The organism is Streptomyces sp. NPDC046759 (assembly GCF_040645475.1).
Taxonomy (GTDB): Bacteria; Actinomycetota; Actinomycetes; order Streptomycetales; family Streptomycetaceae; genus Streptomyces.
On record NZ_JBEYYJ010000004.1, the window covers coordinates 170,415 to 283,409 of the forward strand.

Here is a 112,995-nt window from a genome sequence, read left to right on the forward strand (position 1 = left end):
CCGAGGCGCTGAACTCCGTCGGCCTCGGCGAACGCCTCGCCCACCTCCCCGGGGAGATGTCCGGCGGGCAGCAGCAGCGCGTGGCCATCGCCCGGGCCGTGGTGAAGAAGCCCAAGGTGCTGCTCGCCGTCGAGCCGACCGGCAACCTCGACGAGAGCATGCGGGACGAGATCATGGACGTGCTCGAACGCCTGTGGATGGAGCACGGGCTGACGTTCATCATGGTCACCCACGACTCCTCGATCGCGAAGAAGGCCCCGCGGCTCGCCACCATCCGCAAGGGAAAGATCACGGTAAGGGAGAACGCCGGCGCCTGACGGGCTGCAACACCGCCTGTCCTAGGGGGACTTCGCGGTTGTGTAACGGTGGCCCGCCCATGGCGTTACAGTTTCCCGTCGCTCTTTCTTACCGTCCTTTCATCTATTGAGCCGTCTGATCACCCCCGGCATACTGCGTGATCCCGGGGGGTGTCGTGCACACGTACGAGACTCCTCCCGGCCGGGTGAACGGGGAATTCGCCCGGTCCACCATCTCCAGGGGGAGATCTTGCGCAGACAAGTGAAGAGAGCTGCTGCGGCCAGTGTGGCCACGGCCGCAGCCGTCGCCCTCGCAGCGGGTATGACCAGCCCGGCGTCGGCGAAGCCCGCCGAGCGCGCCCCGGCAGCCGCCTCCGCGCTCACCGCGAAGACCCATGTCACGCTCATCACCGGTGACCGCGTCGCCCTCGATGCCAAGGGCCGGATCGTCGGCCTGGAGCGGGCCAGGGGCCGTGAGCACATACCCTTCCAGGTCCGCAGGACCGACGGCCACACGCTGGTCGTCCCGGTCGACGCGGCCCGTCTGGTGGCCTCCGGCAAGCTGGACCAGCGCCTGTTCGACGTCACCGAACTGAACAAGTCCGCCACCCGCCGGGCCCAGAAGGACGGCCTGAAGGTCATCGTCGGCTACACCGGCTCCGCCGCGGCAGCCAAGGCGGACGTCCGGAAGGCGGGCCATCTGCGCCGCAGCCTGGGCGCCCTGGACGCCGACGCGGTGCAGGCGCCGGTCAAGGAGACCGCCGGGCTGTGGCACGCCGTCACCGACGGCGGCAGGGCGGCCGCCGGCATCGCGCACGTCTGGCTCGACGGCGTCCGGAAGGCCGCGCTCGACAAGTCCGTGCCGCAGATCGGCGCACCGGTCGCGTGGAAGGCCGGCTACACCGGCAAGGGCGTGAAGGTCGCCGTCCTGGACACCGGCGTCGACACCAGCCACCCGGACCTCAAGGACCAGGTGGTCGCGTCCAAGAACTTCTCCGCCGCCGCCGACGCCACCGACCACTTCGGGCACGGCACCCACGTCGCCTCCATCGTGGCGGGCACCGGCGCCAAGTCGGGCGGCAAGTACAAGGGTGTCGCTCCGGACGCCAGGATCCTCAACGGCAAGGTGCTGGACGACACCGGCTCCGGTGACGACTCCGGCATCCTCGCCGGGATGGAGTGGGCGGCCTCCCAGGGCGCGTCCGTCGTCAACCTCAGCCTCGGCGGCTACGACAGCCCCGGCATCGACCCGCTCGAGGCAGAGGTCGACAAGCTGTCCGCCACCAAGGGCATCCTGTTCGCGATCGCCGCGGGCAACGACGGCCCGCAGTCCATCGGTTCGCCGGGCAGCGCGGACGCCGCGCTCACCGTCGGCGCCGTCGACAAGAAGGACAAGCTCGCCGACTTCTCCTCCACCGGACCCCGCGTCGGCGACTACGCCATCAAGCCGGACGTCACCGCGCCCGGCGTGGACATCACCGCCGCCGCGGCCAAGGGCAGCGTCATCGACAAGGAGGTCGGCGAGAAGCCCGAGGGCTACCTGACCATCTCCGGCACCTCGATGGCCACCCCGCACGTCGCGGGCGCCGCCGCGATCCTCAAGCAGGAGCACCCGGACTGGGGTTACGCCGAGCTGAAGGGCGCCCTGACCGGATCCGCCAAGGGCGGCGACTACACGCCGTTCCAGCAGGGCGCGGGCCGGATCGCCGTCGACAAGGCCTACAAGCAGACGGTGATCGCCGACCCGGTCTCGGTGAACTTCGGGATGCAGCAGTGGCCGCACACCGACGACAAGCCGGTCACCAAGAAGGTCACATACCGCAACCTCGGTGACAAGGACGTCACGCTCACCCTGAGCAGCACCGCCCTCGACCCCAAGGGCAAGGCGGCCCCGTCGGGCTTCTTCAAGCTGGGCGCGACCAAGGTGACGGTACCGGCGCACGGGAAGGCCTCGGTCGCCCTCACCGCCGACACCAAGCTGGGCGGCACCCTCGACGGCGCCTACTCCGCGTACGTGACCGCGACCGGCGCCGGCCAGACCGTCCGCACGGCCGCCGGGGTGCAGCGCGAGGTGGAGTCGTACGACGTGACGCTGAAGTTCGTCGGCCGCAACGGCAAGCCGGCCCCGTACTACAACGCCGACCTCACCGGTGTGGCCGGTCTGGCGAACGGCACACAGCTCAGCCCGTACGACCCGTCCGGCACGGTGAAGGTGCGCGTGCCCAAGGGCACGTACCTGCTCAACTCCTCGGTCTTCGTGGACAAGAACGGCCTGAAGGGCACCGACTGGATCGCCCAGCCGAAGCTGACCGTCGCCAGGAAGCAGACGGTCACGATCGACGCCCGCAAGGCCGAGCCGGTGGACATCACCGTCCCGGCCCCGGGCGCGAAGTCGGAGTTCGCCTCGCCGGGCTTCGGCCTCACCATCGGCGACAACCAGTACAGCTACAGCTGGCTGATGGACTCGTACAAGAACTTCCGCACCGCCCACCTGGGCCCGCAGCTGCCCGCGGGCCGGCTGTTCCAGCAGTGGGACAGCCACTGGAGCAAGGGCTCGACCGAGGAGTACGACGTCACCTCCGGCGCCCAGGTCAAGCGGCTCGCCACCGGCTACACCAAGCACTACAGGGCGAGCGAGCTGGCCACCGTCAAGGCCGGGCTCGGCGCCGCCACGACCGGCAGCACCGGCTCGATCAGCGCCACCGGCTGGCTGCCCGGCAGCGTGGGCGCCTCCTCCATCGGCCTCGAGCAGAAGCTGCCCGGCACCCGCACCCTGCACCTGTCCGCGGGCGGCGGCGTCCTGTGGGACCTGGACTTCGCCCAGGACGGCGGGCGCGACCAGGACGGCTTCCCGATCCCCGTGGCCGCGTACTCGCTCGGCGAGTTCTCCTTCAAGGCCGGCCACACCTACACGAAGACGGTCAACACCGCGGTCTTCGGCCCGCACGTCAACAAGGACCTCGGGCTGTACCGCGCCGGCAACGAGATCTACGGTTCACTGCCGCTGTTCGCCGACTCCGGCAAGCACGCGGGATACTCGGAGTTCAGCTCGGTGAACACGACCCTGTACCGCAACGGCGTCGAGGTCGGCTCCACCGACGACCCGCTCTTCGGTGACAAGACCTTCAAGGTCCCGGCCGGTGACGCCGCCTACAGGCTGACCACCTCGGTCACGCGCCCGGCGAAGGTCGCCCGGGTCTCCTCCCGGATCGACGCGGCCTGGACCTTCCGCTCCAAGAAGGCGTCCGGCGACGCCGTCCAGCTCCCTGCCTCCGACCTGCACTACGGGGCCATGACCGGCCTGGACAGCCGGGTCCCGGCCGGCAGGACGGTCACCTTCCCGGTCACCGTCGAGGGCTCGGCGGCGGCCGGCAATCTGAAGTCCCTCGCGGTGTACGTCTCCTACGACGGCAAGACCTTCGAGAAGGTCGACGTCCACGACGGCAGGATCACCGTGAAGAACCCGCAGAAGGACAAGTCCCTCTCCTTCCGCTCCGAGATCACCGACAGGCAGGGCAACACGTCGCAGACCACGATCTACGACGCGTACTTCGGCAAGTGAGCCGGTAGCCCTCACCACCAGCGGCCCGCCGGAGGCATCGGCTTCCGGCGGGCCGTTTCCCACGGGTCACGTCGGCGACTGGGCCGGCCGTACCGGGTGGCTCGCGTCCGTCGCCCAGCTGGCGAGGAGGCGGAGGGAGTCGGCGGACGGGGAGCCCGGTTCTGCGTGGTAGGTGATCAGGGACTGGTCCGTGTCGCCGGTCAGCCGGAAGGACTCGAAGTTCAGGGAGAGATCGCCCACCACCGGATGGTGCAGGCACTTCACGCCGTGGCTCTTCTCCTTGACGTCGTACGTCGCCCACAGCCGGCGGAACTCCTCGCTCTTCACGGAGAGCTCGCCGACCAGCGCCGACAGCCGCGGATCGTCCGGATGGCAGCCCGCGTCCATGCGCAGCGAGCAGACGATGTCGATCGCCTTCTGCTCCCAGTCGACGAACAGCTCCCGGTAGTCCCGGTGCAGGAACACCAGACGCGCCCAGTTGCGCTCCGCCGGCGGCAGTTGCGCCCAGTCGCCGAAGAGGGCCGCCGCCATCCGGTTCCAGGCGAGGATCTCCGAGCGGCGCCCGGCGATGTACGCCGGTACGCCGTCCATCGTGTCCAGCAGCTGCCGCAGCGCGAGGCGTACCTGCTGCTGCCGCGCCGCAGGCTTCTTCTTGTGCGACTTCGGCTTCGCCAGATGCGTCAGATGCGCGTGCTCGGCGTCCGACAGCCTCAGCGCCCGGGCGATCGAGTCCAGGACCTCCGCCGAGACGTTCCGCCCGTTGCCCTGTTCCAGCCGGGTGTAGTACGCCACCGACACCCCGGCCAGCTGCGCCAGCTCCTCCCGGCGCAGCCCCGGCACCCGCCGGTGCCGCCCGAAGTCCGCCAGTCCCACGTCCTGCGGCTTCAGCCGGGCCCGCCGGCTGCGCAGGAACTCGCTCAGCTCCGCCCGCCGGTCCAGCCCGTGCCCTGCGGCGGCAACGGCTTCCGGCTCCGGGTCCCTGCGTTCCATACGTCCAGTATTCCTGGTCGTACGCACGCCAGCCTGACCCCGCCAGTGGTACGCACGGCAGTCGTACGCAAAGCCGTGACCTGGGCGATTCCTGAGAGGTGCGGGAGGCTGTAAAGGTGCCCGGCGCAAGACAGCCGGCCACGAGGACCCCTGCTAGGAGAACCCCGGCATGACCACTGTTGCTGCGTACGCCGCGCCCGCCGCGAAGGCTCCGCTGGAGCGGACCACCATCGAGCGGCGCGCGGTCGGCGAGTTCGACGTCCTGATCGACATCAAGTTCGCCGGTATCTGCCACTCCGACATCCACCAGGCCCGGGACGGCTGGCGCCCCGGCACCTTCCCGATGGTGCCCGGTCACGAGATCGCGGGTGTCGTCTCCGAGGTCGGCCCCGGCGTGACGAAGTTCGCCGTCGGCGACCGGGTGGGCGTCGGCTGCATGGTCGACTCCTGCCGTGAATGCGACAACTGCAAGGCCGGCCTGGAGCAGTACTGCACGGGCGGTGGCCCCACCTGGACCTACAACGACACCGGCAAGGACGGGCAGCCCACCTACGGCGGCTACGCGCAGAAGATCGTCGTCGACGAGAACTACGTCGTCCGCATTCCCGACGGCCTGTCCCTGGACGAGGCCGCCCCACTGCTCTGCGCCGGCATCACCACCTACTCCCCCCTGAAGCACTGGAACACCGGCCCCGGCAAGAAGGTCGCCGTGGTCGGCCTCGGCGGTCTCGGTCACATGGCCGTCAAGATCGCCCATGCGCTCGGCGCCGAGGTGACCGTCCTGTCCCAGTCCCTGCGCAAGAAGGACGACGGCCTGAAGCTGGGCGCCGACCACTACCACGCCACCAGCGATCCGAAGACCTTCGAGGAGCTGGCGGGCACGTTCGACCTGATCCTGAACACCGTCTCCGCCCCGCTGGACTTCGCCGCGTACCTGTCCCTGCTGCGCACCGACGGCGCGCTGGTCAACGTCGGCCTCCCCGAGGAGCCGGTGCGGATCGTGCTCCAGTCCCTCTTCGGCCACCGCCGCAGCCTGAGCAGCTCCGGCATCGGCGGCATCGCCGAGACCCAGGAGATGCTGGACTTCTGCGCCGAGCACGGGCTGGGCGCGGAGATCGAGCTGATCGGCGCGGGCGAGATCAACGAGGCGTACGAGCGGGTGCTGTCCAGCGATGTCCGCTACCGGTTCGTGATCGACACGGCCACGATCTGAGAGGGCGGGGGTCCTGCCCGCCCGCCTGTCGCGGTCGGCCGCAAGGTGGGCGGGCGGGACATCCCGGAGGCCTAGCCGACGGCGAAGCCCTCCCCGGGGCCGAAGGAGCGCACGAGGACGCCTGCGTCCCCGCCCGGCCGTACGACATGGGCGCGCCCCAGGCCCGCGACCCGGGCCTGCGCGCCCACCACCTCGAGCAGGGTGTTCTCGTCGAGGGCGACCCCGTAGGGCGCCGATCCCTGTCCGACCGTCGCGATCAGGCGCGCGAGCGTCCCCCACCGGGCGGCGTGGACGTCCACCGCGAAGGGCACCAGGCCGAGCCCCGGCCGTACCTCCACCTCGGCCAGGTCCTCCCCGCTCTCTTCCGGGCACACCGGCCCCCCCCCGCCAGCCACCCGCCGACCACGGCCCGCCGCGCGGCGACGGCGGCCCCGGCGGAGAAGCCGGCGTACGGCATCCCGCGCCGGGTGAGCAGTGCGGGCAGCCGCTCCAGACAGCCGGCCAGCGCCTCCTGGTAGGCGGGCGTCAGCCCACCGCACACCAGCAGTCCGTCGACCCCGTCCAGCGCGTCGTCCGGCTCGAACCGGCTCCCGAGCGGCACCAGCAACGGCACCGGGGTGCTGTCCGGCCCCGCCTTGCGGAGCACCTCGGCATACCGCTCGAACAGCGTCGTCCCGTCCCCTTCGTCGACGATCAGACAGCCGATCCTCCGGCCCCCGCCGACCGCACGGACGAACGGCTCGTACACCTCGGCCGTGTCCCAGCCACCGCCGATCAAGAACGTGCTCACCGGTCTCCTCCCCTTGCCCTTCGCCCGACAGCCGTTCGGCCCTGCGCCCGGCAGCCGTTCGCCCGGGCTCGGCGACCGGCGATGTACGCGAAGCACCCCCCACCGTCGCGCGAATTACCGCAGCGCGGCGGAGCGCCGGACCCGGGAGGCACGCCCGGACGGCCGGGACGGGCGAACCCGGCCGGCCTGCCGCGAGCCGTCCGGAAGCGGTTCGGAAGTGTTCGGGAAGCGGGCGGTGGCTGTCGGGGGAAGGGGTGGCGGATCTTTGCTGGGGGTGTGGAGAGGTCAACCGGTGGCGGTCGGCGGGAGTGCCAGGCCCCGCTCGTCCATCCCGCGCAGGAACGCCTCGACCGCCGACAGGTCGGTCCGTGCCAGCTCGTCGGCGCGGATGACGACGCGCAGCTCGGGGGAGACGGCGGGGTCCTGGCGCAGGCTCCGGACGAAGGTCTCGACGATCAGCGACAGCAGCTGCGTGCGGTCGAGTTCCACGATCCGGGACAGACCCGCGCCGATCAGCGGGAGCGCCACCGGTTTGAACAGTCCGTGCCGGGCGACCGCGGGCCACAGTCGTTCCAGGCTCAGCCGGAGCTCCGCCGGGGCGGACCGGGCCCGCAGATCGTTGCCCAGCCGGGAGTAGGCGAGCGCGAAGATCCGGCGTCTACCGGCCGGGACGGCCACCGCCGTGCCGATCGGATAGCGGGTGCGCCGGCCGCGCCGCTTCGCCTGGACGCTCTCCGTGGCCAGCGGGGTGAACTCCTTCAGACTGCGGCGCAGCTTGTCGTCGAGCAGCCGGTGCCGCCCCTCGAAGAGCCGGTCGACCAGCTGGCCCTGCACGCTGTCCCGGCTGATCACCACGTCGTCGGGGAAGGTGTCGAAGGTGTCGCAGAACCCCACCACCAGGTTGGCGTCGTCCTGGTCGAACAGGTCGCCGCGCATCACGACGACGTCCACCCGCAGCCCGCGCAGGGTGTGGCGGAGCAGTTCGTCGCCGTGCCGCTCGCGCAGCCGGGCGTTCAGCCGGGCGAGCACGGCGCCGGCCTCCGGGTCGTCCGGCCGGTCCCGGGCTCTCTGTTCGGCCACCGGCAGCGCGAGGTCGTAGCGGCCCAGTGCCGTGTGTGCGCCGATCAGTTCGCGCAGCGCGGTCTCCTTGAGCTGGGTCAGCCGCCGCACCGGCGTGGTCGCGAACTCCTCGCCGTCCACCTCGGCCAGTGGCCGGCCGCGCCACAGCGCCAGCGCGTCCCCCAGCAGCCGCACGGCCGAGGCCGGTGCCGCGCGCAGCGCATCACCGACCAGCCGGGTGAATTCGGTGCTGTCCAACTCCTCGACGGAAAGGTCGAGTCGGTAGGTGCTCTCGGCGCCGCGCGCGGTCGGCTTCTGCCCGGTCCGCACGATCCGCGCCCCGTGACCCGGCCCCGCGAGGTCGAACGCGCGCCGCAGCTCCAGGATCCGTTTCTGCACCTCGTTGCGGTTGCGCAGGCCCTGGTGCGGCAGTTCCACGGTCTGCTGCCAGACGTCCCGGTACAGCCGGCGCGCGGTCACGGCCTCGCCCTCGGCGGCGACCAGACGCAGCAGCAGACGGGCGGTCAGCGGGGTCAGGCGGACCGCAGCGCCGTTCACCTCCAGCCGGACGGGACCCAGGACGTGCACGCGTACGGGCGGTGTCTGCACCCGCCTCGCCCCCTCCGCCGCATGACACCCCGTCAACAGCGTTGTCAGCGTACCAAGATGCCCTGGGGGAAGTATGCGATTGACCGTCCCACGCCCCGCGCCCCGTCCCGTGCGATCGCGGCTGCCACGGTCCTGGCGCGGGTGGCGGGTGTTCCTGGGCAACGTGCTGGCGGCCTTCGGCGGGATGTCGGCCGTCGTGCAGTTCGTCGGCCAGCTGTTCCCGCAGGTCCTGTCCCGGCCCGGACCGGTGCTGGCCGGTTCCGTGGCGCTGTGTCTGACCTGGGGGCTGGCCCGGGCGCGTCCGCAGGCCGCCGTGCGGCAGGAGTTCACCCGTCCGCACATGACCGTGGTGGTCGAGGAGGGTGACCTCTTCGACCAGCCCGGTCACCTGGTGGTGGGATTCACCGACACCTTCGACACCCGCGTGGACGACGGTGTCGTCATCAACGACGACAGCGTCCAGGGACAGTTGCTCGCCCGCCGCTACGCCGGGGACGCCACCCTGCTGGACGCGGAGCTGGCCGCCTCGCTGGACGGGTGCGCCCCGGTGACGCGGGAGAGCGCGCAGGACAAGCCGCGCGGCAAGCGCGCCCGGTACCCGGTCGGGACCGTCGCCGTCCTCGGCGCCCGCCCCCAGCTCGTCTTCGCCGTCGCCTACAGCAGGATGGGCAACGACTGCGTCGCCTCCTCCGGGGTCCGGGAGCTGTGGCTCGGCCTGGACCGGCTGTGGGAGGCCGTGCACCGGCACGGTCAGCTCGAACGCGTCACCATGCCGTTGACCGGTGCGGGGCTCGCCCGGCTGCACGACCTGGACGAGGACAGCCTGCTGCGGCTGATCCTGCTGTCGTTCGTGGCGCACTCGTGGGAGCGGATGGTCTGCCGTGAGCTGCACGTGGTGGTCCGCCCCGGCGAGCTGCGGCGGATCGACCTGCCGGAGACCGGCGCGTTCCTGGCCGGCCTGGCGGCCGGCGCCCGGCGCCATGTCTGACACCGGGCGCCGTCCGTCCCGACGGTACGGCGCAGCGTCACGGTCATCAGCGGTCCGACGACGACGCCGGGGGGTACGGCGCGCAGAACCCGCGGTACGCCGCCGGACCGCGGTGGCCGCCGACTGCCACCGGCGGTCCGGCGACGGGCGGTACGGGCCCTCCCCCGGAACACGGCCGACCGGCCACCGGGCCCGTACCGCGGCTCAGCGGGTCGGCGGCAGACCCCGCCCGGTGCGGCCGTACGCCGACAGATGGCTGTACGGCCAGGTCTGGCGCCATTCGGAGCCGGTGTCGTCGACCGTGCAGCCCGCCAGCTTCAGCCGCTGTACGATCTTGCCCAGGGCGGCCTCCGAGCCGTCGAACCGGATGACGTTCCTGCCTGCGATGTCGGCGATGGGGCGCAGCGCACCGACTTCCACCATCAGCGTGCGCTCCGGGTAGGCCATCAGGACCATGCCCAGTTCGATCAGCACGTTCGGCCGGGGCTGACCGGTGGGCTCCGTCTCGTACGGCGGCTCGTGCGTGCCCCGCAGCTCCGGGTGGAGCTCGACGAGGTCGTCCGGGGTGAGCAGGACGAGGGCGGCCTGGGCCTGCTCGGGCGCCTTCGCGACGACCTCGCCGAGGAACGGCGCCGTCTTGCCGGTCGCTCTGACCAGGTCCTCCCACTCCAGCGGGCGCAGATCCAGCCGGCGCAGGAGACCGAACATCTTCGTCCGGACCTCCTCGTCCCGGCCGTGGACGACGAAGACGTTGCGGCGACGGTCGGGGGAGGGCTGCGCACCGCCACGACCGTCCTGCTTCCCGTGCAGCGGTCGGGGACCGGAGGGGGCCCCTCCGTAGAGGTTCTGCGTGCCCGAGTTGGTGGTGTTGTTGTCGCCGGTCACGAAGCTGTTGTTGGTGCCGAAGGTGTTGCCGCTGCCGTAGTTGCTGCTGTTGCCGCCTGCGGAGGTGTCCGTCATGCCGCTCCCGCCCCTCGACCGCCGTCGGAGCCGCCGAAGTGGTTCTGCGTGCCCGAGTTGGTGGTGTTGTTGTTGCCGTTCACGAAGCTGTTGTTGCTGCCGTAGTTGAGGATGTTCGTCTGGCGGGCCTCGTGCTCCGCCACGTCCACGTTGTGCTCCTGCAGGAACTCACGGATGACGTGCAGGAGCTGACGCTCCACGATCTGCGTGTACTTGATCGTGTCCGTCTCCTGGAAGAAGACGTGGAAGGCGCTGCCGGCGGCCAGCTCCCGGATGCTGGTGAGCGCCCCGCGGTTGACCACGGTGTCCGCGTACCGGCCGAGGCCGAACTCGCTGGTGTCGAGCGGCTTCGGCAGCTCGATCCGGTTCCGCTTCCACGGCAGCAGCCCGGACAGGGCCGAGGGCGCCCGGGAGACCAGGGACCGCAGCGCGGCCTCGGGCGTGGCCCGCAGGGTGTGCCAGGCGACCTTGAGCAGGGTCCGGCCGTCCAGCTTCGGGGGGAGCCGGTCCACCAGATGGAAACTCGCCCGGATCGGCCCCAGCACATACGAGTAGAACTCGGTGTGCAGGGTGCTCCCCTTGAGGTCGAAGCCCACGAACGCCGTGGTGACCAGCTCCTGGTTCCATGAACCCACCCGGATGCACAGGTACGCGCGCCCGGAGCCGTATGCGTCCTTCCAGTGGCTGACGCTCTGCGCCGGGATCGCCGTCAGCGCGCCGTGCAGGGTGGTGACGGCCGTGGTGAAGGTGCTCCGCTCGACGGCGAGCCCCTCGATCCGCGCCAGCCGGTCGGCCTCGTCGCGCAGTCCGGCGGTCATGCGGGCCGACACGTAGTCGGTGATCTCCTCGACGGTGAAGGGGACGATCTCCTTGCGCCGCGACTCCTGGCCGGCCGCGCCGGCCGTGCCGTTCACGGCAGCGGTGTGGTCGGTGCCGTTCGCGGCGAGTGTCGTGGGCGTGCCGGGCACGCCGGGGGCCGGCCGGCCTTCGAACACGGTGGTCGGCGCGCCGACCAGCAGCTCGGCGGTGGACCAGCGCCGCACCTGATCACCCGCGCCGACGAACGGCTTGTAGCCGCCGTAGCAGATCTGACTGCTGTCCGAGGTCTGCTCCCGGTTGATCTTGGCGATGAGCAGGTCCGTCAGCTCGGGATGCTCGGGATAGGAGCCGTTGAACCCCCTCCCGCGGCCTTCCGCGCCGGTGCGGCGTGCCAGCCGGGTCGACAGCTGCTGGAGGGTGACGACCCGCCGCAGGAACGCGGTGGCCCACAGCAGCCACAGCGCCACCAGCAGCGCGGCGAAGCCGCTGAGCGCCCCGACGACCATGAGGAGGAAGGTGACGAGCAAGCCGGCCCCGAGCAGGACCAGCCGAAGGCGGTGCAGGCGGCGCGCCGCCAGGGCGTGCGCGAGCACGGGGACCGCGTCGTACCCGTACGACGGCGCCACGACCCGGAACCGGTGGGTCAGCAGCTCGCGGATGACGGTGGCGCGGTAGACCGGGTCCAGATACGTGCCGGCGGACAGCAGCCGGGTGGCGTCGCTCGTCGCGTCCACGGACGGGCGCCCGACGACGGTATCGGCCGGTTCCGGCGACGGAGCGGGAACGGAAAGGATGTCGTTGGCCATGGCTCTGCTCTCCGCTCCCCTCAGCCGGCCGAGGTCATCGTGGCGTGCGTGATGACCCCGTCGACCACGGTGTACTGACCGCTGTACGACTGCTCCGTGCCGTCCGTCTGCTGGGCGGCCAGGTTCACCGAGACCGTGTCGCCGTCGACGGACTCGATGGTGACCTCGTCGTGCTCGGTGGTGGCGAAGCCCGACTCGAAGGAGTCGTACGACGCGTCGAGGTTCTTGCCGCCCAGCTCCCAGGCGGTCTGGAAATCACGCATGTTGATGGCGTCGAAGAAACGGGTGACGGTGTCGGCGGGACCGGTGGCCCCGTCCGTGCCCGGCGTGCTGTCGTCCGTCGCCTCCGTGTCCAGCGGGCTGGGGAACAGGTCCGTGGAGTCGCCGCCGACGGGAGTGGACGGGTCCGTGCCGTACGCCGTGGAGGTGTCCGGTGTCGGCGTGTCCGTCAGCGGGGGTAAGGAGGAGTAGCCGCCCTGGCCGTCCACCGAGGTGGTTCCGGACGCGTCGGTGCCGCCGGACACCAGGTGGGGCAGGACCGCCATCAGCAGGATCAGCAGAAGCGGAACACCGGCGATGACCAGCGTGTACGTCCGTTCCTGTCCCGGAGCGGGTATGAGGCTCGGCGGCTCGTGGGTGTGGTTCATGGGCCCTCGCAACTCCCGGCGGATGCCGGGGTTTGGCTCGTTCCAACGGCGTGGCGAGAGTCACCTTGCCCGAGATCGGGCGGGTGGGAGCCGGTTTCGCGCTTCCGATACGCTTCCGATCCGGACCCACTGGCCGGGCTGCCCCGGACGATCCCGATCATCCGTCCGCCCCGTGATCATCCGTCTGTCGGAGCTCTTCCGGAGACGGCCGAGGGCGCAGCGGCCTGCCGGATCCATCTGCGGGTCAGCGACCTCGGTCCACCGGATTCCGGCGGTGGGACACCGGCCCCGGCCGGATCACAGGCGGCTGTACTTCTCGATGTCCTCGGCGAACTCCTTGATCGCCTGTGCGGTGAGGGTCGGCCGGGTGTCGGCGATGGCGGTCATGTAGTCGTCGGTGGTGGCCGGCCGGCCCGACCGCTCGGTGACCGCGCGCTCGAACGCCGCCTGCGCTCCCTTGCGGGCGGCGAACTCGATGTCGGCCGGGGTGAACAGCTCGCTGGCCTCGACCAGTTGCGCGAGGTCCACCTTGGCGTCGGCGGCCCTGAGGTAGCGGGCCCAGATCGCCGCGCGAGCGGTCGGGTCCGGTGGGCCGATGGGAATGACGTGGTCGAAGCGGCCCGGCCGCAGGAAGGCCGGGTCGAGCGAACGCACGGAGTTGGTGGCGCAGACCAGCAGCCGTGCGTCGTGCTCACGGAAGCCGGGGATCAGCTTGAGCAACTCGTTGGTCACCCCGTGCCCCGGATCGACCGCCTTCCCGGACCGCACGGCGGCGATCTCCTCGACCTCGTCGATGAAGAGCAGCACCGAGTCCAGTTCCGCCAGATCCGCGAAGGCCTCGCGCAGTGCCGCGGCCAGCCCCTCGCTCGTGTCGGCCGCGAGCCGGGACGGGAAGAGCTCCACGAACGGCCAGCCGAGCCACGAGGCGACCGCTCTGGCGAAGCTGGTCTTCCCGGTGCCCGGGGGGCCGAACAGGATGACTGCCTTGGGAGGGGCGACACCGTAACGGTCGGCCAGCGCGGGCTCCGTCAGCGGGAGCACCACACGGCGTTCGACCACCTGCTTCTCGCGCTCCATGCCCGCCATGGCGTCCCAGAGCCCCTCGGGCAGCATGCGGCCGCCCAGCGCCTGGAGAACGTCGGCGTTGGCGGTGCCGGGCGGCTCCAGCTTCTCGAAGTAGGTCAGGCCGTCACGGCACCGGTAGCCGGAGTTCTCCAGGGCCTTCGTCCCGGCGGCACCGGCGGGCAGCAGCGCACTGATGTGGCGCACGCCCTGCGCGCGCAGCCGCCGCTCCAACTCGGCGAGGAGAGCACTGCCGATCCCGCGCTCGCGCCACCGGGATGCGAGTGCCACCAGCAGGATCCACCCTCGTTTGCCGTGCGCCTGGGCCACGGCCATGCCGACCAGCTCCTCGCCGACCACCGCGACCACCGCCGTCTGACCGGCCTTGGCCGCGGCCATCACCTCGGAGACCGGGAACACCCGGTCCTCGTCGGCGCGGCGGCTCTGGTCCCAGATCTGAATGGCCTGATCGAGATCGTCGTCGCGATAGTCGCGCAGATGCCAAGCGGGCATGGCCACCACCTTCACCCGGCGGGGACTGACATTGTCCCAGCCGGCGCGCCCGGTGACGAACGCAGTCGCGGCTCATGCGGGCGCCAGCGGCTGCTCCGTCCAGACGGTCTTGCCGTCGTGGGAGTAGCGGGTGCCCCACCGCTCGGTGAGCTGCGCGACCAGGAAGAGCCCGCGTCCGCCCTCGTCCGTGCTGAGGGCCCGTCGCAGGTGGGGGGAGGTGTGGCTGGTGTCGGACACCTCGCAGATCAGGGAGTGCGTACGGATGAGGCGCAGGGTGACGGGACCGGCTGCGTACCGGTAGGCGTTGGTGACGAGCTCGCTGGCGACCAGCTCGGTGGTGAAGGCCAGGTCGGCCAGCCCCCATTCGGTCAGTTTCGCCGTGGTCAGCTCCCTGGCACGGGCGGCGGCGGTCGCCTCCAGGGGCAGCTGCCACGAGGCGACGTTCTGTGGCGGCAGCACCCGGGTACGGGCGATGAGCAGCGCGACGTCGTCGGTGGGGAGGTGGCCCTTGGGCAGCAGCGCTTCGACCACGGCGTGGCAGGTGCGATCCAGAGGCTGCGCGGTGCTGGTGAGGCAGGCGCCCAGGTGCTCCAGCGCGGTGTCCACGTCGCCGTCGCCCGCCTCCAGGAGGCCGTTGGTGTAGAGCGTGAGCAGGCTGCCCTCGGGGAGGTCCAGGTCGTACGTCTCGAAGGGCAGGCCGCCCAGGCCCAGCGGTGGACCCGCCGGCAGATCGATCACGGTCACCTCGCCGTCCGGGGCGGACACCACCGGCGCCGGGTGGCCGGCGCGTGCCAGGGAGCAGCGCTGGGAGACCGGATCGTAGACCGCGTAGAGGCAGGTGGCGCCGAGCACCTGCTCGCTCGCCGACGGGTTGCCGTCAGTGTTCGCCTCCAGCTCGGCGGCCAGCAGCCCGACCAGATCGTCAAGCCGCGCCAGCACCTCGTCCGGTCCCAGGTCGAGGCTGGCCAGGGTGCGCGCGGCGGCGCGCAGCCGGCCCATCGAGGCCGCGGCGTGGATCCCGTGGCCGACCACGTCCCCCACGACGAGGGCGACCCGGGCCCCTGACAACGGGATCACGTCGAACCAGTCACCCCCGAGGCCCGGTTCACCGCACGCGGGAAGGTATCGGCAGGCAACCTCCACGGCCGGCAGGTCGGACAGCGCGCTCGGCAGCAGACTGCGCTGCAGGGTCAGCGCCGTGTTCTGCTGCTGGGTGAAGCGGCGCGCGTTGTCGATGCAGACGGCCGCACGTGAGGAGAGCTCCCGGGCCACGGCGGCGTCGTCGTCCTCGAAAGGCTCCGAATTGCGCGACCGCCACAGGCTCACCACGCCCAGTACCAGTCCGCGCGCGACCAGGGGCACCGCGATCAGCGAATGCACGCCGAGGCCCAGGGCGAGCTCGATCCGCCGCCGGTCCAGGGCGTACCACTCGGGGCGCAGTGACAGCAGCCCTTCGAGGATCGGGCGACGCTCGGCCAGGCACCGTGCCTGCGCGGACTCCGGCAGCAGCGGCACCACATCGCCTTCCCGGAACGGTATGCGGGGTTCCGGTGGTGAGAGGGCGGTCCGCAGCAGCGGACCTGCCGCACCGTGCACCGGTTCGTCACCCAGCGTCACAGGCTTGAGGAGGTCCACCGAGCAGTAGTCGGCCAGGCCCTCGACGGCCACCCCGGCCAGTTCCCGAGCGGTCTGTGTCACGTCCAGGGAGGTTCCGATCCGGGCGCTCGCCTCGTTCAGCAGGGCGAGCCGGCGTTGCGCCCGGTGGCGGTCGGTGATGTCCTCGATCGTCTCGGCCACGCCGAGCACCCGGCCGGAGGGGTCTTCCATCCGGAACGCCGAGACGGACACGATCCGTTCCCGGCCCGGATCGTGGCGTGCCCGGGCGGACTGCTCCGTGAAGATCAACGGCTCGCCGGTCTCCAGGACGTGCCGTACCCGTTCATCTGCCGGACCCGCGTCCTCGTCGACCATGAATTCGCGGGGCCGGTGGCCCACCGGCGCCTCGGCCGGGACACCGCTCGCCTTCGCGACTGCACGGTTGACCCGGATCACTCTCCTGTCCGGACCGTAGGTGACCAGCCCGATCGGGGAGCGGCGGTAGAGGCCGTCCAGCAGCGCACGGTCCCGTTCCCAGGCGATGACGTCGGCGGCTGGAGCACCGACCAGCAGCCACTCCTGGCCGCCCCCCTCCCGGGTGACGGCACGGGCCCGGAACCCCATCTCCACGCGACGTCCGTCGCGGTGCCGGACGGGCAGGACACCGAACCATCCCCCCGCCCTCACGGCGTCCACGACGACGGACCGCGCGACAGGCAGGTCACGGGCGTCGACCAGGAGGTCCTGCCACGCCCGTCCGATCACTTCCTTGGCCGGATAGCCGAGCAGGTCCTGTGCGGGCACGCTCCAGCCGACCACGGTGCCTCGATCGTCGAGCACGGCCGAGGCGCCGCGCCCCAGGGCGAACGGATCCTCAGGGCTCTCGCTGAAATGCATCGACGGCGTCCCCATAGCCACCACCTTGCCTCCGTGACTCCGATGTTCCTCCCCGTGGTCTCCGTACGCGACTCTCCCGCTCTTGGCCCCGCGCCCCGGCACCCGGCTGCACGGAGTGGGCCGTTCACCGGGCGCCCCGGTGGCGGGCCGGGCGGCGCCCTCGCCCGGCCCGCCGAGGAGGCCACCTCCTCCTCGGTCAGTCGCAGGAGACGCCGGCCGCCGGGCCCGCACAGGCCGGCCGGAACCGACGACGCCCCTTCCGGATCACCGGTGCGCGTCCGGGCGTGTGCACCGCCCTCGGACGACCGGGTACGTCGAGGATGCCGCCGTCCTGGAAGGACCGGGGGACGGGGACCACGGCCGTGTTCGGGGCACCGGAACGGGCCAGGTGCAGCGGCGCACGCAGGGTGGACGGGCTGCGGAGCGCGAGGTGGCCGTGGGTCACGAGCACGGCTCCGACGCCCTTGGCGGCAGACAGGACCGGGCGATCGATCCGAGCCTGGAACTGTACGAAGCGAAGCAGGCGCATGCCCGCAGGACGGTGGAGATCAGCTCCTCGCACGTTTCCCTTGCCGCCCAGCCGCAGGCGGTCAAGAACCTGAGCGTCGACGCCGCCGAGGACTGCACGGGGAGGTAGGGGCCGCATCGCGAGCTGTGTGAGGTCGACTCTCTCCTGCCGGAACGTCGGTGGTCGCGCAGTCCGCCGGGGCCGTCGGCGGTTCGATGACGACGGAAGTCCAGGAGCAGGCCAGGGAGCCGCCGATCAGACCGGTGATCAGTCCGAGGAAGAGGCCGCCGAAGTTCGCGACGGGGAAGGAGACGAGGGTGAGCAGGAGAGCGGCGATCCCGGCGAACAGGCGCAGGTGCGGGTGGTACCAGAGGGTGAGCCCCAGGGTGATGAGCAGGACTCCGATGACCAGGGATGCGGCACCCGATGTGGTCGACATGGCCAGCGGAATCCCGCTCAGGTCCAGATCCGCGTACGGCCAGTAGAGGATGGGCAATCCCGCCGTCGAGGTGAAGAGCCCCGCCCAGAAGGGCCGTTCGCCACGCCAGGTCCTGAATCTGTGCCGGGCGCGCGCTGCGCTGACGCGCGGTCGGGGGTGTCTGCCGAAGAAGTTGGTGATCACGTGTCTTCCCGATCAGCGGTGTGGCCTGCGCACGGGCCGTGTGAGGCGGCTGCGGGGGTGCTCGGCAGGTTCGGCCCGCCCAGGACTCAGAAGCATTCGTGACGGCCGTGCTCGATCTGCACGCGCAGGCCGGGGATGTTGAACGTCCCGGCAGTGAGCGCGACCGCGGTCACGCGCACATCGGTCAGGACGACCGACGTGGCCTGCTGCCCGAACCCGTTGGGGTCGAAGAAGCGCGACTTCCTGTCGCCCGGGTTGATCGGGCCCTTGGTGATCTCCCCCTGCGCGATTCCCTGGTCGAGGCCCTTGAAATTCGCCTGCCCGGCCGACTGGAACGTCGTGTCGAGGAACAGGTTCGATGCTTCGATCGGTCGCTTCTTCCCCCCGGTGAGCTTCAGCGTCTGCACGCCCAGCACCGGGACCTCGACCAGTACGGACTGGCACAGCGCGCTGATCGTCGAGTGCCGGGATCCCGTGACCAGCACCGGCACGGTCTCGCCCTGCCTGGTCACGTCCAGCATGCTGTAACTGCTGAACCCGCGAGCGGTCAGCGTGTCCGCGCTGACCTCGAACTTCTTGCCGGAGATGAGGAACGACGCGGCCAGTACACCCTGTCCCATGGCGATGCCGAGGGCCGCGCAGGCTGCGACGCTGGGGACCAGGACTGCCGCAAAGCGCCGCCAGCGGGTTCTGCCGACGCGCTGCGGCATCCCGTCTCCTTCGGTCATGGCGCGAGCCCGCCTCTACCTGAACAAAATGGATGTTTTCCTCGCTTCTCGGTGACGGATCCTAGGCTTCCGGTTGTGGCAATCGGCTGCACGCCAGGGCCGCCGTACGGGTGACGCACAGGTTGCTCGGCCCTTCGGGCGACGCGGTGCTCAGGGGTGGGGGGTGGCACAGCTGCCGAGGCAGACGTGCAGGCGGGCCGGTTGCCGTGCCCGGCTGTCGTGGTGCAGGCGTTCCCAGTGCTGTGGCCGGAAAGGTTCACCGGCTCACCTTCCCGGCCACAGCACTAGCCGGCACGCGGCCCGGTGAGCAGGTCGGCCACAAGTGCGAGCCAGGCATCCGGTGCGTAGGGGGCCGGGGGGTCGACCTCCATGCCCAACTCGGCGACGGCGAGGGCGCAGTCGGACTCGTCGAGACCGAGTGCGAGGAGCTCGTGCAGTTCCCCGATCAGCCGGGCGACGAGATGCGGGTCCGTCGAGGCCCGGTAGTCCTCGACGGCCGAGGCGTGGTCGGCGAACTCGTCGGGCATGTCCTGCGAGAACCAGCCGCCGAGGAACTGGCCCAGCTCGGGAAAACGGGCGTGCCACTCCCAGTGGGTGGCGGGGACGGCCGGCGGCGGGACCTCACCCTCCTCGATGCTGCGCTTGATGTGGTCGGCGAGGCACAGGAGCCACTGCTGGACCTTGCCCTCGGCGAGGCCGATGTCGGGGATGGCGTAGAACTCCCCGAGCCGCAACCGCAGTCGCCCCGGTGGATTCTCGGCGTAGTCACGCAACTGTCGTTCGGCGACGGCGAGAGCCCACGGTCGGGTGTGCCAGGTCTGCCGGAGGTAAGCGGTCAGGGCCGCGCCGGGCCTGTCCGGGGTGTCGTCCGCCGGGTGTCCGTGGTAGGCGCGCATGACCTGGTCGAGTTCGCCATACCGGCGGTCGTGTTCGAGGGGGCTCAGGGGCACGGTGGTCAGCCTCTGCGATCGCTACAGGTAGATGGGAAAGGTGGCGTGGACGGCGAAGCCGTGGGGGAGGGAGGCGTCCCGCTTGAGGGTGACGCGGGCGGCTCGCACATCGACGGGCTCCCGCCCGGCCAGCATCATCGCCTGCAGGAGGACGCGCCCGACCGGCTCGGACCGGGACGGCCACGACGCCTCGATGGTCAGGCGCGAGCGTGTCGACTGGGCGAGCCAGCGGTGGATCAGCTGCTCGTTGGCGGTGACGACCTGCTGGGTGGCCCACTGGGCGGTCTCGCGGTCGGGGTAGGTGGCGGAACGAGTACGCATGTATGGATCGCTTTCAATCCTCGTCAAAGGCCCAGAAGACCCCCACTTCGGAGGCTGCAACGACAATCAGGCCACAGTCGGTGGTGAAGTCGGACAGGCGGTTCCATTCCGTGTCCGGGTTGAGCAGGTTCGGGTCGGAGTTGTCTCGAGCCTCGGCTGCATTGGTGTAGTAGGTGGCCTCCTGCCCGAACCGGGAAAGAATCAGTTCGGCGCAGTCGAAAAGCCGCTCTTTGCGGGACTCGAAGTCCGGGATGTTCGTCGCCTGGTAGTGCAGACCCTGCAGAGCGACGAGTAGTTGGGTCGCTGATCGCTTTCCGACTCTGTAGAGAAGTGAATCGAATTCGTCGACGCGTAGGTCGGCGAACGGTTTCTCTTCGGTCTTCTCGACGGCAGAGGAGGGAGGCGGGCAGTTGAGACATTCCCACTTCCGCGGGTCGGAGACCTTCAGCGTCATGACGGCCTGCACGTCTCGGCGCCAGTCCTCATGTCTCCGGGGGCCGGCTGCCGCAAAGGAGAAAGCCCCGCCGAAGAGTTCCAGCAGAGCCGACTGCCAAGAAGTCGAATCGATCATCCGATGTCCCTCCTCGGGTTTGTTGGTCCGTGACAGGTGCAGCTCGAGATGAGCAGCCTCACTGCTGCACCGTGTCGCTCGGCATGGAAGTGAGGACGACATAGGGCGGATGACCCCCTGGGCGGGGTCGCAACGTCACATTCACGATATGTGAGTCGTGGGCGGAGGAGTCGCCTCGGGTCCAGGTCCTGCCGACGACATCGTTGAAGGTGAGGCCCACCGTTCGCGTGGATCGGTCCGGGTTCGGATTGCTCGCCAGCCAGTTTGTGATCTTCTGCTGGTTGCGCGGGTCGTCGAGGACGGACTGCGTGTAACGCTGGGCTGAGGGCAGGTCGGTGAATGTCGATGCGGCGATCGGGGCGACCGTACCATCCGGGCGTATCTTCGCCTGGTCGCGGAGTCTCTGTTCCAACTGCGCGTCCGTCTTTCCCACGTGCTTGTCGATCACGTGCGCGCCCGCCAGCCCCTCCTGATTGGCGAGATCCACGGGATACCGGTGGTGCGATTCGTCATCTCCCGGCACCGTGTAGAGCGGGTCGCCCTTGAAGTCGGTCAGAGCTCGCGCACCGAATGCCTCGGCCCTGGCGGATTCCGCAGTGAAGGTCGGCGCGCTCGTGTAGGCCTCGTCCAGCGCCGGCATCAGGTCCTCGATGCGTCGAGCCTGACGGTGAACCCGGTTGTCGTAGGTGGCGACGGCGTCGTTCATGGCGTCTTCGTCGATGTTCAGGACGATACCGACCGACACGTCGGCGACCAGTCCCTTTCCCATGTGCCACAGCCCCTTCACGAGGCTCTTGGCGTCCGTGACGTCCAACTCTCGCGGATCGAGCTGCTTGATGCTGTCGATCACGGCCTGTCGATAGATCCGGTGCAGGTCGTCGCGAACGTCCTCCGCCGCCTGGGCCACGTTGTACACGGCATCGACCATGACGTCGCAGGTGTCGAACAGGACGGCGAAGACAGGGTGGCTGGTTCCTCTTTTGCGCGCGCCGTCGTTCGCCCAGTCGTAGCCGTCCCGGTTCTGCCCCCAGGCGGACGTTCCCCACAGCGTGCTGCAGAACTGCCGCATGGCGTCGTACCACTCCTGGTTGGACTGGTCGGTGATGCTGCCGAGGAAGCCGGTCAGCATCCCGTCCACCATGCTGAGCGTGGTCTGCGGCATCCTCCAGGTCTCAGAGATCTTGTACAGCTGCAGGTGGTCGGGCAGTGGGAGGATCTTCGCCGCCTTGCCCCAACGGCACTCGTGCTCCAGCAGAGGGCGCATGACGGCGAGTACCGCGGCTTCCAGTCCCTCCAGGGCCTTTTGCGCGAAGTCCTGGCCGGCGTCGGCGTCCCCCCACTTGAAGTCGGTGACCGGGCCGTACTTGGGCGGTGTGTCGATCACATGGGGGAGGGGCCGCTGGGTCGGTTGACCTGTTGGTGAGGGGTCCGTGGCCGCGTCGGCCGCGGCGTAGTTGTTGGCGGTGCTGGTGAATCCGACGCCGGCACCACCGACGCTCACCACGGACTTGGCCCACACGTCGAGGAACCGATTGGCGACTTTCACATAGGCCTTCGTGAAGTCCTTCATGGCCGCACCGTTGCCGCCGCCGTCCGGATACCGCGCCAACTCGTCGAGGAACGCCTTCACCCCCCGGTCGAGAGGATCCTGTTGGCCGGCCACGTTCGAGGAGACCTGGTAGAGGACCGATGGCGTCACATCGATCTTCCCCTGCCCAGGGGCCGCCGGGGTGGCCATCAGGCGGCTCCCCAGCCGCGCAGGACCGTTTTGTGTGCTGCCGCGTAATTGACGTGGCCGGTGGTCACGTACTGGTGCAGCCACTTCTGGGCCGCCTGCAGGTCCTGTGCGGAGCGGTCCCATTCGTCGAGCTTCTCGACGAAGATCTCGCGGGCCTCACCCTTCCAGGAGAGCACGACCGGTTCGACGCGGTCGTAGAGGTCGTCCAGACTGCCGTTGAGCTGTTTGAGGATGTCTTCCAGCTCGACGGCCAGTTCGTGGAGTGCGGCGAACGAGACGGATATGTGGTCGCCGTCGGCACCAGTCGACATGATTCCCCCTTGGAGTCGGTGACCGTGTGTGCGAGGCCGGCACGGGGCGCTGCGGGCGTCAGAAACCGTCCAGGCTGCTGTGCGGGCGAGCCGGCGTGTCGTCGGCTGCGGCATGGGGCGTGGAGAGTCTGTCGACCTCACTGTCGACGTCCACATGGATACGACGCATCTGTTCGAGCACATGCAGCTCGTCGGCGCTGAAGCCGTCACGGCTCATCCGTACGGCTTGCTCCAGGCCTTTCATCACTTCCCGGATACGTACGGCGTCCTTGGCGGCAGCACGATGGAACTCCCGGTACGCCGTTGCCGCCGGGCCCCGCCAGCCGGCCTCGATACGGTCGACGAGTTCGTCCATGCGCTTGATCTGCTTGTCGAGGTGGTCCTGCATCTCACCGAGGTCGCCGGCGAGCTTCGTCAGGCCCGTGGACGACACGCGGAGGTCGGGTCCGCCGCTGTCACCCGCGTTTGTGCCTGGTGCCCCCATGCCGTTCCCCCACCGTGTCGGCATCTCGCGTCTCAACTGATCTAAGGATCATACGAAATACTCACTGTGGCGGTGGTGAGGTGCCCCATGGGCCGGAGCCGGCCGCCGGGTGGAGCAGCCCGTCAGCCGCGTAGGTGGGCAAGAAGTTCGTCCCCGACGGGATAGGGACGTTCTGGGGGCAGCAGCTGGGCGGCGGAGTCCAGATCGCCACCGTTGACCAGGGCATGGATCTCGTGGGCGAGCGCGAGCCCGACTCGATGACCTATGTCAAGCCTTGTTCACAGTCCTTTCTGGTGCACCCGTGCGCAGTGTTCGGCCCGTTTCGAAGAGAGTTCGGTTTCTCGCGACGGACACCGCCTGCCTCCTCGTAGAGCAGACGAAGGCACCACCTGTACCGCAGCACCACCACCCTTGGTCCGACTCGCGAACCCACGAGGTACCTGTGGCTCTCCTCTCGACACTCCGTCTTCACCGCCAACCGCGGTCGCGGGGGCGTCTCGCCGTCGGGTTGCTGGCACTCATCGCCGGAACCCTGCCGAGTGTGTCTGCCGACGCCGCCACCCCGTCCTCCGGATCGATCAGCGACACCGGGCCCACGACCACGTGGAGCGCCGGTCCCTTCGCCGTCCCGAACGTCTCCGGCGCTGCCGGAACGGTGAGCTGCGGGAATGCACAACTCTGCGACGACTACACCCTGAAGGTGTCAGTGCCCGTGGGCTACGACGCCGGGCACAGCCTGCGCGTCGACGTCAAGTGGCCGGACTCCACCGCCGACTTCGACCTGTACGTCCTCGACGCGGACGGCCGCGAGGTGGCCGCCTCCGCCTCCTCCAGCGATCCGGAGACCGTGCTGCTTCCGGCGGTGACGGCGTCGTACACCGTGCGTGTGGTGCCGTACGCCCCGCTCGGCGACAGCTTCACCGGCACCGCGAGCCTGGTCCCCCATCCGGCCGATCCGCCGCCCAGTACGGCGACCCCGCCGACGTACGCGAACTCCTCGGCGCCCGACAGCATCAAGGACGCGCACAACGCCGGCGAACCCTCGATCGGCGTCGACCGCGCGACCGGTGCCGCGATGTTCCAGGCGTACACTTCGACGCTCAAGGTCAGCTACGACGGCGCCGGCGCCGCCACCTGGCAGGACAAGAGCGCGAACGCGACCAGCGGCTGTCCCCAGGGCAGCACCACCAGCCTCGACCCGATCCTGTTCACCGACCCGGCCACCCACCGCACCTTCGAGTCGCAGCTCGCCGGCAAGACGGCCCTGACCTGCTACACCGACGACGACGGCGACACGTGGACACCGACGGGCGGCTCGGGCATCAACTCCGGTGTGGACCACCAGACCATCGGCGGCGGCCCCTTCGCCCAGGGCGGGCCGGGCGCCATCACGTCGTACCCCAACGCCGTGTACTACTGCTCCCAGGACATCGCCGACGCCTCCTGCGCGGTCAGCCGGGACGGCGGGCTGACGTACGGGCCCGCCGTTCCGATGTACTCGCTTCTGGACTGTGGCGGCCTGCACGGGCATGTGAAGGTCGCCCCGGACGGCACGGTGTACGTGCCCAACAAGGGCTGCGGCGGCAACCAGGCCGTGGCCGTGTCCGAGGACAACGGGCTGACGTGGACCGTCCGCAAGAACCCCTCCAGCACCCCCGGTGACTCCGACCCGAGCGTGGGAATCGGCGCCGGCGGGACCGTGTACATGGGCTACCAGAACAGCGACGGCACCGCGCGGATCGCCGTCAGCCACGACAAGGGCAAGACGTGGCTGTACGACCAGAACGTCGGTGCATCCCTCGGCATCAAGAACATCGTCTTTCCGGCCATGACCGCGGGCGACGACAACCGCGCCGCCTTCGCCTTCCTGGGCACCACGACCGGGGGCAACTACCAGGACACGGCCGGCTTCAAGGGCGTCTGGCACCTGTACGTGGCCACCACCTACGACGGCGGCCAGTCCTGGGTCACTGTCGACGCCACCCCCACCGACCCGGTACAGAAGGGGTCCATCTGCACGGGCGGCACCACCTGCGGCCAGGACCGCAACCTCCTGGACTTCATCGACGTCACCCTCGACGCCCAGGGCCGCGTGCTCGCCGCCTACGCCGACGGCTGCACCGGCACCTGCGCCACCGGTGGCGCGCAGAACTACGACGCACTGGCCTCCATCGCCCGCCAGTCCTCCGGCAACACGCTGTACGGCGCGTACGACGCCGTGGTCGTCGGCAAGCACAACAAGCCCAAGGGAGGCCGCTAGGTGAAGCCGTTCGCCCCGGCTGCCGTGCTGGTCGGCGCCGTCCTCGGTCTGGCGGCCGTCACCGGATGCTCGCCCGCGACCCGGAACGCCGGACCCTTGCGTGCGACGCCGTACACGGCCGCCTCCGTGCCCGACGGCTGCCCCACCGCCGCCTCACTGCCGCTTCCCAAGGACTTCCCCGCGGATCTGCCGATGCCCGAGGGCACGGTCGTGACCTCTGTGGAGCACCGCACCGGCGGCCGGCTGATCGTCGCCACGGTCGTACGGAGCGGCTTCGACGCCACCCTGGCCCTTCTGCACAAGCAGCTCACCAAGGCCGGATACGCCCCGACGGACGGGGAGGTGGAGAAGGACGACGCCGAGTCGAACTTCTCCTCCACGACCGTCCGGGGCCGCTGGACACTGCGGAAGATGCCCGACTGCGAGGGAGGGGTTTACCTGACGTACCTGACGTCTAAGGTCTCCTGAACTCGGCCCGGCCGAGGCCTCTTCCCGGCCGGCGGAACCGCGAGTGGCCACCTTTCGCGGCGAGCGGCACGGCGCGCGACGCCGGGACGACGCCGTGTCAGGTCGCTCCGCAGTTCCGCTCAGGATCCGTACTCGGCCTGCGGGTCGGTGAGTCGGCCGGCCACATGTACCAGCCAGGCGCTGGGGGAGTATGGGGTGGGCGGATCGACCTCCATGCCCAGTTCGGCGACCGCGAGGGCGTAGTCGGACTCGTCGAGACGGAGCGCAAGCAGTTCGTGCAGCTCGCCGACGAGCCGGGCGAGGAGGTGGGGATCGGCCGAGATCCGGTAGTCCTCTACGGCGGCATCGCGGTCGTCGAACTCGTCCGGCATGTCCTGGGAGAACCAGCCGCCGAGGAACTGGCCCGTCTCCGGGAACCGGGCGTGCCACTCCCAGTGGGTGGCTGGGGCGGCCGAGGGCGGGACCTCGCCTTCCTCGAGGCTGTGCTTGATGTGGTCGGCAAGGCAGTACAGCCATTGCTGGATGTCCTGCTCGGGTAGGCCGACGTCGGGGACGGCGTAGAACTCGCCGAGTCGCAGCCGCAGCCGTCCCGGCGGGTGGTCGGCGTACTCCCGCAGCTGCCGTTCGGCGGTGGCGAGTGCCCAGGGGCGGCTGTGCCAGGTCTGGCGCAGATAGGCGGTCAGTGCCGCGCTCGGCTTGTCCGGGGTGTCGTCGGCGGGCTGCCCGACGTAGGCACGCATCACCTGGTCGAGCTCGCCGTGGCGCCGGTCGTGTTCTAGAGGGCTCAGGGGCACGGTGATCAGCCTCTAGTCTCTACAGGTAGATCGGGAAGGTGGCGTGGACGGTGAAGCCATGGGGCCGGGCGGCGTCGCGCTTGAGGATCACACGAGCGGTCCGCACATCGACGGGCTCCCGTCCGGCCAGCATCATCGCCTGCAGCAGCACCCGGCCGACCGGCTCGGACCGGGACGGCCAGGACGCCTCGATGGTCAGGCGTGGACGCGTGGACTGCGCCAGCCAGCGGTGGATCGCCTGCTCGTTCGCGGTGACGACCTGCTGGGTGGCCCACTGGGCGGTCTCGCGGTCGGGATAGGTGGCGGAACGGGTACGCACCTTGGTCCTTTCTGGGTGCTGTGGGACTGCGGGTGGATGGTCGCGAACGGCTAATCCTCCTCGAAGCGCCAGAGCACCAAGACGTTGTCATCCGACACTCCGATGAGACAGATGTCGATGGTGGTCCCGACAAGAGTATGGGCGTGAAATGACGAGGCCAGGAAGTCAGCCTCTTCACCGTCTTCTGCATGCCCATGATTCGTGAAGAAGCGTGCGCTGGTCCCTACGGCTTCCAGGATGTCCCGCAGACAAGCGTCGCGCTCCACGTCTGGTGTGCGAAGAGATGCGTGGGGGCCGTGCAGAAGAGATCCACGGGAAATCAGCCGGGCCAGATCCAGGGCATGGGCGGGTGAGACCTCCAGGATGGCGTCTCGCAATTCGCTGCGGTCGACCTGCCTGAGTATGAGATTTCCCCGGATTGCTTCCATCACGGTGTCGTACCAGTCCGGGCCTCGGCGGGCTGCGAGCGCGGCGAAGGCCTGACGTTCGTCAAAAAGCCCCTGCGCGCAGGCGGGCAGACCCGTCTTCCTCTCTGTCACAGCTTCTCCCACGGTGTGCTCACGGCAACGTCGGCATGGATGTGTAGACCACATAGGGCGGGTGAAGGCCATTCTTGTACTTGAGTACGACCTTCACCGTGTGCGTGTCCTGTGCCGCACTCGCCTGAGGGTTGCCTGCCTCAACGGTACGCCCTGTTACAGAGTTGAACTCCACCGGATCGAGAGTCAGAATCGAGCTGTCGCTACGCGGCTTGGAGAGCCATTTCTTGATCTTCTCCTGATTGTCAATACCGGCGTTCTGCTGACCTGAGTTCGCCGGGGGGCCCACGTATTCCAACGCATCTTGCGTGTATTTCTGGGCCGATGGCAGATCACTGAAGCTGGAAGCGGCGTCGATCGTCGGCTGATCCCTGAGCCGCTGCGCAAGTTGCTCATCGCTCTTGCCCACGTGTTTGTCGATGATGTGGCTCCCGTGGACTCCCTCCTGATTCGCCAGGTCAATTGGATATGCGTGATTGGCTTCACTGTCCCCCGGAACCGTGTAGAGAGGATCACCCTTGAATTCCGTCAACGCCCGCGCACCGAACGCCTCGGCCCTGGCCGTTTCGGCGTTGAAGGTCGGAGCGCTCGTGTAAGCCTCGTCGAGTGCCGGCAGCAGCGCCCTGATTTCACGGGCCTGGCGATGGACCCGGTTGTTGTAGGCGGACACGGCGTCGTTCATGGCGCCCTCGTCGATGTCCAGCACGATGCCGACCGAGACGTCCGCGACCAAGCCCTTGCCCGCCTCCCACAGCCCCCTCATCAGGCTCTTGGCGTCCGTGATGTCCAGGTCGCTCGGATCGAGTTGTTTGAGACTGTCGATGACGGCTTGGCGGTAGATCCGGTGCAGATCGTTGCGGACGTCTTCGGCTGCCTTGGCGACCGCGTAGACCACGTCGACCATGGCGTCACAGGTGTCGAACAGGACGGCGAAGACAGGGTGGCTGGTCCCTCTCCTTTTGGCGTCGTCGTTGGACCAGTCGTATCCCTCGCGGTTCCTGCCCCAGGCGGAGGTTCCCCACAGCGTGCTGCAGAAGGTGCGCATCGCGTTGTACCAGTCCTGGTTGGTCTGGTCGGTGATGGTGCCGATGAGGCCCGTGAGCGTTCCGTCCACCATGCTGAGCGTGGTTTGTGGCATCCGCCAGGCCTGGGAGATCGAGTAGAGGCGCTGGTGGTTGGGCAACGGCAGGATCGTTGCTGCCTTGCCCCAACGGCACTCGTGCTCCAGCAAGGGGCGCATGACCGTCAGAACGGCGGCTTCCAGGCCTTCCAGGGCCTCCTGCATGAAGTCCTGGCCCGCGTCGATGTCGCCCCACTTGAAGTCCGTGACCGGACCGTATTTCGGGACCGTGTCGATGACATGCGGGACGGGCCGGTGCGTCGTGTGCCCCGCCGGAGAGGGGTGTGTGGCGGCGTCGGCCGCCGCGTAGTTGTTGGCGGTGGTCGTGAAGCCGACAGCGGCGCCGCCGACACTTACCACAGACTTCGCCCATACCTCGAGGAACCTGTCGGCGATCTGGAGGTAGGCGGTCGTGAAGTCCTTCATGGCCGACCCTCTGCCGCCGCCGTCCGGATACCGAGCCAGTTCGTCGAGGAACGACTTGATGCCCCGGTCCAGCGGGTCCTGTTGGCCCGCCACCCCCGTGGAGACCCCGTAGAGGACGGACGGGGTCACGTCGATCGTCCCGTTCTGGGACACCGGCGGAGTGGTCATCAGGCGGCTCCCCAGCCACGCAGGACTGCCCGGTGTGCTTCCGCATAGTTGGTGTGGCCGGTGGTGACGTAGGCGTGCAGCCACTTCTGGGCGGCCTGCAGGTCCTGTGCGGAGCGGTCCCACTCGTCGAGTTTCTCGACGAAGACCTCGCGTGCCTCGCCCGTCCACGACAACACGACGGGTTCGCCCCGCTCGTAGGGGCCCTCCAGCTTGTCATTGAGCTGTGTGAGGATGTCCTCCAGCTCCGCGTCGAGTTCGTGCAGGGCGGAGAAGGAGACGGTTATGTGGCCGTCGTCGGCACTGGCAGGTCCGGCCGGCATGATCCCCCTTGATGTCGACAACTGGTTGCGCGTAGAAGTACGTGGTGAGTGGAGTGCGTACTGGGCGCGCTCCTCAGGTCAGAAGGAGTCGAGGCTGCTGCGTGGGGGCGACGGCGCACCGTCCCTCCCGGCTTCCGGGGCGGGCGTGGAGAGCGTGTCGACTTGGCTGTTGATATCCACCTGGACGCGTCGCATCTGTTCGAGCACCTCCATGTCCTGCTCGCTGAAGCCGTCACGACTCAGCCGTACGGCTTCTTCCAGCAGCTTCATCACTTCACGGATGCGTACGGCGTCCTTGGCTGCCGCCCGGTGGAACTCGCGGTACGCCGTCGCCGCCGGGCCGCGCCAGCCGGCCTCGATGCGGTCGACGATCGCGTCCATGCGCTCGATCTGCTTGGTTAGGTGGTCCTGCATGTCGCCGAGGTCCCCGGCGAGCTTCGTCAGGTCCTTCGACGACACGCGCAGGTCGGGGCGGCCACGGCCACCCGCGCTTGCGCCGGGTGCCCCCATGTCGCTTCCCTTCGTCCTGTCGGCGTCTCATGTCTCAACAGACTCAACGATCTTACGGAAGAAGGTTCGACACGCGTGCGGGGCCGTGAGAGCGAGAGTGCGCAGGGCGGACCGAAGTACCGCGGAGGCGCTGTGCCGAGCGTGCCCACGCGACACGACGCCTGATCCCCTGCCTCGCTCACAGCGTCTCGGTCACGAAAGGAGTCTGTGAACGCGACTTGACGACCCACGTCATCCTGTCGCGCTTCCACGCGGCGGGGAAACGGCACTCGTGGACGGCCGGCAGGCCGATTTCCGGGGTGTACGCCTGGTAGACGGTGATCGTGGAGTCCGCGTAGGCCGCACGGATCTCGCGCTGCGGTTGTTCCATGGCGTACAGCGTGGAGTCAGCCGGTTCAGGCGGCCACTGATTTTCGGCCGGCGTTCACCGCGACGGAGAGCGCCGGCCGCAGCACCGTGCCGGACCGCCGGCGGCACGGCGCCCGCTCCCCTGCCGTCTACCGGCTACTTGTCCATGGCCTCCGGCGCCGGAGCGATGCCCGTCGGGCAGGCCGCTCCCCCGTTCGTCTCGAACGGGGTGCTCAGCTTGACCCCCGTCCCGCCGAGTCCGCAGTGGCCCGCCGGGTTCTTGTCGAGGTACTGCTGGTGCCTGCTCTCGCTTGACCAGGCTGGGTGTTTGGGCCCGCGCCGTCGGCTGCTCATCCCTCGGTGAAGCGCGTCGGCCGTGTGGCGGGCGGCCCGATGGACGCCGCCGTGGGACGGCCGGCCCTCCCCGCGAGGCCGAACGTCACTGGTTGCCGGAGCGGCGCGGTGTTGTCATGGGTAGGGAGACGGGTGGGCGAGCGGCCGGGGAGGCCGCGGTTCCGCCTCGTCGCGAAGTGGAGGAGGCCGATGCCATGCTGCACCGCCGCACGGTCGGTGACGTGATGACCGAGGAGGTCATCACCCTCCGCCCGGACACACCGGTCCACGAGATCGCCGCCTTGATGGACGCCAACGACATCGCCGCGGCCCCGGTTGTCGACGACGAGGGCGCTCCCATCGGCGTCGTGTCCGCGTCCGACGTGCTGCGGCACGAGACCGGCATGCCCGACCCGCAGGTTCAGGACGGGGATGACGAGCACGCATGGCGCAAGGCTCGGGCCCGGACCGCGGGCGCGCTCATGAGCAGCCCCGTCTTCACGGCCCGTGCTGACTGGACGATCCCCCGGGCCGCGCGGGAACTCCTCGGGCGGCACGTCAAGCAGTTGCCGGTGGTCGGCGACCACGGGGTCCTGACCGGCATCGTGAGCCGCAGCGACCTGCTGGATACCTTCGTCCGCTCCGACGTGGAGATCCGCGGCGAGGTCGAGCGGGACGTCCTGGGGCGCATCCTCGGTCTGGAAAAGGGCACTGTCGCGGTCGAGGTCCGGGAGGGCGTCGTCACGCTGCGGGGCAATGTCCCGGAACCGCGTCTCGTCCCAGTGGCCGTGGGCCTGTGCCAGGGCGTCGACGGTGTCGTTGCCGTGGACGCCCACCTCGCGGCCGTCCGGGCGGACTAGTCGTCGGCCGCCCCGCGGAATCGGGGGATCAGGCCGTACCGCCTGATCTGATCTTCCGAAAGCGAGTCACTCACTCTTCGGCGAAATTCGCGACGCCGATCGGGCAGGACACCCCGGTGCCGCCCAGCCCGCAGTACCCGCCCGGGTTTTTGCTGTCCGAAAGGTACTGCTGGTGATAGGCCTCGGCCGGATAGAAGGTGCGGCCCTCCGCCGGGAGGATCTCTGTGGTGATCGTGCCGTGGCCGGAGGCGGTGAGGACCTTCTGGTACGCGGTGCGGGAGGACTCGGCGGTGGTGGCCTGGGCCGGGGTGTGGGTGTAGACGGCCGAGCGGTACTGCGTGCCCACGTCGTTGCCCTGGCGGAAGCCCTGCGTCGGGTCGTGGGACTCCCAGAACGTCTTCAGCAGGCGGCCGTAGGAGATCACCTCGGGGTCGTAGACCACGCGCACCACCTCCGTGTGGCCGGTCAGGCCCGAGCAGACCTCTTCGTAGGTGGGGTTCTCCGTGTAACCGCCCTGGTAGCCGACCAGGGTCGTGTACACGCCCGCCGGCAGCTGCCAGAACTTGCGCTCGGCGCCCCAGAAGCAGCCCAGGCCGAAGTCGGCGACCTCCAGGCCATCGGGGTAGGGACCGAGGAGCGGAGTGCCGAGGACGGTATGGCGCTCGGGGACCTCGTACGCGAGCGAGGGGCGGCCCTCGAGTGCCTGCTCGGGTGTGGGCAGCCGGGGCGTGCGGCCGAAGAGCATGGGGTCTCCCTGTCGGTCTGGAGGGGGCCGGCCCAGGGGCCGGCACCTGCTGGAACGCACGGGCGGGCGGGCGCATTCCGGCGGGCTTCGTCAGGCCTTTCGCCGCCCGGGGCCCCGGCGGACGGCCGCCGTCGGTCTCAGCCGGGGAGGGTGGCCGGGCTGCCGCCGTTGGCCTCGTAACCGGCCACCGCCAGTGCGCGGTAGAGGGCGAACTCGGCGGCCGGGTCGGCGGAGAGCATCCAGGGGAGTGCGCCGACGTGGCCGTCGATGTGTATCAGCTGGTGCATGGCCTCCTGCCAGCGCTCGGCTCGGACCAGGAAGAAGACCAGCAGATGGCGGACGTGCGCCAGCATCGGGTCGTCCGGGCGGGCCGAGTGCACCGCGTGCAGGGCGCCGTGCATCGCCTTGGTGACGACCTCGCTCTGATAGAAGCCCGCCACCAGGTTCACCTCGGGGAGGTGCTCGAAGACCGCGAACAGCGGCAGCGCGGCGAGCAGCGAGCCCTGCGGGGCGCGGGCCGCGGCGGCCTCGGCGAAGGAGTACGCCTGCTCGCGGGAACCGTGCCACTTCTCGCACGAGTAGTGCAGCGCTGCCAGATGCGCGCCCATGTGGTGCGGGGCGCGGTCGAGGATCTTCAGCCACAGCTGGTCGAACTCGGCCTGCGAGTAGGCCAGTCCGCGGGCGATGGACAGCTCGACGATGTACGGCACCGGGTCGCCGGGGGCGAGCAGGGCCGCCTGGGCGCACGCGTCCCGGGCCTCCTCCATGATGATCCGGAAGTCGTCCGTGCCCGGCGTCGCCGTCCGCCAGGCCTGCTGCACCAGGAACTCGGCGTAGACGGCGGCGCAGCCGGCGTCCTTGGGCTGCTCGGCACGCCATACCCGCAGCCACTGGCCGCCCGGCGTCTCGTGCACCCCGCCGGGCCGCTGCTGCAGCTCCAGCGCGGCGGCGCCCGCGAAGGCCTGCACCCGCTGCCAGCGCTGCTCGCCGACGGTCTCGGTGCCGGCCAGCAGCTGGGCGGCCGCACGGGGGTCCTGAGTGCGCTGCACCAACTCCAGGACGTCCAGCAGGTCCTGGTCCGGGCCGGGCATGCGCACGTCGAGCTCCTCCTGGCGCACGAAGCCGTAGGCCGCCGGATCGGCGGCGTCCGGGTGGCCCGGGGGAACCTGTTCTATCGCCCCGCGCCTGCGCCGCACCACCGAGAGCAGCACGAAGCTCATCATGAGCAGCGCCATGAGCAGCCAGAGAATCGCCATGCCTCAAGCGAACCAGACGCCCTCGGCAAATGGCCAACCCCACCTCGGGTATGTGGAAAACTCTGGGCGCGATCATGACAGGAGGGCCCGAAGGTGGCCAGGAGGGTCGAGGGCGGCCGAGGAGGGCCCAGGTCGGAGGTCGGCCCAGGCCGGCCCAGGTCGGTTCAGGGCGGCCCAGGACGGCCCAAGTCGGTTCAGGGCGGCTCAGGCCGGCCGAGGTCGGTTCAGGACGACCCCGGGCCGCCCGCCGCGGTCCAGGGCGGAGCCGGTGGTGTCCACACAGGGAAAACCCTCCGACCCGGGCCGCCCGAGCCCGGAGGGCGTCAGGATCCGGTCGGGCGCACTACGCTCGGTGCACATGAGCGACAGGCACATCAGTCAGCACTTCGAGACCCTCGCGATCCACGCGGGCAACACCGCGGATCCCGTCACCGGCGCGGTCGTCCCGCCGATCTACCAGGTCTCGACCTACAAGCAGGACGGCGTCGGCGGGCTGCGCGGCGGCTACGAGTACAGCCGCAGCGCCAACCCCACCCGTACCGCCCTCGAGGAGAACCTCGCCGCGCTGGAGGGCGGCCGTCGCGGCCTCGCCTTCGCGTCCGGCCTGGCGGCCGAGGACACCTTGCTGCGCACGCTGCTCAGCCCCGGTGACCACGTGGTGATCCCGAACGACGCCTACGGCGGCACCTTCCGCCTCTTCGCCAAGGTCGTCACCCGCTGGGGCGTGGAGTGGTCCGTCGCCGACACCAGCGACCCGGCCGCCGTACGGGCCGCGATCACCCCGAAGACCAAGGCCGTCTGGGTGGAGACGCCCTCCAACCCGCTGCTCGGCATCACCGACATCGCCGCCGTCGCCCAGGTCGCGCACGACGCGGGCGCGCGGCTCGTCGTCGACAACACCTTCGCCACGCCCTACCTGCAGCAGCCGCTGGCGCTCGGCGCGGACGTCGTCGTCCACTCCCTGACCAAGTACATGGGCGGCCACTCCGACGTGGTCGGCGGCGCGCTGATCACCGCCGACCAGGCGCTCGGCGAGGAACTGGCCTACCACCAGAACGCGATGGGCGCCGTCGCCGGCCCCTTCGACGCCTGGCTGGTGCTGCGCGGCACCAAGACGCTTGCGGTGCGGATGGACCGGCACAGCGAGAACGCCACCAAGATCGTTGACATGCTGACCCGGCACCCGCGCGTGACCAGCGTGCTCTACCCGGGCCTGCCCGAGCACCCCGGCCACGAGGTCGCGGTGAAGCAGATGAAGGCGTTCGGCGGCATGGTGTCCTTCCGCGTCGAGGGCGGCGAGGAGGCCGCGGTCGAGGTGTGCAACCGCGCCAAGGTGTTCACCCTCGGTGAGTCGCTCGGCGGCGTCGAGTCCCTGATCGAGCACCCCGGCCGCATGACGCACGCCTCCGTGGTCGGCTCCGCGCTGGAGGTCCCGGGCGACCTGGTGCGCCTGTCCGTGGGCATCGAGAACGTCGACGACCTGCTGGCGGACATCCAGCAGGCGCTGGGCTAGCCCTGCAGCTAGCGCGCGGCGACAGGCGGTCTGCCCCGGGGCCGGTGGCAGCCGGCAGCAGGGGCACGCGTGTGTGCCTGGGCGGCCCGACCGGTGGCGGCGACGATGACCGACGCGCGAAGGCCGGCCACCGGTCGCCGGCCACCAGTGGCCGATCACCGCTGGCCAGTCGCCGATCACCAGTGGCCGATCACCGCCGGCCAGTCGCCGATCACCCGTGGGCTGTCGCCCAACCCCGGTGGCTAGTCGCCGGTTCTCGGTCGCCAGTCGCCAGTCTCCAGTCTCAGTTGTCGGTCTCAGTTGTCGGTCGTCAGTGGCCGATGGGCGGCGGCCGGTGGCCGGTGGCAGTCACGGGCGACAGCCGAATGATCGCAGTCGCACATGGCTGGGGCGGCAGATGAGGAGTACCGCCGGATCGCGTGCGCCGAGGGCGGAGGACCTGCCCGCCGGCGCGCGGGGTGCGCCGTACGCCCCCTGGCGGCCCATGGAGGGACAGAGATCACCGGCCACCCGGGGATGTGCGGCGACCGCCGTCGGCCCGTCGGCGTACCGGCGGTCGCCGTCGGCCGGTCGGCGTGAGCGCTGATGGCTGTCGGCCCCGTAGATGTACGAGCAGTCGCCGTCGCCCTGCCAACCGTCGTCGCCCCGCCAACCACGTCGCCCCCCAAACCGCTGTCGACCGGTCCGCTCACCAGCCGGTGACCGGCGGAGTCGTCTGGGAAGGGGGTTGCGTCCACGGCTGTGTCCGGGCCGCCCACACGCTGAACGCGACGATCGCGAAGCAGACCAGCAGCCACCACACACGCCGGACGAGCTGCCTGCGCCGCAGCAGGCGCTCGCCACGGCGCACCGCCTCCGCGCACAGATCCGGAGGCACCGACACCGGGGCCCGCTCCATGATCTGCCGCACGGCGGCCTCCCGATCGGGCCGGCTCATCGTGCCCTCCCGAACTGCCGAGATCCCGGTTTACGCCTGGCGCGAGGGGCATCCGGGCCATCGCCGCCGCTCGTGCGTCGCGGTGGCCGAGGGCTGCCCGCACTCCTTCGCCGGAGCACGCGGCGAAGGGAGACCCGGCGGCCATGGCCGTTCCGAGGGCCGTCCGGCTTCATGGCGCCGTCACCGTCCCGAGGGCCGTCCGGCTTCATGGCGCCGTCACCGTCCTGCACGTCCCGGCCACCTTGCAGGTCGCCGTCACCGTCCTGCACGTCCCGGCCACCTTGCAGGTCGCCGTCACCGTCCTGCACGTCCCGGCCACCTTGCAGGTCGCCGTCACCGTCCCGCACGTCCCCGCCACCTTGCAGGTACCCAGCGCCCCGAGGACCGCCCGGCCGGGGCGCACCGCGACCAGTCCTGGCACGCTCATCACGCGCACCACGACGCCGCGTGTCCCCGACCCCCGGGTTCCACGTGCCCCGACCGCCCCTCGCGGCCCCGGAGATCCGCCCGCCCGTGCCTCCCGCGTCCCTCACGACGGTGCCACCTTCCTGCCCGCCTGCCGGGCCGTGGGCCGGCGGGCCGGATGGAGGAGGCCGGTCGTCGCGCGGTTGCAGATGGCGCGTACGCGTTCCACCGGGAGGCCGAGGAGGGCCGCTGTCTGTTCCTCGGCGACGCCTTCGTAGAGCCGCAGTACCAGGACCAGGCGTTCCTGGGAGGTCAGTACGGCGAGCGGGCTGTGCGGGTCCGGCCGGGAGCGGCCGAGGGCGTCGCACTGGTGCCAGATCGCGCGCGCGAAGCGGGTGGCGAGGTGCTGGCGTGCGCAGTCGTACGGGTCCTCGCCGTGCAACCGGTCCCAGCGCGCGTAGGTGTGGGCGAGCGCGAGCGTCAGCAGGCGCCGGGCGCGCGGGTTGGCGTCCGTCGCCTCCGCGGTGAGCAGCGTGGCGGTGTGCAGCAGACGTCCGGCCGCGCCCGCGACGAACGCCTCGAACTCATGGGCCCGGTGGGCACTTCCGGACCCTTGCCGATCACGCACCGCACCTCCCCCTGGAGGGGCCCTGTCCGGCACGGGACGGTCCAACCGCGTACGACACAGGGTCCCGGTCTCATATGAGGCCAGCGGCGGCCCGGGGTCAAGAGTCCGGAACCCGCCGGTGTTCGGCGGCGCCGGTGTGGGCGGGCGGCAGCGGTCAGGACGCCGGCGGCTGTTCCGCGGTCGGGCCCCCCACGGACATCCGCGCGGACAGCGCGCGATTGAACCGGGTCAGGAGCGTGCAGAACTGCTCGCGCTCCTCCGGTGCCCAGTCCTGCGTGAGCTCGGCCATCAGCTGGCGCCGGGAGGAGCGCACCTCCTCCAGGCGGGCGGCGCCGCGCGGGGACAGCTGGAGGACGACGGCGCGCCCGTCCTCGGGGTGCGAGGTGCGCTTGACGAGCCCGGTGTCGACCAGCGGAGCCACCTGCCGGGTGACGGTGGAGGAGTCGATGCCCATGCTCGCGGCGAGCGCCTTGACGCCCATCGGGCCTTCCTTGTCGAGGCGGTTGAGCAGCAGATAGGCCGCGCGGTCCATGGAGTTGCGCACCTGCCCGACCCCGCCGAGCCGTGTCTGTTCGGCACGGCGGGCGAACACCGCCACCTCGTGCTGGAGGGTGTCGAGGAGACCGGGGTCACCGACGGTCGACATGTCCATCGACATTTCAGGTGTTGTGGGCATGGCCGGAGGCTCGCTTCATGAAGGGCTGCTGGTTGGGGGACAGGGTACGCGGCCCGGCGCCAGGCCGTACCGGCGCTGCGCAAACCGGTCTCGGAGCTTGGTCACACCCGTCGTGTACGACCGTGAACTGCGATGCTGGAGTCATGAGCTACGGCACGGCCGACATCCTGCACTCCGTCACGCTCGACGATGTGCGCGGCGCCCAGAAGATGCTCTCGGGCGTGGCTCGGGTGACCGCGATGGAGGGCAGCCGGCACCTTTCCCAGCTGGTCGGCTCGCCGGTGCACCTGAAGTGCGAGAACCTGCAGCGCACCGGCTCGTTCAAGCTGCGCGGCGCCTATGTGCGCATCGCCGGGCTGCTGCCGGAGGAGCGGGCGGCGGGGGTGGTGGCGGCGAGCGCGGGGAACCACGCGCAGGGCGTGGCGCTGGCCTCCTCCCTGCTCGGTGTGCACTCCACGGTGTTCATGCCGAAGGGCGCCCCGCTGCCGAAGATCAGCGCGACCCGGGACTACGGCGCGGAGGTGCGCCTGCACGGACAGGTGGTCGACGAGACCCTGGCCGCAGCCGAGGAGTACGCCGCGGAGACGGGCGCGGTGTTCATCCACCCCTTCGACCACCCGGACGTCATCGCCGGCCAGGGCACGGTCGGCCTGGAGATCCTGGAGCAGTGCCCGGAGGTGCGCACGGTCGTCGTCGGGGTCGGCGGCGGCGGGCTCGCCGCCGGGATCGCGGTGGCGGTGAAGGGGATCAGGCCGGACGTCAGGATCGTCGGCGTACAGGCGGAGGGCGCGGCGGCCTATCCGCTCTCGCTGGCCGCCGGTCACCCGGTGTCGGTGGAGAACCCGGCGACGATGGCCGACGGGATCAAGGTGGGGCGGCCGGGCGCGGTGCCGTTCGGGATCATCGAGGACCTGGTAGACGAGGTGCGCACGGTGAGCGAGGACCGGTTGTCCGCCGCGCTGCTGCTGTGCCTGGAGCGGGCCAAGCTGGTCGTGGAGCCGGCCGGGGCGAGCCCGGTCGCGGCGCTGCTGGCCGCGCCGGACGCCTTCGAGGGACCGGTCGTCGCGGTCCTCTCCGGCGGGAACGTGGACCCGGTGCTGATGCAGCGCGTACTGCGGCACGGCATGGCCGCGCAGGGCCGGTATCTGGCCGTCCGGCTCCGGCTGACCGACCGGCCGGGCGCCCTCGCCACGCTCCTCGGGGTGCTGTCGGCGGTCGACGCCAATGTCCTCGACGTGAGCCACGTACGGACCGGCCCCCGGCTCGGGCTCACGGAGGCGGAGGTGGAGCTGCACCTGGAGACGAAGGGCCCGGTGCACTGCGCCGAGGTCGGCCAGGCCCTCCGGGAGGCGGGTTACACCGTCATCGGCTGAGGCCGTTGCCCGTCCTCCATCTCTCCGGCGTCCCTCTGTCGTCCTCTGTCGTCCCTCTGTCGTCCCTCTGACCTCTCCCTGTCGTCTCTCTGGCATCTCTCCGACGACCCATCGGATGAGGTTCATTGAGGAACGCGATACATCGCGTTATGGTGTGGCCGCATGTACAGGACCACATGTGGAAAACCCCAGGCGTATTCGTGCGCGCAAACCTAGCCTTTCCCGAAGAATCCCCGATGACGTGGAGACAGACATGCCAGGCGCCATCCATGCCGAAGGCCTGGTGAAGACCTTCGGCGACGTAAGGGCCCTCGACGGCGTAGACCTCGACGTGCCCGAGGGCACGGTGCTCGGCCTGCTCGGGCCGAACGGCGCCGGCAAGACGACGGCCGTCCGCTGCCTGACGACCCTGCTGCGCCCCGACAGCGGCAGGGCGGTCGTCGCGGGCGTGGACGTGCTGAAGGACCCCGACGCCGTGCGCCGGTCCATAGGCCTGTCCGGCCAGTTCGCGGCGGTCGACGAGTATCTGACCGGCCGGGAGAACCTGCAGATGGTCGGGCAGCTGTACCAGATGAGGTCCAAGGCGGCGAAGCAGCGCGCAACCGAGCTGCTGGAGCAGTTCAACCTCGCGGACGCCGCCGACCGCCCCGCCAAGACCTACTCCGGAGGCATGCGCCGCCGGCTCGACCTCGCCGCGGCCCTGGTGGTCTCGCCGCCGGTGATGTTCATGGACGAGCCGACGACCGGTCTCGACCCGCGCAACCGCCAGCAGCTGTGGGAGGTCATCAAGCAGCTCGTCCTGGGCGGTACGACCCTGCTGCTCACCACGCAGTACCTGGAGGAGGCCGACCACCTCGCGCACGACATAGCGGTGGTCGACCACGGCCGGGTCATCGCCAAGGGCACCTCCGACCAGCTCAAGGCCCGCACGGGCGGCGAGCGCGTCGAGGTCGTGGTGCACGAGCGTGAGCACATCGCGGGCGCCGCCGGGGTGTTGCGCGGTTTCGGCAAGGGCGACGTCACGGTCGAGGAGCACACCCGCCAGCTCACGGTTCCGGTCACCGGAGGCGCCAAGCTGCTCGCCGAGATCATCCGCGAGCTGGACTCCCGCGGGATCGAGATAGACGACATCGGGCTGCGCCGCCCCACCCTCGACGACGTCTTCCTGTCGCTGACGGGACACGTGGCCGAGGCCGCCGACCAGGACGAGTCGAACGGCAAGGAGGCCGTGAAATGAGCGCCGTCAGTGAATCGGTGCGGGTGGCACCGCCGGGCAACCCCGTCGTGCGGTCGTTCCGCGACTCGATGGTGGTGGCGAAACGCAACCTGATCCGCATGTCCAGGATCCCCGAGATGATCATCTACGGGCTGATCCAGCCGATCATGTTCGTGGTTCTGTTCACCTACGTCTTCGGCGGTTCCATGCAGATCGGCGGCAGTACCAGCGCCGTCGACTACAAGAACTTCCTCATGGCGGGCATCTTCGCGCAGACCGTCACGTTCGCCACCGCGAGCTCCGGCGCCGGTATCGCCGACGACATGCACAAGGGGCTCATCGACCGCTTCCGCTCCCTGCCGATGGCACGCGGCGCGGTGCTGACCGGGCGCACCCTCGCCGACCTGGTGCAGACGGCCGTGACCCTGGTCGTGCTCGCCGTGGTCGCCCTGCTGGTGGGCTGGCGTGTCGGGTCCGACGGCGACACCAATGCCGGCAAGGTGCTCGCCGCCTTCGGTCTGCTGCTCCTGCTCGGTTACGCGTTCACCTGGATCGGTGCCCTGATCGGCATGTCCGTGCGCACTCCCGAGGCGGCCACGTCCAGCGGGCTGATCTGGCTGTTCCCGGTGACGTTCATCTCCAATGCCTTCGTGGACCCCGGCCACATGACGCCGTGGCTGCGGCACATAGCGGAGTGGAACCCGTTCAGCGCCACCGCGCAGGCCTGCCGCGTGCTCTTCGCCAACCCCGGCCGGTCCACCTCGCACGCCTGGCCCATGGTGCACCCGGTCTGGGCCTCGCTGATCTACTCGGTTCTGATCATCGCCGCCTTCCGCACCCTGGCCGTCCGCAAGTACCGCTCGGCCACCGCCTGACGGCTGCGGACACGGCACAGCAGCCGGGGCACGGCACCGCCCCCGGGTACGGCGAAGCCCCTGGTGCCCGGCATTGCGGGCACCAGGGGCTCGAGGTCACTGCGGGTGGGGGATCAGCCCGAGTACGGCTCCGCCTTCAGGATCCGCACCGAGGCCTTCTTGCCGTTCGGCAGCTCGTACTCCGCGTCCTCGCCGACCTTGTGGCCGATGACGCCGGCGCCGAGCGGAGACTGCGGCGAGTACGTCTCGATGTCGGCGCTCGCGTACTCGCGGGAGGCGAGCAGGAACGTCAGCGTGTCGTCCTCGTCACCGTCGAAGGCGATCGTGACGACCATGCCCGGCGCGACGGCACCGTCGGCGGAGACCGGGGCCTCGCCCACCTTGGCGTTCTCGAGGAGCTGGGTCAGCTGCCGCACACGCAGCTCCTGCTTGCCCTGCTCCTCCTTGGCCGCGTGGTACCCGCCGTTCTCACGCAGGTCGCCCTCCTCGCGCGCGGCCGCGATCTTGGCGGCGATCTCCGTGCGCGCAGGACCAGTAAGGTACTCAAGCTCGTCCTTGAGCTTGTTGTACGCCTCCTGGGTCAGCCAGGTGACGTTCTCGCTGGTCTGGGTCACAGGGTGCTCCTCGTCGGTACTGGGAATACAAAGCATCGCCCTACCCAGAAGAATGTTCCCTCTTGGATGGGCGAAACCACGAGCCTAACAATTCAAGGCCGCAAGGGGGAGGACATAAGCCATCAGAATCACATCAACGCAGGTCAGCGTGTACGTATTCCGGGTGAAGCCGGACAGCGTCCGGCCTGTCAGCCGGTGTGACAGCCGAGCAGCTCGGCCGTCGTGCCCTTCTGCGTCGTACGCAGCGTGACGACCCGGTCGATGCGCGTGGCCGACCCGGTGAAGCGGAAGTCGGCCCGGCCCACCTCGGAGCCGTCCGCCGCCTGGGACCGCAGGGTGCAGTAGCCCGAGGCACCGGAGTCCTTGTGGACCTCCAGATGCACCTTGACCGCGTTGTCCGTGGCGTCGAAGGTGATCACCTGGGCGCTGATCTTGCTCTCCACGACGTAGTGGTAGGCGAAGTAGGCGACCAGTGCGAGCAGGGCCGCGCCGAACACCGCACCGGCGACCCTGAGCTTGCGGTCGGCACGCTCGTCCGAGGACCGGCCGTAGCGGCCCTCGGGCAGCCGCGCGCTCGCCGTGCTCATGATCGTCCTCTCGGCAGAACCGGACCCGGAATTATTCGCCCCCCGATTCCGTCACTATAGAAGCCGCCGAATGCGCCCGAAGGCACGGGGGCGCCGACTTACCGAGGATTGAGTCTTGACTGACCAGCTGCGACTGATGGCCGTTCACGCGCACCCCGACGACGAGTCGAGCAAGGGCGCGGCCACCATGGCGAAGTACGTGTCCGAGGGGGTGGACGTGCTGGTGGTGACCTGCACCGGCGGAGAGCGCGGGTCCATCCTCAATCCCAAGCTCCAGGGTGACCGGTACATCGAGGAGCACATCCACGAGGTACGCAAGAAGGAGATGGACGAGGCCCGCGAGATCCTCGGCGTCAGCCAGGAGTGGCTCGGCTTCGTCGACTCGGGGCTGCCCGAGGGCGATCCGCTGCCGCCGCTGCCCGAGGGCTGCTTCGCCCTGGAGGACGTCGACAAGGCGGCCGGCGAGCTGGTGAGGCAGATCCGCTCCTTCCGTCCGCAGGTGATCACCACCTACGACGAGAACGGCGGCTACCCGCACCCCGACCACATCATGACCCACAAGATCTCCATGGTGGCGTTCGAGGGCGCGGCGGACACCGAGAAGTACCCCGAGGCCGAGTTCGGCCCCGCCTACCAGCCGCTGAAGCTGTACTACAACCAGGGCTTCAACCGCCCCCGCACCGAGGCGCTGCACAACGCGATGCTCGAGCGCGGCCTGGAGTCGCCGTACGGGGAGTGGCTCAAGCGCTGGAGCGAGATGCAGCGCACCGAGCGCACGCTGACCACGCACATTCCGTGCGCGGACTTCTTCGAGATCCGCGACAAGGCGCTGATCGCGCACGCCACGCAGATCGACCCCGACGGCGGCTGGTTCCGGGTGCCGATGGAGCTGCAGAGGGAGGTCTGGCCGACGGAGGAGTACGAGCTGGCGAAGTCCCTCGTCGACACCTCCCTCCCCGAGGACGACCTCTTCGCGGGCATCCGCGACAATGCCTGACATGAGCGCAAGCGCGAACCTGGCAGTGACGCACCTCGTTCCCCTGGCCAAGGACCTCGACCAGAACAAGGTCACCCCCGGTGTCCTCGGCTTCATCGTCTTCGCGGTGATGGCCCTGGCGGTGTGGGGCCTGATGAAGTCGATGAGCAAGCACATGAACAAGGTCGACTTCAAAGAGACCCCGGACCCCGAAGCGGAGCCGGCCGAGAAGACCGGCTCCCCGGCACAGCGGGGCTGAGGCGGCGGCTCAGCGCGCGGCCGGTACCGCCACCCCCATCACCTCCCGGGCGTGGCGGTCCGGAGTCATGCGCAGGCGCCACGCCTGCCAGCCGTCGTCCAGGCTGATTCCGCGCTCCAGCAGCAGGGCGTAGGCAGGGACGCAGTCGGCGAGCTTCTCGTCCCGCAGGGGGTGGCCGGCGCGGGCCAGCTGTGCCAGCTCCTCCTGCGCGACCGCCGTACCCACCTCCACCCCGCCGGGGGCCGCGTACGGCAGCAGCGTGCAGCGCAGGAAGCGGGCCCAGTCCTCGCCGCGCCGGTCGCCGTAGGAGCCGAACGACTCCAGCGCCTCGTCGCACAGGGCCAGCGCCGCCTGCGTGCGGGCGTTGCCCGCGTCGACCACCGCCAGCTCCAGGCACGTCCAGGCCTCGCCGTGCGCGACGCCGATGCGCTGGAAGTCGGCGCGGGCGTCCACGAGAAGCTGCCGGGCGAAGCCGGAGTTGCGCAGCGAACCGGTCTGGGCGGCCCGCTGGTCGCGGGTGACCCGGGCCGAGTGGTGCCGGGCGCAGGCCAGGCCGTAGACGTCCCGCATCCGGGAGAACATCGTGCGGGACCGCTCCAGGTCGCGTACCGCGAGGTCCAGGTCGCCGGCCTCCTCCAGCGCCTGGCCCAGGTAGTACAGCGTCCACGCCTGGCCGCGCGCGTCCTCGTTCTCCCGGTGCCGGGCGGCTGCCTGCCGCAGGCTCTCCACGGCCGGTGCGGCGTCGCCGGCCACCAGACGGGCCCGGGCCAGCTGGGTCAGCGCCCACGCCTCTCCGCGTGCGTCGCGCGTGCGGCCGTAGCGCTCCAGGGCCGCCCGCAGCTCGCTCTCCGCGCGCGGTACGTCCCCCATCCTGAGCGCCAGCTGGCCGAGCTGGAAGTGCGCCCAGGCCTCCCCGTGCACCGAACCGCCCTCGCGGTGCAGGACCAGGGAGCGGGTCAGCAGCTCCAGGGCCTCCGCCGGCCTGGCCCGGTCGCGCTGGACGGCCCCCAGTGCGTGCATCGTCCAGGCCCGGTCCGTCGCCAGCTCCGGCGCGCCCTGCAGATCCAGCGCTTCTTGCAGCTTGGCGGCGGCCTCGCCGAGGTTGCCCTGGTGGTGCAGGGTGATCCCGAGCGAGGCCAGGGCGCGGGCCGCACCCGCGTCGTGGTGCGCCTCCCGGTACAGGTCGACCACCGAGGCCAGCGTGGCGCGTGCCTTGTCCAGCTCGCCCAGCTGCCGGGCAGCGATACCGGTACGCCACTGCACGGAGCGCACCAGCAGCCCCTGGTCCACCGCCTGCGCCAGCTCGCTTATCTCGCCCAGCCGGTACAGGTCGCCGCGCAGCAGGCAGTAGTCGCACAGCGCGCCCAGCAGGTTCTGCACCGCGGACTGGTTCACCCCCTCGGCGTGGCGCAGCGCAGCGGTGATGAAGCTGGACTCGTCGTCCAGCCAGCGCAGCGCCTCCTCCAGAGAGGTGAAGCCGTGCGAGCCGAACCGGTTGGAGCGGGTCGACATGTTCCCGTCGACCAGACGCAGCACCGAGTCGGCCAGCTCGGCGTAGTTCACGATCAGGCGTTCCTGCGCGGCCGAGCGCTCGGCGGGGTCCTCCTCGTCGAGCAGCCGGGCCTGGGCGAAGCCGCGCACCAGGTCGTGCAGCCGGTAGCGGCTGCCGCGCACGTGGTCGACGAGGCCGGCGCGGGCGAGGTCGGCGAGGTGGCGTGTGGCCTGGCCCTCGTCCGTGGCGAGCAGGGCGGCGGCCGCCGCGGCGCCCAGCGAGGCGCGGCCCACGAGTGCGAGCCGGCGCAGCAGCCGGCGTGAGGACTGCGGCTGGTCGGTGTAGCGCAGCCACAGGGCACGCTCGACCGGCTCCACCGGGCCGTACGCGGCGAGGTCCGCGGCCAGTTGCCGGGGCGAGCGCGGGCCGAGCGCGGAACCGGCGATCCGCAGCGCCAGCGGCAGGCCACCGGTGAGGTCCCGGATCCGGTCGGCGGACTCGGCGTCGTACGGCCCCGACGCGTCCTCGGCGGCTGCAGCGAGCAGTTCTTCGGCGCCCGCCGCGTCCAGCGCCTCGACCGGCAGGTGGTGCACCCAGGCCGGCAGGTCCGCGGGCAGGTCGAGGGCCGTACGGGCGGTGACCAGGACCAGGCTGTCGGAGCGCTCGGGCACCAGCGCCCGCACCTGCTCCGGGTCCGAGGCGTCGTCCAGCACGATCGTCACCGGCAGGCCGGTCAGATGCCGGTGGTAGAGCTCGCCGAGCCGCTTGACCTGCTGGTCGGGGGAGGAGCGCTCGCGGAACAGCAGCTGTTCGCGGGGCGCGCCGAGCCGGTTGAGCAGGTGCAACAGGGCGTCCCGGGTCGACAGCGGTGCCTCCTCCCGCCTGCCGCCGCGCAGATCCACCACCACCGCGCCGCGGAAGTGGTCGCGCAGCTCGTGCGCCGCGCGCACCGCGAGGGTGGTGCGGCCCGAGCCCGGCTCACCGTGCAGCACCACCACGGTGGCCCGGGTGTCCGTGGCCGCCCGGGCCGCCTGCGCCCACTGCCGGATCCGTGCCAGCTCCGCCCGGCGTCCCGCGAACGGACCCTCCTCGTCCGGTAGTTGGCCGAAAGACTGCTCCAGCACGGTGCGCCGCCGGGCCGCCGCGCTCTTGTCCGCACCGCGCAGCGCCGGACCGCCCTTCTTCTGCGCGGCCGTGGACGCGCTCAGCACCCGCTGCTGGTCGAGGAACGGGCGGATGCCGCGCACCTCCAGCGCGGTGAGCCACTGAAGCCGCAGCTGCTCGGCCCCGCCCGGCTGGCCGGCGGCGCCCGCGCGGTGATGTGCGGCGGGCAGATGCGCGCCCGCCACCTTCGCCACCGAGGCGGCGGCACCGGCCACGCCCGCGGCGACGCCCGCGCCGGCAGCCGTACCCGCACCGGTGCCGAGCGAGAGGTCGGCCACGGCGGCCGCCACCGCGCCGACGGCCGCCACCAGCAGGGCGGTTCCGGCGCCCGCGCGGGCGTACCGCTGCCCGAAGGTCAGCCGGCCCGCCTCGGTCTCGTCCAGTGCGCGGGCGTAGGCCTCGTACTCCTCGCCGGCCGCCCCCGCCATGGCGTCGAGCGCACCGCGCGCCCGCGTCAGCAGCAGCTGCCCGTCGATCCGTCCGCCCGAGCGCCGTACCTCCTCCTCCACGGCCCGCACCAGCAGCCGCTCGGCCTCCGCCCGATGGCCGTCCTGCATGTCCCGTCCCCCTCCGGCGGCAACTCCCTTGGCTACGAGTGTGCTTCGGGGAGGCCCGGATGGCGAGGGGGTGGTGATCAGCGGGTGCGGTGAGGGCTCGGTGCCTTTGCCTGCCGGGTGGCCGGAAGGGACCCGTCGAGGGCCCATGGCGCCTCCCGCCGGCCACGCCCCCTGCCCAGCGCGAGGTAGACGCACGCCCCCGCCAGAGCCCCCTCCGCCACCGCGCACAGCAGCGCCCGGGCCAGAGGGGCGCCGGAGCCTGCCGTCGTGACGTCGAACCAGGCGTCCAGCACGGCCACCGCGGCCGTCGCCGAGGCGGTCAGGGCGGCCTTGGGGTCGCCGCGCAGACCGAGCACGGCCGTGGTCGCGCAGCCCGCCGTCATGAGGACGTCGAGACCGATCCAGGCCAGCGGCCAGTGGTCCACCTCCGCGCTGCCCGGCAGGGTCAGGGCCAGCACCACCATCCACGGCACCAGCAGGACCGCCGCGGCTCCCAGCCCGACGAGCGCCCACTTCTTGCTCGGCCTCACCGTCAGCTCCCCTTCCCGAGGCGGTCTTCAGCTGCCTCTTCGTGTCTCCCACCGCCCCGACCGTAAACCGCAGAGAAAATTCTGCAAAGAAAATTCGGCGAATCTCAGGGGCTTCTCAGGGTGCTCGGAGCTCCCGGCGTTACCGTTGCGCCATGACCGACGGCCCGCCCGAGATGACCAGCCTGGAGCGCACCGCCCTCTACAAGTCCCTGGGCAATCCGCTGCGCCGCCGGATCCTCGAACACCTCGGCCGGCACGGCGAGGCGAACTCCACCGTGCTCGCCCGCGAACTCGGCGAGAGCTCCGGCACCACCAGCTACCACCTGCGCAAACTCGCCGAGCAGCGGCTCATCGAGGAGATCCCGGAGAAGTCCGGCGGCCGCGAGCGCTGGTGGCGGGCGCTGCCCTTCCGGCACACCACGCCCGACCCCGCCACGATGCCCCCCGAGGAGTACGAGGCGGCCGTCCGGCTCGCCCATCTGAAGATCGAGTTCGACACCGCCCTGTACCGCCGCGCCCACCAGGAGTACCGCGGGCCCGGGGGCTGGTCCCAGGTCCAGCGCCACGGCACCTGGCTGACCAGGGAGGAACTCCTGGACTTCATGCGCGAGTACCAGGCGCTGCTGGACCGCTACGGCCACCCGCGCGAGGAGGCCCCCGAGGGGGCGCGCCCGGTGCTCATGCGTTTCTACGCGGTGCCCGAGCCCGTGGGAGAGTGGAACGGTGAACCGACTGGCCCATGAGACGTCCCCGTATCTGCTCCAGCACGCCGACAACCCCGTCGACTGGTGGCCCTGGTCGGCCGAGGCCTTCGAGGAGGCCCGCAGGGCGAACAGACCCGTGCTGCTGAGTGTCGGGTACAGCTCGTGCCACTGGTGTCACGTCATGGCGCGCGAGTCCTTCGAGGACCGCACCACCGCCGAGTATCTCAACGAGCACTTCGTCAACATCAAGGTCGACCGCGAGGAACGCCCGGACGTCGACGCCGTCTACATGGAGGCCGTCCAGGCCGCGACCGGGCACGGCGGCTGGCCGATGACCGTCTTCCTCACCCCGGACGCCGAGCCCTTCTACTTCGGGACCTACTTCCCGCCCGCGCCCCAGCACGGCATGCCCTCCTTCCGGCAGGTGCTGGAGGGCGTCCGGCAGGCCTGGGACACCCGGCACGAGGAGGTCACCGAGGTCGCCGGGAAGATCGTCCGCGATCTCGCCCAGCGGGAGCTCGGCCAACGGGGCGCGCAGCCGCCCGGTGAGCAGGAACTCGCCCAGGCGCTCCTCGGGCTCATCCGCGAGTACGACCCGCAGCGCGGCGGATTCGGCGGGGCACCGAAGTTCCCGCCGTCCATGGTGCTGGAGTTCCTGCTGCGGCATCACGCGCGGACCGGCGCCGAGGGCGCGCTGCAGATGGCCCAGGACACCTGCGAGCGCATGGCCCGCGGCGGCCTCTACGACCAGCTCGGCGGCGGCTTCGCCCGCTACTCCGTCGACCGCGACTGGGTCGTGCCCCATTTCGAGAAGATGCTCTACGACAACGCGCTGCTCTGCCGGGTGTACGCGCATCTGTGGCGGGCCACCGGATCCGGCCTCGCCCGGCGCGTGGCGCTGGAGACCGCCGACTTCCTGGTGCGCGAACTGCGGACGGACGAGGGCGGGTTCGCCTCGGCGCTCGACGCCGACAGCGACGACGGCACCGGCAGGCATGTCGAGGGCGCGTACTACGTGTGGACGCCCGAGCGGCTGCGCGCCGTCCTGGGCGACGCGGACGGCGCACTCGCCGCGCAGTACTTCGGCGTGACCGACGAGGGTACCTTCGAACACGGGCAGTCCGTTCTCCAGCTGCCGCAGGACGAGGGCGTGTTCGACGCCGACAAGGTCGCCTCCGTCAGGGAGCGGCTGCTGCGGGCGCGTGAGGAGCGCCCCGCACCGGGCCGGGACGACAAGGTGGTCGCCGCCTGGAACGGCCTCGCCATCGCGGCGCTCGCCGAGACCGGCGCCTACTTTGGCCGGCCCGACCTGATCGAGGCCGCCCTCGCCGCCGCCGACCTGCTGGTCCGGGTGCACCTGGACCAGCACGCCCGGCTCGCCCGGACCAGCAGGGACGGCAGGGTCGGCCCCAACGCCGGGGTGCTGGAGGACTACGCCGACGTCGCCGAGGGCTTCCTCGCGCTCGCGTCCGTGACCGGCGAGGGCGTCTGGCTGGACTTCGCCGGGCTCCTCCTCGACCATGTGCTCGCCCGTTTCACCGACCCGGGGACCGGCGCGCTGTACGACACCGCCGCCGACGCCGAGCGGCTCATCCGCCGGCCGCAGGACCCGACCGACAACGCCACTCCGTCGGGGTGGACCGCGGCGGCGGGCGCGTTGCTGACCTATGCCGCGCACACGGCTTCGGCGTCGCATCGGGCCGCCGCCGAGGGGGCGCTGGGGATCGTGAAGACCCTCGGGCCGCGCGTGCCCCGGTTCGTCGGCTGGGGACTCGCCGCCGCCGAGGCCCTGCTCGACGGGCCCCGGGAGGTCGCCGTCGTAGGACCCGGTCTCGCGGACGAGCGGACGGCCGCCCTGCACCGTACGGCGCTTCTGGGTACCGCCCCGGGCGCCGTCGTCGCCGTCGGTACTGCGGAGAGTGACGAGTTCCCGCTTCTCGCCGACCGCCCGCTCGTGGCCGGTGGAGCGGCGGCGTACGTCTGCCGCAACTTCACGTGCGACGCGCCGACGACCGATCCGGAGCGGCTGCGGGACCTGCTCAACAGCGGGTGAACGGTCGCTGAGCTGTGCGGTGCGCGGGGGAAGGGACAGGCGAACTGTCCGAAAGGGAGCAGGTGTTCGGATAGATCCCGCTACCCGCAGCGCCGTTCCGAAACACGCTATTTATCGGAAGAGTTCCCGCGTTTCACACTTCCCCCCTAGTCTCTCCACGTCGGGTCAACGGATGATCACTCACCGTGGCCCGTACAGGGGTAATCGGGGATCTGGGGGGATCTTTTGCTCACGTCTGTCTTCTTGGCCGCTGTCTCACTGGCTCTGTTCTGGATGGCGGCCTTCACCCTGTGGTGGCAGATGCACGCCTGGCGCACGCCCGAGGTGCTGGCCTCCACCCGGTTCGGCAGGCCGGACGGCGACGAACACCTGTCGTTCTCACTGCTGTTGCCGGCCCGGCACGAACAGGCCGTGCTGGACCACACGATCCAGCGGCTGCTGGAATCCACGCACACCGACTTCGAGATCATCGTGATCGTCGGGCACGACGACCCCGAGACCACGGCCGTGGCCGAGGGGGCGGCCGTCCGTGACCGGCGCGTCCGGGTCGTCGTCGACACCCACGAGAAGAAGAACAAGCCGAAGGCCATGAACACGGCGCTGCCGCACTGCCGCGGCGACGTCGTGGGGGTCTTCGACGCGGAGGACCAGGTCCATCCGGAGCTGCTGGCGCACGTCGACCACGCGTTCCGGACCACCGGTGCGGACGTCGTCCAGGGCGGTGTCCAGCTCATCAACTTCCACTCCAGCTGGTACAGCCTGCGCAACTGCCTGGAGTACTTCTTCTGGTTCCGCTCCCGGCTGCACCTGCACGCGCAGAAGGGATTCATCCCGCTCGGCGGCAACACCGTGTTCGTGCGGACCGGCGTCCTCAGGGAAGCGGACGGCTGGGACCCGAACTGCCTCGCCGAGGACTGCGACCTGGGCGTGCGCCTGTCCAGCATCGGCAAGAAGGTCGTCGTCGCCTACGACTCCGACATGGTCACCCGTGAGGAGACACCCGGAAGCCTCATGTCGCTGCTCAAGCAGCGCACCCGCTGGAACCAGGGCTTCCTGCAGGTGTACCGGAAGAGGGACTGGCGGCAACTGCCCGCCTTCGGGCAGCGGTTGCTGGCCCGGTACACGCTGATGACACCGTTCCTGCAGGCCTTCTCCGGTGTGATCATCCCGCTGAACGCGGCCGTCGCGCTCTTCCTCGACGTGCCCGTCGGCGTCGCCTTCCTCACCTTCCTGCCGCTGGTCACCGCTGCCGTCACCTTCGTCTTCGAGGTGGTCGGCCTGCACGACTTCGGCCGGCAGTACGGCCTGAAGGTCCGCTTCGTCCACTACGTGAAGCTGATCGTGGGCGGCCCCTTCTACCAGGTCCTCCTCGCCGGTGCCGCGATCCGCGCCGTATGGCGCGAGCAACGCGGCCGCAACGACTGGGAGTTGACGACGCACGTCGGCGCACACCTCACCGCGGCCGAGCCCATCCGAGAGGACGTTCCTGCGTGACCTCCACACTTCCCGCGGTGACCGCAGCGAAGGTCCCCGCAGGGCGCCGACGTGTGCCCGAAACGCCCTCGACCGGCCGCCCACAGCCGCCGGTACGACTCCGCTCCTCCCGCTCCGACCTGCTGCTCTGCGGTGCCCTGCTGGGGGTGATCCTCGTCGTCCAGGGCTGGAACATCGCCGACTACCCGACCCTCAGCGACGACGAGGGCACCTACCTCGCCCAGGCCTGGGCCGTCCAGCAGGGCCGGGGCCTCGCCCACTACACCTACTGGTACGACCACCCGCCGCTCGGCTGGATCCAGATAGCCCTGCTCAGCCGGCTCCCGTCGGCGATCAGTCCCGGCTCGATGACCGTCGGCACCATGCGGATCCTCATGCTCGGGATCAGCGGTGTCAGCGCGGTCCTCGTCCACGTCCTCGGCCGCCGGCTCCGGCTGCCGCGCTGGGCCGCCGGACTCGGCATGGCCCTGTTCGGGCTCTCCCCGCTCGCGGTCGTCCTGAGCCGGGAGATCTTCCTCGACAACATCGCGGTGATGTGGCTGCTGCTGGCGTTCTGCCTGGCGGCCTCGCCCAGCCGCCATCTGTGGCACCACTTCGGCGCGGGCCTGGCCGCCGCGGCGGGTGTGCTCACCAAGGAGACGATGCTCGTCGTCCTGCCCGCCCTGTTCGTCACCATGTGGGGGCACAGCCACCGCGACACCCGCAAGTTCGCCCTCACCGGCGCCGTCACCGCCTGCGCCCTGATCGGCTTCGCCTACCCGCTGTTCGCCCTGCTCAAGGGCGAGCTGCTCCCGGGCCCCGGGCACGTGTCCCTGTGGGACGGCATCACCTACCAGATGTCCCGGCCGGGTTCGGGCTTCCTCCTCGACCGGGGCTCCGGCTCCTACGCCGTCCTGCACTCCTGGCTGTACTACGACCGTGTGCTGCCCCTCGGCGGCCTCGCCGGAGCCCTTCTGCTGCTGCTGACCCGGCGCTGGTCGGTCACCGCCCGCGCCCTCGCCGGCCCCGCGCTGACGGTCGCCGTCCTGGCGGCCGTGGCACTGCGTCCGAACGGCTATCTGCCCGCGATGTACGTCATCGGTGCGCTGCCCTTCCTCGCCCTGGTCCTGGCCGGCGGCGCCGCGTCCGTCGCGCACGCGGTCCTGCGCAGATGGCGGCCCGAGGGCGAGAAGCGGTACATCACCGGGGGCCGGTACGCGCTCGCCGCCGTCCTCGCCGTCGCAGCCGGGGCGTACGTCGTGCCGCACTGGTACGACGGCGACCGCACCGCCGTCACCGCCGACGTCAACAAGCCCTACCGGCAGGCCTCCCACTGGCTCGGCACCGAGGTGGCCAACCCGCAGGACACCCGCGTCCTTGTCGACGACGCCCTCTGGCTGGACCTCGTGCACGCCGGATACCGGCCCGGGCCCGGCGCCATCTGGTTCTACAAGGCCGACCTCGACCCGGCGGTCACCAGGACGATGCCGCACGGCTGGCGGGACATCGACTACGTCGTCGCCTCGCCGACCGTGCGCCGCGACGCCAAGGACCTGCCCACCGTCAGGGCCGCGATCGAGCACTCCACGCCGGTCGCCACCTTCGGCACCGGGCCCGACCGCATCGAGATCCGGCACGTCCAGGCCGTCGGAGGCGCGCGATGACCGGCCACGAGTACACCGCGCCGGTCCCCGGCCTGGACGCCGTCGAGGTCCCCGAACCCGGGGCCGTCACCATCGTCGTACCGACCTTCAACGAGTCGGCGAACATCCGGCAGTTGCTGCACCAGGTCACCGAGTCGGTGCCCGCACGGCTGCCCTGCGAGGTCGTGTTCGTGGACGACTCCACCGACGACACCCCGGAGGTGATCCGCGAGGCCGCCCAGGACTGCCCGTTCCCGGTGGCCGTACTGCACCGCGAGGAACCCGCCGGCGGACTCGGCGGCGCGGTCGTCGAGGGACTGAAGGCGGCGACCTCGGAGTGGATCGTGGTCATGGACGGCGACTGCCAGCATCCACCGTCCCTCGTGCCGGACCTGGTGGCCACCGGCGAGCGGGCGAACGCCGCCCTGGTCGTCGCCTCCCGGTACATCGAGGGCGGCAGCAGGGCGGGGCTCGCCGGCGGCTACCGGGTGGCCGTCTCGCGCGGCGCGACCTGGCTCGCCAAGGCCCTCTTCCCCCGCAGGCTGCGCGGCATCAGCGACCCGATGAGCGGCTTCTTCGCCATCCGGCGCAGCGCGGTCACCGCCGACGTCCTCAAGCCCCTCGGCTACAAGATCCTGCTCGAGCTGGCCGTCCGCAGCCGCCCCCGGCAGGTCGCCGAGGTGCCGTTCGTCTTCCAGGACCGGTTCGCCGGCGAGTCCAAGTCCACCGCCCGGGAGGGCTTGCGCTTCCTGCGCCATCTCGCCGGGCTGCGCACCGCGTCCCCGGCCGCCCGGATGGTCGGCTTCGGGCTGATCGGCGCGAGCGGGTTCGTGCCGAACCTCGTCGGGCTGTGGGCACTGACCGCCCTCGAGATGCACTACCTGCCCGCCGAGGTCCTCGCCAACCAGCTCGGGGTCGCCTGGAACTTCCTGCTCATCGAGCAGCTGCTGTTCCGCGACCGGCGCGCACACCGCCGCTGGTGGGACCGGCTCGGCCGGTTCGCGCTGCTGGCCAACGCCGACCTGGTGCTGCGCATCCCGCTGATCGCCCTCCTCGTCGGCCGGTTCGGCATGGGTGCCCTGCCCGCCACCGCGCTCGCGCTGGTCATGACGTTCGTCCTGCGTTTCGTCGGCACCGAGGCGCTGGTCTACCTCCCCCGCCGCCGGGGGAGCCGAGCAAGGAGAGCCGTGTGAGAGCCACGTACCGCAGACGGACCGCGCTCGTCGGGGTGGGCGCCCTGACCGCCGGTCTGCTCCTGACCGCGCCGCAGCCGGCGGAGGCCGCCAACCTGATCAAGAACCCCGGCTTCGAGACCTCCGGCAGCGACGACATGCCGTACTGCTGGGAGAAGTCGGGCTGGGGCGACAACGACTTCGGCTTCGAGACGACCTCGGACGCCCACTCCGGGTCCAGGGCCATGAAGGTCACGGTCACCCGCCGGGTCTCCGGCGACCGCAAGGCGATGATCACCGAGTCGACGGACTGCGCACCGGGGGTGAGCGCCGGCAAGCAGTACGACCTGGGACTCTGGTACAGGACCACCACTCCGGACGCCAACATCACCCTCTTCCGGCACGACATCACCGCCGGCTGGCAGTACTGGACCGACCTCAAGACCCTGGACATGGCCTCGGCCTGGACGCAGGCCACCGTCCGCACCCCCGAGGTGCCGGCCGGCACCGACCGCATCACCTGGGGTGTCTCCGTCTACGGCACCGGCTCGGCGACCACCGACGACTACACCATGGACCAGGTCCCGGACCCGCTGCCGCCGGCCCGGTGCACCGGCACCGACGACCAGTGCGCCAACGGCAGCTGGTCGGTGCTGCCGACGCAGAACCCGGTCCGCTCCATGCACTCCGTCGTCCTCGACAACGGCAAGGTGCTGCTGATCGCCGGCTCCGGCAACAGCGAGGAGAACTTCGGCGCGGGCACGTTCACCTCGGCGGTGTACGACCCGGCGAACGGCACGTACAAGGTCATCTCGACGCCGAAGGACATGTTCTGCGCGGGACACGTCCAGCTGCAGGACGGCCGGGTGCTGGTGCTGAGCGGCAACAAGGCGTACCCGGTCGCGGGCGGGCACGGCTACGAGGGGTTCAAGGACTCCTACGTCTTCGATCCCCGGACGGAGACCTACAGCAGGACCAACGACCTCAACGACGGCCACTGGTACCCGTCGGCGACCGAGCTGGGCAACGGTGACGTCATCTCCTTCGGCGGGCTGCGCGAGGACTCCACCGGCTCGGTGACCGCGGAGAGGTTCAGTGCCGCGCAGAACCAGTGGCTGCCGCTGTCGCAGGTCAACCAGACCTGGTCGTACTGGGGTCTGTACCCGGCGATGATCCTGATGCAGGACGGCCGCCTCTTCTACACGGGCAGCCACGTCTTCGGCAACAACATCCCCGGCACCGGCGCGGCGATCTACGACTACGACGCCAACACCGTCACCCAGATCCCGGGGCTGCAGAACAAGGACGAGCGCGACCAGTCGGCGAGCGTGCTGCTGCCCCCGGCGCAGGACCAGAAGGTCCTCACGATCGGCGGCGGCAACATCGACTCCAACCCGGACGCCGGCCGCCTCACCGACCTGATCGACCTCAAGCAGCCGAACCCGTCGTACGTAGCCGGGCCGCCGGTCCCGCAGGGCACGGTCGACCTCGGAGGCGGGCCGCGGCCGGAGACCGGCAACCAGGGCAAGATGTACGTCTCCGCGGTCCTGCTGCCCGACGGCAAGGTGCTGGAGACCGGCGGCGCCCTGCACAACCGCGCCGACCCGGTGTACGAGTCCTCGTTCTACGACCCCGGCACCAGCACCTTCGACCCGGTGGCCGCCGACCCCGAGTCCCGCGGCTACCACTCCTCGGCGTTCCTGCTGCCGGACGGCCGGGTGATGGCCACCGGCGACAACCCGGGCAACGGCAGCTGGAACCACAACGTGTCCATCTACACCCCGCCCTATCTCTACAAGGGCACCCGCCCGACGATCACCTCGGTGATCAGCCAGGAGTGGAAGTACGGCGACACCCAGCGGATCACGGTCGACCGCCCCGTCGCCAGGGCGGAGTTGATCCGTCCCGCGGCGGTCACCCACTCCTCCGACCCGAACCAGCGGTTCGTCGACCTCCCGCTGTCGGTGGACGGCAACAACGTCGACCTGAACGTCACGAACAACCCGGACATCGCCCCGCCCGGCTGGTACATGCTCTTCGCGGTCGACGCCAACGGGGTGCCGTCGGTGGCCCGGTGGGTGCACCTGACGGGCCCGGCCGCCCTGAGCGCGGCGTCCCCGCACGTCCACGCCTTCGCCGACTCGCTCACCGGCAAGGTCTCCGGCCCCGGCAAGAAGCGCGCCTCCCAGCAGGTCAGCCCGGCCATCTCCGGCTGCGACCGCCACTACGGCTCCGTCAACGTGTGTGTGCCGACGGTGTTCCCGCCCGAGGTGAGCAGGACAGCCGCTGCCCGGTGTGCCTGGCTCCAGCGGAACGACTACGGACGGCTGAAGGTGAACGGCGGTGACGACCCGCTGGGCCTGGACCCGGACCGGGACGGGCTGGCGTGCGGGAAGGGGGACGTCAGGCGCCGCTGAGGATCAGGGCGCCCAGCGTGAGTGCCGTCGTCGCCGGGGTCGCGGCACTGGTGTGGCCCCGGGCCCGGTGGCAGATCGGCCGGGGTACTCAGTCCCCGTGCGTACGCATGCTCAACGCCCGCTCCACCAAAGCCTCCAGCTGGTCGTGGTGCGCGCCCTTCCAGTACGCGCGGCCGCAGTCCGTGCACTGGGCGAAGACGTCGTACGACCGCCGGGTGCCGCCCTTGAGCTGATCGGCGACCTCGGCCTTGGTGGCCTGTTTCAGCAGGCCGTTGCAGGCGGTGCAGCGGGTCCAGGGGTTCAGGTCGGGGGAGAAGCGGTCGAGGACGTCGTGCAGCTGGTCGTCGGGGCGGGTGCTGTAGACGAACGCGCCGGCCCACAGCTCGCGGCGGCGCAGCAGGCCCCGGTCGCGGCTGAGCATCACCCGCTTCTCGGCCGCCGAGCGGGCGGCGAGGGCCGGGTCGCCGATGTCCGTCGACTCGTACGCGGTGTCCACGCCGAGCAGGCGCAGGCGGCGGGCCAGGGTGCCGAGGTGGACGTCGAGGAGGAAGCGGAGCGGGGCGCCGGGGACCCGCTGCGGACGCTCGACGGGGCGCACCCGCACCGTCTCGCCCGCCTGCGGGATGTGCGAAACCGGCACCTCGCGACCGTCCACGACCAGCGTGCCGACCTCGGTGAGCGGGACGCCGAGGGACTCGACGACATGGCCGAGCGTCGAGACGCCGTCGGTGCCGAGCGGGGTGGCTCCGGCGCGTCGGGCGGCCGGCACGAACAGGTGGAGCGCGGGCGCGACGTCGACGTGGATCTCGGCTCGGTTCACGGTGTCAGGATGGCACGGGAGGCGGCTTCGGCCTCAGCGGTTTTCGCGGGGCAGGCCGTGCTCCATGACGTCCAGGGCGCGGTCGACCAAGGCCGTGAAGTCGTCCCGGTGGTCGTTCTCCGCCCAGTACAGGGAGGTCTCCATCAGGCCGCCGATCAGGGACATGGCGTAGACCCGGACCTCCAGGCTGTCCGGGGCGCGTCCGGTGCGCTCGCCGATGGCCTCGCAGAGCATGCGGCCGGTGGCCGACATGCTCTCCATCATCCGCGAGCGTACCGCCGGGACCTGGACCATGAGGCGGGTGCGCAGCCGGGACACCTCCTCGTCCTCGGACGCGCCGAGCCGGACCGCCCGGTGCAGGACGTACCGGATGGTCTTGGCCCAGGGTTCGTCGGCGGGCCGCTGCCTGATCTCCGCCAGGATGACCGGGTCGTACTCGTCCGTGAGGACGATGTCCTCCTTGGTCGGGAAGTACCGGAAGACGGTGGACGGCGACACCTCGGCGCGCTCGGCGATCTGGTCGATCGTCGTGGCGTCGTAGCCCTGCTCCCGGACGAGGGCGTAGGTCGCCGCACGGATCGCCTCCCGGGTCTTGGTCTTCTTGCGCTCTCGCAGGCCCGGCTGCGGTCGGTCGGAGGAGGAGAGGGGGGAACGTGCGGCCGTCATGCCGGTCATTGTCCGGCATCTGCCGGCAGCGCGAGTGACAGTCACCGCACAATGAGAGAAACTCTCACAACAGAGTCACCCTCGACGAGCGCAGGGTCATCCGTGCTGGTACGCCACCAGCGAGATGCCCACGTAATGGACGACGAACGCGGCGAGGGTGAAGGAGTGGAAGACCTCGTGGAAGCCGAACCAGCGTGGTGACGGGTTCGGCCGTTTGATCCCGTAGACCACTCCGCCGGCGCTGTACAGCAGGCCGCCGACGACCACCAGGACCAGTACCGCGATGCCGCCGGTGCGCAGGAAGTCGGGCAGGAAGAAGACGGCCGCCCAGCCCATGGCGATGTAGCAGGGCGTGTAGAGCCAGCGGGGGGCGCCGACCCAGAAGACGCGGAAGACGATGCCGGCCGCGGCGGCGGCCCAGATGCCCCACAGGAGCCACTGGCCCTTGCCGCCGGGCAGGAGCAGCAGGGTCAGCGGGGTGTAGGTGCCCGCGATGATCAGGAAGATGTTGGCGTGATCCAGACGGCGCAGGACGCCGTCCATCCGGGGACTCCAGTTGCCCCGGTGGTACAGCGCGCTGACGCCGAAGAGCAGGCAGGCCGTCAGGGCGTAGATCCCGCAGGCGACCCGGCCTCTGGTGGAGTCGGCGAGGGCGGTGAGCACGAGGCCCGCGATCAGCACGGCCGGAAACATGCCGAGGTGCAGCCAGCCTCGGAGCCTCGGTTTGACCGGGTGCGGCAAGGAGAGCGCGACGGGGCCGCGGCCGTCGGCCGGCGTCTCCGTGTGCGCGTCGGGGGCGGACGCAGTCATGCGCCGCATCGTACCTACGGAACCGTAGGTTACGGACCGATACGGCCGGAGGAGGGTCGCAGAGTGGCCATCATCTCACGGAGGACTCGATCACCGTGTTCAAAAAGTCCTTCAGGCGAACTCAACGTGCACGTAAAGGAACACGGAGGTACGCAGGAAAGATGCGAAAACCGTGGCCTTCCTCACGCTGCTCACCTGTGACTCCCCCTGGACATATGCGCACGGACGACGGATGATCAAATGAGTGCGGTCGGCACCGGATGAGCGCCCCCAGTCGAACGACTGCGAAGCATCCGGGTCGCAGCCCCCACGGGGCCCCAAGGAAATATCCCTTACAAGGGTAAAAATCCCTCACTTAGGAGCAATCGTGGCGCGCGACATCGCGGCTCCCGTCCCCACCACCCACCAGGAACTGATCTCGTGGGTCAACGAGATCGCCGAACTGACCCAGCCGGACAGCGTGGTCTGGTGTGACGGATCCGAGGCCGAGTACGAGCGGCTGTGCGAAGAGCTGGTGGCCAAGGGCACCTTCAAGAAGCTCGACCCGATCAAGCGCCCCAACTCCTACTACGCCGCCTCCGACCCGAGTGACGTCGCCCGCGTCGAGGACCGCACCTTCATCTGCTCCGAGAAGGAGGAGGACGCGGGCCCGACCAACCACTGGAAGGACCCCGCCGAGATGCGGGAGATCTTCAGCGGCGAGAACGGCCTGTTCCGCGGCTCGATGCGGGGCCGCACCATGTACGTCGTCCCGTTCTGCATGGGCCCGCTGGGGTCCCCGCTGTCCGCGATCGGCGTGGAGATCACCGACTCCGCCTACGTCGCCGTGTCGATGCGCACGATGACGCGCATGGGCCGGGCCGTCCTGGACGAGCTGGGTGACAGCGGCTTCTTCGTCAAGGCCGTCCACTCCCTGGGCGCCCCCCTGGAGGAGGGCCAGGAGGACGTTCCGTGGCCGTGCAACTCCACCAAGTACATCTCGCACTTCCCCGAGGACCGCGAGATCTGGTCCTACGGCTCCGGCTACGGCGGCAACGCCCTGCTCGGCAAGAAGTGCTACGCGCTGCGTATCGCCTCCGTCATGGCCCGTGACGAGGGCTGGCTCGCCGAGCACATGCTGATCCTCAAGCTCACCCCGCCGCAGGGCGAGTCCAAGTACGTCGCCGCCGCCTTCCCGAGCGCCTGCGGCAAGACCAACCTCGCCATGCTGGAGCCCACGATCTCCGGCTGGACCGTGGAGACCATCGGCGACGACATCGCCTGGATGCGCTTCGGCGAGGACGGCCGCCTGTACGCGATCAACCCCGAGGCCGGCTTCTTCGGCGTCGCGCCCGGCACCGGTGAGCACACCAACGCCAACGCGATGAAGACCCTGTGGGGCAACTCGGTCTTCACCAACGTCGCCCTCACCGACGACGGCGACGTGTGGTGGGAGGGCATGACGGAGGAGACCCCGGCCCACCTGACGGACTGGAAGGGCCGCGACTGGACCCCGGAGTCCGCCGAGCCCGCCGCGCACCCCAACGCCCGCTTCACCACGCCCGCCTCCCAGTGCCCGATCATCGCGCCGGAGTGGGAGGACCCCAAGGGTGTGCCGATCTCGGCGATCCTCTTCGGCGGCCGTCGCGCCAGCGCGGTGCCGCTGGTCACCGAGTCCTTCGACTGGAACCACGGCGTCTTCCTCGGTGCCAACGTGGCCTCCGAGAAGACCGCCGCCGCCGAGGGCAAGGTCGGTGAGCTGCGCCGCGACCCGTTCGCCATGCTGCCGTTCTGCGGCTACAACATGGGCGACTACATGGCCCACTGGATCGACGTGGCCAAGGACAAGGACCAGTCCAAGCTGCCGAAGATCTACTACGTCAACTGGTTCCGTAAGAACGACGAGGGCAAGTTCGTCTGGCCCGGCTTCGGCGAGAACTCGCGCGTCCTGAAGTGGATCGTGGACCGGCTGGACGGCAGGGCCGAGGGCGTCGAGACCCCGATCGGCGTACTGCCGGCCAAGGGAGCGCTGGACACCAGCGGTCTGGAACTCTCCGAGTCCGACCTGGACTTCCTGCTCACCGTCGACAAGGACGTCTGGCGCGAGGAGGCGGCCCTGGTCCCCGAGCACCTCAACACCTTCGGCGACCACACCCCGAAGGAGCTGTGGGACCAGTACCACGCGCTGGTGGAACGTCTGGGCTGACCGCACCCCGAAGACTCCACGGCCGGCCGCCGTGCCCTGACCAGCGATCGTCCCGGCCGGTCGTGGACACAACCCCCCGGGGCCCCGCAGCAAGGCGTGCGGGGCCCTCGGCCGTCCGCGGTCAGTTGTCGCGGAGGCGACCGTCGAGGCCATCACCTCGGTCGCCTGCACCTTGTAGCTGTCGATGGCGTCGAGGGTGCGGTAGATCTGCCGGCGGGCGGGGGTCGGCGGGTGCGGTGTCGGACGTGGGGCGTGGGGTACCCGCAGACGCCTGCATCCGGGGGACCGCGGGTTGCAGTGGACCGACCGGTCGTGCGGGCCGGCCACACCGCAACCCAGCAAGCCGGCCGGAGCGGCGGAGTCTGTGGCTCCCGGTCCGCGCGTCGCTGCGGGTGCACGCGGACCGGGGCCGATCGGGGGCCCGGCAGGGCTCAGGCGGTGCTGCTCAGTTCCTTCGGCTCCGAGAGGGCGTCGGCGTGCGCGTCCATCCGCTCGGCGGCGAGGATCGCCGCCGCCGTGTCGGCGCGCGAGGCGGCGACCACCAGGGCGCGGCCCGCGAGCGTGTGCGCGCGCCGGTGCAGTGCCGCCGCGGGATCGCCCGTCGCGGCGGGCGTCGAGCGCAGGGGTGCGCGTCCGCCCCGGAGCCGGGCCACCTGGCCGGCGAGCCGTTCGGCGGCCGTGTCCAGGTCGTCCGAGGGGGCCAGGGCGCGCAGCTCGTCGGTCACGGCGAGCAGCGCGGTGAGGTGCCCGGCGAGCTGGATGTCCAGCTCCTCCTCGCGCGAACGGTGCGGGAAGTCCGCGGTGGTGCCGGCCATCGGGCTGTGGACCGACTTGGTGCGGATCGGTTCGTACATGGGATGGCCTCCTGTGCGCTGACAGGAAGCCATCCTAGCTTGGATTTCGTCTAAAGTTGACCTGGGTCACGGAACGGAGTCCGTCGACTACGGTTGGCTGTAGCCGTCCAGGAAGTTCCCGATCCGGGTGACCGCGTCCCGGAGATCGCCGACCGACGGCAGGGTCACCACCCGGAAGTGGTCGGGCTCGGGCCAGTTGAAGCCGGTGCCCTGGACCACCATGATCTTCTCCTGGCGCAGCAGGTCCAGGACCATCTGCCGGTCGTCCCTGATCTTGAAGACCTGGGGGTCGAGGCGGGGGAAGAGGTACAGCGCGCCTCTGGGCCGGACGCAGCTCACGCCCGGGATCTGCGTCAGCAGCTCGTACGCGGTGTCCACCTGCTCCTTCAGCCGGCCGCCCGGAAGCACCAGGTCGTTGATCGACTGGCGTCCGCTGAGCGCCGCCACGACACCGTGCTGGCCCGGCATGTTGGCGCACAGGCGCATGTTCGCCAGGATCGTCAGGCCCTCGATGTAGGAGTCGGCATGGGCGCGCGGCCCGGAGATCGCCATCCAGCCCACCCGGTAGCCGGCCACCCGGTACGCCTTCGACATGCCGTTGAAGGTGAGCGTGAGCAGATCCGGGGCGACCTTCGCGGTCGGGGTGTGCGTGGCGCCGTCGTAGAGGATCTTGTCGTAGATCTCGTCGGAGCAGACCAGCAGGTTGTGCCGGCGGGCGATGTCGGTCAGGCCCTTCAGCACGGCCTCGTCGTACACCGCGCCCGTGGGGTTGTTCGGGTTGATGACGACGATGGCCTTGGTGCGGTCGGTGACCTTGCGCTCGACGTCCGCCAGATCGGGCATCCAGTCCGACTGCTCGTCGCAGCGGTAGTGCACGGCCGTACCCCCGGACAGGGACACCGCGGCGGTCCACAGCGGATAGTCCGGTGCCGGTACGAGGACCTCGTCGCCGTCGTCGAGCAGGCCCTGCATGGCCATCACGATCAGCTCGGAGACGCCGTTGCCGATGAAGACGTGCTCGACGTCCGTCTCGATGCCGAGGGTCTGGTTGTGCATGACGACCGCGCGGCGTGCGGCCAGCAGGCCCTTGGCGTCGCCGTAGCCGTGCGCGCTGGAGACGTTGCGGAGGATGTCCTCCAGGATCTCCGGGGGGCACTCGAAGCCGAACGCGGCCGGGTTGCCGGTGTTGAGCTTGAGGATGCGGTGCCCCGCCGCCTCAAGCCGCATGGCCTCCTCGAGAACCGGGCCCCGGATCTCGTAACAGACGTTGGCGAGCTTGGTCGACTGGATCACCTGCATGACGGTGAGCTTACGGCCCGGTAATGCCTCCTGGGTCGTGTTTTCCGACACGTGAGACACGGCGGTTTGCCCGGATATCGCCGATGGCTGTCTCAGGAGCCACTTGCTTCCCTAAAATGCGGTGCCGCTCCGCCAGGCCGAACCGGGCGCGGCGGGGCCTGCCGGGGGGCGGGCCCGAACGGGCGGCTTGTGCGGACAGCGAGGCGGAGTGGGGCGGGGATGCACGAAGAGACGGGGACGGACGGCATGCGCGGACCGGGTGAGTCACTCCGGAATCCGCCGAACGGGTACGGTGCCGCCGGGCCGACGCAGGTTCCGCCGAACGGGTACGGTGCCGCCGGGCCGACGCAGGACTTGCCGGTCGGGTACGGCGCTGAGCCGAGGCAGGTCTTGCCGGTCGGGTACGGCGCCGCACCGGGTCAGGCTCTGCCGGATGCGTACGCCGCGCAGCCGACGCAGGTTCTGCCGAACGTACACGGCGCTGAGCAGACCCAGGCCCTGCCGGACGACCGCGACGCGCGACTGACGCAGGCCCTGCCGAACACCCGCAAGCCGGCGCAGGCCCTGCCGAACGCCCGCAGCGCGCAGCCGGCCCCGGCCTCGGTCCCGTCGGGCGGCGAGCGTGCGGAGTCGGCGTGGCGGCCGTCGGAAGCCGGCCGCACGCCGGCGGACTCGGTGGCGTCGAACGTGTACCTCCCGCAGGCGTCCGCCGCTCCGGAGTACGACGAGTACGCCGACCCGGCTGCCGCGCACGGCTGGCAGAACGCCTACGACGAGACCCGTGAGCTGCCACCGCTGCCCGGGCCGACCGACCAGTCCCCGCCCGGCGAGGGGCGGGCCGCGCGGCGGCGTGCCGGGCGGCGCACGGGCGGCCGCCGGAGGGTGGCGGCCGTCGCCGGGGCGCTGGGGGTGGCCGGCGCCGTCGCGGTGATCGCCGCGATGGCGGGCGGCTCGCACGCGCACGCCCCGGACGGGTCCGGTCGGGCCGGCGGCGGGCGGGTGGCCGCCGGAGACTCCGCCGGCGCGAGCCCCCGCACGGACGCCGGCTCCCCGGCCGCGACCGGCTCGTCCGCCGTCGGCCCGTCCTCCGGCGAACCGTCCCGCTCGTCCGCCGCACCGACCGTCGGGGAGTCCCGGGCGTCCGCGCCCGGCGGCTCGACCGCCCCGCCCTCCACCGCGGCCCCTGTCACGTCCCAGGCGCCCACTCCCACGGTGACGAAGGCCGGCCCGACCGTCTCCTGGTCCGCCTCGCCCGGCGGCCGGAGCCATGGGCACGGCCCGACGAAACATCCCCGCTGACCGGCGGACGCAGGCCTGTTCGGTCGGCTTGCGGAACGTTCAAGTCCGGGGAGTTTCAAGCAAGTTGCATAGCCGGTCTGCGCACAGGGAAACCCCTATGACCTGAGCCGGCTTCTTGTTCCCGCCCCTCACTGCACTGAAGATGTGCATGACAAACGAACGGGCGGCCGGAAATCTCCGGCCGCCCAAGTCGTAAGAGGGGACCCCCACATGAACAAGCCTCTCCTTGCCGTACTCTCCTCCGTGGCCATGGCCGGACTGGGCGCGACCCCCGCGGTCGCCGCACCGCACACCGCCGTCAGGCCCGCGGTGACCGTCAACTTCGCCGGCACCGTCTCGCTCAGCAACTGCTCCGGCTCCGTCATCCGTTTCCCCGGCTCCGCCGACAGCGACCCCGCGCTCGTGCTCACCAACGGCCACTGCCTGGAGACCGGCTTCCCGGCCGCCGGTGAGGTCATCACCGGCCAGTCCTCCAGCCGTTCCTTCGGGCTGCTGAACGCATCCGGTTCCAGAGTCGCCACCCTCCGCGCCAACCAGGTCGTCTACTCGACCATGACGGACACGGACGTCACGATCTACCGGCTGACCACCACCTACGCGCAGATCAAGAGCGCGTACGGGATCAGCCCGCTAACCGTGAACGACACCCACCCCACCGCCGGCACCGCCATCAAGGTCGTGTCCGGCTACTGGAAGCGGACCTACAGCTGCGGCATCGACGGGTTCGTGTACCGGCTGAAGGAGGGCGACTGGACCTGGAAGGACTCGGTCCGCTACACCTCCACCTGCAACACCATCGGCGGCACCTCGGGCTCCCCGGTCATCGACACCGCCACCGGCAAGGTCGTGGCCGTCAACAACACCGGCAACGAGGACGGCGAGCGCTGCACGGTGGACAACCCCTGCGAGGTGGACGAGAACGGCGGCGTCACCGTCCACCAGGGCACCAACTACGCCGAGGAGACCTACCAGATCCCCGCCTGCTTCACCACGGGCAACAAGCTGGACCTCGCCGCGGCCGACTGCACCCTGCCCAAGCCGTAAGGGCGGCGGAGGCGGTCGGTCACACCGGCGTACGACGGACCGCCCGCCCCGCCAGTACGTCCGTCCGCTTCCCGTCCTCGATGACGAACCGGCCGTCGACCAGGACGTACGGAATCCCCGTGGGAAGCGTGCGCGGCTCGGCGAAGGTCGCACCCGGCGCCACCGTCTCCGGGTCGAACAGCACCAGGTCCGCCCGGTGTCCCTCGCGCACCAGCCCCCGGTCCGGCAGCCGCAGCCGGGCCGCGGGCCGGGAGGTGAGGTGGGCGACGCACTCCTCCAGCGAGAGCACACCCAACTCCCTCACGTAGTGCCCCAGATAGCGCGGGAAGGTGCCGTAGGACCGCGGGTGCGGCTTGTCGCCCCGGAGGATGCCGTCGGAGCCGCCGGTGTGGGTCCGGTGCCGCATGATCGTGCGGACGTTGTCCTCGTGACCGACGTGCTGGAGCACCGTCGTACCGAGCCGGTCCTCGACCAGCAGCCGGCGGGCGGTCTCCCAGGGGGCTTCGCCCCGCAGCCCGGCCACCTGCCGGACGGTTCGGCCCACGAGGTGGCCGAGGGCGGGGTCGGTGACACCGGAGACCTCGATCGTCTCCCACTCCACGGGCACGCCGTGGCAGCCGTCCGAGCCGGTCACCTCAAGGTCCTGCCGGATCCGAGCGGTCGCCGCCGGGTCGGTGAGCCGGGCCAGGATCTCCTCCGGGCCGCCCTCGCTCGCCCAGCTCGGCAGCAGCGCGGCCAGGGTGGTGCAGCCGGGGGTGTAGGGATAGGTGTCCAGCGTGATGTCGGCGCCGGCGTCCAGCGCCCGGTCGAGCAGGTCCAGCAGCTCGGGCGCCCGGCCTTCGTTCACCCCGAAGTTCATCGTCGCGTGGGCCAGGTGCAGCGGACAGCCGGCCTCCCGGGCGAGGGCGACCATCTCGGCGTACGCCTCCAGGGCGCCGGCGCCGTAGGAGCGGTGGTGCGGGCAGAAGTAGCCGCCGTACGACGCCACCACCCGGCACAGTCCGGTCAGTTCGGCATCCGGAGCGTACATGCCGGGTGTGTAGGTGAGCCCGGAGGACAGCCCGACCGCACCCTGCTCCATCCCCTCGGCGACCAACTGCCGCATCCGGTCCAGCTCCTGCGGGGTCGCCGCGCGGTCCTCCCAGCCGACGGCCAGCGCGCGGACCGTGCCCTGCGGAACGAGGTACGCCGCGTTGACGGCGATGCCGCGGTCCAGGCGGTCGAGATACTCGCCGACCGAGCGCCAGTCGAGGTCGAGGTCGTCGCCGTACCCGTTCCACCCGGTGATCGCCCGCCGCACCTCCTCCCGCGTCCGGTCGTCCACCGGCGCGTACGACAGCCCGTCCTGCCCGAGGACCTCCAGCGTGACCCCCTGCGCCGCCTTCGCGCTGTGGTCGGGATCGCGCAGCAGGGCGAGGTCGGAGTGGGCGTGCATGTCGATGAAGCCGGGGGAGAGGACCAGGCCCTCCGCGTCCAGCTCCCGCACGGCGCGCGGGCGCTGGCAGCCGGCCGCGGCGGCCTCCTTGACGATCGAGACGATCCGGCCGCCGTCGAGCACCACATCGGCGCGGTACGACGGTCCGCCGCTGCCGTCGACGACGTCGGCGTCCCGGATGACCAGGTCCTCCATACCAGGCCTCCTGATGCCCTGGAACCTAGAAGAACGTGCGGACGTAGTCGACGACCGTCCCGTCCGCCTCGGCCACCGGGATCAGCTGCCACTTGTCGAAGGACGTGCACGGGTGCGACAGGCCGAGGCCGATCCAGTCGCCGACCTCGACGTCCGCGCCAGGTTCCGTGCGCAGCCAGGCGTGCTGGTCGGACAGGCCGGTCACCGTGACCCCGTCGGCCGGACGCTCGACACCGTTCCGGCGTACCACCTGGGCGGTGGGCAGGTCCAGGTCGTGGGCCGCGTCGCGCTTGCCCGCGTTGACGAAGGCCTGTTCGGGCGTGGGCCGGGACACCACCTGCGCCCACAGCCGGAAGGCGGGCTCCAGGGCACCCTCCTCCGGGACCCGGGTGAAGGGGGTGATCCGGCGGTAGTGCCCGTCGTCGTGCGAGACGTACGCCCCGGAGCGCAGCAGCTTCAGCACGGGCGAGGAGAGCCCGCGGATCTCCTCGAACACGTCGGCCACCACGTCGAACCAGGCGCTGCCGCCCGCGCTCACGACGATCTCCTCCGCGTCCTTGAGGTGCCCTGCCCCGTCGAGGCCGGCGGCGAGCGCCACCAGCCGCCGCAGATACGCCCGCACGCGCTCCGGGTCGGCCTGCGGCACCTCGCCCTCGTACCCCGCCACGCCGACGAGCCGCAGTGTCCCGGTGCCGGCCACGGCCTCGGCGACGGCCAGGGCGTCCGCCTCCGTCCGTACACCGGTCCGCGCGCCGTCGCCGGCACCCAGCTCCACCACGACGTCCACGGGCCGGGCGGAGCCCTGCAGCGCGCAGTCCATCGCCTCCACACCGCGCACGGAGTCGACGTAGCAGACGAACCGGAAGTCCGGGTCGGCGGCGAGTTCGGTGGCGATCCACCGCAGGGCCGCGGCGTCCACGACCTCGTTGGCGAGAAAGACCCGCTGGATGCCGAACGCCCGGGCGACGCGCACCTGGTGCGGCACCGCCAGTGTGATGCCCCACGCGCCGTGCTCGATCTGACGGTGGAAGAGCTGCGGAGCCATGGAGGTCTTGCCGTGCGGGGCGAAGGCGAGGCCGTGCCGGGCGGCGTACATCTCCATGAGCGCCAGGTTGTGCTCCAGGCGCTCGGCGGACAGGGCGAGGACAGGCGTGGTGAAGCCGTCGGCCTCGGCGAAGAGGTTGCGGCGCTGGGCGGCCAGTTCGCCGACGGTGAGTCCGACGGCGTCCGGCGGGAGGCCCTTGAAGCGGTGGTCGACGCGTTCCTCGGCCAGCCGGGCGAGCGCTTCGCTGCTCATGGAGCCCCTCTCTCGCCGTTGCATTATCTGCAACGGTCATTGCATGGTCTGCTGAATGGTGTCTAGCATCTCGCCGACATCGGGTCAACGGAGCCGTGACCCGGCATCGGACAGGAGTCATCATCAAGGACGCTGCTTACGCCGTGAAGGGCTCTGCCATGGACGTGGTGGACGTGGTCGCGCTCGGCGAGACCATGGTCACCTTCGTGCCCGGCCGGCCGGGCCGCCTCGCGGACGTGCCCACCTTCCACCGCGCGATCGGCGGCGCCGAGTCCAACGTGGCGTGCGTGCTGGCGGCGGCCGGACACACCGCGCGCTGGGTGAGCCGCGTGGGAGCGGACGGCTTCGGGCAGCACCTGGTGGAGGGCATCGCCGCGTACGGCGTCGACGTCGCGTCCGTGTCCCGGGACCCGGCCCGTCCGACCGGCATCTACTTCCGCACGGCCGGCGACCGGGGAACGAGCGCCCACGAGGTGGCGTACTACCGGTCGGGTTCGGCGGCTTCGGCGCTGTCCGTGGCCAACGTGGACCTCGCGGCGGCGCGGGCGGGGCGGGTGCTGCACCTGTCGGGGATCACGGCGGCGCTCTCCGGAGACTGCCGGGACCTGGTGAGCGAGCTGACGGCCCCGGCTGCGGACCGCCCCCTCGTCTCCTTCGACGTCAACCACCGCCCTTCGCTGTGGAGCACGGAGGAGGGACCGCTGGCGCTGCTGGCCCTGGCCCGGCGCGCGGACGTCGTCTTCGTCGGCGAGGACGAGGCGGCGCAGGCCTGGGGCGTCACGGGCGGCCCGGAGGCGATCCGAGCCGCCCTGCCGGAGCCGCGGGTGCTGGTGGTGAAGCAGGCGGCGAAGGGCGCAACGGCGTTCGAGCGCGGCCGGTCCGGGAGGGGGCGTGCCGTCGGCGAGCCCGCCCTCCGCGTGGACGTCGTGGCAACCACCGGCGCCGGAGACGCCTTCGCCGCGGGTTTCCTCTCCGGCACCCTGCGCGGCCTTTCCCTGAGGACCCGCCTCCGGCTCGGCCACCTCTTCGCCGCAGCGGCCCTCACCACCCCCGGCGACCTGGCCGCACCTCCCGCCCGGGACCACGCCGACCGCCTGACCGCCCTGGACGGCACCGCATGGGGGAGACTGCGACTCGCCCCCGGCTGGACACGGGCCGGGCGGGCCACCCAGGAGGCGAACACCCCATGAGTCAGACCGTCGACCGCGCCCTGAGCATCCTGCCCCTGCTCGCCGAGGGCCCCGCCGACCTGGGTCAGGTCGCCGACCGCCTGGGCGTACACAAATCGACCGCGCTCCGCCTCCTGCGCACCCTGCACGAGCACGGCCTGGTCTACCGCCAGTCCGACCAGCGCTACCGCCTCGGCGCCCGCCTCTTCGCCCTCGCCCAGGAGGCGGTGGAGAACCTCGACGTCCGGGAGATCGCCCACCCCCACCTCGTACGGCTGAACGAGGCCTGCGGCCACACCGTGCACCTCGCCGTGTACGAGGAGGGCGAAGTCCTCTACATCGACAAGGTGGACAGCCGCTACCCGGTCCGCATGTACTCGCGGATCGGCAGACCCGTCGCCATCACGGTGGCGGCCGTGGCCAAACTCCTCCTCGCCGACCTGCCCGAGCCGGAGCGCCGCGCCGTCGCGGACAAGCTCGACTACCCCCTCTACACGGCCCGTTCGACCCCCGACGCCGAGGCCTTCGTCAAGGAACTGGCCACGGTGCGCGAACAGGGCTGGGCCACCGACCTCGGTGGCCACGAGGAGTCCATCAACTGCGTCGCCGCCCCCATCCGCGGCGCCGACGGCCGGGTCGTCGCCGCGATGTCGGTGTCCGCGCCGAACGTGGTCGTCACCGCCGAGGAACTCCTCAGCCTGCTCCCGCAGGTCCGCCGCACCGCGGACGCGATCAGCAGCGAGTACTCCGGAAGAACGCCAGTGGGTGACCCCGAATGACAGACAAGGACCGTGCATGACCGAGAAGATCGCCCTCACCCCGAAGACGCACACCACCCCGCCCGCGAAGTTCTCCCACGGCGTGCGGAAGGGCAACATCCTCCAGGTCGCCGGCCAGGTCGGCTTCCTGCCCGCCCAGGACGGCAGGCCCCCGACGCCGGCCGGTCCCTCCTTGCGCGAACAGACCCTGCAGACCCTCGCCAACGTCGCGGCGATCCTCGAGGAGGGCGGCGCGACCTGGGACGACGTGATGATGATCCGCGTCTATCTGACCGACGTGGACCACTTCGCCGAGATGAACGAGATCTACAACACCTACTTCGAGGAGCAGGGCCTCACCCAGCCGCCCGCCGCCCGGACCACGGTCTACGTCGGTCTCCCGGCCGGCCTCCTCATCGAGATCGACGCGCTCGCCGTACTCGGCTGAGCCTGACGATCCCTCACCCCCCGCACGCCCCCTCATTCACGGTACGGCGGCCCGCACCCCCGGCCGCCGCGCCGCGATCCCCCCTGCCCGGCTCCATCTCCGCCTCGCACGTCAACGACGGCGGGTTCTGGATGGTGTCCAAGTACTTCGGCATCAGCGAACGCGACACGCTGCGGACGTGGACCGTCCTGGAGTCCGTGCTGTCGGTGGCGGGGTTCACGGTGGCGGCGGTGGGGAGCCTGTTCCTGTGAACGTGTCGGTGTGAACGTGGCGTGAGTGAAGCAGGTGATGGGCGGGCTGACTGGTTCCGGCACAGGGAAGTCGTCCATACTGCCGCCGTGGAGCAGCGCATAGGAGCGAGCAGCAAGCCGTCGGAAGCCGAGCCGTTGAAGGCCGCGCCCGTCACGGGCGCCGGTTTCGACCCGGCGTTCATCCCCGGCCTCACGGCCCCGTCTCCGGCCAGGTCCGCCGAGCCTGCGGACGCCGCGCCGAAGACGGCGGAGGCGGCGGAGGCGGCGCCGGAACCGGAGGACGCGAAGGCGCCCGAGCCGGCGGAGGAGGCGGCCTCGGAGCCCACGGACTCCGACGACGGCCCGGATGCCGTCGGCCCGGCCTTCGAGGCCTCCGACCGCCGCGCCAGAATCGTGGCCGACCGCAAGGGCGTCCGCCTACGCCTCGACGAGGAGTCCTGCGAGTTCCGCTGGGACGAGATCGCCGCCGTCGAGACGGAGTCGCCCCGCTTCGGCAAGCGCTACACGATCACCGTGCACACCCCGGACCGCCGCTGGTACCCGATCGAGATCGAGGCGGCGGCCAGGGCCCGCTTCAAGGAGTGGGACGAACAGCTGGACGCCGTCCTGGACGCGTACTTCGACGACACCGACAAGTCGAAGGACACCGAAGACTCCGAGTGACGGGTCAGACAGACCTGGTGGAGGAAGTCCCCTTCAACGCCTCGACGAAGGGGACGAAGGCGGCGGCGGGGAAGGTGAGGGTGGCTCCGGCCGGGGTTTTGGAATCTCGGACGGCTATGTGGGCGCGGCGGTTGGCGACTTCCACACATGCGTCGCCCTGTCCGCCGCCCGAGAAGGAGGACTTCTGCCAGATGTCGGGGGTCAGCATGCTCACAGCTCCTTCGCCAGCCGGTGAATGAAGTCACGCGAACCCTGGGGCTCGAGTGAGACCGCCTCCACCCTACGGAAAAGCGTTCGATAGCGGCTGAGCTGGGCCTCGGCATCGATGTAGACCGGGCCGTTCGGGCCGTCGCGGACGACGGTGTCCAACTTGGGCACGGGGCCGCCCGCGTAGACCATGGCGCTGCCCGCGCCGCCGAAGTCATCGAGGTCGAACGGAATGACCCGCACGGTGACATGGTCGGCCTCGGAGAGCTCCAGGAGGCGGTTGAGCTGCCCACGCGCTGCACGCCGGTCGCCGACCCTGATACGCAGTGCCGCCTCGTGCATCACGGCTTCGTACGGCACCGGATCCGGGCGCTCGATGATGACGCGGCGCCGCATCCGGTGCTCGACCCACAGGTCCACATCGCTGCTCGGGAACTCGGGGTTCACGTACGAGAAGAGGCCGCGAGCGTACTCCGCGGTCTGCAGAAGACCTGGGACGTGCAGGAACTCCACGTCCCACCGGTAGGCGGCGTGGTGCTCCAGCTCAGGCAGATCGAGGAAGGGCGTGGGCAGTTGCCCTCGATATGCTTCCCACCAACCCTGAGTCCGGTCGGATGCGATGGCCACGAGCGCCTCGATCAGGTCGGGTTGCGCGCACGCGTAGTTGGCAGCCATGCGACGCAGACGCTGCTCGCTCACTCCTGAGGTGCCGGCCTCGATCTGGCTGATCTGAACGGAGTTCACACCGAGCATCGCGGCCGCCTCGCGGGAGCTGAGGCCCGCTGCCTCCCGAAGCCGTCGCAATTCCATGGCCAACCGCATCTGCCGCGCTGTGGGTTCGCGCTTGGTCCCCATCGGCCGCTCCTTGATTCAACGGGCCTGATCGTGCGACTCGTTCGGGGTCAGATTACGGGATCGGCTTGCTGACCCTTAAGTCTAATGTCTACCTTCGGTGACGTAACGCTCACGCTGCGGAAGCGCACCGCGCCGTCCTGCCATGGCGGCTGCGGCAATGCCACCGCGCGCCGAAGCCCCACTCACTGACCGGAGTTGATGAGGCATGTCCGAAACCGAGTCCTGGGACTACACGCTCTACGTCCCCAACGACCTCAGAGCGGTGACGGTCTGCCGCCGCACCCTCCGCCTCATCCTGACCCTGCACGGGTGCATCGGGATCGCGGACACAGCGGAGCTGCTGGCGGCGGAACTGGTCTCCAACGCGGTACGGCACACGAAGGGGCCGGCGGCGCTGCGGGTCCGCCGTACCCCGGAGGGCATGGTGTGGATCGGGGCGTGGGACACCGACCCCGCGCCGCCGGATCCTCCGCGTCCACTGGAGCAGGTCGCGGAGTCGGAGTGGGAGGACGGGCGGGGGCTGGGACTGGTGAAGGCGTGCGCGGAGTACTGGGGGTGGCGGCCGACGGCCCGGTTCGGGGACCGGGGGAAGTACGTGTGGTGCGAACTCGCGGCGGCGTAGCTCGTCGATCACCGTGATGGAAAGGAGAGCTGATGGTCGGCTCGTCGCACGAGGCGCTGCACCGGATCTTCCAGAAGGATCCGACGCCCGGACCCCCAGGGCCCGGGCTTCGTGGCTAAGCGCAGCTCACGTCACGGCAGCGCATGCACATGCGCCCCCACCGCGTTCGACCACGCGTTCCCCGCCGACGCGTCCCAGTTCGTCGACCAGGTCATCGCGCCCCGCAGGTCCGGGTAGGTCTTGGAAGGCCTGAAGGCGCCGCAGTTGGTGCCGGCCGTCAGGCAGTCCAGGGCGTTGTTCACCACCGTCGGCGAGACGTAGCCGCTGCCCGCCGCGCTCGTGGAGGCCGGCAGGCCCAGGCCCACCTGGGACGGGGCCAGGCCGCCCTGGAGCTGGATGCAGGCGAGGGCGGTGAGGAAGTCGACCGAGCCCTGGCTGTAGACCTTGCCGTCGCAGCCCAGCATGGAACCGCTGTTGTAGTACTGCATGTTGACGACCGTGAGGATGTCCTTGATGTTCAGGGCCGTCTGGAAGTAGGCGTTCGACGTCGACTGCATGTCGATCGTCTGGGGGGCCATCGTGATGACGAGGGAGGAGCCCGCCTTCGACGACAGGGCGCGCAGCGCCTGCGTCATGTAGGTCGCGTTCAGACCGTTCTCCAGGTCGATGTCCAAGCCGTCGAAGCCGTACGTCTGCATCAGGGAGTAGACGGAGTTCGCGAAGTTCGTCGCCGAGGCCGAGTCGTTGATCGACACCGTGCCGTTCTGGCCGCCGATGGAGACGACGACCTTCTTGCCGGCCGCCTGCTTCGCCTTGATGTCCGCCTTGAACTGGTCGACCGTGTAGCCGCCGAGGCCGGAGGAGTCGAGGTTGAAGGTCACCGCGCCCGGCGTCGACGTCGCGTCCGCGAAGGCCACCGCGATGATGTCGTACGAAGACGGGACGTTGGACAGCTTCTGGACCGCGGCGCCGTTGTTGAAGTTCTGCCAGTAGCCGGTCACGGCGTGCTTGGGCAGCGCGCCGCCGCCTCCGCCGCCCGTGCCGGAGGACGCCGTCGTGGCCGTCACCGGTGCCGACTTCCCCGACTCGCCCGCCGCGTTCGTCGCCGTCACCTGGAAGGTGTACGACGTGGACGCCGACAGGCCCGTCACGGTCGCGGACGTTCCCGTCACCGCCGTCACCTTGGTGCCGTCGCGGTAGACGTTGTAGCCCGTCGCGCCCGACGCCCCGGTCCAGGACAGGGACACCGAGGAGGACGTCGTACCGGAGACGGACAGGCCGGACGGCGCGGACGGGACGGTCGGGGCCGGGTCGCCGCCGCCTCCGCCGTCGGGGCCGTAGACCGAGACGTCGTCCGCGTAGTAGGCCGCCTGGGCGTACCAGCCGTGGGTGTAGACCGTGACGGACGTCGTCGACCCGCCGGTCGTGAACGTCGTCGACAGCTGCTTCCAGGCGGACGTGTCCGGCGTCCAGGTCGACACGTCCGTCGTGCCCGTGCCCGTCACGCCCAGGTAGGAGTAGCCGCCCTGCACCCACGCGCTCAGCGTGTACGTCGAGTTGGGCTTGACCGCGACCGTCTGGGTGCACTGGGCGTCGTCCTGGCCGGCGGGGGTCGCCTTCAGGGCCGCAGCGCCCCCGTGCACCGGGGAGGAGACCGTCGTGCCGCTGTTCGCCGTGCACGTCCAGTTGGCGAGGCCCGACTCGAAGCCCGCGTTCTTGACGTTGTTGACGTCGGCGGCGGAGGCGGGGGTGGCGGCGAGGCCCGCGACGGAGAGGGCCAGGGCCGTGGCGGCGGACCACAGGGTGATTCGCCGTCCGCGGGGTCTGGGTATGCCTGGTGCATGGTCCACTGGGGCCTCCGGTGGGGGAGTCGAGTTCGGCGAGGAGCCTTGGCGGCCCCTCGGCGGGGAGCGGGGAGGGGGAGAAGCGGTGGACACCGTCGGCCTACAAGTTGGTCCAGACCAATCGGGGTGTCAAGAGGTCCAGACCAGAACTGTTTTCGGATGGCCGCTCAACCTGTCCGCATTTGCCGGGACTTGTACGGAGCGAGTTCCGCGCGAGCTTCACAAACGCTGTTCTCCGGCCATACGGCCGTGGATACAGTGCTCAGGTAGTCACGCAGTGAAGTCGTCCCGGCGCACTGGAGTAACCCCGGTGGGCCGGCGGGTGTGAAGAGCGGGGAGCTGCGCGTGCCAACTGCCATTGCGGTGACCAGTGCCGACCTGGCACTGCCGGCACAGGACGAACGGACCGTGCCGGCCGTCGTGCTGAGCGGCCTCGACCGGCGGCCGCTGGAACACACCCTCACCGAACTGCACGCCCTGACCGAGCAGTACGGCCATGTGGTCGTCGTCTGCTCGACGGCCACCCCGGAGCCGGTCGTACGACGGCTGTACACCCTGCGCTCGCTGCTGGAGAGCGACCGCATCGCCCTCTTCCGGCCGCACCTGCCGCCCCTCGGCATCGCCGTGCTCGCCCGGCAGCTGCGGCAGCTCGCCTCCTGCGACCTGAGCCCGGGCGTGCTCGCCTCCGCCGGGCGCCTGCTCACCCACTACCTCCACGCCGGGGCCGTGCTCGGCTCCGTCGCCAGGCTGGACCGGGTGCCGGTCGGGCTGAAGGCGCACGCCAAGTCCTGGGTGCCCGGCAGCCAGTTCGCCGTACTCGCCCATCCCGAGCCGCAGCTCGTGCGCGTACAGCCCGGCGCCACGCTCAAAGGGCCCGAGTTCAGCACCTGGATGCTCGTCGCCAAGGGGCAGCAGGCGCAGGGCGACTGGGTGGCCGGCCTTGCGGGACAGTGGAGCGTGCACGGGCTGCGCGAAGTCCCCCTGCCCGCCGAGTCCCCGCTGTGGTGGGGAACCGGCCGGATGACCGAGTTCTGCAGCTATCTCGCCGACCTGTCCGTGCTGTACCAACTGGTCACCTCGGTGCGGCAGTCCAGCTGCCACTGGTGCGGACTCGACGTCATCGGTGACCGCTGCGTCTTCTGCTCCGCCACCCCGCCCGCCCACGAACCCGCCGCGCCCCCCGCCCTGGAACAGCGAACGCCCGCCTGACCAGACCACCCCGTACGCATCCCGCCCGACCGATTCCCCCAATGAGGTTGCACGGCTCATGAACTCCCGTCAGCGCCGCGGCGTGATACTGCTGATCCTGTCGGTCCTGTGCGCTCTCGGCGCGTTCGCCGGTGTGCTCTCCATCGTCCGCAACGTGAATTCCAAGGTCGGCCCGGAGGTCACCGCCTACCGGGTCAGGTCCGACGTGAAGCCGTACACCGCGCTGGACACCAGCCAGTTCGAGAAGATCAGGATGCCCAGGCGGTGGCTGTCCGGCAACGCCGTCACCGATCTCCACCAGATCCAGGGCAAGATCGCGGTCACCACCCTGCGCAAGGGCTCACTGCTCCAGACCGACATGGTCGTCGACCAGCCCGCCCTCCAGCCCGGACAGCAGGAGGTCGCCATCATGATCGACGCGGCCACGGGCGTGGCGGGGAAGATCACCCCCGGATCGCACGTCAACGTGTACGCCACCTTCGCCGGCAAGAAGGAGGGCGACCCGGACCAGTCGAAGATCATCGTCTCCGACGCCCGGGTCCTCGACGTCGGCCAGATCACCGCCCTCGACCCGGACCAGAGCAAGAACCAGCAGCAGGCCGGCGAGGCCGTCCCCATCACGTTCGCGCTGTCCACCCTCGACGCCCAGCGCATCACCTACGCCGAGTCCTTCGCCCAGCGCGTCCGGCTCGCGCTGGTGGCGCCGGGCAGCGAGACCAACGTCCCGGACAAGGACCGCACCTACGAACTCGCGACGGACAAGTGAGAGGCGGCCGGCATGCCCACCAGGATCCTCCCGGCCGGAGCGGACCCCGACGCCGTCCGCTCTCTCGTCACGCTGCTCAGCCAGCTCCCCGACGCCGAACCCCAGCCACCGGCCGGCGACTCCACTCAGCTGGTCGACACCCTCGCCCGCCTCGCCGCCGAGTCCGTGGACGAACTCCCGGAAGTCGTCGTCGTCCATGAGCGCATCGGGCCCGTCCCCGCCCTGGAACTGATCCGCGAGGTCGCCCTGCGCTTCCCGGCCGTCGGTGTCATCCTCGTCACCACCGACGCGAGCCCCGGCCTGTTCTCCGCCGCCATGGACTCCGGCGCCCGCGGCCTGGTCGCGCTCCCGCTGTCGTACGAGGAACTCGCCAGCCGCGTCCAGGCCGTCGCCCAGTGGTCGACGGGTGTACGGCGCCATCTCGGCCACGGCGCCGACGTCTTCGGCGGGGTCGGCGGTACGGTCGTCACGGTCAGCGGCGCCAAGGGAGGCGTCGGCGCCACCCTGACGGCCATCCAGCTGGCCCTCGCCGCGCAGGCCTCCGGCCGTCCCACCGCCCTGGTCGACCTCGATCTCCAGACCGGTGACATCGCCTCCTACCTGGACATCCAGTTCCGGCGGTCCGTCGTCGACCTCGCCGCCATCACCGACATCTCGCCCCGCGTCCTCGCCGACGCCGTCTTCCGCCACGACACGGGGCTCGCCCTGCTCCTCGCCGCCGCCGAGGGCGAACGGGGCGAGGAGGTCACCGACCGCGCCGCCCGCCAGATCGTCAGCGCCCTGCGCTCCCGCTACGAGGTGGTCGTCGTCGACTGCGGCGCCCAGCTGAGCGGCGCGGGCGCCGCCGCGGTGGAGATGGCCGACACCGCGTTGCTCGTCGCCACCCCGGACGTCATCGCCGTCCGCGCCGCCAAGCGGACCGTACGGATGTGGGACCGGCTGCAGATCCGCAAGGCCGAGGAGACCACGCTGGTCGTCAACCGGCACACGCGCAGCGCGGAGATCCAGCCGGCGCTGGTGCAGCGCATCACCGGGACCGCTCTCGCGCGCACGGCCGTACCCGCCAACTTCAAGGAACTGCAGGCCGTCGTGGACGCCGGACGGCTCCATGAACTCGACGGCAGGAGCACGGTGAAGCAGGCTCTGTGGGCGCTCGCGGGGGAGCTGGAGCTGGTGAAGGCCGCCGACGGGTCGCATCGCGGGAGCGGGCGCGGCCCGGGTGGATTCCGGCGGCGGAAGGAGTGAGCGGACCGTGAAACGGGCTGAGGGACGGGACCGGGGACAGGTCAGCATCGAGTTCCTGGGGATGACGCCGCTGATCGTTCTGACCTTGGTGCTCGTGTGGCAGGCCGTGCTCGTGGGATACACCTTCACGCTCGCCGGGAATGCTGCGGACGAGGGGGTGCGGGCGGGGACGGCGGCACCGCGAGGCGACGCGCGGCAGGCGGCCTGTTCGGCGGCCGGGCTGAAACACCTGTCGAAGGCGTGGAGGGGGGACGCAAAGGTGAACTGCAGTCCGTCCGGCTATGTCACGGCAGACGTCTACCTCAAGGTCCCCGTTCTCTTTCCCGGGGTGATCTCCTTTCCGGCCACGGTGCACGGCCACGCCGGCGCCGTCGAGGAGGTGAAGCGGTGATGCCGTACCGGCGCGGACGACGGGACGCGGGCCAAGTCGCCATCGAGTACCTCGGGTTCGTCCCGGTCCTGCTGATCGTCGCCATGGCGGGCATCCAGATCGGGGCGATCGCCTACGCCGCCGAGCAGGCCGGCACGGCGGCCAGGGCGGGAGCGCGGGCCGCTTCCCTCGAACAGGATCCGCAGCAGGCGTGCGCCCAGGCGGTCAGCGGCGCTCTCTCCGTGTCGTGCGGCCGGGGAGGCGGTGGTGATGCCGGCACGGTCACCGTCACGGCCACCGTGGAGGTCCCCCAGATCGTCCCCGGCTGGCACTTCGACCCCGCCGTCAAGTCCGCCACCATGCCGCTCGACCACTAGGCGAGGAGATGCCGACATGAGCCTGCGGGCACGCATCAGCGCTCCGGAGGAGCACGCCAGCCGGGGCGAGGACGGGCATCTGGTCGCCTCCTACCGGGCCAAGCTCCTGGAGGAGATCGACCTCGCGGAGATGAGTTCGCTGGCCGCCGCCGAACGCCGGGCGCGGCTCGAGCGGGTGCTCGGGCACATCATCAGCCGCGAGGGCCCGGTGCTGTCGACCGTGGAGCGCTCCCAGCTGATCCGCCGGGTCGTGGACGAGGCACTGGGCCTGGGCATCCTGGAGCCCCTGCTCGAGGACGCCTCGATCACCGAGATCATGGTGAACGGGCCGGACGCGATCTTCGTCGAGCGCGGCGGGCGCGTGGAGCAACTGCCCCTGAGGTTCGTCTCCGCCGACCAGCTCATGCAGACCATCGAGCGGATCGTGTCGACGGTCAACCGGCGTGTCGACGAGTCGAATCCGATGGTGGACGCCCGTCTCCCCTCCGGCGAGCGCGTCAACGTCATCATCCCGCCGCTGTCGCTGACCGGCCCGATCCTCACCATCCGCCGCTTCCCGCGCTCCTTCACCCTCCAGGAGCTGATCTCCTTCGGCTCGCTGGACGAGCACATGGTGTATCTGCTGGCGGGACTGGTACAGGCGAAGTTCAACATCATCGTGTCGGGGGCCACGGGCACCGGGAAGACGACCCTCCTCAACGCGCTCTCCGGACTGATCCCGTCCCACGAACGCATCATCACCATCGAGGACTCCGCCGAACTCCAGCTCCAGCAGACGCACGTGGTCCGCCTGGAGTCACGGCCGCCCAACGTCGAGGGCAAGGGCCAGGTCACCATCCGCGACCTGGTCCGCAACTCCCTGCGCATGCGTCCCGACCGGATCGTGGTCGGTGAGGTACGCGGCGGCGAGTCCCTCGACATGCTCCAGGCGATGTCCACCGGCCACGACGGATCGCTGGCGACGGTGCACGCGAACAGCGCGGAGGACGCGCTGACGAGGCTCCAGACCCTCGCTTCCATGTCCGACGTCGAGGTGCCCTTCGTAGCCCTGCACGACCAGATCAACAGCGCGGTCGACGTCATCGTCCAGCTCACCCGGTTCGCCGACGGCGCCCGCCGGATCACCGAGATCGCACTCCTGGACAGCCACGGCGGGGAGCCGTACCGGATCGCGACCGTGGCCCGGTTCGACGCCCGGCCCATGACCCCCGACGGCCGCGTGTACGGCGCCTTCCAGTACTTCCCGCTGCCCCGCCGTACCGCCGACCGCCTCTACATGGCGAGCCAACCCGTCCCGCAGGCCTTCGGAGTCGCCCACTCCGTGGACCAGCTCGCCACCCGAGAAGCCAGGTAGGCCCCATGGAACTCCACACCCTCGTCCAGCTCACCACCGGCGTGGCGCTGCTGACCTGCGTCCTGGCGGTGGCCGGCGTGCACGCCTACGCCTCGGGCCGGGCCCAGCGCGCGGCCCTCGTGGACCGGCTCATCCACACCGGACAGGTTCCGGCGACCGGGCGCAGGCGCCGCTTCCGCGACCTCGACCGGCGGCTGCGGCGCACCCGGTTCGGCCGCTGGCTGGAACTGCGCCTGGCGGCCACCGGTCTGGACGTCACCCCGGGCGAGTTCTTCGTCTGCATGCTCGTCACGGTCGCCGCCCTCTGGCTGATCGGCCAGGCCACCCTGGCCCCCTTCTTCGGGCCGCTCGCCGGCCTGCTCGGCATCTGGGCGGCGGTCCAGTTCCTCAACTGGCAGCGCCAGAAACGCATCGAGCGGTTCATCAACCAGCTCCCCGAGCTGGCCCGCATCCTGGCCAACGCCACCCAGGCGGGTCTGGCCCTGCGCACCGCGATCGGCATGGCGGCGGAGGAGCTGGAGGCTCCGGCCGGCCAGGAACTGGCCAAGGTCGCCGACCAGTTGGCCATCGGACACTCCCTCGACGACGCACTCGGCGAACTCGCCGACCGCCTCCCGTCCCGTGAACTGGTCGTCCTCGTCACCACCCTGGTCCTCTCCAACCGCGCGGGCGGCCAGGTGGTGAGCGCCCTGCGGAACCTGACCGAGACCCTGGAGGAGCGCAAGGAGACCCGGCGCGAGATCCGCACCCAGCTCTCCCAGGTGACCATGACGTCGTACGCCGTCCCCGTCCTCGGCGTCGGCGCGCTCTTCCTGATGAACGGCGTCAAGGACGGCGCGCTGGCCCGCATGACCGGCTCACCGGTCGGCCAGGTCTGCGTCCTCATCGCCTTCGCCATGTACGCCGTCGGTTTCGTCCTCATCCGGCGGCTGAGCCGGATCGATGTGTGAGGGGGCGGCCCGATGGCCGGATTCCTGCTCGCCCTGCTGACGGGCCTCGGCGTCTGGGGTGCCTTCGCCGGTGTCCGCATGTACCGCGCGGACGCCAAGCTCCCCGGCGACCTGGCCGTGGCCCTGGAGGTCGGCGCCACCCGCACCGGCGCGGTCGGCTCCGTCATCGACCGGATGGGCATGCGCTACGCCCCCGCCGTGCTGCGCCTGATGGGTCCGCGCCTGGTCGCCAGGTACCGCCGCAAGATCGACCTCGCGGGCAACCCCGGCGGCCTGACCATCGACCGCTACGCCGCACGCCGCGCGGTCTACGGCGCCCTGGGCGGCGTCGGGTGCCTGGTGTTCCTGTTGCGGGGCCAGTGGTTCGTGGCCCTGTTGCTGCTGCTGTTCGGCGCCTTCTGGACGGAGGTCGGCATCTGGTCGGCGATCCGGGTGCGCAAGGACGTCATCGAGCGCACGCTGCCGGACTTCCTGGACGTCCTGGCGGTGGTGGTCAGCGCCGGGCTCGGCTTCCGTCAGGCGCTGGACCGGGTGGCGTCGCGGTACGAGGGCCCCTGGGCGGACGAACTCCGCATCACACTGCGCCAGATGGACCTCGGCATGAGCCGCCGCCAGGCCTTCGCGGAACTCCGGCGGAGGAACGACTCCGAGCAGGTGGCGATGTTCGTGACGGCGTTGCAGCAGGGGGAGGAGCTGGGCGCCCCCATCGTGGACACGTTGGTCTCCCTGGCGAAGGACATGCGCCGCACCGACGCCCAGAACGCCCGCCGCAAGGCCGCCCGCGCGGTGCCCAAGGCCACGCTGATGATCACCACGTTCATGGTCCCGGCCACGATGCTGCTGCTGGGTGCCGGACTGCTGCTGGGCTCCGGCGTGGACTTCGGCTCCCTCACGGGGAAGTGAGGCGGACGTGACGGTGGCGGGTCTGACGGAACAGGGGCGCGGGGGAGGTGCGGCCTTCTGGGTCCGGCTCGGCCGGTTGAAGGGAATCGCGGCCCGGCTGAGCCGGTCGAAGGGGGCCGCGGGTCGGCTGAGCCGGTCGAAGAGGGCCCGGGGGCGCTTCGTTCGCCGCCCGGAGGCGGCGGCCGGTACGCAACGCGCCGTCGCCGAACCCTCCGAGAAGATCCAGATCAGTGCGTTGCAAGCCATGTGCCGGCAGGTCTTCGGCTTCCGCCTGGCCATGATCGCCCTGGCCGCCCCCGCCGCCCTGCTGCACGCGGCCCCCGGCCTGGGCGTCCGCCTGGTCGGCGCGGCCGTGGTCGTCACCTTCATGGCGTCCTACGTCCTCTTCCGCGACTGGGAACGCTTCGGCCCCCTCCTGCTGCGCCACCCCAGCCTGCTCGCCGCCGACACCGTCTGCGGTTCCTTCCTCCTGATCTCGGCGGGCCCGGACACCACTCTGGCCTACGTCAGCGTCTGCACCCCGCTCCTCGCGGGCCTGGTCTACAGCTGGCGCGGGGCGGCATGCTTCGCCTCCCTCCAGTCCCTGATCCTGCTGCTCGTCCACGCCACCCTGAAGGCCGACCGGCACGCACCGGTGGCCGAGGCCCTCCTCCTGCCGGGCCTGTGCGTCATCGCCGGGGCCATGGGCTCGACCCTGCGCAACCTGATGCTCCGCTTCGGCGCCGCGACCCACGCCCTGACGACGGTGCAGGCCCGCCTCGCGGCGGCGGAGGCGGTGAGCGCGGAACGCGCCCGGCTGGCCCGTGAGATGCACGACTCGGTGGCCAAGACCCTGTACGGCGTGGCCCTCGCGGCGGACGGCCTGGCGGCGACGGCCTCGGCCGACGCACCCGACCCCGACCGCATCCGGCAGCAGGCGGAACTGGTGTCCCGCTCGGCGCGCAGGGCGGCGGCGGAATCACGGGAACTGCTGACGGACCTGCGCGGCCGGCAGCAGGACCGGCCGGCCGGGACCGTGCAGGTGCACGAGAGCGGGACGGGGGATGCGCGGGGGTGCGGGACCGGGGACGCGCATGAGTCCCCGCTCCCCGCCGCGTTGCCGCCTCCGACGCCCGCGTGGAGCGAACTCGAGCTCGTGGCAGCGGACTTCACGACCCGCACGGGCCTTCCGGTCACCGTCTCCTGGCCGGACGGCCCCGAAGCGGGCCCGCACCACCTCCCCGCGCTGCCCGCCCCCACGGCCCACCACCTCCTCTCCATCACCACGGAAGCGCTGGAGAACGCCTACCGACACGCCTCCGCGACCCACGTGGAGATACGGGTGACGGTGCACGGCAGCCTGCTGCGCCTCTCCGTGTACGACGACGGCCGGGGCCTCCCATCCGGCACTACGCTCGAACGGCTGCGGGCCGGCGGCCACTTCGGGCTGCTAGGCATGGTCGAGAGGGCCGCGCAGACGGGTGCCCGGATCCGCATCGGCCGGGGCGGGCACGAACGGGGCACGGAGGTGCGCGTGGAACTTCCCCTGCCGGCTCGGCACAGCTCCGACCCCATGTTCCGGGAAGCCTGAGAGGAGGCGCCATGCAGCACAGTCAGACCTGGCCCGAGGCCCCTTCGCCGACGCCCGCCCCCTTGCGCCTGCTGGTGGCCGACGACAACCCCGTGGTCCGGGCGGGCCTGACGGCCCTGCTCTCGGGCCGCGAGGACACCACGGTGGTGGCGGAGGCGACGAACGGCCGCGAGGCGTACGACGCGGCTCTGCGGTACCGGCCGGACGTCATCCTCCTCGACGTCCGGATGCCCGGGGTCGACGGAATCTCGGCATTGCCGCACCTGGTGCGGCTGGCGCCGGTCATGATGCTCACCTACAGCCATGAGACGGAGACCGTGCGGGAGGCGCTGCGACTGGGAGCGGGGGGATACCTGGTGCACGGCGAGTTCACGACGGAGCAGCTGCTGCGTGCGGTCCGGGACGTCCGGGAGGGGCGGCCACATGTCACTCCGGGAGCGGCGAAGGCGTTGCTGTCGGAACTTCATGCGAATGCACCTGCACGTGGGGGCCCTCAAATGCCCGATTTTTTAAGGGAAGACCCACCATTAAGTCTTTCGCAACTGCAATCTCCTGTGGGACAGTCATTCCGTTCACGTTTCCGGCTGAGCACGAGGGAGGCGGAGATCATGGACCTCATCGCGTCCGGCATGACCAACCAGCAGATCGCCGCGGCGTGCTTCATCAGCGAGAAGACGGTCAAGAACCACATCAACCGCATCTTCGCCAAACTCCAGTCCACCACCCGGTCCCAGGCGGCCGCCAAGTGGCTGGGGGTGGCTTGAGGTGGGCGGGGAATGGGCCCGCGGTTGGGCCCTGGGGCCCTTCGGTGACGCGAGTGCCGGATCGTACGGTGCCGGGATCGGAGGCGAACCCGGAGGGGACCACCATGAGCAACTGGTTCAACACCACCGTCGCGTACCTGCAGTCCCGAGTTGCTCGCAGCGACAGGGGGCAGACGGCGGTGGAGTACCTGGGCATCATCGCGGTGGTGGTGGCGATTGTGCTGGCGATCACGGGTACGAGCATCGGGCAGACGATCTTCGACGCGATCACCAACAAGATCGCCCAGGTCACCGGCGGCTGAACCCTCCCCGTCGCGACGCAGGGCAGGCCTTCCCCATCTACATCACGGTGGTGGCAGGCCTGCTCTTTCTTGCGTTGGTCTACCTTGCGGTCGGTCAGGCGTCGGTGAACCGGAGCAGCGCGCAGACGGCGGCGGACGCGGCGGCTCTCGCGGCAGCCCAGAAGACCCGCGATCAACTCGCGGGCATGTGGGTGGAAGACGTACGCGACCCCGCCAAGTGGCAAGCCATCTTCGAAGGCCACGGGGGCGGTGACTTCTGTTCGCGAGCCGACCAACTCGCCGCAGATAACGGCGCGACGGATCAATGCGAGTTCCGTCCGCCACTGAGCTACGTCGTCAAGGCCACGACGATCAAGCCCGTGGGTGACTCCGTCGTGCCTGGCACTGAGGGCGTGCATGCGACGGCGCACGCGACGGCCGTGATCCAGTCCCTCTGCAGTTTCCCCCACGGCGTGGTCGAGAGCGACGACCTTCCGCAACTCACCTGCAGGGGCAAGGTATGGGTGCTGAAACCGGACGACCCGTCAGGACTCCCGCGACCCGAAGACCTCTTCGATGTTCACCTGGCCGACTCACCAGCACACGATCAATGACGAAGGAAGCGGAGCGATGAGCATGCGGTTCACTGCGCAGGCCCGGAGGGGGATGGCCGCATTGACCCTTGCGGCTGGTCTGGCTGTCGGTGTGGCCGGCTGCGGCGGGGGTGGCGGCGACGACAAGAAGCCGGACAGTTCTGCGTCCGCTTCTCGGAGGTCCGGCTCCGATCCGAGCGCCCAGGAGGGCCAGTCCGACCGGCCGTTGGCCGAGTTGAAGGGGTCGGAGGGCCTGCTCCTCCAGATCACCTCCGCGCAACGGGACTCGGGAGGTTTCGTCACGTTCAACGGCACGTTGAAGAACGACGGGGCTCAGACCGTCGCGATCCCGTCCGCCCTGAGCGGCAACGAAACCGAGATCATCAAGAACGGCAGGTCCCTGGGCGGCGCCACACTGGTCGATCCGCAGGGCAAGAAGCGCTACTACGTGCTGCGGGACACCGAGGGGCGCCCGCTGACAACCACCGGGTTCTCGACTCTCAAGGCTGGTGCCACCCTGGCCGTCTTCATGCAGTTCCCGGCCCCTCCCGCCAACACGGCCGAGGTGGAGTTCCAGCTGCCCACCTTCTCCTCCGCCACCATCAAGATCTCCGGGTGAGGCCAAAGTGACCACCCCCCGTCCCACCGTCACCGTCACCTTCGCCCTCACCGCCACCCTCCTCCTCACCGCCACCCCCGCCCGCGCCGACGGCACGGACCCCAGTCAGCCCCCCGTCACCGAACCCTCCGCCTCCGCGCCGGTGAAGATCGACCCCAAGGACCCGGACCTCAAGCTGCCCGAGGGGGCCACCCTCGCCGCGCCGAAGGTGCTGGACATCAAGTCGGTCGTCGAGGACCAGAGCGGGGACGAGCGCCGGGAGGACACCAACGCGGACGTCACGTTCGCGCTGCAGGCGGAGGTGCTGTTCGGCAAGGACAGCGCCAGACTCGGCGACGAGGCCAAGTCCCGGATCCAGGCCATCGCCGAGGAGATCGAGAAACAGAAGGCGACCCAGGTCCGCGTCTTCGGCTTCACCGACAACCTCGGCTCGTCGGCCCACGGCGACATCCTGTCCAGGCAACGCGCCAACGCCGTCCAGGCCGTCCTGGACCAGGACCTGAACGCCCCGGACATCACCTTCGAGGTCCGTGGCTACGGCGAGCAGTACCCCATCGCCGACAACTCCACCGAGGAGGGCCGGAGGAAGAACCGCCGCGTGGAGGTGTCCTTCCCCCGCACCCAGGAGTGACCCAGCAACGGGCTGGAGCCGCCCGCTAGTCACCCACCTCGTACTCGAACCACGCCGGACCGGTCGTACGCCGCGGTGAGCAGTGTCCCCGAGACTCCGGCGGCCTCGCCCTCGTACCGCTTCCGCATCGTGGCCACCCCGACCGGCACCGCCGTCTCGACCCCGGCTCCGGCAGCCGCACCTCCGCCGCAGTGAACTCCTCGCCCCTGAACGTCCCTGAAGCTCTCATGCCGCGATGCCAGGGCGCGCCACTGAAACGCCCTCAAGCCGAGCCACCCGCACCACCGGCACCGCCTTCGAGGGCCACGCCCACCCGCACCCCCGCCCGCAGCCCCCACCCCGCCATGGCTCCTGCCTCCGCCTCCAGCACGTGCCGGGCCCATGGCCGGGGCAGGCCCAGGCGGCCCGGGGGCATGGTGCGGACGGCGAGGACGGTCAGGTGGCGGTCCAGGTAGGCGACGTCGATGGGGATGCGCATCCCGAACGTGTGCACCCCGCTCGCCGGCGACAGCAGCATCGCCCCGGCGATCGAGTCCCGGCCCAGCAGCCCCTTGGTCCGCAACCGGTAGGAGGCAGCGATCTCCAGGGGAAGGACCACCGGATCCCGCCCAGCCTCACCGCTCGGCACGATCAGTCTTCCGGTGCCGTCCCGCCAGCGTCTGCCCATGTCCCTCGTCCCCTCCTGCCGCGCCGCCGACTCGGCGCCGGGCGAAATCGGTTGTCACCCGCCTTCCTCCCCACTAGTAAGGGGCTCATGACTGGACTCGGTGTCGTGTTCCGCCCCCAGCTTCCGCCCGAGCGCCTGCGGGCGGTCGCCCGCCTCGCGGACGACGCGGGGCTCGAGGAACTGTGGCTGTGGGAGGACTGTTTCCGGGAGGGCGGCATCTCGACCGCCGCCGCGGCGCTCGCGTGGACCGAGCGGGTGCGCGTCGGGGTCGGACTGCTGCCCGTTCCCCTCAGGAACGTGGCCCTGACCGCGATGGAGGCCGCGTCCCTGCACCGGATGTTCCCCGGCCGGGCGACCCTCGTCGTCGGGCACGGCGTGCAGGACTGGATGGGCCAGGTCGGTGCCCGCGCCGCTTCCCCGCTCACCCTCCTCGGCGAGCATCTCGACGCCCTGAGCGCCCTGTTGCGCGGCGAACGGCTCAGCGTGCGGGGACGGTACGTCTGCCTGGACGACGTCGCCCTCGACTGGCCGCCGCAGGGAGCGGCTCCCGTGTTCGCCGGCGCCACCGGGCCGCGAACGCTCCGTCTCTGCGGCGCCCGGGCCGACGGTACGGTCCTCACCGCCTCCACCTCCCCGGACGGCGTACGGCAGGCCCGGCAGCTCATCGAGGAGGGGCAGAAAGAGGCGGGGCGCGGCGAGCCGCATCAGGTCGTCGTCTACCTCCTGACCGCCACGGGGCCGGACGCCGGCGCCCGGCTGCGGTCCGAACTCGTCGCGGAAGGACTGCAGTCGGCCACGGACGTGGGAGTGGCGGGCGACGCAGCCGCCGTGGCGGCGGCCGTACGCCGGCTCGCCGAGGCGGGTGCCGACACCGTCGTGCTGCAGCCGACCGCGGACGAGCCCGACCCGGAGGGGTTCGTGCGGTTCACCGCCGAGGAGGTCCGGCCGCTCGTGCCGTGACCGCAGGTGGCGAGGCATTGTCAGAGGCGGCTGTCACACTGCCCGGCATGAGCGAAGAGCGCGGTGAGCACGGCGAAGTGAGCCTGCGGGGGGTCACGGACGACGACCTGTTCGTCTTCCTCGCCCATGAGCACGACCCGGAGGCGCTCCGGCGGTCGCGGTTCACCCCACGCCCGCGGGACGCCTTCCTGCGGCACTGGCGCGAGCGTGTGCTGGGAGATCCGGACTGCCTGGTGCGGACGGTCACCCTGGACGGCGAGGTCGCCGGGAGCGTCGTCTCCTGGACGGAGGGCGAGCGGCGGTTCGTCGGATACTGGCTCGGGCGGCCCTACTGGGGCCGCGGCGTCGGCACCCGCGCGCTCGGCCTGTTCCTGGAGATGGATCCCGTACGGCCGTTGTACGCGGACCCTTTCGGCGGCAACACCGCCTCCGTCCGCCTGCTGGAGAGACACGGATTCCGGCGGGCCGGCACCGTCCGGCACGGGGAGGACGAGCACGTCCTGCTCGTCCTCGGCGGCCCGGCGGCGACCGGGTGAGGACGGTCCCCGCCACGCATGCCGTCGGGTGGGCGGAAAAACAGCAGGCCAGGGGCGGTCGCGTCCTGTGATCATGGACGGTATGGCAGTGAAGCGTTCGTTCGAAGACCTCGTGGCCGAGGGCGACGCCGTACCCACCGAGGGGTGGGATTTTTCCTGGTTCGAGGGGCGGGCGAGCGAGGTGCGGCCTTCGTGGGGCTACGCCGCGTCGGCGGGGAAGCGGCTGGCCGGTGCCGGTGCCGTGCTCGACATCCAGACCGGCGGCGGTGAGGTGCTGGACTTCGCGCTGGGCAGGGCCGAGCCGGCGCGGCCGGTGCTGGCCGCCGCGACGGAGGGCTGGCCGCCGAACGTGGCCAAGGCCACCGCCCTGCTGCGGCCGCGCGGGGTGGTGGTCGTCGCCGCCGCGGACGACGCGCCGCTGCCGTTCGCCGCGGGGACCTTCGATCTCGTGCTCAGCCGCCATCCGGTGCGCCCGTACTGGGACGAGATCGCCCGGGTGCTGCGGCCGGGTGGCGCGTACTTCGCCCAGCATGTCGGGCCGGCCAGCGTCTTCGAGCTGGTCGAGTACTTCCTCGGGCCGCAGCCGGAGGAAGTGCGCGCCGGCCGGGACCCCGAGCGGGAGCGGGCCGACGCCGAGGCGGCCGGCCTGGAGGTGGCCGGCCTGCGGGCGGAGCGCCTGCGCATGGAGTTCCACGACATCGCCGCCGTCGTCCACTTCCTGCGCAAGGTGGTGTGGATGGTCCCGGATTTCACGGCGGAGGCGTACGAGCCGCAACTCCGTGCGCTGCACGAGCGGATCGAGGAGGAGGGACCGTTCGTGGCGCACAGCACCCGGCATCTCTTCGACGTCCGCAAAGCGGCCCGCTGACGGCCGGGGAGACCCTTGCCCCGGGTCTTCCCGAGGTTTCCACATCGTTATCTCACTGGGTTCACATCCGCCTCACCGGTCACGTAAGTTCAGACCAATGTAATTCGCGCCAGCAAAGCTGCGCGGGGGGCACCGCGCAGCGGAGGGGGCTGCGCGGTGCCACTGAAGCAGAGCGATCCTTCGGCGCTGCCGTAGCGGAACGGTCAAGTCATCGTTCGCCGGCCGGGTAGCCCATCGGAGGGACCCCGGCGTGGCTCGCCGACACGCCCCCAAGATGGCGTAAACCCTGCGGATCCTTCCGAATCCTTTCGCATCCGGCCGATTTTCCTGGGATTCTGCTGTGAATCGGCGTGCGGCACCCCTGAATCCAGCATTCCGCAGCCACCGCGGCGTCGCCGGACGATTCCGGAGAGTAGTTGTGCCACGCCGATGCACCCACGATCCCTCACGAAGGGTTATGGTGGAAACCCCCCCTCGGGCCGGTCCGTCTCCCCCCCACGGACCGGCCCGTTTTTCGTTCCCCACCGACGGCGGGCCCCGCTCGGGGACCTCCGGAGGCTTCTGCCGGGAACTTCCGGAACCTCCCGGCGGGGGCCGAGCGTCCCATCCCAGGGGCGCCCCATCCCCAAGCCCCGAGCCGGAACCAAGCCCTCAGCGGGGGTAGGCTCAACGGCTCCGCCACCTATCACCCCCGCGCCACCCCCGGAGGGCCACGTGAACCTGCGCGACAACCTGCGCAGCCTGCTCGTCAGGCTCTACGCACGCCGGGTGGAGGGCCACCTGGACCACGCTCAGGTGCCCAAGCACATCGGCGTCATCATGGACGGCAACCGCCGCTGGGCGAAGGCGTCCGGCTCCACCACCGTCCACGGCCACCGGGCCGGTGCGGACAAGATCGAGGAGTTCCTCGGCTGGTGCACCGAGACCGACGTCGAGGTCGTCACCCTGTGGCTGCTGTCCACGGACAACTTCGACCGGCCGCAGGAGGAACTCGTCCCGCTGCTCGGCATCATCGAGGACGTCGTCCGCACGCTCGCCGCGGACGGCCGCTGGCGCGTGCACCACGTCGGCACGATGGACCTGCTGCCGGGCGGCATGCAGCGCACCCTGAAGGAAGCCGAGGAGACCACCGCCCACATCGACGGCATACTCGTCAACGTGGCCATCGGCTACGGCGGCCGGCAGGAGATCGCCGACGCCGTCCGTTCCATGCTGCTCGACGCCCACGACAAGGGTGTGACGGTGGGGGACCTCGCCGAGTCCGTCGACGTCGACATGATCGGCCGTCATCTCTACACCGGCGACCAGCCCGATCCGGACCTCGTCATCCGCACCAGTGGCGAGCAGCGGCTGTCCGGATTCATGCTGTGGCAGACCGCGCACTCCGAGTACTACTTCTGTGAGGTCTTCTGGCCGGCCTTCCGGAAGGTCGACTTCCTGCGCGCCCTGCGCGACTACGCCGCACGTCACCGCCGTTACGGCGGCTGAGGCGCACCGAACGCCCCGTCGGCCGCCCGGCCGGCGGGGCGTTCGGCGTACCCCGGTTCGGCAGGATGTAACAAGGAGTTCACCGGCACGCCGATGGCCGCTTTTGCATGGCGGTGCATGTTCGAGGGCATACAGCAAGCAGGTCGACACCCGAACCACGGGTGTCGGATCTCAGCGGGCGGCACGGGGCCGTCCGCCCGGGAGGCCCTTTGCACGAGCCCGACCGTGCGGTCACTGCACGGAAGCAGCCGCGGAGGGCCGGTCGTCGGCCCGCCGTCCGCGGGGGCCCGGCACCGGCCGTGGTTCCCCCACCCTCCCGGCCCGGCTTCCACTTCGTCGCTCCCTGACCTCATCCGAGGGGGTACGTCCTTCCGTGGTGACCAGCACAAAGCGCCACAAGCCAGACCGGCGCACCTATGTTCTCGACACCAGCGTCCTGCTGGCCGACCCGAACGCCCTGTCCCGCTTCGACGAGCACGAGGTCGTGCTCCCCGTCGTGGTGGTCACGGAGCTGGAGGCCAAGCGGCACCATCCGGAACTCGGCTACTTCGCCCGACAAGCGCTGCGCCTGCTGGACGACTACCGGGTGAAGTACGGCCGCCTCGACGCCCCCATCCCGATCGGGGAACTCGGCGGGACGATCCGGGTCGAGCTCAACCACTCGGACCCCAGCGTGCTGCCCACCGGCTACCGCCTCGGGGACAACGACTCGCGCATCCTCGCGGTGGCCCGCAACCTGCAGGCCGAGGGGTACGACGTCACCGTCGTGTCGAAGGACCTGCCCCTGAGGATCAAGGCGTCCTCGGTCGGTCTGCTCGCGGAGGAGTACCGCGCCGAACTCGCCATCACGGAGAACTCCGGCTGGACCGGGATGAGCGAACTCACCCTGTCCGGGGAACAGGTGGACATCCTCTTCGAGGAAGGGCATCTGTACGTTCCCGAGGCCGCCGAGCTGCCCGTGCACACCGGCCTGACCATCCACTCCGAGCGCGGCAAGGCGCTCGGCCGGATCACCGCCGAGGGAAACGTCCGCCTGGTGCGCGGCGACCGCGAGGCGTTCGGCATCAAGGGCCGCAGCGCCGAGCAGCGCATCGCGCTCGATCTGCTGCTCGACCCGGACGTCGGGATCGTCTCGATGGGCGGCCGGGCCGGCACCGGAAAGTCGGCGCTGGCGCTGTGCGCGGGCCTGGAGGCGGTGCTGGAGCGCCGCCAGCACCAGAAGGTGATGGTCTTCCGTCCGCTCTACGCGGTCGGTGGACAGGAGCTGGGATATCTGCCCGGCACCGAGGCGGAGAAGATGAGCCCGTGGGCGCAGGCCGTCTTCGACACGCTGTCGGCGGTCACCAGCCGCGAGGTCATCGAGGAGGTCACCGCGCGCGGGATGCTGGAGGTGCTTCCGCTCACCCACATCCGCGGCCGCTCGCTGCACGACGCCTTCGTGATCGTGGACGAGGCGCAGTCACTGGAAAGGAATGTCCTGCTGACCGTTCTGTCCCGAATCGGCGCCAATTCACGGGTTGTTCTGACTCATGATGTGGCACAAAGGGACAATCTTCGCGTCGGGCGCTACGACGGTGTGGTCGCCGTCGTTGAGAAGCTGAAGGGGCATCCACTCTTCGCCCATGTCACCCTGACTCGGTCGGAGAGGTCCCAGATTGCGGCGCTTGTGACCGAAATGCTGGAGGACGGTCACATCTGACCTCACCTGCACAGCAGTTGGCGCCGTCCGGCAAAGGCCAAGAGCCTAGCCGGGCGGCGCCTTGGTGTGTGGGGCTTTCCGGAAATCCCCTGGGCCAAACGGGATGTGAGCTTTCACACTCAACGCAGAATTGCCACCCGGCGTCCGGTTACGGCAGAGTCTCAGTCCTGTCAGGCCCCGCATACGACACACCTGTACCCCCAGCGGTACAGCACCACAGAAGCACCATCAACTCCATAGAGTTCGTCGTATGCCGCCCGCGCACCACGCGGCGCTCCCTCCGGGGAGTTGCCCACCGGGCCCGCGCCTCCCGTGACCCCGCAGTTGGGAGGCCAGTGTCAGGGGCACGATTGCGTCCGCCAGGGTCACCGAAGCGGGCGATGCTGGAAGGAAACCGTGTGAGCCGGATTTCGGTCCGGGGATTCGCAGTGGCCTCGGCCACCGCGGTCACCGCCGTCGGGAGCGTCGTCGGAGTTGCCTCGGGCAGCGTCGCGCAGAACAACGACGCCGAGCCGACGGCCGCCGACACCACGCTCCTCGCGGACATACCCGCGGGTCAGCAGGCCCAGGTCCAGTCCGCGTCCCTGACGCAGCAGGCCGACGCCCAGGCCATCGCCGCCGACGCGAGCGCCAAGAAGGACGCCGAGGAGGCGGCCCGCAAGGCAGCCGCCGAGTCCGCGATCGCCAAGAAGGCCGCGGCCGAGAAGGCGGCCAAGGACGCCAAGGCGCGCATCGAGGCGAAGGCGGCGGCCAGCCGCGACAGCGCGCGCGACTCCTCCAGCTTCCCCGTCCAGAGCAGCTACACCGTCGCCCAGATCCAGGCGATGGCGCGGCAGATGGTGGCGGGCGACCAGTTCCAGTGCTTCAGCAACATCGTGGACCACGAGTCCAGCTGGAACTACCACGCGACCAACGCCTCCTCCGGTGCCTACGGTCTCTTCCAGGCCCTGCCCGCCGGTAAGTACGCCTCCGCCGGCGCCGACTGGCAGACCAACCCGGCCACCCAGATCAAGTGGGGCCTCAACTACATGAACAGCCGGTACGGCAGCCCCTGCCAGGCCTGGTCGTTCTGGGCGGCGAACCACTGGTACTAGGCCGGTCGGCCCGCTCAACCCCGCGCAGCCCCTCCCCGTCCTCAGGGGAGGGGCTTTCGCCATGTACGGTCGTACCCGAACACCTCCAGGGGGGAGGAGAGGTGGCGAACACGCGAGGGCGCGGGGGAAGAGGACGGATCATGTCGCGAGTGCCAGGGTGGCTCGGCAAGCTCGGTGCCGGTCTCACCGAGATGAGCGAGCGCCTGAACGAGCGCCGTGCGGAGGTGGAGCGCGAGTCCGCTCCGGAGTCCTCGGACACCTCGCGGCCCCCGTCGCACCTCGCGGACCCCGACGATCCCGTCGTCGACGCCGTCGTACCGCCCGCCCGCCGGCCGGTTGCTCCGTCCGGCCCCCGTCCCGACCCCGCCCAGGCCGTGCCCTGGGGTGTGCGGGTGGCGGCCGAGGCCGGCTGGCGACTGCTGGTCCTCGCCGGCACCCTCTGGGTCCTCATGCGGGTCATCAGCGCGATCCAGCTGGTGGTGTTCGCTTTCGTCATCGCGCTGCTCGTCACCGCGCTGCTGCAGCCGACGGTCGCCCGCCTCACCCGCCGCGGAGTGCCGCGCGGCCCGGCGACCGCGCTCACCGCGATCAGCGGGTTCGTCGTCATCGCGCTGATGGGCTGGTTCGTGACCTGGCAGGTCATGGAGAACATCGACACGCTCTCCACCCAGATCCAGTCCGGCATCGACGACCTGCGCGACTGGCTGCTGAAGAGCCCGTTCCACGTCACCGACAAGCAGATCAACCAGATCGCCAAGAACCTGCGTGAGGCGATCGGCGCCAACGCCGACCAGATAACGTCCGCGGGCCTGGAGGGCGTTCAGGTCATCATCGAGACCCTCACCGGCATCCTGCTGGTGTTCTTCTCGACGCTGTTCCTGCTCTACGACGGCAAGCGCATCTGGGAGTGGTTCCTGAAGCTGGTGCCCGCCGCCGCCCGCCCGGGTGTGGCCGGCGCCGGTCCGCGCGCCTGGCGCACGCTGACCGCCTACGTCCGCGGCACGGTCCTGGTCGCTCTGATAGACGCGATCTTCATCGGCATCGGCATCTACTTCCTCAACGTGCCGATGGCCGTCCCGCTGGCCGTCTTCATCTTCCTGTTCTCCTTCATCCCGCTCGTCGGCGCGGTCGCCTCCGGCGCGCTCGCGGTGATCGTGGCGCTGGTGACCCAGGGTGTCTTCACGGCCGTCATGACCCTGGTGGTGGTCCTCGCGGTCCAGCAGATCGAGGGCCACGTCCTGCAGCCGTTCATCCTGGGCCGCGCGGTGCGCGTCCACCCGCTGGCCGTCGTCCTCACGGTGGCGGCCGGGGGCATGGTGGCCGGAATCGGCGGCGCCGTGGTCGCCGTACCGCTGGTCGCGGTGACGAACACCGTGGTGGCGTACCTGCGGCAGTACTCGGAGGAGCTGCAGCGGCAGAAGGCCGCCGCCGCGCCCACGGACGCATTCGCCGCGCAGGACGCGGAAGACCCCGCCGAGCGGAACGCGGAAGACCCCGCCGAGCAGAACGCGGAAGACCCCGCTCACCAGGGGTGAGCGGGGCCTTCGCGGGACCGTCTACTCGGCCAGCACGGCCTCGGCGTCCAGCGTGACGCCGACCGCCTGGATCACCGAGGCGATCTTGAACGCCTCCTGGACGACCTCGCGCTCGACGCCGGCCTTGCGCAGGACCTGCTCGTGCGAGTCCAGGCACATGCCGCAGCCGTTGATCGCGGAGACCGCGAACGACCACAGTTCGAAGTCGACCTTCTCCACGCCCGGGTTGCCGATGACGTTCATCCGCAGGCCGGCGCGCAGAGTGCCGTACTCGTGGTCCGACAGCAGGTGGCGCGTCCGGTAGAAGACGTTGTTCATCGCCATGACGGCGGCGGCCGACTTGGCGGCCGTGTACGCCTCCGGCGTGAGGTTCGCCCTGGCCTCCGGCTCCAGCTCACGCAGCACGATCGGGGAACGGGAGGCGATGGCGGTCGCCAGCACCGTGCCCCACAGCTGCTGCGCCGGCAGGTCGGAGTTGCCGATGACCGAGCCCAGGTTGAGCTTCAGGTCCTTGGCGTAGTCCGGGACGCGGGACTTCAGCGAGTCGAGCGACATGGGTCACTCACCAGCCAGCAGCGCGACCGGGTCCAGGGTGTTCTCTCCCTTGTTCCAGTTGCACGGGCACAGCTCGTCGGTCTGCAGGGCGTCCAGCACCCGCAGGACCTCCTTGGGGTTACGGCCCACGGAACCGGCGGTGACCATGGTGAACTGGATCTCGCGGTTCGGGTCGACGATGAAGACGGCACGCTGCGCGAAGCCGTCCTCGCCCTCGATGCCCAGGTCGCGCATCAGCTCGTGCTTGGAGTCGGCCATCATCGGGAACGGCAGGTCGGTCAGGTCCGGGTGGTCCTTGCGCCAGGCGTGGTGGACGAACTCGGAGTCACCGGAGAAGCCGAGGACCTGGGCGTCGCGGTCGGCGAACTCGTCGTTCAGCTTCCCGAACGCGGCGATCTCGGTCGGGCAGACGAAGGTGAAGTCCTTCGGCCATGCGAACACGACCAGCCACTTGCCCTCGTAGGACTTGTGGTGGATCTGCTCGAACTCCTTGCCCTTCTCCAGCGAGACGCAGGCGGTCAGTTCGAACTCGGGGAACTTGTCACCGACAGTGAGCACACGCTCTCCTTGCAGCGAGGAAACACCCCTTTTGAGGATGTTTCCCATGGGTTGGACTGTGTCGATGTTGGCACAGGGTGCATTGATTAGGGAAATAGCTACACTTGGTCACGTTGATTGGATGTGGTTATCAGTGACCTTGGGTAACGGAAAGCGGAGGCAGCCGAGCCTCTCCCAGCTGCGGGCGTTCGCCGCCGTGGCCGAGCATCTGCACTTCAGGGACGCGGCGGCCGCCATCGGGATGAGCCAGCCCGCCCTGTCCGGCGCGGTCTCGGCGCTGGAGGAGACCCTGGGCGTGACCCTCCTCGAGCGTACGACGCGCAAGGTGCTGCTCTCGACCGCCGGCGAGCGGCTGGCCGTGCGCGCGAAGGCGGTGCTGGACGAGGTCGGCGCGCTGCTGGAGGAGGCCGAGGCGGTCCGGGCCCCCTTCACGGGCGTCCTGCGCCTCGGAGTGATCCCCACGGTCGCGCCGTACCTGCTGCCCACCGTGCTGCGACTGGTCCACGAGCGCTATCCGCAGCTGGACCTGCAGGTGCACGAGGAGCAGACCGCCAGCCTCGTGGACGGCCTGGGCTCCGGCCGCCTCGACCTGCTGTTGCTGGCGGTGCCGCTCGGCGTGCCCGGGGTCGTCGAACTCCCGCTGTTCGACGAGGACTTCGTGCTCGTCACCCCGCTCGACCACTGGCTCGGCGGCCGCGAGGGCATCCCGCGCGAGGCGCTGAAGGAGCTCAACCTGCTGCTCCTGGACGAGGGCCACTGCCTGCGCGACCAGGCCCTCGACATCTGCCGGGAGGCCGGCCGCGAGGACGCGCCGGTGACCACGACGGCCGCCGGGCTCTCGACGCTGGTCCAGCTGGTCGCCGGCGGTCTCGGCTGCACCCTGCTGCCGCGCACCGCGCTGAAGCTGGAGACGACGCGCAGCAGCCAGCTGCTCACCGGGTACTTCGCCGAGCCGGCACCGACCCGCCGCGTTGCCTTCGCGATGCGGACGGGGGCGGCGCGCTCCGCGGAGTACGAGGAGCTGGCCGGGGCTCTGCGCGGGGCCCTGGGCTCGCTCCCGGTGCGGGTCACCGCGGACTAGCGCCCGGGCCCGCCGCACTACTCCGTGCGCAACCCTTCCGGCCGCATCAGCCGTACCAGCGGTGGCAGGCTCAGCAGGGTGACCGTGAGGACCACCGCCGCACCGGCGCCGGTCATCGACAGCACGCCCGACCAGTCCACGGACAGGGACGCGCCCGCCATCTCCAGCAGCACCGTGCCGAGGGTCAGCCCGACGGCCGCGGCGAGCAGCAGGCCCAGGGCGACCGGGATCGCCGTCTGCCACAGCACCGACATCCCGAGAGTGCGCCGCCGGGTGCCGAAGGCGACCAGCGCCGACAGCAGGCGTCTGCGCTCGCGCAGCTGCTCCAGCTGGGAGACCAGCAGACTCGCGCCGATCAGCGCCAGTACGCAGATGGCGCCGGCGAACGTACCGGTGCGGATGGAGGTGAACTGCTTCGACCGTTCGGTGCTCGACCACACCATCGCGTCCGCCAACGGGTCCACCGCCGCGGCCGTGTTGCGGACGTACTCGTCCGTGTCCGGCACGGACTCGTCGAGCTTGAGGTACACCGCCCCGGACAGGAGGCGGCTCATCCGGTCGGGCACGGCGGCCGGTGTCAGCAGGATGCCGTTGTCCTTGGTCCCGTTGGGCCCGGTGATCGCGCGGGCCTGCTTCAGGCCGGCCGGCACGGTCCAGAGGACGTCCTGGCCCCGGCCCGTACCGTTGACCGTGTCGATGTGGAGCCTGCGGCCCGGCCGGCCGAGCTCGGCCGTCCGGTCGTCGCCGTCCCCGCCCGTGGCCACGAAGACGTCCCCGTCGCGGCAGGACGTCAGCCGCGCCACCTGCCGCAGGGAGTCGCAGGTGCCGACGGTCGCCTCCACCGTGGCGTTCGGCCCGCGCTTCCAGTCCCGGTCGCCCAGCTCGGTGCTGCCCAGCGCGGTCGCCTTCCGCACGCCCCTGGTCGCGGAGAACCTCTCGGCGGCCGTCAGGAAGGGCACGCCCCGCGGCAGGTTGACCTGCATCTGCACCCGGTCGGTGTCCTGCGCGGTGCTCTTGGTGTAGTCGCCCTGGACGCCCGCGAACAGCATCTGCATCGCGATCGCCCCGGCCACCGCGACCGCGATGCCGTTGACCATGCGGGCCGCCGAGTCGCTCTTCAGCTGCAGCCGTCGTACCGCCAGTTGCCAGGCCATGCCGCCGCGGCCCAGCCGGGCCACCACCGCCTCCACGATCCACGGCAGCAGCACGGTCACGCCGAGGAGCAGCAGCAGGACACCGCCGATCACCAGGTACTGGTTGAAGTTGCCGTTCGAGCGGCCCTGCCCGATCATCGGGGCGAGCATCGCCAGACCACCCAGCGGCAGCAGCAGCCGCCACCACAGCCGGCGGCGCCGCTGCTTGGCGGAGCGGACCACGCCCAGCGGCTCGATGGCCACCCCGCGCAGCGCGAACAGCGTCACCAGTACCGCCGCCGCCGGGACGGCGACCGCGACCAGGGCGGCCAGCGCGGGCGTGGGGTTGAGATAGCTGGGGAACACGCTGATGCCCAGGATCTCCACCGAGCCCGCGAGCTGCCGGCCGAGCAGGAAGAAGGCGGTGCCGAAGACCAGCCCGACCAGCGATCCCGCGAGCGCCTCGCCCGCCGCGATCCGCCGGGTCATCCGGATGTCGGAGCCGACCAGCCGCAACGCGGCCAGCCTGCGGTCGCGCCGCTCACCGCCGAACCGTACGGCGGTGGCGATGAAGACGGCGACCGGCATCAGCAGCACCACGAAGACGACCAGCACCAGCAGGATCAGGACCGGGTCCAGCGTGTTCGACGACCCCGACGCCTGCGGGTGCCCGAACTCGCTGATGCGGGCCGTGCCGTAGCCGTCGATGCGCGAGGCCAGGTTCTTCGCGCCGGCGTAGTAGGCGAGTTCGCGCGAGCCGACGAGCCCGGACTCACCGATCGTCCCGGCGATCCGGTACGGCAGCCGTGCCCGCAGCAGCTTCCCGGCACCGGAGCCGAGCAGTTCCTTCAGCGCGGGCGAGACCACCATCTCGCCCGGCGCCGGGTAGGTCGACAGGCCCGGTGCCATCGGTGCCCGCGGGCCCTCCGGCTCCACCAGCCGGCCACGGACGTCCTCGCCGTGGTACGTCGTGTCGGAGTCGGAGATCACCAGGGTGTTCGCGGCCTTCGGCCGCTTGGGGCCGTAGGTGTAGTCCAGGCGCGCCTCGTCGCGGTCGTGGCGCACCGCCAGCGCGTTCGGGACGGCGGTCGTCAGCAGGAGCAGCGCCACGCCGAGCCCGACGCCGACCGCCGTCAGCAGGACCCGGATCCAGCCCTCCCGCCCGCCGGTGACGGCGAACCGCACCCCCATGCCGAGGTCCCTCGACCATTGGCGGGCATTCATACGATGCGCTCCATGTCCCGCGACCTGCCGTCACGTACGACGATCTCCCGGTCGGAGTAGGCGGCCACCCTGGCCTCGTGGGTGACCAGGACGACCGCCGCGTTGGTGGAGCGGGCCGCGTCCGTCAGCAGTTCCATGACGCGCTCGCCGTTGAGGGAGTCGAGGGCGCCGGTCGGCTCGTCGGCGAACACCACGCGCGGCCCGGTGACCAGAGCCCGGGCCACCGCGACCCGCTGCCCCTGGCCGCCGGAGACCTCGCCGGGCCGCTTGCCCCTGAGATCGTCCACCTCCAGGCGTTCCATCCAGGTGAGCGCGGCCCGCTCGGCCTCCTTGCGGGGGCGGCCGTTCAGCCGCAGCGGCAGCGCCACGTTCTCCACACAGGTCAGCTCGGGCACGAGCTGGCCGAACTGGAAGACGAACCCGAACTCGCTGCGGCGCAGCGCGCTGCGTGCGGCGTCGCTCATGCCGCTCAGTTCACGGCCGTCGTAGACGATGGAGCCGGAGTCCGGCGGGACGATGCCGGCGAGGCAGTGCAGCAGCGTCGACTTGCCGGAGCCGGAGGGGCCCATCACGGCGACGACCTCGCCGGGGTGGATGGAGAACTCGGCACCGTCGAGGGCGAGGGTGGGGCCGTACGCCTTGCGCAGGTCCTCGGCGGCGAGCAGGGAGCCGGGGGGAGCGGTCACCGGGCCACCTCCGCGCGCAGCTTGTCGAGGCGCGCGGCGGTCAGTTCCAGCCAGCGCAGGTCGGCCTCCAGGTGGAACAGGGCGTGGTCGCAGACCAGCTGGTCCGCGAGGTCGCCCTTGCGCTTGCGGTCCGTCAGGATCCGCATGCTGCGCAAGTGCTCGGCACGCTGGGTGTCGAGGATGTCGGCCGCGTCGCGGTGCGTGAGGAGCGCGAGGACGACCTTGGTGTAGAGGGTCGACTGGAGGTACTCCTCCGGCTTCTCCGGGGTGGCGAGCCAGCGCTCGACATCCGTGACGCCGGCGTCGGTGATGGCGTACCGCTTCCGCTCGGGGCCGCCGCCCGCCTCGATGCCGTCGACTTCCACGAGGCCGTGCTTCAGCAGCCGCGACATCGTGGAGTAGACCTGGCCGTAGTGCAACGGCCGGTCGTGACCGAACTTCTCGTCGAAGGCCCGCTTCAGGTCGTAGCCGTGACGCGGACCCGACTCCAGGAGCCCCAAGAGGGTGTGACCGATGGACATGTCCAGCACTCTACACATGGTGTATACGCGGCATGTATACGCGGAGTGGGGAGACCATGGCGTGCTGTACCGAGGTGCAGGTGGGAACCGATTGTCACGGTTCCGAAACAGGCGGCCCGCCTCCGGCGGATGCCGCGACGCCCGCGGCGACGAGCCCACACTTCTGCGGCCCGAGGCAACCCCGCGGCCTCCAGAACCGTCGGTTCCCTTGGGGCGAGGTGCTGATTGTCACGTCCGTAAAAGAACGGATCGGACGCCCTTTGTCATATAGGGGGGTGTTAGCTTTCGGAGCTGACCCCGAGACGGAAGCGAGCGTAGGGACCGATGGGACGAGCGGAAGACAGACGAGCGCGACAGCGCGGTGGCCGCCGCGCGGCGCCCAGGCGCCGCCGCCCCGACCCCACGGCAGGTGCCCCGGCCGGCGCCAGGCCTCAGAAGGGCCGAATACGGCGGCTGTTCACCTGGAAGAAGGTCCTCGGCACGTTCTTCGGCCTGTGCCTGCTGGTGATCGCGGCCTTCATCGGGCTGTACATGTACGTGGACATCCCGCAGGGCAACGCCACCGCCCAACTGCAGAGCAACATCTACAAGTACAGCGACGGCACGATGCTCACCCGCACCGGCCAGCTCAACCGGGAGAGCGTCGACCTCGCCGAGGTCCCCAAGGACGTCCAGCGCACCTTCGTCGCGGCCGAGAACAAGACCTTCTACCACGACGTCGGCGTCGACCTGAGAGGCACCGCCCGCGGTGTGCTCAACACCCTCATGGGGCACGGCACACAGGGCGGTTCGACCATCACCCAGCAGTACGTCAAGAACTACTACCTGGACCAGAACCAGACCGTCTCGCGCAAGCTGAAGGAACTGGTCATCTCGCTGAAGCTGGACCGCCAGAAGTCCAAGGACTACATCCTCGCGGGCTACATCAACACCAGCTACTACGGCCGCGGTGCCTACGGCATCCAGGCCGCGGCACAGGCGTACTACCACAAGGACGCCAAGGACCTGAAGGTTCAGGAGGGCGCCTACCTGGCCGCGCTGCTCCAGGCGCCGAACCAGTACGACTGGGCCCTCGCGAGCGACACCGGCAAGCGGCTGGCGAAGGCGCGCTGGAACTACGTCCTGGACAACATGGTCAAGCAGCACTGGCTGGACGCCGGCAAGCGCCAGGCCATGACCTTCCCGGAGCCGAAGTCCCCCAAGGCGGCGCCCGGCATGAAGGGGCAGACCGGCTACCTGGTGGACGCGGCCAACACGGCGCTGGAGAAGCAGCTGGTCGCCCAGGGCAGGGCCAACTCCCTCGGTGACGCCGAAGCGTTGGTGAAGAAGGGCGGCTGGACCATCACGCTCAACATCGACAAGAAGAAGCAGCGTGAGCTGGAGCGGTCCGTCACCGAGCAGCTGACCAGCAAGCTGGACCCGAAGAAGCGCTCCGTCGACGGCGACGTCCAGCCCGGTGCCGTGTCCGTCGACCCGAGCACGGGCAAGGTCCTCGCCATGTACGGCGGCACGGACTACTTCAAGCACTTCTACAACAACGCGACCCGCCGCGACTACCAGCCCGCCTCCACCTTCAAGCCGGTGATCCTCGCCGCCGCCCTGGCCGAGGGCGCGCACACGCAGGAGGGTCAGCCCATCACGGCGAGCACGATCTACGACGGCACCAGCGGCCGCCAGGTCGAGGACCACGGCAGCAAGGTGGGCTTCGGCCCGCCCAACGAGGACCACACCGACTACGGCCCCATCACCGTCCAGAAGGCCATGAACCAGTCCGTCAACTCCGTCTTCGCGCAGATGGGCGTCGACGTGGGCATGAAACAGGTGATGGCCGTGGCCGGCCAGCTCGGCATGGACACCAAGGGCATGGAGCCGGTCCCCGCGCAGACGCTGGGCTCCATGGGCGCCAGCCCGCTGGAGATGGCCGGCATCTACGCGACCTTCGACAACCACGGCAAGAAGGTGACCCCGGCGATCATCAAGTCGGCCGAGCACAAGGACACCAGCGTCACCCTGCCGGACCCGATCGGTGACCAGGTGATCCCCCGCGTGGCCGCCGACACGGTCACCTCGGTGCTCACCGGTGTGGTCGACGACGGTACGGCCAGCGACTCGGTGGCGGGCAACTCGGCGCGCGACGGCCAGCAGGTCGCCGGCAAGACGGGTACGTCCGACAACAACAAGTCGGCCTGGTTCACCGGCTACACGCCCGGCCTGGTCACCTCGGTCGGCCTGTTCGGCGAGGACTCCAAGACCCACGCGCAGGTTCCGCTGACGGGTGCGACCGGCCCCCTCAACCCTTCCGGCCGAACCGGCCGCATCAACGGCGGTGGCTACCCCGCGAAGATCTGGGCCGCCTACACCTTCGACGCGATGGGTGACGTCAGCAAGTTCGACCTGGACACCACCCAGGGCGCGGCCGTCCAGCCCTCGCAGTCCACCTCGCCGTCGCCGAGCCACTCGACGTCGCCGTCGCCGAGCCGTTCCTCGTCGCCGTCGCCGAGCCACTCGACGCCGCCGTCGCCGAGCCACTCCTCGTCGCCGCCGCCGAGCCAGTCGTCCTCACCGCCGCCGACTCAGTCGTCGCCGCCGCCGACCGAACCCTCGGACAACACCACCCCGGAGAACCCGCTCGATCCGGGCGGCCGTGGGAACTTCGGCCAGTAGGAGCGCTACACGCGAAGGGCGCCCGGGAACTCCCCGGGCGCCCTTCGCCCATGTGCGGGGCCGTCAGCCCCGGTTCAGCTCGAACCACACCACCTTGCCGGTGCTCAGCCGGGTCGCGCCCCAGCGCCTGGCCAGCTTGTTGACCAGGTACAGGCCGCGGCCGCCCTCGTCCGTGGCCCGGGCCTGCCGGAGCCGCGGCAGCTGCGGCACGTCGTCACCGACCTCGCAGCGCAGCACGTCCGTGCGCAGCAGCCGCAGGGTCACCGGCCGGGACGCATACCGCACCGCGTTCGTCACGACCTCACTGACCAGCAGCTCCACCGAGTCCGTCAGGTCCTCCAGGTCCCAGCGGGCGAGCGCGCGCCGGGCCAGCCGGCGGGCCTGGCCGGGGGCCGTCTCCTCCGGCTCCAGCCGCCAGTAGGCGACATCGCTCGGCGCGATCCCGTCGAAGCGGGCCGCGAGCAGCGCGATGTCGTCGTCCCGGTCGCCCGGGCCGAGCATGTCGAGGACCTCGTCGCACAGGGCCTCCAGCGGCGGCGGGTGGTCCGGGCCGGTCAACTGGGCGGTCGCGGCGAGCTTCTCCCGCAGCTGCTCTATGCCGGTCCACACGTCCCGCAGCCGGGACTCCACCAGCCCGTCGGTGTAGAGCAGCAGCGTGGCCCCGGCGGGCGCGTCCAGCTCGACCGCCTCGAAGTCGACCCCGCCGACCCCGATCGGCGCGCCCGGCGGCACCCGCAGCACCTCGGCCCGGCCGCCCAGGTGCAGCAGAACGGGCGGCGGATGGCCGGCGTTGGCGATGGTGATGCGGTGCGTGACCGGGTCGTAGACCGCGTACAGACAGGTCGCCATGCGGTCCGTGCCGAGCCGCTGCGCCTGCTCGTCCAGGTGGTGCAGCACCTCCTGCGGCGGCAGGTCGAGCCCGGCCAGCGTCTGCGCGGTGGTGCGCAGCTGCCCCATGATCGCCGCCGAGGTCATGGAGTGGCCCATGACGTCACCGACGACCAGCGCGACCCGGCTGCCGGGCAGCGGGATCGCGTCGTACCAGTCACCGCCGACCCGGGCGGTCTCCGCAGCCGGCAGGTACCGGGACGCGAGCCGCACACCCGTGGGCCGCGGCAGTGTCTCGGGCAGCATGGTGCGCTGCAGCTCGTCGGCGATGTAGGCCTCACGGCCGTACAGCACCGCCTTGTCGATGCCGAGCGCGCTGTGCGTGGCCAACTGGGCCGCCACCAGCAGATCGTCGGCCTCGAACGCCAGCCGCTCCGGGCGGCGCAGGAACAGCGCGGCCCCGATCACCCGGCGCCGCCCGCGCAGCGGAGCGAGGATCGCGTGCTGCCCGGACGGTACGACCGCCTCGGAGCAGTCACCGAGCAGCTCGGGCAGCGCGGCCCGGGCGGCGGGCGCGTCGGCGAACACCGGCCGCACCCCACGCAGCACCTCGTTCAGCGCGCCACCGGGCCGCACCTCGCACAGCTCGGTGGTGAGCGAGGACAGCTCGGCCAGCGCGCTCGGCTCCGGCTCGGGCTCGAAGGCGGGCGGCAGCAGGACACCCTCGGTGTCCCGCTCCTCCGGTATCCGGTCGGAACGGCGCAGCCGCAGCACCACCGGACCGGTGGGCCGCTCGTCGCCGACCGGCAGCGGATCCCGCAGGTAGACCAGGATCGCGTCCGAGAACGTCGGCACGGTCGCCCGGCACAGCCCCATCACGATCTCGTCCAGATCGAGGCCGCGCGCGATCCGCCGGGTGGCCGCGCCCACGAATCTCAGCCGGTCCCCGTCGCGCCGCATCGGCATCGGCCGGCCCGGAGGCAGCCCCTGCCCGGTACGGCGCTCCTGACCGCCCGGCGCCCGCTCCTGCTCGGCGCCTGGCTGCGGCGGAATGCCCTCCGATGCGGGGCGCGGGCGGTGTGCGCCGGGCTCTGTGGCGGCGGGCTGGGAGTGCTCGGGGCCGTTGACTTGGGGCTCCTTCCCCTTGCCGACCGGGGACCGCGTCCCCTTGCCGGGCTTTCCCTTGCCGCCGGGCGCGGCCGTCCCCGGTCCGGACGGCGTGCCGTCGGCCCGTGCCTGCGCCGGTAAAGCCGGGGTGCCGGCCGGTTTCGGGGTACGCAGGAGCGCCCCGCGGGCCTCCGCGGGGTCGGCGCCCTGGGGGCGCTCGAAGGAGGTGGGCTGCTCCGTCACGCGTGTCGCATCCATCCGTCCGGGACTGCGCGCCCGGCGCGCAGTTGGTCCCGCAGAAATCCCGATACCCGCAATGCGTGCCCCAGGAACGGAATTCCCGCGCGGTCAGAGATAGTGCTGGTGTCACCGGCGGGACCGGGCCTGGCGGCACGGCCGACGGTGGTGGTGCCCTGCTGCCCCTCGCTCACGTCCTGCCGCCCCTCGGTGACGTTCGGTCAAGCCCGGCCCATGCTCCCGGAGTTGCTTGTATGCGCCCTTGCGGAGGACGATCCTACGTTTCGTGCCCGGGGGCGCATCAAGGGTCTCATGAGGACACGTGCGCGGGCGTACGGTCCCAGTCCTCGGGGAGAGAAGGTACCGCCCAGGACGGATCCGGGCGCCAGTGCTGCCAGCCGTCCGCGAACGGCGGCCCCCAGGCCTCGATCACCTCGACCGCGTCCCGCCCGGCCGCCCGGACCCGCTCGGCGGTCGCCGCGTCCATCAGCCCGTCCCGCTGGGCCTGCGTGAACTCGTCCTCGTCGCGCCAGTGCCAGCTGCGGTCGGGGTGCACGGAGATGTCCAGGAAGTAGTCCTCCGAGTCCACCCCGCCCGACCAACGGGCCAGGGGTGCCTCGAGGTTGACATACCAGTTCTTGAACCGCCAGCCCGGCTCCCAGAACAGCCACACCGACCAGGGACGGCCGGGCTGGGCGAGCTTCAGCACGCCCGTGCCGAACCACCGGTCCCGCTGCACCGTGCGCGGCTGGGTGTAGCGGGACTCCAACGGCTCCTCCTGCACGGGCCTGCCGTCGGCCAGGGCCGGTTTCATGCACTCGGTACCCGGAGCCAGCCATACGGCGAGCAGGTCGGCGTCGTCACGCACGACGGTGACGGGCCGGGCGATGTGGAAGCGCTCACCGGCGTTCTCCCGGTAGCGCCACAGGATCCGGGCCCCCGGGGTCCAGCGGCTCGCAGGTCCCGCGTCCACGCGTGTCATCGCTCCGTCGTCCGTCATGGACAGATTTTAGGTGCCGTAGACATACGACGCTGCGGTGCACGTCACGGTTGCGCGCCCGTGGCCGGAAACGTTCGCCGGCGGTCACGGGTGCGTCATCCGCAGGACGTCCAGCGCCTCGTCGAGCTGTTCCACCGTCAGCACACCGCGCTCGACGTACCCGCTCTCCAGCACGACCTCGCGGATCGTCTTCCGCTCGGCGAGGGACTTCTTGGCGACCTTCGCGGCCTCCTCGTAGCCGATGTACTTGTTGAGCGGGGTCACCACGGACGGGGACGACTCCGCGTACTCGCGGGTCCGCTCCCGGTCGGCGGTGATGCCGTCGATCGTCCGGTCGGCCAGCAGCCGCGAGACGTTGGCGAGCAGCCGGATCGACTCGAGCACGTTCTTGGCGATCACCGGCAGCATGACGTTCAGCTCGAAGTTGCCCGCGGCGCCGGCCGTGGCGATGGTGGCGTCGTTGCCGACGACCTGGGCGGCGACCATCAGCACGGCCTCCGGCACGACCGGGTTGACCTTGCCCGGCATGATGGACGACCCCGGCTGAAGGTCGGGCAGCCGGATCTCGGCGAGCCCGGTGCGCGGCCCGGACGACATCCACCGCAGATCATTGGCGATCTTGGTCAGTCCGACCGCGATGGTCCGCAGCTGCCCGCTGGTCTCCACGATCCCGTCCCGGGCGCCCTGCGCCTCGAAGTGGTCGCGGGCCTCGGTGAGCGGCAGCCCGGTGGCCCGGGCGACCTCCTGGATGACGGCTGCGGAGAATCCGGGCGGGGTGTTGATGCCGGTGCCGACGGCGGTGCCGCCCAGCGGCAGCTCGGCGAGGCGGGGCAGGGAGGCCCGCAGCCGCTCGACGCCGTACCGCACCTGGGCCGCGTACCCGCCGAACTCCTGGCCCAGCGTGACGGGCGTGGCGTCCATGAGGTGGGTCCGCCCGGACTTGACGACGTCGGCGAACTCCTCGGACTTGCGGGTCAGGGAGGCGGCGAGGTGCTCCAGGGCCGGGATCAGATCGTGGGTGACGGCGGCGGTGGCGGCGATGTGGATGGACGACGGGAACACGTCGTTGGACGACTGCGAGGCGTTCACGTGGTCGTTCGGGTGCACGTCCCGGCCGAGCCGTTCACCGGCGAGGGTGGCGATGACCTCGTTCGTGTTCATGTTGGAAGAGGTGCCGGAGCCCGTCTGGAAGACGTCCACCGGGAAGTGCTCGTCCCACTGTCCGCCGGCGACCTCGGCCGCGGCCTCCTGGATGGCCTCGGCGATCTCCTTGTCGACCACGCCGAGCTGCGCGTTCACCTTCGCGGCTGCGCCCTTGATCCGGGCCAGCGCCTCGATGTGGGCGCGTTCGAGACGCTGCCCGGAGACGGGGAAGTTCTCGACGGCACGCTGGGTCTGGGCGCGCCACTTGGCGGCGGCCGGAACGCGGACCTCGCCCATGGAGTCGTGCTCGATGCGGTAGTCGTTCATGGGACTTATAGCGAGCAGGGGTGTCTGCTTGTTCCCGGCCCTTACGCTGAGTGAGTGAACGACTGCAAAGGGGTGCCTCGTGGCGACGGCGTACGGTGACTGGCTCCGGGAGCAGCGGGAGGCGGCGGGGCTGACGCAGCAACAGCTGGCGGACGCGGTGATCATGTCGCGCACGCACATCGCGCACATCGAGGCGGGGAGGAGGGTGCCGTCGGAGGAGGATGCGCGGAGGTTGGATCGGGTGCTCGACACGGGGGGCGCGTTGACCAGCTTCCGGCCGGGGAATGAGCGTAGACCGGTGGCGGCGCACTTCGAGGCGGCGATGGCACTGGAGCAACAGGCCTCGGTGATCCGGGAGTTCGCGCTGTCACTCGTGCCCGGCTTTCTCCAGTCCGAGGCTTATGCGGATGCAGTGTTGCGGGACGGTTCGTATCCGCCCTTGTGCAAGGAGGAGCGAGCCAAGGCCGTCGCCACACGGCTCGATCGAGCGCGGATCCTCGAGAGTCCTGGCAGCCCGGTGGTCTGGCTGCTCCTGGACGAGGCTGCACTGCGGCGGCCGATCGGCGGGCCAGAGGTGATGGCGGATCAGGTCATCCACCTGGTACGGCTGGTGGAGGCCGAGCGGATGCGCATGCACGTGGTGCCCCTTGGGGCGGGCTGCCACCCGCTTCTCGTGAGTGGCGTCAAGCTGATGTGGTTCGAGGATCAGCCTCCCGCTGCCTACGTCGAAGCGCTGCATACAGGCGTGGTGCACGACGAACCGGCCCTGGTCGAGCGCTTTCAAGCGGCCTACCATCTCGTGTTGGGAGAAGCCCTGCCGCAGAAAGAATCACTCGCTCTGCTGCGGTCGATCGCGAAGGACTACGGCCATCATGACTGACCAGCGCATCATCCCGGACGCCTCGGTGCTGAAGGGCTGGCGCAAGTCTTCCTACAGCGGCGGAGACGAGGGCAACTGCTTGGAAGCCCTCGACCACCACCCCCACGGCCTCCCCGTGCGGGACTCCAAGGCCCCGCAGGGTCCGGCCGTCGTCTTCGGCCGGTCGGCCTGGTCGTCGTTCGTCTGCGCGGTGCAGGCGGCGGAGTTCGGCGTCTGAGGCGCCTGTCCGCGGTCACCATGCAGCGATGACCGGCGCGTCGGGTACGTGCTGCCGCCAGGCCTCGTTGAGGCGCGCGAGCCGGTCCGCTGCGGCGATGCCGCGCAGGGACGTGACCTTGCCGTCAACGACCTCGAACACCACGGCGCCCACGATCCGGTCGTCGACCACGGCGAGGACGGCCGGGGAGCCGTTGACCAGCGCGATGTGCATCGCAGGGGAGCCGCCGGCCAGCCGCCGCTTCGCCGGAGTGGGCTTGAAGCCGGCCCGCACGTAGGAGGCGATGCGCTCGCGCGTGGTGTACCGCAGCAGCCGCCTGGCCAGTCCGGCGCCGTCCGAGACCGCGGTCGCGTCGGCGGTGAGCATCGCCACCAGCCGTTCGGTGCGCCCCGACGTGGCCGCGACGAGGAACTCCTCGACGATCCCGCGCGCGGACACGGGGTCCACCTCGTGGCTGCCGCGGCGCTCGGCGGCGACCCGGCGTCGGGCCCGGTGGACGTGCTGCTGGCTCGCGGACTCCGTGATGTCGAGGATCCCGGCGATCTCGGCGTGGGAGTACGAGAAGGCCTCGCGCAGGACGTAAGCGGCCCGCTCGACCGGCGAGAGGCGCTCCATGAGGGTCAGTACGGCCAACGACACCGATTCGCGCTGCTCGAAGGTCTCGGCAGGGCCGAGCATCGGGTCGCCCTCGAGGAGTGGCTCGGGCAGCCAGTCTCCGACGGCGCGCTCGTGGCGCGCCTGCGCCGAGCGGAGCCGGTCGAGGCAGAGATTGGTGACGATCTTGGTGAGCCAGGCTTCCGGCACCTCGATGCGTTCCCGGTCCGCGGCCTGCCAGCGCAGGAACGTGTCCTGCACGGCGTCCTCGGCGTCGGCGGCCGAGCCGAGCAGACGGTACGCGAGCGAGGCCAGCCGGCCCCGGCCGGCCTCGAATCGATCGACGGCTGCGCTGTCCATGCGCAGGAGCCTATGCGGCGGCCTTCACACCGGCCCGGTCGGGCGCGGTGGCCAGGCGGCGCCTGCGCTTCGGCATGCCGAAGGTCGGATGGGCGACGCCCCACCCGGCCCCCTTGAGCACGCCCGACTTGAGCCACGCGGCGGTCCGGCCGCCCAGGTACCAGGACTTCGACCGGACGTCCTCGTCGACCATCTGGAAGATCGCGTCCCGCCGCCCGAGGCTGATGTGGTTGCCGTAGTACTTCAGCCCGGTGGCCGGGACCTCGGTGCCCGTCAGGCGCGCGATGATCGCGGCAGTCGCCTGCATGTTGGTGAAGCCGGCCGAGGCGCAGGACATCGGCAGCGGCCGGCCGTTCTCGCCGATCGCGTAGGCGCTGTCACCGGCGGCGTAGACGTCCGGGTGCGAAATCGAGCGCATCGTTCGGTCGACGACGATCTGGCCGGTCTCGGCGACCTCCAGGCCGCCGGCAGCCGCGATGGGGTGGACGGCGAACCCGGCCGCCCACACGGTCACGTCGGCCGGGATGGACGCACCGTCGGCGGCGATCACCCGGGTCGGCTCGACGGCTTCGATGCCGGTGTGCTCGTGGACCGTGACGCCGAGCCGGTCGAAGGCCCGGCGCAGGTGACGGCGGGCCTTCGGGGAGAGCCAGGCGCCCAGCTCGCCGCGGGCGGCGAGCGCGACCGAGAGGTCGGGCCGGGACTCGGCGAACTCGGTGGCGGTCTCGATGCCGGTCAGCCCCTCACCGACGACCAGCACGGTGCCGCCCTCGCCCAGATCCGTCAGGCGCTCCCGCAGACGCAGCGCCGAGGACCGGCCGGTCACGTCGAAGGCGTACTCCGCCGCGCCGGGCACGCCATGGTGGGCCACGGAACTGCCGAGCGCGTAGAGAAGGGTGTCGTACGTGAGCTCGCCGCCGTCCTCACCGGTCACGGCGACTGTCCTGCGCTCGGGGTCGATGCCGGTGACGCGCGCCAGACACAGCCGCACCCCGGTGCCCGCGAACACGTCGGCGAGCTTGCGGGACTTGAGGTCCCGGCCGACGGCGAGCTGGTGGAGCCGCATCCGCTCGACGAAGTCGGGCGCGGCGTTGACGACGGTGATCTCGGTGTCGTCGGGGGACAGCCGGCGGGCCAGATTTCCGGCGGCGAAGGCCCCGGCGTACCCGGCGCCGAGTACGACGATGCGGTGCTTCATGGCGATGCTCCTGTCTCGTTCGCGTGCCCCTTGAACGAGACGGCGCCCCGATTGCTGACAGGAGCCGCGTGTGATGCGGGTCACCGAACCGAGGTGAGCGGCTGAGCCTCCGACGGGCGCCCGGGCCCGCCTCGAGCAGATCGAGCTCAGCGCGTGAGCACGACCCCCGCCGCGACGCCGAGGAACATCGCCGCTCCGGCGAACAGGCCGACGATCGGGGACAGGCGGTACTTCCGGGTGAACACCCTTGAGCTGCCCGGCCTTTCGGGCAGGTAGACGACCGGCACATGGGTTCTCAGGGCCAGCCCCGTCCCCGTCGCGCAGGGCCGGAACCTGACGGGCCGGCCCTGCCGGTCGGTGAACTCGATGACGGGCGTCGAACGGTCGTCCCCCGGCTCATGCGCCTGGTCCACGACCACCCCCTCGGCGTGCACCCCGTAGCGGCTCAGCCGCATCTGCAGCCGTGCCTCCCGCACACCGGCCCACAGACTCACCAGGCCCACCGATACGGCCAGCCCGACACCGATCGTTTCACCCGTCATCCGTCCCCTGCCCTCCCTCGCACAGCGCCCCCGGCGCCGGCCGGGCATCAGGAGGACGCGGCACGCGGCCCGATGGTTCACGAAGGTGTGTCGGCACACCGGATCCTCGGGCTCACGTGGTCGTGGCGAGGGCCGCGAGCGGCCGGTAGTCCCCCAGGGGGCTCAGGACA

108 protein-coding genes and 4 pseudogenes (2 of these 112 running past the window's edge) are annotated in these 112,995 nt (G+C 70.7%); 53 read left to right on the forward strand and 59 right to left on the reverse strand.

Features of this window, described 5'->3' with window-relative positions:
* Both ABZ919_RS07405 and ABZ919_RS07410 read left to right on the forward strand, forming a co-directional pair.
* On the forward strand, nt 1-317 hold the final stretch of the coding sequence (locus tag ABZ919_RS07405) for an ABC transporter ATP-binding protein (RefSeq protein ID WP_361243764.1). It extends 367 nt beyond the left edge of the window; 317 of the gene's 684 nt are visible here — the last part of the coding sequence; its start codon lies beyond the left edge, outside the window; the stop codon is at nt 315-317.
* A 301-nt stretch (nt 318-618) separates the two neighbouring features.
* Entirely contained in the window at nt 619-3,858 is a 3,240-nt protein-coding gene (locus ABZ919_RS07410) for a S8 family peptidase (protein ID WP_361243766.1), read from the forward strand.
* 66 nt (nt 3,859-3,924) lie between these two features.
* On the opposite strand, the gene ABZ919_RS07415 is transcribed toward ABZ919_RS07410, so the two are convergent.
* Nucleotides 3,925-4,848, reverse strand: coding sequence for a helix-turn-helix transcriptional regulator (locus tag ABZ919_RS07415; RefSeq protein WP_361243768.1), 924 nt, complete (start codon nt 4,846-4,848; stop codon nt 3,925-3,927).
* 169 nt (nt 4,849-5,017) lie between these two features.
* On the opposite strand from ABZ919_RS07415, the gene ABZ919_RS07420 reads away from it, so the two are divergent.
* Nucleotides 5,018-6,061, forward strand: a complete 1,044-nt coding sequence (locus tag ABZ919_RS07420; protein WP_361243770.1) for an NAD(P)-dependent alcohol dehydrogenase — start codon at nt 5,018-5,020, stop codon at nt 6,059-6,061.
* Between the two features lie 71 nt (nt 6,062-6,132).
* On the opposite strand, the gene ABZ919_RS07425 is transcribed toward ABZ919_RS07420, so the two are convergent.
* The 3 genes from ABZ919_RS07425 to ABZ919_RS07435 all read right to left on the reverse strand — a co-directional run bounded on the left by ABZ919_RS07425 (nt 6,133) and on the right by ABZ919_RS07435 (nt 8,519).
* The gene (locus ABZ919_RS07425; protein ID WP_361243772.1) at nt 6,133-6,360 is read right to left on the reverse strand and encodes a hypothetical protein; all 228 of its coding nucleotides are present in this window, start codon (nt 6,358-6,360) and stop codon (nt 6,133-6,135) included.
* Nucleotides 6,318-6,851: a hypothetical protein gene (locus ABZ919_RS07430; RefSeq protein ID WP_361243774.1), complete on the reverse strand. Its 534-nt coding sequence runs from the start codon at nt 6,849-6,851 to the stop codon at nt 6,318-6,320. The genes ABZ919_RS07425 and ABZ919_RS07430 overlap by 43 nt, the downstream gene beginning before the upstream one ends.
* Before the next feature lie 285 nt (nt 6,852-7,136).
* On the reverse strand, nt 7,137-8,519 hold the full coding sequence (locus tag ABZ919_RS07435) for a macro domain-containing protein (protein WP_361243776.1): 1,383 nt from the start codon (nt 8,517-8,519) through the stop codon (nt 7,137-7,139).
* Between the two features lie 148 nt (nt 8,520-8,667).
* Between ABZ919_RS07435 and ABZ919_RS07440 the strand changes: the two genes are divergently transcribed.
* Nucleotides 8,668-9,507, forward strand: coding sequence for a macro domain-containing protein (locus ABZ919_RS07440; RefSeq protein ID WP_361243778.1), 840 nt, complete (start codon nt 8,668-8,670; stop codon nt 9,505-9,507).
* A gap of 204 nt (nt 9,508-9,711) precedes the next feature.
* Here the strand turns inward: ABZ919_RS07440 and ABZ919_RS07445 are convergent, their stop codons facing one another.
* The 15 genes and pseudogenes from ABZ919_RS07445 to ABZ919_RS07515 all read right to left on the reverse strand — a co-directional run.
* On the reverse strand, nt 9,712-10,467 hold the full coding sequence (locus ABZ919_RS07445) for a nucleotide-binding protein (protein WP_361243780.1): 756 nt from the start codon (nt 10,465-10,467) through the stop codon (nt 9,712-9,714).
* Nucleotides 10,464-12,092: a hypothetical protein gene (locus tag ABZ919_RS07450; protein ID WP_361243782.1), complete on the reverse strand. Its 1,629-nt coding sequence runs from the start codon at nt 12,090-12,092 to the stop codon at nt 10,464-10,466. The genes ABZ919_RS07445 and ABZ919_RS07450 overlap by 4 nt, the downstream gene beginning before the upstream one ends.
* A gap of 20 nt (nt 12,093-12,112) precedes the next feature.
* Nucleotides 12,113-12,739 (reverse strand): hypothetical protein, encoded by a 627-nt coding sequence (locus ABZ919_RS07455; RefSeq protein WP_361243784.1) that lies wholly within the window; start codon nt 12,737-12,739, stop codon nt 12,113-12,115.
* Nucleotides 12,740-13,036: 297 nt separating this feature from the next.
* Nucleotides 13,037-14,314, reverse strand: coding sequence for a bifunctional GNAT family N-acetyltransferase/ATP-binding protein (locus ABZ919_RS07460; protein WP_361243785.1), 1,278 nt, complete (start codon nt 14,312-14,314; stop codon nt 13,037-13,039).
* A gap of 72 nt (nt 14,315-14,386) precedes the next feature.
* A complete protein-coding gene (locus ABZ919_RS07465) occupies nt 14,387-16,822 on the reverse strand; it encodes a SpoIIE family protein phosphatase (protein WP_361243787.1) in 2,436 nt (811 codons plus the stop codon).
* 181 nt (nt 16,823-17,003) lie between these two features.
* Nucleotides 17,004-17,336, reverse strand: a complete 333-nt coding sequence (locus ABZ919_RS07470; RefSeq protein ID WP_361243789.1) for a hypothetical protein — start codon at nt 17,334-17,336, stop codon at nt 17,004-17,006.
* 61 nt (nt 17,337-17,397) lie between these two features.
* On the reverse strand, nt 17,398-17,937 hold the full coding sequence (locus tag ABZ919_RS07475; protein WP_361243791.1) for a DUF6114 domain-containing protein: 540 nt from the start codon (nt 17,935-17,937) through the stop codon (nt 17,398-17,400).
* 86 nt (nt 17,938-18,023) lie between these two features.
* Nucleotides 18,024-18,647, reverse strand: coding sequence for a DUF6230 family protein (locus ABZ919_RS07480; protein WP_361243792.1), 624 nt, complete (start codon nt 18,645-18,647; stop codon nt 18,024-18,026).
* Between the two features lie 302 nt (nt 18,648-18,949).
* The gene (locus ABZ919_RS07485; RefSeq protein WP_361243794.1) at nt 18,950-19,615 is read right to left on the reverse strand and encodes a contact-dependent growth inhibition system immunity protein; all 666 of its coding nucleotides are present in this window, start codon (nt 19,613-19,615) and stop codon (nt 18,950-18,952) included.
* Nucleotides 19,616-19,636: 21 nt separating this feature from the next.
* Nucleotides 19,637-19,936 (reverse strand): RNase A-like domain-containing protein, encoded by a 300-nt coding sequence (locus tag ABZ919_RS07490; protein ID WP_361243795.1) that lies wholly within the window; start codon nt 19,934-19,936, stop codon nt 19,637-19,639.
* Nucleotides 19,937-19,949: 13 nt separating this feature from the next.
* Nucleotides 19,950-20,507 carry a hypothetical protein gene (locus ABZ919_RS07495; protein WP_361243797.1) on the reverse strand — a complete coding sequence of 186 codons (558 nt, stop codon included), beginning with the start codon at nt 20,505-20,507 and terminating at the stop codon, nt 19,950-19,952.
* Between the two features lie 58 nt (nt 20,508-20,565).
* Complete coding sequence (locus ABZ919_RS07500) at nt 20,566-22,329, reverse strand: RNase A-like domain-containing protein (protein WP_361243799.1); 1,764 nt, start codon at nt 22,327-22,329, stop codon at nt 20,566-20,568.
* Nucleotides 22,245-22,556: a WXG100 family type VII secretion target gene (locus ABZ919_RS07505; protein ID WP_361243800.1), complete on the reverse strand. Its 312-nt coding sequence runs from the start codon at nt 22,554-22,556 to the stop codon at nt 22,245-22,247. Before ABZ919_RS07505 ends, ABZ919_RS07500 begins: the two co-directional genes overlap by 85 nt.
* A 58-nt stretch (nt 22,557-22,614) precedes the next feature.
* The gene (locus ABZ919_RS07510; RefSeq protein ID WP_361243802.1) at nt 22,615-22,989 is read right to left on the reverse strand and encodes a WXG100 family type VII secretion target; all 375 of its coding nucleotides are present in this window, start codon (nt 22,987-22,989) and stop codon (nt 22,615-22,617) included.
* Between the two features lie 173 nt (nt 22,990-23,162).
* Nucleotides 23,163-23,282 (reverse strand): annotated as a pseudogene (locus ABZ919_RS07515) (DUF4291 domain-containing protein); the annotation flags it as partial.
* Between the two features lie 299 nt (nt 23,283-23,581).
* Between ABZ919_RS07515 and ABZ919_RS07520 the strand changes: the two are divergent.
* Together ABZ919_RS07520 and ABZ919_RS07525 are read left to right on the forward strand one after the other, a co-directional pair.
* Nucleotides 23,582-25,300, forward strand: coding sequence for a sialidase family protein (locus tag ABZ919_RS07520; RefSeq protein WP_361243804.1), 1,719 nt, complete (start codon nt 23,582-23,584; stop codon nt 25,298-25,300).
* Nucleotides 25,301-25,768, forward strand: coding sequence for a hypothetical protein (locus tag ABZ919_RS07525; protein ID WP_361243806.1), 468 nt, complete (start codon nt 25,301-25,303; stop codon nt 25,766-25,768).
* Nucleotides 25,769-25,887: 119 nt separating this feature from the next.
* Here ABZ919_RS07525 and ABZ919_RS07530 read toward each other — a convergent pair whose 3' ends face one another.
* The 8 genes and pseudogenes from ABZ919_RS07530 to ABZ919_RS07565 form a co-directional block, all read right to left on the reverse strand.
* On the reverse strand, nt 25,888-26,562 hold the full coding sequence (locus ABZ919_RS07530) for a contact-dependent growth inhibition system immunity protein (protein ID WP_361243807.1): 675 nt from the start codon (nt 26,560-26,562) through the stop codon (nt 25,888-25,890).
* A gap of 19 nt (nt 26,563-26,581) precedes the next feature.
* On the reverse strand, nt 26,582-26,881 hold the full coding sequence (locus ABZ919_RS07535; protein WP_361243809.1) for an RNase A-like domain-containing protein: 300 nt from the start codon (nt 26,879-26,881) through the stop codon (nt 26,582-26,584).
* Nucleotides 26,882-26,931: 50 nt separating this feature from the next.
* Complete coding sequence (locus ABZ919_RS07540) at nt 26,932-27,420, reverse strand: hypothetical protein (RefSeq protein ID WP_361243811.1); 489 nt, start codon at nt 27,418-27,420, stop codon at nt 26,932-26,934.
* Nucleotides 27,421-27,439: 19 nt separating this feature from the next.
* Entirely contained in the window at nt 27,440-29,134 is a 1,695-nt protein-coding gene (locus ABZ919_RS07545) for an RNase A-like domain-containing protein (RefSeq protein ID WP_361243813.1), read from the reverse strand.
* Nucleotides 29,134-29,454 carry a WXG100 family type VII secretion target gene (locus ABZ919_RS07550; RefSeq protein ID WP_361243815.1) on the reverse strand — a complete coding sequence of 107 codons (321 nt, stop codon included), beginning with the start codon at nt 29,452-29,454 and terminating at the stop codon, nt 29,134-29,136. The genes ABZ919_RS07545 and ABZ919_RS07550 overlap by 1 nt, the downstream gene beginning before the upstream one ends.
* A 78-nt stretch (nt 29,455-29,532) precedes the next feature.
* Nucleotides 29,533-29,964, reverse strand: coding sequence for a WXG100 family type VII secretion target (locus tag ABZ919_RS07555; RefSeq protein ID WP_361243817.1), 432 nt, complete (start codon nt 29,962-29,964; stop codon nt 29,533-29,535).
* Nucleotides 29,965-30,187: 223 nt separating this feature from the next.
* Nucleotides 30,188-30,334 (reverse strand): annotated as a pseudogene (locus ABZ919_RS07560) (DUF4291 family protein); the annotation flags it as partial.
* A 134-nt stretch (nt 30,335-30,468) separates the two neighbouring features.
* Nucleotides 30,469-30,630 (reverse strand): annotated as a pseudogene (locus ABZ919_RS07565) (peptide-methionine (S)-S-oxide reductase); the annotation flags it as partial.
* Between the two features lie 230 nt (nt 30,631-30,860).
* Here ABZ919_RS07565 and ABZ919_RS07570 point away from each other — a divergent pair.
* A complete protein-coding gene (locus ABZ919_RS07570; protein WP_361243819.1) occupies nt 30,861-31,505 on the forward strand; it encodes a CBS domain-containing protein in 645 nt (214 codons plus the stop codon).
* Nucleotides 31,506-31,575: 70 nt separating this feature from the next.
* On the opposite strand, the gene msrA is transcribed toward ABZ919_RS07570, so the two are convergent.
* Complete coding sequence (gene msrA / locus ABZ919_RS07575; protein ID WP_361243821.1) at nt 31,576-32,250, reverse strand: peptide-methionine (S)-S-oxide reductase MsrA; 675 nt, start codon at nt 32,248-32,250, stop codon at nt 31,576-31,578.
* A 137-nt stretch (nt 32,251-32,387) separates the two neighbouring features.
* The gene (locus ABZ919_RS07580; RefSeq protein ID WP_361243822.1) at nt 32,388-33,506 is read right to left on the reverse strand and encodes a hypothetical protein; all 1,119 of its coding nucleotides are present in this window, start codon (nt 33,504-33,506) and stop codon (nt 32,388-32,390) included.
* A gap of 358 nt (nt 33,507-33,864) precedes the next feature.
* Between ABZ919_RS07580 and ABZ919_RS07585 the strand changes: the two genes are divergently transcribed.
* Nucleotides 33,865-35,019, forward strand: a complete 1,155-nt coding sequence (locus ABZ919_RS07585) for a cystathionine gamma-synthase (protein WP_361243824.1) — start codon at nt 33,865-33,867, stop codon at nt 35,017-35,019.
* A gap of 688 nt (nt 35,020-35,707) precedes the next feature.
* On the opposite strand, the gene ABZ919_RS07590 is transcribed toward ABZ919_RS07585, so the two are convergent.
* The 3 genes from ABZ919_RS07590 to ABZ919_RS07600 form a co-directional block, all read right to left on the reverse strand.
* Complete coding sequence (locus ABZ919_RS07590) at nt 35,708-35,956, reverse strand: hypothetical protein (protein WP_361243826.1); 249 nt, start codon at nt 35,954-35,956, stop codon at nt 35,708-35,710.
* A gap of 529 nt (nt 35,957-36,485) precedes the next feature.
* Complete coding sequence (locus ABZ919_RS07595) at nt 36,486-36,989, reverse strand: sigma factor-like helix-turn-helix DNA-binding protein (protein ID WP_361243828.1); 504 nt, start codon at nt 36,987-36,989, stop codon at nt 36,486-36,488.
* 154 nt (nt 36,990-37,143) lie between these two features.
* On the reverse strand, nt 37,144-37,665 hold the full coding sequence (locus ABZ919_RS07600; RefSeq protein ID WP_361243830.1) for a MarR family transcriptional regulator: 522 nt from the start codon (nt 37,663-37,665) through the stop codon (nt 37,144-37,146).
* 143 nt (nt 37,666-37,808) lie between these two features.
* On the opposite strand from ABZ919_RS07600, the gene ilvA reads away from it, so the two are divergent.
* The 3 genes from ilvA (at nt 37,809) to ABZ919_RS07615 (ending at nt 41,129) form a co-directional block, all read left to right on the forward strand.
* Entirely contained in the window at nt 37,809-39,038 is a 1,230-nt protein-coding gene (gene ilvA / locus ABZ919_RS07605; protein ID WP_361243831.1) for a threonine ammonia-lyase, read from the forward strand.
* 253 nt (nt 39,039-39,291) lie between these two features.
* Entirely contained in the window at nt 39,292-40,275 is a 984-nt protein-coding gene (locus ABZ919_RS07610; RefSeq protein WP_361243833.1) for an ATP-binding cassette domain-containing protein, read from the forward strand.
* Complete coding sequence (locus tag ABZ919_RS07615; RefSeq protein ID WP_361243835.1) at nt 40,272-41,129, forward strand: ABC transporter permease; 858 nt, start codon at nt 40,272-40,274, stop codon at nt 41,127-41,129. The genes ABZ919_RS07610 and ABZ919_RS07615 overlap by 4 nt, the downstream gene beginning before the upstream one ends.
* 113 nt (nt 41,130-41,242) lie before the next feature.
* On the opposite strand, the gene greA is transcribed toward ABZ919_RS07615, so the two are convergent.
* Nucleotides 41,243-41,743 carry a transcription elongation factor GreA gene (greA, locus tag ABZ919_RS07620; protein WP_361243837.1) on the reverse strand — a complete coding sequence of 167 codons (501 nt, stop codon included), beginning with the start codon at nt 41,741-41,743 and terminating at the stop codon, nt 41,243-41,245.
* Nucleotides 41,744-41,931: 188 nt separating this feature from the next.
* Complete coding sequence (locus ABZ919_RS07625) at nt 41,932-42,330, reverse strand: DUF4307 domain-containing protein (protein ID WP_361243839.1); 399 nt, start codon at nt 42,328-42,330, stop codon at nt 41,932-41,934.
* Between the two features lie 136 nt (nt 42,331-42,466).
* On the opposite strand from ABZ919_RS07625, the gene mca reads away from it, so the two are divergent.
* Both mca and ABZ919_RS07635 read left to right on the forward strand, forming a co-directional pair.
* Nucleotides 42,467-43,327: a mycothiol conjugate amidase Mca gene (gene mca / locus ABZ919_RS07630; RefSeq protein ID WP_361244091.1), complete on the forward strand. Its 861-nt coding sequence runs from the start codon at nt 42,467-42,469 to the stop codon at nt 43,325-43,327.
* Entirely contained in the window at nt 43,320-43,565 is a 246-nt protein-coding gene (locus tag ABZ919_RS07635; RefSeq protein WP_361243841.1) for a hypothetical protein, read from the forward strand. The genes mca and ABZ919_RS07635 overlap by 8 nt, the downstream gene beginning before the upstream one ends.
* 9 nt (nt 43,566-43,574) lie before the next feature.
* Here the strand turns inward: ABZ919_RS07635 and ABZ919_RS07640 are convergent, their stop codons facing one another.
* Nucleotides 43,575-46,778, reverse strand: coding sequence for a tetratricopeptide repeat protein (locus ABZ919_RS07640; RefSeq protein WP_361243843.1), 3,204 nt, complete (start codon nt 46,776-46,778; stop codon nt 43,575-43,577).
* Between the two features lie 77 nt (nt 46,779-46,855).
* Nucleotides 46,856-47,308 (reverse strand): hypothetical protein, encoded by a 453-nt coding sequence (locus tag ABZ919_RS07645; protein WP_361243844.1) that lies wholly within the window; start codon nt 47,306-47,308, stop codon nt 46,856-46,858.
* A 152-nt stretch (nt 47,309-47,460) separates the two neighbouring features.
* On the opposite strand from ABZ919_RS07645, the gene ABZ919_RS07650 reads away from it, so the two are divergent.
* The 6 genes from ABZ919_RS07650 (at nt 47,461) to ABZ919_RS07675 (ending at nt 56,770) form a co-directional block, all read left to right on the forward strand.
* Nucleotides 47,461-48,051: a helix-turn-helix domain-containing protein gene (locus ABZ919_RS07650; protein WP_361243846.1), complete on the forward strand. Its 591-nt coding sequence runs from the start codon at nt 47,461-47,463 to the stop codon at nt 48,049-48,051.
* Entirely contained in the window at nt 48,032-50,065 is a 2,034-nt protein-coding gene (locus ABZ919_RS07655) for a thioredoxin domain-containing protein (RefSeq protein ID WP_361243848.1), read from the forward strand. The genes ABZ919_RS07650 and ABZ919_RS07655 overlap by 20 nt, the downstream gene beginning before the upstream one ends.
* A 225-nt stretch (nt 50,066-50,290) precedes the next feature.
* Nucleotides 50,291-51,559, forward strand: coding sequence for a glycosyltransferase (locus ABZ919_RS07660; RefSeq protein ID WP_361243850.1), 1,269 nt, complete (start codon nt 50,291-50,293; stop codon nt 51,557-51,559).
* Nucleotides 51,556-53,202, forward strand: coding sequence for a glycosyltransferase family 39 protein (locus ABZ919_RS07665; RefSeq protein ID WP_361243852.1), 1,647 nt, complete (start codon nt 51,556-51,558; stop codon nt 53,200-53,202). The genes ABZ919_RS07660 and ABZ919_RS07665 overlap by 4 nt, the downstream gene beginning before the upstream one ends.
* Nucleotides 53,199-54,374, forward strand: coding sequence for a glycosyltransferase family 2 protein (locus ABZ919_RS07670; protein WP_361243854.1), 1,176 nt, complete (start codon nt 53,199-53,201; stop codon nt 54,372-54,374). Before ABZ919_RS07665 ends, ABZ919_RS07670 begins: the two co-directional genes overlap by 4 nt.
* Complete coding sequence (locus tag ABZ919_RS07675) at nt 54,371-56,770, forward strand: galactose oxidase early set domain-containing protein (RefSeq protein ID WP_361243856.1); 2,400 nt, start codon at nt 54,371-54,373, stop codon at nt 56,768-56,770. Before ABZ919_RS07670 ends, ABZ919_RS07675 begins: the two co-directional genes overlap by 4 nt.
* 88 nt (nt 56,771-56,858) lie before the next feature.
* Here the strand turns inward: ABZ919_RS07675 and ABZ919_RS07680 are convergent, their stop codons facing one another.
* The 3 genes from ABZ919_RS07680 to ABZ919_RS07690 form a co-directional block, all read right to left on the reverse strand.
* Nucleotides 56,859-57,590, reverse strand: a complete 732-nt coding sequence (locus tag ABZ919_RS07680) for a Mut7-C RNAse domain-containing protein (RefSeq protein WP_361243857.1) — start codon at nt 57,588-57,590, stop codon at nt 56,859-56,861.
* A 33-nt stretch (nt 57,591-57,623) separates the two neighbouring features.
* The gene (locus ABZ919_RS07685) at nt 57,624-58,265 is read right to left on the reverse strand and encodes a TetR family transcriptional regulator (RefSeq protein ID WP_361243859.1); all 642 of its coding nucleotides are present in this window, start codon (nt 58,263-58,265) and stop codon (nt 57,624-57,626) included.
* A gap of 87 nt (nt 58,266-58,352) precedes the next feature.
* The gene (locus ABZ919_RS07690) at nt 58,353-59,066 is read right to left on the reverse strand and encodes a hemolysin III family protein (RefSeq protein WP_361243861.1); all 714 of its coding nucleotides are present in this window, start codon (nt 59,064-59,066) and stop codon (nt 58,353-58,355) included.
* Between the two features lie 367 nt (nt 59,067-59,433).
* On the opposite strand from ABZ919_RS07690, the gene ABZ919_RS07695 reads away from it, so the two are divergent.
* Nucleotides 59,434-61,251 carry a phosphoenolpyruvate carboxykinase (GTP) gene (locus tag ABZ919_RS07695; RefSeq protein WP_361243863.1) on the forward strand — a complete coding sequence of 606 codons (1,818 nt, stop codon included), beginning with the start codon at nt 59,434-59,436 and terminating at the stop codon, nt 61,249-61,251.
* A 431-nt stretch (nt 61,252-61,682) separates the two neighbouring features.
* Here ABZ919_RS07695 and ABZ919_RS07700 read toward each other — a convergent pair whose 3' ends face one another.
* Both ABZ919_RS07700 and ABZ919_RS07705 read right to left on the reverse strand, forming a co-directional pair.
* Nucleotides 61,683-62,105: a hypothetical protein gene (locus tag ABZ919_RS07700; protein ID WP_361243865.1), complete on the reverse strand. Its 423-nt coding sequence runs from the start codon at nt 62,103-62,105 to the stop codon at nt 61,683-61,685.
* 87 nt (nt 62,106-62,192) lie between these two features.
* On the reverse strand, nt 62,193-63,404 hold the full coding sequence (locus tag ABZ919_RS07705; protein ID WP_361243867.1) for a pyridoxal phosphate-dependent aminotransferase: 1,212 nt from the start codon (nt 63,402-63,404) through the stop codon (nt 62,193-62,195).
* A 390-nt stretch (nt 63,405-63,794) separates the two neighbouring features.
* Here ABZ919_RS07705 and ABZ919_RS07710 point away from each other — a divergent pair, with 390 nt between their 5' ends.
* A complete protein-coding gene (locus tag ABZ919_RS07710) occupies nt 63,795-64,703 on the forward strand; it encodes a hypothetical protein (protein WP_361243869.1) in 909 nt (302 codons plus the stop codon).
* Nucleotides 64,704-64,913: 210 nt separating this feature from the next.
* Nucleotides 64,914-65,747: a serine protease gene (locus ABZ919_RS07715; protein WP_361243870.1), complete on the forward strand. Its 834-nt coding sequence runs from the start codon at nt 64,914-64,916 to the stop codon at nt 65,745-65,747.
* A 19-nt stretch (nt 65,748-65,766) separates the two neighbouring features.
* Here the strand turns inward: ABZ919_RS07715 and ABZ919_RS07720 are convergent, their stop codons facing one another.
* Together ABZ919_RS07720 and ABZ919_RS07725 are read right to left on the reverse strand one after the other, a co-directional pair.
* On the reverse strand, nt 65,767-67,377 hold the full coding sequence (locus ABZ919_RS07720) for a D-aminoacylase (protein ID WP_361243872.1): 1,611 nt from the start codon (nt 67,375-67,377) through the stop codon (nt 65,767-65,769).
* Nucleotides 67,378-67,402: 25 nt separating this feature from the next.
* Nucleotides 67,403-68,674: an amino acid deaminase gene (locus ABZ919_RS07725; protein ID WP_361243874.1), complete on the reverse strand. Its 1,272-nt coding sequence runs from the start codon at nt 68,672-68,674 to the stop codon at nt 67,403-67,405.
* Between the two features lie 158 nt (nt 68,675-68,832).
* On the opposite strand from ABZ919_RS07725, the gene ABZ919_RS07730 reads away from it, so the two are divergent.
* From ABZ919_RS07730 to ABZ919_RS07750, 5 genes and pseudogenes are all read left to right on the forward strand, one after another.
* Nucleotides 68,833-69,864, forward strand: coding sequence for a sugar kinase (locus tag ABZ919_RS07730; RefSeq protein ID WP_361244093.1), 1,032 nt, complete (start codon nt 68,833-68,835; stop codon nt 69,862-69,864).
* Nucleotides 69,861-70,622: an IclR family transcriptional regulator gene (locus tag ABZ919_RS07735; protein ID WP_361243875.1), complete on the forward strand. Its 762-nt coding sequence runs from the start codon at nt 69,861-69,863 to the stop codon at nt 70,620-70,622. Before ABZ919_RS07730 ends, ABZ919_RS07735 begins: the two co-directional genes overlap by 4 nt.
* A 16-nt stretch (nt 70,623-70,638) precedes the next feature.
* Entirely contained in the window at nt 70,639-71,049 is a 411-nt protein-coding gene (locus tag ABZ919_RS07740; RefSeq protein WP_361243877.1) for a RidA family protein, read from the forward strand.
* An 89-nt stretch (nt 71,050-71,138) separates the two neighbouring features.
* A pseudogene (locus ABZ919_RS07745) lies at nt 71,139-71,300 on the forward strand (GntP family permease); the annotation flags it as partial.
* Between the two features lie 87 nt (nt 71,301-71,387).
* Nucleotides 71,388-71,963, forward strand: coding sequence for a hypothetical protein (locus tag ABZ919_RS07750; RefSeq protein ID WP_361243879.1), 576 nt, complete (start codon nt 71,388-71,390; stop codon nt 71,961-71,963).
* 4 nt (nt 71,964-71,967) lie between these two features.
* Here ABZ919_RS07750 and ABZ919_RS07755 read toward each other — a convergent pair whose 3' ends face one another.
* Both ABZ919_RS07755 and ABZ919_RS07760 read right to left on the reverse strand, forming a co-directional pair.
* Nucleotides 71,968-72,171, reverse strand: coding sequence for a DUF397 domain-containing protein (locus tag ABZ919_RS07755; RefSeq protein WP_361243881.1), 204 nt, complete (start codon nt 72,169-72,171; stop codon nt 71,968-71,970).
* Nucleotides 72,172-72,173: 2 nt separating this feature from the next.
* Nucleotides 72,174-73,025 carry a helix-turn-helix transcriptional regulator gene (locus ABZ919_RS07760; RefSeq protein WP_361243883.1) on the reverse strand — a complete coding sequence of 284 codons (852 nt, stop codon included), beginning with the start codon at nt 73,023-73,025 and terminating at the stop codon, nt 72,174-72,176.
* A 205-nt stretch (nt 73,026-73,230) separates the two neighbouring features.
* On the opposite strand from ABZ919_RS07760, the gene ABZ919_RS07765 reads away from it, so the two are divergent.
* Complete coding sequence (locus ABZ919_RS07765) at nt 73,231-73,647, forward strand: ATP-binding protein (protein WP_361243885.1); 417 nt, start codon at nt 73,231-73,233, stop codon at nt 73,645-73,647.
* A 131-nt stretch (nt 73,648-73,778) separates the two neighbouring features.
* On the opposite strand, the gene ABZ919_RS07770 is transcribed toward ABZ919_RS07765, so the two are convergent.
* Nucleotides 73,779-75,497: a glycoside hydrolase family 18 protein gene (locus tag ABZ919_RS07770; protein WP_361243887.1), complete on the reverse strand. Its 1,719-nt coding sequence runs from the start codon at nt 75,495-75,497 to the stop codon at nt 73,779-73,781.
* Between the two features lie 318 nt (nt 75,498-75,815).
* Between ABZ919_RS07770 and ABZ919_RS07775 the strand changes: the two genes are divergently transcribed.
* The 14 genes from ABZ919_RS07775 (at nt 75,816) to ABZ919_RS07840 (ending at nt 87,123) form a co-directional block, all read left to right on the forward strand.
* A complete protein-coding gene (locus ABZ919_RS07775) occupies nt 75,816-76,700 on the forward strand; it encodes a hypothetical protein (RefSeq protein ID WP_361243889.1) in 885 nt (294 codons plus the stop codon).
* 58 nt (nt 76,701-76,758) lie between these two features.
* Nucleotides 76,759-77,466: a Flp pilus assembly protein CpaB gene (gene cpaB / locus ABZ919_RS07780; protein WP_361243891.1), complete on the forward strand. Its 708-nt coding sequence runs from the start codon at nt 76,759-76,761 to the stop codon at nt 77,464-77,466.
* A 12-nt stretch (nt 77,467-77,478) separates the two neighbouring features.
* Nucleotides 77,479-78,711 carry an AAA family ATPase gene (locus ABZ919_RS07785; RefSeq protein WP_361243893.1) on the forward strand — a complete coding sequence of 411 codons (1,233 nt, stop codon included), beginning with the start codon at nt 77,479-77,481 and terminating at the stop codon, nt 78,709-78,711.
* A 61-nt stretch (nt 78,712-78,772) separates the two neighbouring features.
* Entirely contained in the window at nt 78,773-79,102 is a 330-nt protein-coding gene (locus tag ABZ919_RS07790; protein ID WP_361243895.1) for a pilus assembly protein, read from the forward strand.
* On the forward strand, nt 79,102-79,458 hold the full coding sequence (locus tag ABZ919_RS07795) for a TadE/TadG family type IV pilus assembly protein (RefSeq protein ID WP_361243897.1): 357 nt from the start codon (nt 79,102-79,104) through the stop codon (nt 79,456-79,458). The genes ABZ919_RS07790 and ABZ919_RS07795 overlap by 1 nt, the downstream gene beginning before the upstream one ends.
* Before the next feature lie 16 nt (nt 79,459-79,474).
* On the forward strand, nt 79,475-80,812 hold the full coding sequence (locus ABZ919_RS07800) for a CpaF family protein (protein ID WP_361243899.1): 1,338 nt from the start codon (nt 79,475-79,477) through the stop codon (nt 80,810-80,812).
* Nucleotides 80,813-80,817: 5 nt separating this feature from the next.
* Nucleotides 80,818-81,762 (forward strand): type II secretion system F family protein, encoded by a 945-nt coding sequence (locus ABZ919_RS07805; protein WP_361243901.1) that lies wholly within the window; start codon nt 80,818-80,820, stop codon nt 81,760-81,762.
* Nucleotides 81,763-81,774: 12 nt separating this feature from the next.
* Nucleotides 81,775-82,665 (forward strand): DUF5936 domain-containing protein, encoded by an 891-nt coding sequence (locus ABZ919_RS07810; protein ID WP_361243903.1) that lies wholly within the window; start codon nt 81,775-81,777, stop codon nt 82,663-82,665.
* Nucleotides 82,666-82,909: 244 nt separating this feature from the next.
* Entirely contained in the window at nt 82,910-84,235 is a 1,326-nt protein-coding gene (locus ABZ919_RS07815) for a histidine kinase (protein ID WP_361244095.1), read from the forward strand.
* Nucleotides 84,236-84,246: 11 nt separating this feature from the next.
* Nucleotides 84,247-84,999: a response regulator transcription factor gene (locus ABZ919_RS07820; RefSeq protein WP_361243904.1), complete on the forward strand. Its 753-nt coding sequence runs from the start codon at nt 84,247-84,249 to the stop codon at nt 84,997-84,999.
* A 104-nt stretch (nt 85,000-85,103) separates the two neighbouring features.
* Nucleotides 85,104-85,301 carry a hypothetical protein gene (locus ABZ919_RS07825; protein WP_361243906.1) on the forward strand — a complete coding sequence of 66 codons (198 nt, stop codon included), beginning with the start codon at nt 85,104-85,106 and terminating at the stop codon, nt 85,299-85,301.
* Nucleotides 85,298-85,894 (forward strand): pilus assembly protein TadG-related protein, encoded by a 597-nt coding sequence (locus ABZ919_RS07830; protein WP_361244097.1) that lies wholly within the window; start codon nt 85,298-85,300, stop codon nt 85,892-85,894. The genes ABZ919_RS07825 and ABZ919_RS07830 overlap by 4 nt, the downstream gene beginning before the upstream one ends.
* 16 nt (nt 85,895-85,910) lie before the next feature.
* Nucleotides 85,911-86,492, forward strand: a complete 582-nt coding sequence (locus ABZ919_RS07835; protein WP_361243908.1) for a hypothetical protein — start codon at nt 85,911-85,913, stop codon at nt 86,490-86,492.
* Between the two features lie 7 nt (nt 86,493-86,499).
* Nucleotides 86,500-87,123, forward strand: coding sequence for an OmpA family protein (locus ABZ919_RS07840; protein WP_361243910.1), 624 nt, complete (start codon nt 86,500-86,502; stop codon nt 87,121-87,123).
* Between the two features lie 262 nt (nt 87,124-87,385).
* On the opposite strand, the gene ABZ919_RS07845 is transcribed toward ABZ919_RS07840, so the two are convergent.
* Nucleotides 87,386-87,790 carry a DUF192 domain-containing protein gene (locus ABZ919_RS07845; RefSeq protein WP_361243912.1) on the reverse strand — a complete coding sequence of 135 codons (405 nt, stop codon included), beginning with the start codon at nt 87,788-87,790 and terminating at the stop codon, nt 87,386-87,388.
* An 87-nt stretch (nt 87,791-87,877) separates the two neighbouring features.
* On the opposite strand from ABZ919_RS07845, the gene ABZ919_RS07850 reads away from it, so the two are divergent.
* The 7 genes from ABZ919_RS07850 (at nt 87,878) to ABZ919_RS07880 (ending at nt 95,970) form a co-directional block, all read left to right on the forward strand.
* Entirely contained in the window at nt 87,878-88,750 is an 873-nt protein-coding gene (locus ABZ919_RS07850) for an LLM class flavin-dependent oxidoreductase (RefSeq protein ID WP_361243914.1), read from the forward strand.
* Between the two features lie 47 nt (nt 88,751-88,797).
* Nucleotides 88,798-89,286, forward strand: a complete 489-nt coding sequence (locus tag ABZ919_RS07855; RefSeq protein ID WP_361243916.1) for a GNAT family protein — start codon at nt 88,798-88,800, stop codon at nt 89,284-89,286.
* 82 nt (nt 89,287-89,368) lie between these two features.
* Nucleotides 89,369-90,154 carry a methyltransferase domain-containing protein gene (locus tag ABZ919_RS07860; protein ID WP_361243918.1) on the forward strand — a complete coding sequence of 262 codons (786 nt, stop codon included), beginning with the start codon at nt 89,369-89,371 and terminating at the stop codon, nt 90,152-90,154.
* A 714-nt stretch (nt 90,155-90,868) separates the two neighbouring features.
* Nucleotides 90,869-91,642 (forward strand): isoprenyl transferase, encoded by a 774-nt coding sequence (locus tag ABZ919_RS07865; protein WP_361243920.1) that lies wholly within the window; start codon nt 90,869-90,871, stop codon nt 91,640-91,642.
* 373 nt (nt 91,643-92,015) lie between these two features.
* On the forward strand, nt 92,016-93,341 hold the full coding sequence (locus ABZ919_RS07870; RefSeq protein WP_361243922.1) for a PhoH family protein: 1,326 nt from the start codon (nt 92,016-92,018) through the stop codon (nt 93,339-93,341).
* A 398-nt stretch (nt 93,342-93,739) separates the two neighbouring features.
* Complete coding sequence (locus tag ABZ919_RS07875; RefSeq protein ID WP_361243924.1) at nt 93,740-94,435, forward strand: transglycosylase SLT domain-containing protein; 696 nt, start codon at nt 93,740-93,742, stop codon at nt 94,433-94,435.
* Nucleotides 94,436-94,575: 140 nt separating this feature from the next.
* Complete coding sequence (locus tag ABZ919_RS07880) at nt 94,576-95,970, forward strand: AI-2E family transporter (RefSeq protein WP_361243926.1); 1,395 nt, start codon at nt 94,576-94,578, stop codon at nt 95,968-95,970.
* A gap of 21 nt (nt 95,971-95,991) precedes the next feature.
* Here ABZ919_RS07880 and ABZ919_RS07885 read toward each other — a convergent pair whose 3' ends face one another.
* Together ABZ919_RS07885 and ABZ919_RS07890 are read right to left on the reverse strand one after the other, a co-directional pair.
* Entirely contained in the window at nt 95,992-96,525 is a 534-nt protein-coding gene (locus ABZ919_RS07885) for an alkyl hydroperoxide reductase (protein ID WP_361243928.1), read from the reverse strand.
* Between the two features lie 3 nt (nt 96,526-96,528).
* Entirely contained in the window at nt 96,529-97,083 is a 555-nt protein-coding gene (locus tag ABZ919_RS07890) for a peroxiredoxin (RefSeq protein WP_361243930.1), read from the reverse strand.
* Between the two features lie 121 nt (nt 97,084-97,204).
* Between ABZ919_RS07890 and ABZ919_RS07895 the strand changes: the two genes are divergently transcribed.
* Nucleotides 97,205-98,164 carry a LysR substrate-binding domain-containing protein gene (locus ABZ919_RS07895; protein WP_361243932.1) on the forward strand — a complete coding sequence of 320 codons (960 nt, stop codon included), beginning with the start codon at nt 97,205-97,207 and terminating at the stop codon, nt 98,162-98,164.
* Nucleotides 98,165-98,181: 17 nt separating this feature from the next.
* On the opposite strand, the gene ABZ919_RS07900 is transcribed toward ABZ919_RS07895, so the two are convergent.
* From ABZ919_RS07900 to ABZ919_RS07910, 3 genes are read right to left on the reverse strand one after another with little or no spacing between them, the layout of a single operon-like run.
* The gene (locus ABZ919_RS07900; RefSeq protein ID WP_361243934.1) at nt 98,182-100,521 is read right to left on the reverse strand and encodes an FtsX-like permease family protein; all 2,340 of its coding nucleotides are present in this window, start codon (nt 100,519-100,521) and stop codon (nt 98,182-98,184) included.
* Nucleotides 100,518-101,207 carry an ABC transporter ATP-binding protein gene (locus ABZ919_RS07905; RefSeq protein WP_361243936.1) on the reverse strand — a complete coding sequence of 230 codons (690 nt, stop codon included), beginning with the start codon at nt 101,205-101,207 and terminating at the stop codon, nt 100,518-100,520. Before ABZ919_RS07905 ends, ABZ919_RS07900 begins: the two co-directional genes overlap by 4 nt.
* Nucleotides 101,204-101,728, reverse strand: a complete 525-nt coding sequence (locus ABZ919_RS07910) for a PadR family transcriptional regulator (protein ID WP_361243938.1) — start codon at nt 101,726-101,728, stop codon at nt 101,204-101,206. The genes ABZ919_RS07905 and ABZ919_RS07910 overlap by 4 nt, the downstream gene beginning before the upstream one ends.
* Before the next feature lie 324 nt (nt 101,729-102,052).
* Between ABZ919_RS07910 and ABZ919_RS07915 the strand changes: the two genes are divergently transcribed.
* Nucleotides 102,053-104,392: a transglycosylase domain-containing protein gene (locus ABZ919_RS07915; RefSeq protein ID WP_361243940.1), complete on the forward strand. Its 2,340-nt coding sequence runs from the start codon at nt 102,053-102,055 to the stop codon at nt 104,390-104,392.
* Nucleotides 104,393-104,455: 63 nt separating this feature from the next.
* On the opposite strand, the gene ABZ919_RS07920 is transcribed toward ABZ919_RS07915, so the two are convergent.
* The 3 genes from ABZ919_RS07920 to ABZ919_RS07930 all read right to left on the reverse strand — a co-directional run bounded on the left by ABZ919_RS07920 (nt 104,456) and on the right by ABZ919_RS07930 (nt 109,034).
* Entirely contained in the window at nt 104,456-106,570 is a 2,115-nt protein-coding gene (locus ABZ919_RS07920; RefSeq protein ID WP_361243942.1) for a SpoIIE family protein phosphatase, read from the reverse strand.
* A 304-nt stretch (nt 106,571-106,874) separates the two neighbouring features.
* On the reverse strand, nt 106,875-107,564 hold the full coding sequence (locus ABZ919_RS07925; protein WP_361243944.1) for a DUF402 domain-containing protein: 690 nt from the start codon (nt 107,562-107,564) through the stop codon (nt 106,875-106,877).
* An 84-nt stretch (nt 107,565-107,648) separates the two neighbouring features.
* Nucleotides 107,649-109,034 (reverse strand): class II fumarate hydratase, encoded by a 1,386-nt coding sequence (locus ABZ919_RS07930; RefSeq protein ID WP_361243946.1) that lies wholly within the window; start codon nt 109,032-109,034, stop codon nt 107,649-107,651.
* A gap of 79 nt (nt 109,035-109,113) precedes the next feature.
* Between ABZ919_RS07930 and ABZ919_RS07935 the strand changes: the two genes are divergently transcribed.
* Together ABZ919_RS07935 and ABZ919_RS07940 are read left to right on the forward strand one after the other, a co-directional pair.
* Nucleotides 109,114-109,914 carry a helix-turn-helix transcriptional regulator gene (locus ABZ919_RS07935; RefSeq protein WP_361243948.1) on the forward strand — a complete coding sequence of 267 codons (801 nt, stop codon included), beginning with the start codon at nt 109,114-109,116 and terminating at the stop codon, nt 109,912-109,914.
* Nucleotides 109,907-110,131: a DUF397 domain-containing protein gene (locus tag ABZ919_RS07940; RefSeq protein WP_361243950.1), complete on the forward strand. Its 225-nt coding sequence runs from the start codon at nt 109,907-109,909 to the stop codon at nt 110,129-110,131. The genes ABZ919_RS07935 and ABZ919_RS07940 overlap by 8 nt, the downstream gene beginning before the upstream one ends.
* A gap of 15 nt (nt 110,132-110,146) precedes the next feature.
* Here ABZ919_RS07940 and ABZ919_RS07945 read toward each other — a convergent pair whose 3' ends face one another.
* The 4 genes from ABZ919_RS07945 to ABZ919_RS07960 form a co-directional block, all read right to left on the reverse strand.
* On the reverse strand, nt 110,147-111,085 hold the full coding sequence (locus ABZ919_RS07945) for a sigma-70 family RNA polymerase sigma factor (protein ID WP_361243952.1): 939 nt from the start codon (nt 111,083-111,085) through the stop codon (nt 110,147-110,149).
* A 10-nt stretch (nt 111,086-111,095) separates the two neighbouring features.
* Nucleotides 111,096-112,283, reverse strand: coding sequence for an FAD-dependent oxidoreductase (locus tag ABZ919_RS07950; protein WP_361243954.1), 1,188 nt, complete (start codon nt 112,281-112,283; stop codon nt 111,096-111,098).
* Nucleotides 112,284-112,429: 146 nt separating this feature from the next.
* Nucleotides 112,430-112,825, reverse strand: a complete 396-nt coding sequence (locus tag ABZ919_RS07955; protein ID WP_361243955.1) for a DUF3592 domain-containing protein — start codon at nt 112,823-112,825, stop codon at nt 112,430-112,432.
* A gap of 162 nt (nt 112,826-112,987) precedes the next feature.
* Nucleotides 112,988-112,995, reverse strand: partial view of a fumarate hydratase gene (locus ABZ919_RS07960; RefSeq protein ID WP_361243957.1) — the end only. The gene runs 1,666 nt beyond the window's last position; only the last 8 of its 1,674 coding nucleotides appear in the window; its start codon lies off the right edge, out of view; it ends in the stop codon at nt 112,988-112,990.

Bases quoted from the DNA above. Each gene is read 5' to 3' on its own strand.
- ABZ919_RS07410 (WP_361243766.1), top strand. From the start codon at position 619: ATGACCAGCCCGGCGTCGGCGAAGCCCGCCGAGCGCGCCCCGGCAGCC.
- ABZ919_RS07415 (WP_361243768.1), bottom strand. From the start codon at position 4,848: ATGGAACGCAGGGACCCGGAGCCGGAAGCCGTTGCCGCCGCAGGGCAC.
- ABZ919_RS07420 (WP_361243770.1), top strand. From the start codon at position 5,018: ATGACCACTGTTGCTGCGTACGCCGCGCCCGCCGCGAAGGCTCCGCTG.
- ABZ919_RS07445 (WP_361243780.1), bottom strand. From the start codon at position 10,467: ATGACGGACACCTCCGCAGGCGGCAACAGCAGCAACTACGGCAGCGGC.
- ABZ919_RS07450 (WP_361243782.1), bottom strand. From the start codon at position 12,092: ATGGCCAACGACATCCTTTCCGTTCCCGCTCCGTCGCCGGAACCGGCC.
- ABZ919_RS07455 (WP_361243784.1), bottom strand. From the start codon at position 12,739: ATGAACCACACCCACGAGCCGCCGAGCCTCATACCCGCTCCGGGACAG.
- ABZ919_RS07460 (WP_361243785.1), bottom strand. From the start codon at position 14,314: ATGCCCGCTTGGCATCTGCGCGACTATCGCGACGACGATCTCGATCAG.
- ABZ919_RS07465 (WP_361243787.1), bottom strand. From the start codon at position 16,822: ATGGGGACGCCGTCGATGCATTTCAGCGAGAGCCCTGAGGATCCGTTC.
- ABZ919_RS07470 (WP_361243789.1), bottom strand. From the start codon at position 17,336: ATGCGCCTGCTTCGCTTCGTACAGTTCCAGGCTCGGATCGATCGCCCG.
- ABZ919_RS07480 (WP_361243792.1), bottom strand. From the start codon at position 18,647: ATGCCGCAGCGCGTCGGCAGAACCCGCTGGCGGCGCTTTGCGGCAGTC.
- ABZ919_RS07490 (WP_361243795.1), bottom strand. From the start codon at position 19,936: ATGCGTACTCGTTCCGCCACCTACCCCGACCGCGAGACCGCCCAGTGG.
- ABZ919_RS07495 (WP_361243797.1), bottom strand. From the start codon at position 20,507: ATGATCGATTCGACTTCTTGGCAGTCGGCTCTGCTGGAACTCTTCGGC.
- ABZ919_RS07505 (WP_361243800.1), bottom strand. From the start codon at position 22,556: ATGTCGACTGGTGCCGACGGCGACCACATATCCGTCTCGTTCGCCGCA.
- ABZ919_RS07545 (WP_361243813.1), bottom strand. From the start codon at position 29,134: ATGACCACTCCGCCGGTGTCCCAGAACGGGACGATCGACGTGACCCCG.
- ABZ919_RS07550 (WP_361243815.1), bottom strand. From the start codon at position 29,454: ATGCCGGCCGGACCTGCCAGTGCCGACGACGGCCACATAACCGTCTCC.
- ABZ919_RS07555 (WP_361243817.1), bottom strand. From the start codon at position 29,964: ATGGGGGCACCCGGCGCAAGCGCGGGTGGCCGTGGCCGCCCCGACCTG.
- ABZ919_RS07570 (WP_361243819.1), top strand. From the start codon at position 30,861: ATGCTGCACCGCCGCACGGTCGGTGACGTGATGACCGAGGAGGTCATC.
- msrA (WP_361243821.1), bottom strand. From the start codon at position 32,250: ATGCTCTTCGGCCGCACGCCCCGGCTGCCCACACCCGAGCAGGCACTC.
- ABZ919_RS07580 (WP_361243822.1), bottom strand. From the start codon at position 33,506: ATGGCGATTCTCTGGCTGCTCATGGCGCTGCTCATGATGAGCTTCGTG.
- ABZ919_RS07585 (WP_361243824.1), top strand. From the start codon at position 33,865: ATGAGCGACAGGCACATCAGTCAGCACTTCGAGACCCTCGCGATCCAC.
- ABZ919_RS07590 (WP_361243826.1), bottom strand. From the start codon at position 35,956: ATGAGCCGGCCCGATCGGGAGGCCGCCGTGCGGCAGATCATGGAGCGG.
- ABZ919_RS07600 (WP_361243830.1), bottom strand. From the start codon at position 37,665: ATGCCCACAACACCTGAAATGTCGATGGACATGTCGACCGTCGGTGAC.
- ilvA (WP_361243831.1), top strand. From the start codon at position 37,809: ATGAGCTACGGCACGGCCGACATCCTGCACTCCGTCACGCTCGACGAT.
- ABZ919_RS07610 (WP_361243833.1), top strand. From the start codon at position 39,292: ATGCCAGGCGCCATCCATGCCGAAGGCCTGGTGAAGACCTTCGGCGAC.
- ABZ919_RS07615 (WP_361243835.1), top strand. From the start codon at position 40,272: ATGAGCGCCGTCAGTGAATCGGTGCGGGTGGCACCGCCGGGCAACCCC.
- ABZ919_RS07625 (WP_361243839.1), bottom strand. From the start codon at position 42,330: ATGAGCACGGCGAGCGCGCGGCTGCCCGAGGGCCGCTACGGCCGGTCC.
- mca (WP_361244091.1), top strand. From the start codon at position 42,467: ATGGCCGTTCACGCGCACCCCGACGACGAGTCGAGCAAGGGCGCGGCC.
- ABZ919_RS07635 (WP_361243841.1), top strand. From the start codon at position 43,320: ATGCCTGACATGAGCGCAAGCGCGAACCTGGCAGTGACGCACCTCGTT.
- ABZ919_RS07640 (WP_361243843.1), bottom strand. From the start codon at position 46,778: ATGCAGGACGGCCATCGGGCGGAGGCCGAGCGGCTGCTGGTGCGGGCC.
- ABZ919_RS07650 (WP_361243846.1), top strand. From the start codon at position 47,461: ATGACCGACGGCCCGCCCGAGATGACCAGCCTGGAGCGCACCGCCCTC.
- ABZ919_RS07670 (WP_361243854.1), top strand. From the start codon at position 53,199: ATGACCGGCCACGAGTACACCGCGCCGGTCCCCGGCCTGGACGCCGTC.
- ABZ919_RS07685 (WP_361243859.1), bottom strand. From the start codon at position 58,265: ATGACCGGCATGACGGCCGCACGTTCCCCCCTCTCCTCCTCCGACCGA.
- ABZ919_RS07690 (WP_361243861.1), bottom strand. From the start codon at position 59,066: ATGACTGCGTCCGCCCCCGACGCGCACACGGAGACGCCGGCCGACGGC.
- ABZ919_RS07700 (WP_361243865.1), bottom strand. From the start codon at position 62,105: ATGTACGAACCGATCCGCACCAAGTCGGTCCACAGCCCGATGGCCGGC.
- ABZ919_RS07705 (WP_361243867.1), bottom strand. From the start codon at position 63,404: ATGCAGGTGATCCAGTCGACCAAGCTCGCCAACGTCTGTTACGAGATC.
- ABZ919_RS07715 (WP_361243870.1), top strand. From the start codon at position 64,914: ATGAACAAGCCTCTCCTTGCCGTACTCTCCTCCGTGGCCATGGCCGGA.
- ABZ919_RS07720 (WP_361243872.1), bottom strand. From the start codon at position 67,377: ATGGAGGACCTGGTCATCCGGGACGCCGACGTCGTCGACGGCAGCGGC.
- ABZ919_RS07725 (WP_361243874.1), bottom strand. From the start codon at position 68,674: ATGAGCAGCGAAGCGCTCGCCCGGCTGGCCGAGGAACGCGTCGACCAC.
- ABZ919_RS07730 (WP_361244093.1), top strand. From the start codon at position 68,833: ATGGACGTGGTGGACGTGGTCGCGCTCGGCGAGACCATGGTCACCTTC.
- ABZ919_RS07735 (WP_361243875.1), top strand. From the start codon at position 69,861: ATGAGTCAGACCGTCGACCGCGCCCTGAGCATCCTGCCCCTGCTCGCC.
- ABZ919_RS07740 (WP_361243877.1), top strand. From the start codon at position 70,639: ATGACCGAGAAGATCGCCCTCACCCCGAAGACGCACACCACCCCGCCC.
- ABZ919_RS07755 (WP_361243881.1), bottom strand. From the start codon at position 72,171: ATGCTGACCCCCGACATCTGGCAGAAGTCCTCCTTCTCGGGCGGCGGA.
- ABZ919_RS07760 (WP_361243883.1), bottom strand. From the start codon at position 73,025: ATGGGGACCAAGCGCGAACCCACAGCGCGGCAGATGCGGTTGGCCATG.
- ABZ919_RS07765 (WP_361243885.1), top strand. From the start codon at position 73,231: ATGTCCGAAACCGAGTCCTGGGACTACACGCTCTACGTCCCCAACGAC.
- cpaB (WP_361243891.1), top strand. From the start codon at position 76,759: ATGAACTCCCGTCAGCGCCGCGGCGTGATACTGCTGATCCTGTCGGTC.
- ABZ919_RS07785 (WP_361243893.1), top strand. From the start codon at position 77,479: ATGCCCACCAGGATCCTCCCGGCCGGAGCGGACCCCGACGCCGTCCGC.
- ABZ919_RS07790 (WP_361243895.1), top strand. From the start codon at position 78,773: ATGACGCCGCTGATCGTTCTGACCTTGGTGCTCGTGTGGCAGGCCGTG.
- ABZ919_RS07795 (WP_361243897.1), top strand. From the start codon at position 79,102: ATGCCGTACCGGCGCGGACGACGGGACGCGGGCCAAGTCGCCATCGAG.
- ABZ919_RS07800 (WP_361243899.1), top strand. From the start codon at position 79,475: ATGAGCCTGCGGGCACGCATCAGCGCTCCGGAGGAGCACGCCAGCCGG.
- ABZ919_RS07805 (WP_361243901.1), top strand. From the start codon at position 80,818: ATGGAACTCCACACCCTCGTCCAGCTCACCACCGGCGTGGCGCTGCTG.
- ABZ919_RS07810 (WP_361243903.1), top strand. From the start codon at position 81,775: ATGGCCGGATTCCTGCTCGCCCTGCTGACGGGCCTCGGCGTCTGGGGT.
- ABZ919_RS07815 (WP_361244095.1), top strand. From the start codon at position 82,910: ATGTGCCGGCAGGTCTTCGGCTTCCGCCTGGCCATGATCGCCCTGGCC.
- ABZ919_RS07820 (WP_361243904.1), top strand. From the start codon at position 84,247: ATGCAGCACAGTCAGACCTGGCCCGAGGCCCCTTCGCCGACGCCCGCC.
- ABZ919_RS07825 (WP_361243906.1), top strand. From the start codon at position 85,104: ATGAGCAACTGGTTCAACACCACCGTCGCGTACCTGCAGTCCCGAGTT.
- ABZ919_RS07835 (WP_361243908.1), top strand. From the start codon at position 85,911: ATGAGCATGCGGTTCACTGCGCAGGCCCGGAGGGGGATGGCCGCATTG.
- ABZ919_RS07845 (WP_361243912.1), bottom strand. From the start codon at position 87,790: ATGGGCAGACGCTGGCGGGACGGCACCGGAAGACTGATCGTGCCGAGC.
- ABZ919_RS07850 (WP_361243914.1), top strand. From the start codon at position 87,878: ATGACTGGACTCGGTGTCGTGTTCCGCCCCCAGCTTCCGCCCGAGCGC.
- ABZ919_RS07855 (WP_361243916.1), top strand. From the start codon at position 88,798: ATGAGCGAAGAGCGCGGTGAGCACGGCGAAGTGAGCCTGCGGGGGGTC.
- ABZ919_RS07860 (WP_361243918.1), top strand. From the start codon at position 89,369: ATGGCAGTGAAGCGTTCGTTCGAAGACCTCGTGGCCGAGGGCGACGCC.
- ABZ919_RS07880 (WP_361243926.1), top strand. From the start codon at position 94,576: ATGTCGCGAGTGCCAGGGTGGCTCGGCAAGCTCGGTGCCGGTCTCACC.
- ABZ919_RS07885 (WP_361243928.1), bottom strand. From the start codon at position 96,525: ATGTCGCTCGACTCGCTGAAGTCCCGCGTCCCGGACTACGCCAAGGAC.
- ABZ919_RS07895 (WP_361243932.1), top strand. From the start codon at position 97,205: ATGTGGTTATCAGTGACCTTGGGTAACGGAAAGCGGAGGCAGCCGAGC.
- ABZ919_RS07900 (WP_361243934.1), bottom strand. From the start codon at position 100,521: ATGAATGCCCGCCAATGGTCGAGGGACCTCGGCATGGGGGTGCGGTTC.
- ABZ919_RS07910 (WP_361243938.1), bottom strand. From the start codon at position 101,728: ATGTCCATCGGTCACACCCTCTTGGGGCTCCTGGAGTCGGGTCCGCGT.
- ABZ919_RS07915 (WP_361243940.1), top strand. From the start codon at position 102,053: ATGGGACGAGCGGAAGACAGACGAGCGCGACAGCGCGGTGGCCGCCGC.
- ABZ919_RS07925 (WP_361243944.1), bottom strand. From the start codon at position 107,564: ATGACGGACGACGGAGCGATGACACGCGTGGACGCGGGACCTGCGAGC.
- ABZ919_RS07930 (WP_361243946.1), bottom strand. From the start codon at position 109,034: ATGAACGACTACCGCATCGAGCACGACTCCATGGGCGAGGTCCGCGTT.
- ABZ919_RS07940 (WP_361243950.1), top strand. From the start codon at position 109,907: ATGACTGACCAGCGCATCATCCCGGACGCCTCGGTGCTGAAGGGCTGG.
- ABZ919_RS07945 (WP_361243952.1), bottom strand. From the start codon at position 111,085: ATGGACAGCGCAGCCGTCGATCGATTCGAGGCCGGCCGGGGCCGGCTG.
- ABZ919_RS07950 (WP_361243954.1), bottom strand. From the start codon at position 112,283: ATGAAGCACCGCATCGTCGTACTCGGCGCCGGGTACGCCGGGGCCTTC.
- ABZ919_RS07955 (WP_361243955.1), bottom strand. From the start codon at position 112,825: ATGACGGGTGAAACGATCGGTGTCGGGCTGGCCGTATCGGTGGGCCTG.